Source organism: Agrococcus baldri (genome assembly GCA_900114805.1).
Classification (GTDB): Bacteria; Actinomycetota; Actinomycetes; order Actinomycetales; family Microbacteriaceae; genus Agrococcus; species Agrococcus baldri.
Genome location: FOZN01000004.1, coordinates 278,538 through 393,880, shown reverse-complemented (window position 1 = coordinate 393,880; position 115,343 = coordinate 278,538). Strand labels below are relative to the sequence as shown.

Sequence of the window (115,343 nt, the reverse complement as noted above, 5' to 3'; positions counted from 1 at the left end):
CGGTGGGCAACGTGCGCGGCTTCGCCTACACGCTCGGCATCACGACGTTCATCGACATCATCGTCGTGGCCCTGTTCACGCATCCGCTCCTCCGTGTGCTCGCGCGCACGAAGTTCTTCTCGAACGGGCACCCGCTGTCGGGGCTCGACCCGAAGGCGCTCGGCGCGGTCTACACCGGGCGCGCACGCTTCCGCGAGCCGGTGCTCGCCGGCAAGGGGGCCACGTCGGCAAAGCAGGCGCAGCTGCGCCAGACCATCGCGGAGCGCAAGGCAGCAGCCGCGACGACGGGCAAGGAGTCCTGATGGCATCGCTCACCACCATCGGCAACGAGCTCTACACCGGCGAGCGCTCGGTGCCCGTCGTGCCCAGGCGCAAGCTGTGGTTCATGGTCACGGCGATCATCCTGATCGTGCTCGCGCTCGGGACCCTCGCGCGCGGCGGCTTCGTCTTCGGCATCGAGTTCACCGGCGGCAGCGAGTTCCGCGTCTCCGGGCTCGAGTCGGCCGCGATCGAGCCGGCCACCGGCGCGGTCGAGTCGATCGTGCCCGACTCCGAGGCCCGCGTGGCGACGCTCGGCACGGACACGGTGCGCGTGCAGACGGACGCCGTCACCGAGGAGCAGGCCGCCGACATCCGTGCCGCGCTGGGCGAGGCCTATGGCGTCGACACCGGCGACGTCGCGTTCTCGTTCATCGGCCCGTCCTGGGGCCAGGACGTCTCGCGGCAGGCGCTGCTGGCGCTCGTCGTGTTCCTCGCGCTCGTCTCGGTGGTGCTGGCGGTCTACTTCCGCACCTGGAAGATGGCGCTCGCCGCGCTCTCGTCGCTCGCGTTCGACCTCCTGGTCACGGCAGGCGTCTACGGCATCATCGGCTTCGAGGTGACACCCGCTGCGGTGATCGGCTTCCTGACCATCCTCGGCTACTCGCTGTACGACACGGTGGTCGTCTTCGACAAGGTGCGCGAGAACACGGCGCCCGGCACCAGCGGCACCATGCTCGGCCAGATCAACCTGGCGGTCAACCAGACGATCGTCCGCTCGATCAACACGTCGATCGTGGCCACGCTGCCGATCGCGGCGATCCTGTTCATCGGCGCCTTCCTGCTGGGCGCCGGCACGCTGCGCGACATCGCCCTCGCGCTGTTCATCGGCACGATCGTCGGCACCTGGTCGTCGATCTTCGTCGCGGCGCCTGTCTATGCTCAACTCAGGCAGAACGACACCATCGGCGATGCGCAGGTCAAGGTCATGCGCGACCAGGGGGCAGTGGTCTGAGCCCACGAGAAGAGGGACGACATGAGCGATGTGCAGGCCACGGGCGGCTTCCGCACGCTCCTGCCGTTCCTCTTCTCGCGCTCGCACCGTGCCGGCGCGGTCGACGAGCTGATCCGGGCCGTCAAGTCGCAGCACCCCAAGGCTGACACGGGCCTCATCCAGCGCGCCTACATCGTGGCCGAGGAGGCGCATCGGGGGCAGTACCGGAAGTCGGGCGAGCCGTACATCACGCACCCGGTCGCGGTCGCGCAGATCCTCGCCGACCTCGGCATCGGGGCGATCACGGTGGCGGCGGCGCTGCTGCACGACACCGTCGAGGACACCACCTACACGCTCGAGCAGTGCCGTGCGGATTTCGGCGACGAGATCGCCATGCTCGTCGACGGCGTCACCAAGCTCGACAAGCTCAAGTACGGGCAGAGCGCGCAGGCCGAGACGGTGCGCAAGATGGTCGTCGCGATGTCCAAGGACATCCGCGTGCTCGTCATCAAGCTCGCCGACCGGCTGCACAACGCCCGCACGTGGGGCTTCGTCTCCGACGAGTCGGCGCAGCGGAAGGCGCGAGAGACGATCGAGATCTACGCGCCGCTCGCGCACCGGCTCGGCATCCAGACCATCAAGGTCGAGCTCGAGGACCTCTCGTTCGCGGTGCTGCAGCCGAAGGTGTACCTCGAGATCAAGAACCTGGTGGATGCTCGCGCCCCGGAGCGCGAGCGCTACCTCGACGAGGTGGTCGCGGCGCTCAGCGAGGACATGCGGGCGGCGAAGATCCGCGGCCGCATCGCCGGGCGCCCGAAGCAGTACTACTCGATCTACACGAAGATGCAGGTGCGCGGGCACGACTTCGGCGACATCTACGACCTCGTCGGCGTGCGCGTCATCGTGCCGTCGGTGCGCGACTGCTATGCGGTGCTGGGCTCCATCCACGCCCGCTGGCAGCCGATGCCGGGCCGCCTGAAGGACTACATCGCGACCCCGAAGTTCAACCTGTACCAATCGCTGCACACCACCGTGATCGGCCCGCGCGGCCACCACGTCGAGATCCAGATCCGCACCGAGGAGATGCATCGCCGTGCCGAGTACGGCGTCGCGGCGCACTGGAAGTACAAGCAGGGCGGCGCGGGGGAGATGTCGTCCACCGACATGGCGTGGCTGCAGCACATCAACGACTGGCAGGAGGAGACCACCGACCCCGGTGAGTTCCTCGACTCGCTGCGGTTCGAGATCGGCGCCAAGGAGCTCTACGTCTTCACGCCGAAGGGCAAGGTCATCGGGCTGCCGGCCGGCGCGACCCCGGTCGACTTCGCGTACGCGGTGCACACCGAGGTCGGCCACCGCACGATGGGCGGCAAGGTCAACGGCCGGCTCGTGCCGCTCGATACGAAGCTCACCACCGGCGACGTCGTCGAGGTGCTGACCTCGAAGAACCCCGACGCCGGACCGAGCCAGGACTGGCAGGGATTCGTCACCTCGCCCCGTGCGCGCAGCAAGATCCGGCAGTGGTTCCAGCGCGAGCGCCGCGACGAGGCGGTCGAGGTGGGCAAGGAGGCGATCGCGAAGGCGATGCGCCGTCACGACCTGCCGATGCAGAAGCTCATGGGGCGGGATGCCTTCGCGCAGGTCGCCGCGCAGCTGAAGCACGACGATGTCACCAGCCTCTACGCGGCGGTCGGGGAGGGCCACGTCTCGACGCAGTCGGTGCTCGAGAAGGTGGTCGCCTTCATCCGTGCCGAGGAGGGCACGGCCGACGACGACCCGGCGCCCGCCCTGCCGACGAGAGCGCACCGGCCGTCCTCGAACGGCTCCGGCGTGCTCGTGCGCGGCGCCGACGACATCCTGGTGAAGCTCTCCAAGTGCTGTGCGCCCGTGCCCGGCGATGACATCGTCGGGTTCGTCACGCGCGGCCAGGGCGTCAGCGTGCACCAGCGTAGCTGCCCGAACGTGCAGGGATTGCTGGCGGAGCCCGAGCGCATGATCGAGGTCGAATGGGCCGCGGTGTCGAAGGGGCTGTTCCTGGTCAACATCCAGGTCGAGGCGCTCGACCGCTCGGCCCTCCTCAGCGACATCACGCGGTCGCTCAGCGAGCACCACGTCAACATCCTCTCGGCGAGCGTGCACACCGGCACCGACCGCCTCGCGATCAGCCGCTTCGCGTTCGAGATGGGTGATGTGACGCACCTCGAGAACGTGCTCAACGCGGTGCGCCGCATCGACGGCGTCTACGACGTCTACCGCATCACGACCGGCTGATCGGGCCGGCTGAGCGCCAGCAGCTCGGCATCCAGCACATCCGGTGATAGCGCGTGCTCGATCGCGAGAACCACTGCCCCGCGCACGCCCGCGTCGCCCTTCGTCTCGCTGGCCGCGATCCGCAAGTGCTCGGTCGCCAGCGGCAGCGACCGGCGGTAGACGACCTCGCTGATGCCGGCGTGGAGCTCGTTCGCCGCTCCCGCGAGCCGTCCGCCGACGACGATGACGGATGGGTTGACCAGGTTGACGACCATCGCGAGCACCTCGCCGATGGCGCGGCCAGCGTCGCGCAGCACCTGCGCTGCCTCGAGCGAGCCCTGCGCGGCGAGCGCGACGACCTCGCCCGTGCTCGTGGCGTGCACGCCCAGCTCGCGCAGCCGCGCTGCGATCGCCGGTCCCGCGGCCACTGCCTCGAGGCAGCCCTCGTTGCCGCACCGGCAGGGGGCGGTGGAGCCCGGCACCCGCACGTGCCCGAGGTCGCCCGCGGTGCCGCGGGCGCCGCGCTGCAGCCGCCCGCCGGAGATGATGCCCGCGCCGATGCCGGTGGCGACCTTGACGAGCACGAGATCCTCGGTGTCCGGCCAAGCGGTGCGCTGCTCGCCGAGGGCCATGATGTTCACGTCGTTGTCGACCAGCACGGGGCAGCCGAGCCGCTCGCGCAGCCACTCGGCGACGTCGAAGCGGTGCCAGCCCGGCATGATCGGCGGGCTGATGGGGCGTCCTGTCGCGTGCTCCACGGGGCCGGGCAGGCCGATGCCGACGGCGACCACGTCGTCGAGCGACCGCTGCTGCTGCGCGACGAGCGAGCGGACTGCCTCGGCGATCCAGCCGAGCACCGCCTCCGGGCCCTCTGCGACGTCGAGCTCCGCGCGGGAGGCTGCGATCCCGGTGCCGCCGAGGTCGGCGAGCTCGACGATCACGTGCGTCGCCCCGACATCGACGCCGACCACGAGTCGCGCGCTCGGGTTGAGCGCGAACAGCGACGCGCGCCGGCCGCCGGTCGAGGCGGCGTCGCCGACCGGAGCCACATAGCCGACGCTCATGAGCGTGTCGATGTGCAGCGCGACCGAGGAACGCGCGAGCCCTGACTCCCGTGCGAGCTCGGATCGCGTGCGGGCGCGACCGTCGCGCAGTAGGTCGAAGATCTCGCTCGTGCGCATGCATGCAGTCAAGCACATGAGACGACTTCCGACACGAGGCACGCAACTTCTGTCAAAGGTCGACAAAAGTGCCGAATGTGTGTCACAGTAGCGCCGTGGACGAAGACGTCATGAATCCTCCCGCGGACTCCGGGGCGGTCGTTCTGCGCGCCACCGGCATCGTGCAGTCCTTCCTCGGGACCGCGGTGCTGCACGGCGTCGATCTCGAGCTCCGCAAGGGCGAGGTGCACGGGCTCGTGGGCGAGAACGGCGCCGGCAAGTCAACGCTCATGAAGGTGCTCGCGGGGGTGCATCAGCCCGACCACGGCAGCCTCGAGCTCGACGGCGAGCCGATCGCGTTCACCTCGCCGCTGCAGGCGCAGCGGGCCGGCATCGCCACCGTCTACCAGGAGTTCACGCTGCTCGTGGATCGCACGATCGCCGAGAACATCTGGCTCGGCCGCGAACCGCGGCGGGGCCCGCTCGTCGATCGCGCTCGCATGCTGCGCGACACGCGCGAGCTGCTCGAGACCATCGGCGTGCCCGATCTCGACCCCTCGCTCCCGGTGCGCCAGCTCTCCGTGGCCGAGCAGCAGGTGGTCGAGATAGCGAAGGCCGTCAGCCTCGACGCCACCGTCATCTCGATGGACGAGCCCACGGCCGCCCTCGCCGACCACGAGGTGGCGCTGCTCGCGCGCATCATCGCCGGCCTCACCGATCGCGGGATCGCGATCCTGTACGTCTCCCACCGACTGCGCGAGGTCTTCGACCTCTGCACGACGATCACGGTGCTGAAGGACGGCGCACTCGTGGGCACCTGGCCCGCGGAGGAGCTCGATGAGCGCACGCTCGTGCGGCAGATGGTCGGCAGGGAGCTCTCCGCGTTCTTCCCCGACGCGACGCCCGGCACCGAGCCCGGCGAGCCGATGCTCGAGCTCGAGGGCGCGGGCAACGACTTCGTCGACGACGTCTCGCTGACCGTGCGCGCCGGCGAGATCGTGGGCATCGCCGGGCTGCAGGGAGCGGGCCGCACGGAGCTGCTGCACGGCATCTTCGGCGCCGATCCCTTCTCACGGGGGACGATGCGCGTCGCAGGCCGCCGCTTCCGCCCGCGCTCGCCGCGGCACGCGGTGCGCGCGGGGCTCGCGCTCATCACCGAGGACCGCAAGACGCAGGGACTCTCGCTGAACCTCACCGTGCTCCAGAACGCGCTCGGCGTCGTGCGCGCGGTCTTCCCCTCCCGCACCCGGGCGGCGCGCGACGCGATGCCGAGCGCACTGGCGGAGCTCGAGCTGGTGGCGCGCGGCCTCGACCAGGAGGTGCAGTTCCTCTCCGGCGGCAACCAGCAGAAGGTCGTGCTCGCTCGCTGGCTGGCGGTCGCGCCGGGAGTGGTGCTGCTCGACGAGCCCACTCGCGGCATCGACGTGGGCGCGAAGTTCGGCGTGTACGAGGTGATGCGCAGGCTCGCGGCGTCAGGGGTGGCCATCCTGATGGTCTCGAGCGAGCTCCCGGAGGTGCTGGGGATGAGCGACCGGATCCTCGTCATGCGAGACGGGCGGCTCGCGGGCGAGCTGCCGAGCACGTCGAGCGAAGAAGACGTGCTGGCACTCGCGACCGGCGCCGACGAGGAGGCCGCGGCATGACCGCGATCACCGGCACGAGGCCCGTGCGGCGCACACGCATCTCGACGACCGCGATCGTCTACATCGTGCTCCTCGGCGCCATCGCGCTGAGCGCAGTGCTCGTCGCCGCCGCAGGCAAGTCGTTCTTCTCCGCCGGCACCCTCACCAGCGTGCTGACCCTCATGTCGATCCTCGGCTTCGTGGCGATCGGCCAGACGCTCGTCATCATCTCGGGCAGTCTCGACCTGTCGGTGCCCTACGTGGTGAGCACCGCATCCATCGTCGGCGCCGGCATCATGGCGCAGGGCGCAGCCGGCATCGTGCCCGGCGTGGCCGCGGCGCTGCTCGTCTCGGCCGCGATCGGCGCCGTGAACGGACTGATCGTGACGAAGCTGCGCGTGCACGGCTTCATCGCGACGCTGGGCGTCGGACTCATCATCTCCGGATGGCTCGGCACGAGCTTCCAGGGCTCCTTCGGATCCGCTCCGGCAGAGTTCCGGCTGCTCGGCGCGACGACGATCGCCGGTGTGCCGCTGTCGACCATCATCATGCTCGTCTGCGCCGGGCTCGCCGCACTGCTGCTGCACCGCACCAGCCTCGGCCTGCACATCTACGCGGTGGGCGGCAACGCGCACGTGGCGAGGCTGTCCGGAGTCCGCACGCACGTGCCCGTCGTCGTCTCCCACATCCTCTGCTCGATGCTCGCGGGCCTCGCCGGCCTGCTGCTGCTCGCTCGCACCTCGGTCGGCAGCCCGACCATCGGCTCGCAGGGCGGCTACGACCTCATGTCGATCGCAGCCGTGGTGCTGGGCGGCACGCTGCTGGCAGGCGGCTCGGGAGGGGTGCTCGGCACCATCGGCGGCGTCGCGATCTTCGCGGTGCTCGACCACACCATGGGGGTGCTCGAGGTGAACCCGTTCTTCAAGGACTTCCTGCGCGGCGCCGTGATCATCGTCGCGGTCGCGCTGTACGCCTGGCGCAGCGTGCAGCGTCGACCACCGAGGTTCCACGGGAAGGGGAAGGAAGCATGAGCGCACTCGCCCAGCAGTCGCCCTGGCAGCGCTTCGTCGCGGCCCTCGGCACGCCCAGCGGCGCCGTGTTCGTGCTGCTCGTGGTGCTGCTCATCGCTGCATCGATCGCGAATCCGCGCTTCGCGGAACCCGATCAGCTCGTGCGCTTCCTGGCCCGCACCGCACCGATCGCGATCGCTGCGATCGGCCAGTTCTTCGTGATCGTGTCGGGCGAGTTCGACCTCTCGATGGGCGCCGTCATCGCGGCCCAGGTGGTCATCGCCGGCAACATCATCGGCCAGGACGAGGCGATGATCCTGCCGGGCATCGCGCTCATGCTGCTCGTCGGCGTCATGGTCGGCCTGCTGAACGGCGTGCTGACGACGTTCGCGAAGGTGCCGAGCTTCATCGTCACGCTCGGCATGATGCTGGCGCTCTACGGCTTCGTGCGCTTCCTCACCGGCGGCGCGGCGACCGGCAACCCGGTCGACAGCTTCCGTGAGATCGGCCGCGGGCTGCTCGGCGACGTGCTGCCCTACTCGGTGATCATCCTCGTCGTGCTCGCGGTGGCCGCCTGGCTGCTCATGCGCTCGCCCTTCGGGCACACGCTGCTCGCCGTGGGCGACAACGCGGTCGCCGCGCGGCTCTCCGGCACGCGCACGGCCGGGGTGAAGATCTCCGCCTTCGTGCTGTCCTCCCTCGCGGCCACCGTCGCCGGCATCCTGCTCGTGGGCTACGCCGGCGTGCACCCCAGCATCGGCACCGGCTACGAGTTCCAGGCCATCACCGCTGTGGTGCTCGGCGGCGCGGTGCTCGGCGGCGGGCGCGGCTGGGTGCTCTCGGCGGCAGCCGGCGCGATCGCCCTCGAGCTGCTGTTCACCGTGCTCAACCAGGTCGGCACCGACTCGACCTGGCGCCCGAGCGTGCAGGGCATCATCATCATCCTCGCCGTCGCCCTCGGTGCCGTGGCGTGGCGCACGGCCCGGCGGCCGCCATCGGTCTCCCGTACCGATGCGGCGCGCGACCCAGACCCAATCCCGACCCCCACCCCAACACCAGGAGAGCAATGATGCGCAAGCACAGCAAGGGCCTCATCGTCGTGGCCCTCGGCGCCGCGATGACACTCGCGGCCTGCAGCACCGACGGGAGCGTCGATCCATCGGCGGCACCCGAGAACACCGAGTCCGCACCCGCGGAGACCGCCGCGTCGAACGGCGAGTGGTTCGACCAGGCGGTCTACGACGAGCAGTTCGAGCAGCGCTCGGCGAGCTTCGAGGGTGACCCGGCCACGCCGTGGCTGCAGTACATCGACGGACCGATGACCGACACCGCCGAGTGGCAGACCGACGAGGCCATGCACGCGTGCTTCGCCAACGCATCCATCTCCAACCCGTGGCGGCAGACCGGCTTCATCACGATGCAGGAGCAGCTCGCGGTGCTGCAGGATGAGGGCGTCATCGAGACGATGGAGGTGCGCGACGCCGGCGACGACGACAACACGCAGATCGCCGACATCGACTACTTCATCGGCCAGGGCAACTGCGACATCTACATCATCTCGCCAAACTCCACTGCGGCGCTTACGCCTGCAGTCGAGCGCGCCTGCGAGACCGGGAGCCCAGTGATCGTGTTCGACCGCGGCGTCGAGACCGACTGCGCGACGACCTTCATCCACCCCATCGGCGGCTACGCCTGGGGCATCGACACGGCTGAGTTCCTGATCGAGCACCTCGAACCCGGCGACACCGTCGTGGCGCTCCGCATCCTCCCGGGCGTCGACGTCCTCGAGCACCGCTGGGCGGCGGCCGAGCGGCTGCTGACCGAGGCCGGCATCACGGTGGACGACTACTTCACCGGAGCCGACCCCACCGAGATCAAGAGCATCATCACCGACGCGCTCGCGCGCGGCGATGTGCAGGGCATCTGGATGGACGCCGGCGACGGCGCGGTGGCGGCGATCGAGGCGTTCGAGGACGCCGGTGCCGAGCTGCCGGTGATGACGGGAGAGGATGAGATGAGCTTCCTCCGCGCATGGCAGGAGCGCGACATGACCGCCCTCGCACCGGCCTACTCGAACTTCCAGTGGCGCACGCCGCTGCTGGCGGCCGAGATGATCGCGAACGGCGAGCCCGTGCCCACCGAGTGGGTGCTGCCGCAGACGCCGCTCGACGCTGACGCGCGCGACGAGGCGATCGCCGCCAACGAGGGCATGCCGGACGGCCACTACGCGCTGTTCGGCGGCGCCGACCTGCCGACCTACCCCGGCCCCTGGCAGGACCGCTAGCGACAGATCGCTGACGGCCGGCCCCCGCACCGCGCGGCGGGCCGGCCGTCACCACCATGCATCGCAGAACGGAGGCGTCATGCGCCCGATCGGCATCAACACCTGGGTGTGGCAGTCGCCGCTGCGCGACGCGAGCGCGCCCGAGCTGGTGGCGCACATCGCCGGGCTCGGATTCGACCTGGTCGAGCTCCCGCTCGAGCAGGAGGGCGATCTGACCGCAGACGCGATGCGCCCGCTGCTCGAGGAGCACGGTCTCGCCGCGAGTGTCGTCGGCGCGATGGGCCCAGGGCGCGCGCTCGTCGCCACCGACGAGGACACCGTCGCCGCGACGCAGGACTACCTGCGCGCGTGCATCGATCTCGCCGCCGGAGTGGGTGCGCCCAGCGTCTGCGGCCCCTTCACGGCGGAGACCGGCCGCACGTTCCGGATGGCCGCCGACGAGCGCGCCGCGTTGATCGGCGAGCTGCGCGAACGGCTCGCCCCGGTGGTCGAGCACGCGGCGGAGCGCGGCGTCACGCTGGGCATCGAGCCGCTCAACCGCTACGAGACGTCGATCATCACCACGGTCGAGCAGGCGCTCGACGCCCTCGAGCCGCTGCTGGGCGCGCATCTGGGCCTCGCCCTCGACTCCTACCATCTCGGCATCGAGGAGCGCTCGAGCGCCGACGCCATCCGCACCGCCGGCAGCGCCATCGCGCACGTGCAGGTGTGCGGCAACGACCGCGGCGCGCCCGGCGGTGACCAGACCGACTGGCACGGGATCAGGGCCGCGCTCGACGAGGTCGGCTATCGGGGCCCGCTGGTGATCGAGAGCTTCACCGCCGAGAACGCGGCCATCGCGGTCGCCGCCTCGATCTGGCGGCCCCTGGCCGCCAGCCAGGACGATCTCGCCCGCGACGGCCTCGCCTTCCTGCGCGAGCTGGAGCGCTCGTGAGCGCCCGGCTGGGGGTCGCGGTGCTCGGCACCGCCTTCATGGGGCGCGCCCACTCCTCGGCATGGCGCAACGTCGGCGCGGTCTTCCCCGACACGACCCCGATCGACATGCGCGTCCTGGTCGGCTCCGACCCCGACAGGACGGCCAGCGCGGCGCGCACCCTCGGCTGGCAGGAGGCCTCGACCGACTGGCGCGAGGTCATCGCCCGCACCGACGTCCACATCGTCGACATCTGCACGCCGGGGCACCTGCACGCCGAGATGGCGACCGCCGCGCTCGAGGCCGGCAAGCACGTGCTGGTCGAGAAGCCGCTGGCCACTGGCCTTGCCGAGGCGGAGCGGATGGTCGCCGCGGCGGAGCATGCGCCCGGTGCTGCCATGCTCGGCTTCAACTACCGCCGGGTCCCGGCGCTCGCGCTCGCGCGCCGGCTCGTCGGCGAGGGCCGGATCGGTGACGTGCGCACCGTCCGGGCTGCGTATCTCCAGGACTGGCTCGTCGACGCAGCAGCCCCGATGACGTGGCGGTTGCGCGCCGAGACGGCGGGCAACGGCGCGCTGGGCGACCTCGGCTCACACGCGATCGACCAGATCTTCGCGATCACCGGGCTGCGCGCCACGGGAGTGCGCGGGACGCTGCGCACGTTCCAGCGCGAGCGTCAGGGGCCGGATGGGCTCGAGCAGGTCACCGTGGACGACGCCGCGTGGGCGCAGCTCGACCTCGACGGGGGAGCGGTGGCCTCGCTGGAGGTCTCGCGAGTCGCGACCGGGCGGAAGAACGGCCTCAGCATCGAGCTGCACGGCACCGACGGCGCGATCTCCTTCGACCTCGAGCGGCTCAACGAGCTCGTGGTGACCGACGGCCGCGACGCCTGGCCCTCGCGTGTGCTCGTGACCGAGCCGACGCATCCGTACCTCGACGCCTGGTGGCCTCCCGGGCACGTGCTCGGCTGGGACTCGACCTTCACCATGCAGGCCGCCGACCTGCTGCGCAGCATCGCCGCCGGGCGAGCCCCGGAGCCGTCGTTCGCCGACGGCCTCGCCGTGCAGCGCGTGCTCGATGCGGTCGAGCGCAGCGATGCCGCTGACGGTGCGAGGATGCCTCTGGACGACCACCGATGACCGAGACGAGGATGTCATGACCCGCCCCTTCACCCTGTTCACCGGACAGTGGATCGACCTGCCGTTCGAGGAGGTCGCGCGGCTCGCGGGCTCCTGGGGCTACGACGGGCTCGAGATCGCCTGCTCCGGCGACCACCTCGACGCCTCCCGCTGGGATGACGAGGCCTACGTCGCCTCACGACGGGAGATCCTCGAGCGGAACGGCCTGCAGGTGTGGGCGATCTCCAACCACCTGCACGGCCAGGCGGTCTGCGACGACCCGATCGACTTCCGTCACGAGGCGATCGTGCGTCCGCGCGTGTGGGGCGACGGCGAGCCGGAAGGCGTGCGGCAACGCGCTGCGGCCGAGCTGATGGACACGGCGCGGATGGCGCGCGCGCTCGGGGTCGACACCGTCGTCGGCTTCACGGGCTCGTCGATCTGGCAGTACGTCGCGCAGTTCCCGCCGGTGCCCGAGAGCGTCATCGAGGCGGGCTACCGCGACTTCGCCGACCGCTGGAACCCGATCATGGATGTGTTCGACGAGCTGGGTGTGCGCTTCGCGCATGAGGTGCACCCGAGCGAGATCGCGTACGACCACTGGTCGACTCAGCGCACGCTCGAGGCCATCGGCCATCGCGCGGCGTTCGGGCTCAACTGGGACCCGAGCCACATGGTATGGCAGGGCATCGACCCGGTCGGCTTCATCTCGGACTTCGCCGACCGCATCTATCACGTCGACTGCAAGGACACCCGGATGCGCATGGGCGACGGTCGCAACGGCATCCTGTCCTCTCACCTGCCGTGGGGCCACCCGAGGCGCGGCTGGGACTTCGTCTCGGCCGGTCGCGGCGACGTGGCCTGGGGCGACGCCTTCCGGACCCTCACGGCCATCGGCTACAGCGGACCCATCTCGATCGAGTGGGAGGATGCGGGCATGGATCGGCTGCAGGGTGCACCCGAAGCGCTCGCCGCGCTGCGCCGCTTCGAGTTCGAGCCCTCCAGCACGCGCTTCGACGCCGCCTTCTCGAGCGATCGCGACGGCTGAGCCAGCGGGGCTCGGCGGCTGCCGGCCGCCGAGCCCTCGGATCAGCCGGCGGCGGCGACCACCTGGAGCCAGGACCGCTTGGTCTCGAGCTCTGCCTCGATCTCGGCCTTGCGCTTCGCGTCCTTCGCTGCGGCGAGCTCACCCTCGAGCTTCTCGATGGCGTCCTCGAGCTGTCCGGCGAGGCCCTCCGAGCGCGCCTTCCGCTCGGGGTTGTGGCTCTTCCAGTGCTGCTCGTCGAGCTCGCGCACGTGCGTCTCGATCTTGCGCATGCGGTCCTCGACCTCGCGCAGCGCCTCGCGGGGCACGCGGCCGATCTCATCCCAGCGCTGCTGGATGCCGATGAGCGCGTCGCGGGCGGCCGCGCGGTCCTTCATCTCGAGGATCGGCGCGGCCTCGTCGAGCAGCTCGCGCTTGGCGACCAGATTGGCCGTGTACTCCTCGTTGTCGACGGCGACCTGCTCCGACTTCGCCTCGAAGAGGACGTCGCCGGCCTCCTTGAACTGCGCCCAGAGCGCGTCGTCGACCTTGCGGCCGGCGCGACCGGCGGCCTTCCACTGGTCGAGCAGCGCACGGTAGGCGGGGATGCCGTCGGCGCCCTTGGGCGCAAGCGCCTGCGCCTGCTCGACGAGTGCCTGCTTGCGCGCGCGGACGTCCTTGTGGGAGGCGTCGAGCTCGGCGAAGAACTTGCGGCGAGCGGTCTCGAGCGTGCTGCGGGCGTCGCGGAAGCGCTTCCAGAGCGCGTCTGCCTGGCCCTTCGGCACGCGCGGGCCGTCCTTCTGCAGGCGCTGCCAGTCGGCGAAGAGCAGATCGACCTTCTGCATCATCTGCTTCCACTGCACGTCAGCGAGGTCACCGGCCGCGAGCTGCTCGATCGACTCGACGACGCGCGTGCGCTCGGCGATCGCTGCGTCGAGCTCTGCCTTGCTGGCCGCCTGCTGCTCGGCCTCGAGCTGACCGAGCTCGCCGCGCAGCGCGTCGAGACGGGTGAGCAGCGAGGCGGTGTCGCCGACGGCGCTGGCGTTGCCGACGGCGTCGTGCAGGTGCGACGCAGCCTTCGCGACGTCCTTGGCGTTCGCACCACCGCGGATGCGCTGCTCGAGCAGGCGCACCTGGCCCTCGAGCTCGGCGAACTTGCGCTCGAAGTAGGCGAGGGCCTCCTCGGGCGTCGCGTCGGGGAACTGCCCGACCACGCGCCAGGTCTCGCCGTCCTTGACCGCGACCGTGCCTGCGGCGTCGACGCGGCCCAGGCCGCGCTCGATGACGGTCTCGCCCATGCTCGGCCCCTCTGCCGGCGCGGGTGCGGGAGCCTCGGCCGCGGCGGGCGCTTCCGCCTCCGCTGCGGGTGCCTCTGCCTCAGCGGGCGCTGCCGACTGCGCCGCAGGTGCTTCAGGATCGGCGGCAGGCGCGACGGGCTTCGCGGCAGGTGCCTCGAGGTCGGCGGCGGGTGCTGCGGGCTTCGCGGGCACCGCGGGGTCGGCGGCGGGCTCCTGCCCGGCGACCGGGGCATCGGTGGCGGTCTGCGCCGTGTCGGGCACTGCCTCCCCGCTCGGCTCGGCGACCGCCGGGGCAGCGTCATCGCTGGTCTCGGTGGTCTCGGGCGCGACCTCGTCAGCAGGCTGCTGCTGGGCGTCGGCGTCGGTGGGCTGGATGGGCTCGGGCATGACGGAGTCTCTCGTACGAGGGAACGGGCAGGACGAGCCTAGCGCGGTGTGGGCGCTCGGCTACTGCAGGACGAAGTCGTCGATGGTGACCGGCTCAGCGGGTGCGCCGTCGGGCTGGTCGTCCACCGTGCCATTGGCGATGACCTGCTCCTGCAGCTGATCGAGCCCGGAGGTGACCTGGCCGATGACGGTGTAGCCGCCGGCGGCGTCGGAGGGGATGGTGGTGTCGCCGTAGACGATGAAGAACTGGTGGCCGTTCGAGTCGGCGTTGCCGCCCTGACGAGCCATGGCGATCGTGCCCTCGACGTAGACGTCGTCGGCCGGCGCGTTCTCGATCGGGCCGTACATGAACGACGGGTCGCCCGAGCCCTGGCCGTCGACCGAGCCGCACTGCAGCACGCTGAAGCCCTCGCTGGTGGTCAGGCGGTGGCACGTCTTGCCGTCGTAGTAGTCGCGCTGGGTGTCGAACAGCACCGACGACACCGCCTGCGGCGCGAGCGAGGCGTCGAGCTCGACGCCGAGGTCGATGCCGTTGAGCGTGAGCGTGCCTGTCCAGGCGCGATCCTCGGCGAGCGAGGCGTCCGGCACCTCCGACTCGGGCGCCGCGGGCTCGCTGGCCGCCGGATCGGTGGCCGCCGGCGCCGCGGTCTCCTCTGGCGCGGCGGGCGGCTGCACGAGCGAGACGAGGCCGATGCCGCCGAAGAGCACGACGGCGGCGAGCACGCCGCCGATCACGGAGTCGCGCGTCTGGCGCCGCTTCCTGCGATCGTTCACGGTCTGCCGTGCGCGATAGTCGCGGACGCGCCGCTCCTGCTCCTGCTTCGTGACCACGGGCTCTCCTCGTCTGACTACCGCGATGTGCTCGCCCGATGAGGCTCGGGCGCGACCGGCGTTCAGGCTACCGGTTGTCCGGCGCTCATCGCGGCAGCGCGGCCCTCAGGATGTGCTCCAGCTCGCCGCGAGCACGCCGTGCCCGGCGGCGACGGCCGCCATGACCAGGCTCGCCCAGAACGCCCAGCCCAGCCGCAGCCTTCGCTCGCCGATCCAGCCGGCCACCGCGATCAGGAACGATGCGATCGCGGCCAGGCCCCACCCGACTGCGGCCGCCCATGCGGCCAATGGCTGCTGGTCGAGCAGGAGAGACCCGAAGACGACGAGCGAGGGGCCGACCACTGCGATCGCGACCACGACGATGGCGGTGGCCCAGATCGCCTCCTCGCGTTGCAGCGCGCGCCCTTCTGGTGTGGCCTTCGATTCCTCGATCGCTCTGCGGTGCCGCTCGGCAGCGCGATCGTTGTACGCCGTCCGCAGGGCGAGCACCTCGGCGAGGGGGCGGCTGCTCCGTGCCGACGAGCGGCTTCAGCAGCGCGATGGCAGCACCGGTGTTGCCGTTGCTGGCGTGCGCGCGAGCGCGTGCGACATGGTCCATCTGCTGAGTTTCGCCGAGCGCGGGAGGAACCCGCACACCGCCGCGCCCGTGGCGAGCGCTCGCCGTCGGGGCGCGTCAGCGGCCGCGCCTAGCATGGAGGCATGGCCAGGGGGACGACAGCGCCGCTCGCGGTGCGCATGCGCCCGACGAGCCTCGACGAGGTCGTCGGCCAGCGGCATCTGCTCGGTCCCGGCTCGCCGCTGCGCAGGCTCGCGGCGCCGAGCGACGGCGCCAGCGGCCAGAGCGTCATCCTCTGGGGGCCGCCCGGCACCGGCAAGACGACGCTCGCGCAGTCGATCGCGCACACCTCCGACCGCCGCTTCGTCGAGTTGAGCGCCGTCACCGCCGGCGTCAAGGACGTGCGGCAGGTGATGGAGGACTCGCTCAACCAGCGCGACCTCTTCGGCCAGTCGACTGTGCTCTTCCTCGATGAGATCCACCGCTTCACGAAGGCGCAGCAGGATGCGCTGCTGCCCGGCGTCGAGCAGGGCTGGGTCACGCTCATCGCAGCGACCACGGAGAACCCCTCCTTCAGCGTCATCTCTCCGCTGCTGTCGCGGTCGCTGCTGCTGACGCTCGAGCCGCTCGAGGATGCCGACATCGCCGAGCTCGTCGACCGCGCCGTCGCCGACCCGCGCGGCTTCGACTCCCGGATCGCGCTCGAGGACGATGCGAAGGCGCAGCTCATCCGCCTCTCCTCCGGCGATGCCCGCCGGGCGCTGACTGCCCTCGAGGCAGCCGGCGCGCACGCGCTCGAGGCGGCGGAGCCGGTCGAGCAGTCGGTGGACGACGACGAGGCGGATGCGCCCGCGACCGTGACCGCGGAGGCCCTGGCGAGCGCGGTCGACCGGGCACTGCTGCGCTACGACCGGCAGGGCGACGAGCACTACGACGTGATCTCCGCGTTCATCAAGTCGGTGCGCGGCTCCGACCCCGACGCATCGCTGCACTACCTCGCGCGCATGATCGAGGCGGGGGAGGACCCGCGCTTCATCGCCCGCCGCATCATCGTGCTCGCGAGCGAGGACATCGGCATGGCCGACCCCCAGGGCCTCGTGATCGCGACCGCTGCCGCGACGGCTGTGCAGATGATCGGCATGCCCGAGGGCCGCATCCCGCTCGCCGAGGCGACGGTCTATCTGGCGACCGCCCCGAAGTCGAACCGCTCCTACAAGGGGATGGATGCGGCGATCGCCGACGTGCGCGCCGGCGACTTCGGCCGTGTCCCCGCGCATCTGCGCGACGCCCACTACCCGGGCGCGAAGCGGCTCGGGCACGGCAAGGGCTACCGGTACGCGCACGACGCGCCGCACGGTGTCGCCACGCAGCAGTACCTGCCCGACCCGCTCGTGGGCCGCCGCTACTACGAGGCCGGCCAGCACGGCTTCGAGCGCGACGTCGCTGCCAGGCTCGAGCGCATCCGCGCCATCCTGAAGGGCGATCGCTGATCTGCTAGTCTGGACGACGGCCCACCGGGCGGCGGCATGCCACGGCAGCTTCCCCCACGGGCCCGCAACCCTCCTTAAGCCCCGGCACTCCGCCGCGGCAGCCGCTCGCGCGGCAGCGACTCAGCGAAGGAAGTCATGTCCACGAAGTCCCGTTCCCGTTCGAAGGTGCGCCTCTCGCGCGCACTCGGCGTCGCCCTCACCCCGAAGGCGGCCCGTTACCTCGAGAAGCGTCCCTACGGCCCCGGCCAGCACGGCCGCACCAAGCGCAAGGCCGACAGCGACTACGCCGTCCGTCTGCGCGAGAAGCAGCGTCTGCGCGCCCAGTACGGGCTGCGCGAGGCGCAGCTGCGCATCGTCTTCAACGAGGCACGTCGCCAGCGCGGCCTGACCGGTGAGAACCTGGTCGAGCTGCTCGAGATGCGTCTCGACGCGCTCGTGCTGCGCGCCGGCTTCGCCCGCACCACCTCGCAGGCCCGCCAGCTCGTCGTGCACCGCCACATCATGGTCGACGGCCAGCGCGTCGACCGCCCGTCCTTCCGCGTGAAGGAGGGCCAGACCATCCACGTGCATGAGCGCAGCGAGGGCATGGAGCCCTTCCAGGTCGCAGCCGCCGGCGGTCACGCCCAGGTGCTGCCCCCGGTGCCGCCGTACCTCGACGTGCAGCTCGACCGCCTGCAGGCGCGCCTCGTGCGCCGCCCCAAGCGCGCAGAGGTTCCCGTCGTCGCCGACGTCCAGCTCGTCGTCGAGTACTACGCAGCTCGCTGACCCGAGCGCAGCCGAAGAGGGGTCGCCGGGTGGCGGCCCCTCTTCGTCGTTAGACTGAACCGCCCCGTCATCGATCCGATGCGGGACAAGCGAGACACGAGAGGGACCCGCTGTGAAGAAGCTCCTGTTCCTGGCCATCGGCGTCGTCATCGGCGTCTTCGCCGCCCGCCGCATCGAGGAGACCGAGAAGGGCAAGGCTTTCCTCGACAGCGTCGACGACCGCTCGCGTGAGTTCTCGGATGCCGTCAAGGACGGCTACCAGGCTCGCGACCGCGAGCTGCGAGGCGAGTGAGACGACCCGATCCGAGCCCGGGCGCGATCGTGCGCCCGGGCTCGTCAGGCCCCGCACGGGGCTGGAAAGACCTGAGCTGATGCAGACCGCAGAGATCCACAGCCGCTTCCTGAAGCACTTCGAGCAGCGCGGCCACACCATCGTCCCCTCGGCGTCGCTGGTCAGCGACGACCCCGCGATCATGTTCACGATCGCCGGCATGGTGCCCTTCATCCCCTACCTGTCGGGCCGCGTTCCCGCCCCCTGGCCCCGCGTCGCGGACGTGCAGAAGTGCATCCGCACCAACGACATCGAGGAGGTCGGCCGCACGCCGCGGCACGGCACCTTCTTCCAGATGGCCGGCAACTGGTCGTTCGGCGACTACTTCAAGCGCGAGGCCATCCAGTACGCGTGGGAGCTGCTCACCGGCTCCGAGGCCGACGGCGGCTACGCGTTCGACCCGGCGCGGCTGTGGGCGACGGTCTACGAGACCGACGACGAGGCCGAGCGCCTGTGGCTCGAGCTCACCGACATCCCGCAGGAGCGCATCCAGCGCCTCGGGCTCGAGGACAACTACTGGATGACCGGGCAGCCCGGCCCCGCCGGCCCCGACTCCGAGATCTTCTACGACCTGGGTCCCGAGTACGGCCCCGAGGGCGGCCCCGCGACCGGCCACGACCGCTACGTGGAGATCTGGAACCTCGTCTTCATGCAGGACGAGATCGCCGACGTGCGCTCGAAGACCGAGTTCACGATCGTGCGCGAGCTGCCGAGCAAGAACATCGACACCGGCATGGGACTCGAGCGCATCGCCTTCCTCAAGCAGGGCGTGCAGAACATGTACGAGATCGACCAGGTGCGGCCCGTGCTCGACCTCGCCAGCGAGCTCTCCGGCCGCCGCTACGGCGCCGTGCACGAGGACGACGTGCGGATGCGCGTGGTCGCCGATCACGTGCGCTCGTCGCTCATGCTGATGGGCGACGGCGTCACCCCCGGCAACGAGGGCCGCGGCTACATCCTCCGCCGCCTGATGCGCCGCTCGATCCGCGGCATGCGGCTGCTGGGCGTGCACGAGGCGACCTTCCCGACCCTCTTCCGCGCCAGCTTCGACGCCATGTCGACCGCGTACCCCGATCTGCAGGAGTCGTACGGCCGCATCGAGCGCCTGGCGGTCGCCGAGGAGCAGACCTTCCTGAAGACGCTCGAGGCCGGCTCGACCGTGCTCGACCTCGCGATGGCGGATGTGCGAGAGGACTCCGGCCACACGGTGCCCGGCAAGACCGCCTTCCTGCTGCACGACACCTACGGCTTCCCGATCGATCTGACGATGGAGATCGCCGAGGAGGCGGGCCTCGCCGTCGACCGCTCGAGCTTCGAGACGCTCATGAGCGAGCAGCGCACGCGCGCGAAGGCGGATGCCAAGTCGCGCCGCCGCCAGCTCGCCGACCTCTCGGTCTACTCCGAGCTGCGCGGCAAGGGCGAGACGGCGTTCCTCGGCTACGACGAGCTCGAGGCCGACGGCGAGGTGATCGGCATCATCGCCGATGGCGCGCAGGTCGCCTCGGCGACCGTCGACCAGGAGGTGGAGGTGGTGCTCACCGCCACCTCGCTCTACGCGGAGTCCGGCGGCCAGGACAGCGACCAGGGCCGCCTCGTCGGCCCCGGCTTCGAGGCCGACGTGCTCGACGTGCAGCGGCCCGTGCAGGGCCTCATCAGCCACACCGTGCGCGTGACCAGCGGCGAGATCGCCGTCGGCGACGTCGCGCACGCGGTGGTCGACCCGCTCTACCGCCGCGGCGCGAACCGCGCCCACTCGGCCACCCACCTCGTGCACGCGGCGCTGCGCCAGCTGCTCGGCCCCGACGCCGTGCAGGCCGGCTCGTACAACAAGGCCGGCTACATGCGCCTCGACTTCTCGTGGTCGAGCCCGCTCTCGGGCGACATGCGGCAGGAGCTCGAGGGCATCGCCAACAGCGCCATCAGCGACGACCTGCCGGTCGAGACCCGCGTGATGCCGCTCGACGAGGCGAAAGCGCTCGGTGCGATGTCGCTGTTCGGCGAGAAGTACGGCAGCACGGTGCGCATGGTCGACATCGGCGGCCCGTGGTCGCGCGAGCTCTGCGGCGGCACCCACGTCGGCACCTCCAGCCAGGTCGGCCTCATCTCGATCACGAGCGAGGCGAGCGTCGGCTCGAGCGCGCGTCGCGTCGAGGCGGCCGTGGGGGCGGATGCGTTCGAGCAGCTGGTCGCGGAGCGCACCCTGGTGAGCGAGCTCACCTCGATGCTCAAGACGCCGAAGGAGCAGCTGCCCGGCAGGATCCAGGAGATCGTCGCGTCGCTCAAGAGCGCGGAGAAGCGCATCGCCGAGTTCGAGTCGAAGCAGCTCGCCGGCCGCGTGCAGCCGATCGCCGACGCCGCCGAACGGGTCGGCGATGTGCGCCTGGCTGCGATCGATCTCGGTGCGGTGGGCTCGGCCGACGACCTGCGCTCGCTCGCCGGCCAGGTGCGCGAGCGCCTGGGCGCCGAGCCCGCGGTGGTCGCCATCGGCGGCGCCGTCGACGGCAAGCCGGCGATCGTGGTCGCCACCAACCAGGCCGCTCGCGACGCCGGTCGGGCGGCCGGACCGCTCGCGAAGGCGGCGGCGGGCGTGCTCGGGGGCGGCGGTGGCGGCAAGCCCGACATGGCGCAGGGCGGTGGGCAGGACGCGAGCGCGATGCCCGCGGCGCTGCTCGCCGTGCGCGAGGGGCTGAACCGCTGAGCGGCTCGGGGTCGAACACCATGCGAGCAGGCGTGCGGATCGGCGTCGACGTGGGCAGGGCCCGCGTCGGCGTGGCCCGCTGCGACCGCGACGGCCTGCTGGCGACTCCGGTGGAGACGATCCAGCGTGCGAGCATCGACGTCGTCACCCGGCTGCGCGCGATCGCCGAGGAGCTGGGCGCGGTCGAGGCCGTCGTCGGCCTGCCGATCTCGCTCTCTGGTGGCGACACCCCGAGCACGCAGGACGCGCGCGACATGGCGGCGCAGCTCGCCGCCAGCATGCCCGTGCGGCTGGTGGACGAGCGGCTCTCGACCGTGACCGCCTCGGCAGGCATGCGCGCATCCGGCAAATCGACGCGCCAGCAGCGCGCCACGATCGATCAGGCGGCCGCGGTCGTCATCCTGCAGCACGCGCTCGACAGCGAGCGCGCATCCGGGCGGGCCCCGGGCGAGCTGCTCACCGACGGCGGCGCAGCCGCACAGCGAGAGGGCTGACCATGGCAGGACGACGCGCACGCGCCCAGGCTGAGCGCAAGCGACGGGGCCGCAGGCGGCTGATCGGCTGGAGCATCGCACTGGCGGTGCTCGTCGGCCTCGGCTTCGCCGCGGCCTGGGGCATCGGGCAGCTGCAGGAGCGCTTCGCCGAGGCGGAGGACTACCCGGGCCCCGGCACCGGCGAGGTGACGGTGCAGATCGAGCCCGGCCAGAACGGCTACGACGTGGCTGCGACGCTCGTCGAGCAGGACGTCATCGCGAGCGCCGAGGCGTTCACCGACATCCTGGTCGCCGACCCGTCGATCCAGCTGCACCCGGGCGGATACCAGCTGCGGCAGCAGATGTCTGCGCAGGGCGCTCTCGATGCGCTCCTCGACCCGGAGAGCAAGGTCGAGCTGCGCGTGACGGTGCCCGAGGGCTACACCTTCCAGCAGGTGTTCGAGCGGCTCGAGCGGGACCTCGGCATCCCCGCAGCGGAGTTCCTGCCGCTCAAGGACGATCCGGCCCGGTTCGGCCTGCCGGCAGACGCGCTGACGATCGAGGGCTGGATGTTCCCGGCCACCTACACGTTCGACGAGGGCGTCACCGCGGAGGGCGTGATCCAGGCGATGATCGACCGGCAGCGGCAGGCCCTCGCCTCGCACGGCGTCGCCGAGGCCGACGCGCAGCGTGTGCTCACCTTCGCCGCGCTCGTGCAGCGCGAGGCGCGCTTCGCCGACGACTTCGGCAAGGTGGCTCGCGTCTTCCAGAACCGGCTCGACATCAACATGCCGCTGCAGTCGGATGCCACCGTCGCGTACGGCACCGGCAACCTGCACGTCGTGACCACGACCGCCGAGGAGCGGGCGGACGCGACAAACCCGTACAACACCTACCAGCACCCCGGGCTGCCGGTCGGGCCGATCGGGGCACCGGGCGACCAGGCGATCCAGGCGGTGCTCGAGCCGACCGAGGGCCCGTGGCTGTACTTCGTCACGGTGAACCCGGAGACCGGCGAGACGATCTTCTCCGAGACGTACGACCAGCACCAGGTGGCGGTCGCGCAGTTCCAGCAGTTCCTGCGCGACAACCCGGGCTGGGGCGGCTGAGTGCAGCGGCTCGGCGGCGGCACCCGGCGGCTCGCGGTCGTCGGGGCTCCGATCGAGCATTCGCTCTCGCCGGTGCTGCAGGCCGCGGCCGCGCGCGAGCTCGGGCTCGACTGGCGCTATGAGCGCCGGCTCGTCGCCGCGGGCGAGCTGGCCGACTTCGTCGACGTGCTCGACGCAGCCTGGCTCGGACTGTCGGTCACCGCACCGCTCAAGCACGAGGCGCGGCGGCTGGCGGCGACGGTCGACGCGCGCGCCGAGCTGACCGGCGCGGTGAACACGCTGCTGCTGGGCCCCCAGCTGCGCGGCTGGAACACCGACGTGGGCGGCATCGTGCGGGCGCTGACGGATGCCGGGGCCGGCTCGATCGCGTCCGGCGCGATCGTGGGCGCGGGCGGCACCGCGCGGGCCGCGCTGCTGGCGCTGGCGGAGCTCGGCGCGAGCACCGTCGCCGTGGCGCTGCGCACGCCGGCGAAAGGCGCCGGGCTCGAGGCGCTGGGGGAGCGGCTCGGCGTGCGGGTCGCGCTGCAGCCGCTCGGGCAGCCGCTGCCAGCGGTCGACGCGGCGGTCTCCACGCTGCCGGCCGGGGCCGACCTCGTGCCGGACTTCACGCATCCGCCCGATGTCCTGCTCGACGCCGACTACGCGCGGCCGGAGGGCTCGCGCTACCTGCCTGCGCTCGGCGCGGAGCGCGTGATCGACGGGCGCGAGATGCTGCTGGGCCAGGCCGTGCTGCAGGCGCGGGTCTTCGCGAACGCCGACGTCGACGCGGCACTGGACGACGAGCAGCACGTGGCGGCGGCGATGCGGGCCGCCATGGTCGGGAGCGGCACTGCCGGTCTGGAAGAATCGTAGGCATGCTGCGCTGGCTCACCGCCGGGGAATCCCACGGCCCCGAACTGATCGCTGTGCTCGAAGGGCTTCCCGCGGGGGTGCCGATCACTGCCGAGCAGATCCAGGCCGACCTGCAGCGACGCAAGCTGGGCGCCGGCCGCGGCGCCCGCATGAAGTTCGAGCAGGACGCCCTCTCGATCTCCGGCGGCGTGCGACACGGGCTGACGCAGGGCGGCCCGATCGCGCTGCGCGTCGGCAACACCGAGTGGCCGAAGTGGACCGAGGTGATGTCGCCGGCGCCGCTGGAGGGCGAGCTGACGGGGGCGAGGGCGGCGAAGCTGACCCGACCGCGGCCCGGTCACGCCGATCTGGTGGGCATGCAGAAGCACGGCTTCGACGAGGCGCGGCCCGTGCTCGAGCGCGCGAGCGCCCGCGAGACCGCCGCGCGGGTGGCGCTCGGTGCTGTGGCGCGCGCGTTCCTGGGTGAGCTGGGCGTGCGCCTGGTCAGCCACACGCTCTCGATCGGCCCCGTGCGCGTGCCGGCGGATGCGGCGCTGCCGGTCCCTGAGGACGTCGACCGGCTGGACGCGGACGAGCTGCGCTGCAACCACGCCGGCACGAGCGCCGCGATGCTGGCCGAGGTCGAGGACGCGCGCCGAGCGGGCGACACGCTCGGCGGCATCGTCGAGGTGCTCGCCTACGGCCTGCCGCCGGGGCTCGGCTCCTACGTGCACTGGGACCGCAAGCTCGACGGCCGGCTCGCGCAGGCGCTGATGAGCATCCAGGCGATCAAGGGCGTCGAGGTCGGCGACGGCTTCGAGACCACCCGTCGTCGCGGCAGCGTCGCGCACGACGAGCTGATCGCGGGCGAGGACGGCACGCACCGGGAGACCGGGCGCGCTGGCGGCATCGAGGGCGGCATGTCCACCGGCGACCCCTTGCGCGTGCGCGCCGGCATGAAGCCGATCGCGACGGTGCCGCGCGCGCTGCGCACGATCGACGTGGCGACCGGCGAGGCAGCACAGGCGCACCACCAGCGCAGCGACGTCTGCGCCGTGCCCGCCGCGGGTGTGGTAGCCGAGGCGATGGTCGCCCTCGTGCTCGCCGAGGCGATGGTCGAGAAGTTCGGCGGCGACTCGGTCGCCGAGACGCGCAGGAACCTCGACGCGTACCTCGCCGCGATCCCCGAGCAGCTGCGCACGGTGCCGGAGGCATCCTGATGCCAGCAGCGCCGACGGCGGTCCTGTGACCGCTGACGCCCCGCGACCGGGCGACGAGGCGAGCGAGACGCCGCCGGTCGCCCTGATCGGCCCGATGGCCGCCGGCAAGACCTCGCTGGGCCGCAAGCTCGCCTCCCGCATCGGCCGCACCTTCGCCGACACCGACCGCCTCGTGGTGCTCGACCACGGGCCGATCCCGGAGATCTTCGCGACGCACGGCGAGCCGGCCTTCCGCCGCTGGGAGGCGCAGGCGGTGCAGCAGGCGCTCACCCCCGGCAGCGTCGTCGCGCTCGGCGGCGGGGCGGTGCTCGACGAGGGCACGCGCGCGCTGCTGCGCGAGCAGGCCACCGTCGTGCTGGTCACCGTCGACGAGCGCACCGCCGAGCGCCGGCTCGGCGGCGGCGGCCGGCCCCTGGTCGCCGGCGGCATCGCCGACTGGCGCCGCATCGCCGCCGAGCGCGAACCGATCTACCGCGAGCTCGCCGAACTGACCGTCGACACCTCGCGCACCCCCATGTCGCGGCTGGTCGACGAGCTCGAGGCCCGGCTGGCCGAGCGCGGACTCTGACCGCGACGCGGATCAGCACCATCACCGCCACCACCACCCACTGAAGGAGCGCAAGCGCATGACCACCATCCGCGTCGAGACCGAGGCGCCGTACGACGTCCACGTCGGCAGGGGCATCCTGGTCGAGCGCCTGCAGGCGGGCCTGGGCGATGCCCAGCGGCTGCTGGTCGTCCACCAGCCCGCCATGAGCCGCATCGCCGAGCACCTGAAGGCCGAGCTCGGCGTCGAGGTGCTGCTCGCCGAGGTGCCAGACGCCGAGGCGGCCAAGCGCATCGAGGTCGCGCAGTTCCTGTGGCAGATCATGGGGCAGGCGGAGTTCACCAGGACGGATGCGGTGGTGGGCCTCGGCGGCGGCGCCGTCACCGACCTGGCCGGCTTCGCGGCAGCCACCTGGCTGCGCGGCATCAAGGTGCTGCAGGTGCCCACGAGCGTGCTCGGCATCGTCGACGCCGCCGTCGGCGGCAAGACCGGCATCAACACCGAGCAGGGCAAGAACCTCGTCGGCGCCTTCCACCACCCCTCGAGCGTGATCGCCGACCTCGAGCTGGTCGACTCGCTGCCGCGCAATGAGCTGCTCACCGGCTTCGCCGAGATCGTCAAGGCGGGCTTCATCGCCGACCCGCGCATCCTGGAGCTGCTCGAGGGCTCGCTGGAGGCATCCACCGACCCCACGACGCCCGAGTTCGCCGAGGTGATCGCCCGCTCGATCGAGGTGAAGGCGAAGGTCGTCGCGACCGACTTCCGCGACCACGGCGACCGCGAGTTCCTCAACTACGGCCACACCCTCGGCCACGCGATCGAGCACAACGAGCGCTATCGCTGGCGCCATGGCGCCGCCGTCTCGATCGGCATGGTCTTCGCCGCCGAGCTCTCGCGCCTCGCGGGCAGGCTGCCGGAGCCCGTGGTCGACCGGCACCGGGCGATCCTCGAGTCGCTGGAGCTGCCGACGACGTACCCGGTGGGGCGCTGGCAGTCGCTGCTGGCCGCGATGCGGCGGGACAAGAAGTCGCGCGGCTCGATGCTGCGCTTCGTGGTGCTCGACGACGTCGCCAAGCCGCGTATCCTGGAGGGCCCGGACGAGGGGCTGCTGTTCATGGCCTACCAGTCGCTCGCCGACTGAGCACGCGCCCCGCCCGCTGAGTGGCGGCTGCGGCAGGTGAGTGGCGGCTGCGTCGAGTCCCATACACGAGCCGCCACTCGATCGCGGGAGCCGCCACTCGATCGCGGGAGCCGCTGGCGGGGCGTGGGCGGTCTGCGCCACCATCGTCGCAAGCGCCCACATCTGGCGGGCGGAAGCGAGAGGGGCGCACCGTGGCGCACGGAGACATCACCCACATCGAGATCCCGGTCAGCGACTTCGCGAAGTCCACCGCCTTCTACTCCGACCTCTTCGGCTGGCAGATCGCCGAAATGGAGGGGTTCGAGGGCTACCCGATGTTCCAGGCGCCCAACGGCGTCTCGGGCGGCGCGCTGACCGAGCGCGACGAGGGCTTCACGCAGCCCCGCAGCATGGTCGAGGTCGACTCGATCGACGAGGCGCTCGCGAAGGCGACCGCGCAGGGCGGCTCGGTGGCGGTCGAGAAGAGCGCGATCACGCCGACGAGCTGGTGGGCGCTGCTCACCGACCCCGACGGCAACCACATCGGCCTGTTCGAGGGCGAGATGTAGCGAGCGTCACGGTGCCCGCGCATCGCGGGCACCGCGATGCGGCAGACTGGCGCCATGCGCATCCTCGTCCTCAACGGGCCGAACCTCGGCAGGCTCGGCACCCGGGAGCCCGACGTCTACGGCACGGCGACCGTTGCCGACATCGCGCCGCTGGTGGAGGCCGTCGGCACCGCCGAGCGCCCGATCGAGGCCGATGTGCGGCAGACCGACGACGAGGCCGAGCTGGTCGGCTGGATCCACGAGGCGGTCGATGCCGCGACGCCGGTGATCCTCAACCCGGCGGCGTTCACGCACTACTCCTACGCGCTGCGCGACGCCTGCGCGCAGCTGCAGGGCGTGGCGCCGCTCGTGGAGGTCCACATCTCCAACCCGCACGCGCGCGAGGCCTTCCGTCACACATCCGTCGTCTCCGGCGTCGCGACCGGCGTGATCGCCGGCTTCGGGCTGCGCGGCTACGCCCTCGCAGCCGCCGCGATCGTCGCCCGCTAGACTCTCCTGTCGGCGCAGTGCTCGCCGCCAGCAGCGCTGGTGGCACCTGCGGCCCCACCTGCTCCCACGGAACGGAATCGCCTCATGGCAACCACGAACGACATCAAGAACGGCGCGGTGCTGAACCTCGACGGCCAGCTCTGGAGCGTCATCGAGTTCCAGCACGTCAAGCCCGGCAAGGGCGGCGCCTTCGTGCGCACCAAGCTGCGCAACGCGCGCAGCCAGAAGACGGTCGACAAGACCTTCAACGCCGGCACCAAGATCGACTTCGCCACCGTCGACCGCCGCGACTACCAGTTCCTGTACAACGACGGCACCGACTTCGTCTTCATGGACAACGACACGTACGATCAGCTGCCGATCCCCGCCGACATCGTGGGCGACGGCGCGAAGTACCTGCTCGAGAACGGCACCGCCACCATCTCCATGCACGAGGGCGAGGCGCTCCAGGTCGAGCTGCCCGCGTCCGTCGTGCTCGAGATCACCTACACCGAGCCGGGCCTGCAGGGCGACCGCTCGAGCGCCGGCACCAAGGCCGCGACCGTCGAGACCGGCGCAGAGGTGCAGGTGCCGCTGTTCGTCGAGCAGGGCACGCGCATCAAGGTCGACACGCGCGACGGCAGCTACCTCGGCCGCGTCACCGACTGACGTGGCGAAGACTGACGCACCGGGCGAGACCTACCCCTCGCGACGCAAGGCGCGCAAGCACGCCGTCGAGGTGATCTACTCGGCGAACGCGCGCGAGGAGTCGCCCGAGACGGTGCTGCGCGACACCGCCGACCGGCTCGGCTGGTCGAAGCACGGCTGGTTCGAGTTCGCGCGCGAGATCGTCGCGGGCGTGGCCGATGAGACCGAGGCGCTCGACGAGCTGATCGCCTCGTCGAGCGAGCACTGGCCCATCGAGCGCATGCCGCGCACCGACCTGGCGATCCTGCGGGTGGGCGCGTGGGAGCTCGAGCACGAGACGGCACCGGCGAGCGTGGTGGTCTCGGAGGCCGTGCACCTGGCCAACGAGCTCTCGACCGAGCGCTCCGGCGCCTTCATCAACGGCGTGCTCGGCAAGATCGCGGCGCAGCGCGGCTGATCCCGCCGCGCCGGTGGCCTTCCCCGGGCCGGGGGACGTTCCTGCTTGAATGCGGACGTCCACCGTCACGAGAGGACTACCGTGCTGGTCAGAGCGCTGATCTCGTCCCTGGCCGCCGTCGTGATGGCGGCGTCGCTCATCGTCGCCGCACCCCAGCCCGGGCAGACGGCCGGCCCGATCGGCGCTGCTGTCGAGGAGTGCCTGGTGCGCTCGGCGATCGTGCCGCTCGAGGTCGCAGCCGATGCCGACGCGCGGGCGCTGCGCGAGGCGGCGGCTCGCACGCTGCAGCACGCGCTCCTGCTGCGGCACGCGGATGCGGTGGCTGGTGCGGAGATCGAGCGCGACTCGGGCGGCGAGGCGGTCGCCCTGCGACTCGTGGGCGTCACCGGCTCACCCGGCGCGGACGGTCTGGCGCGGGCGGAGGTCGAGCGACTCGAGACGCATCTGCGGGCTGAGGCGCGATCGCTCCAGCTCGTGGTGGGTGAGGTGGCGGAGCAGCCGCTGACGGCGCTGTGCATGAGCCTCGACCGTGTCCTGCACCTCGACGGCGAGACTGGCGACGCCATCGTCTCGGCAGCCATCGACCAGCGCGCCGCGAGCCTCCGGATCGGCCTCGACGTCGCAGCGAGCGCGCATCCCGCGCTCGAGCGCAGGATCGAGGCGCTGCCGAGCGCGATGCAGGACGAGCCCGCGGCGACGGGCGCCGACCTGCTGACCGAGCTGGGCCTCACCGACCTGGGCGTCCCGGTCGAGCTCATCGCCGATGTCGCCGACGAGCCGGTGAGCCGCATGCACGACACCGACGGCTACGGCGGTGGCAACGCCATCCGGGTCGGCAATCTCGCCTGCACGACGGGATTCGCCGTGCGCACCTCCGACGGCGCATCCGCGGTGATGAGCGCCGGCCACTGCGCCTTCCCGCTGGGGGCCAACGGCGGTGCGGTCGTGAGCGGTCACGCCAGCAATCTGTGCGGGCGGGGCAGCGGCAGCGGGATCGGCCGGGTGTCGCAGAACCTGGTCGCGGGCAGCCGACACGTCGACTCGCTGGTGATCCGCACCGGGTCCGCGCGCCCGACCATGTGGCTCGGGAGCGGATGCTCGGGGTCGCACGAGGTGCCGGTGCACGGTGCCGGCCAGGTGAGCAGCGGCGCGTCCGTCGGGTTCTCGGGGGCACGGCAGGGGGAGCGCTACGCGACCCGCACGTCTGAGCCCGCCGGCTGCTACGACTTCGGCTACTGGGCGTGCTCGATCTACCGATCGATCTCGAGCGCGCCGGTGCCGCCGTGGTCGAACTACGCCTGCCTGCCGGGCGACAGCGGCGGCCCGACCTTCCGGCATCGCTCCGGCGGCGGCGTCATCGCGCTCGGGCTCATCTCCGCATCCGGCTACGACCTCGGGATCAATCGCTGCAGCTGGGTCGACATGGCCACCGCCCTGCACCTCAGCGGTGCGACGATGATGACGCACAGCTCGCTGACGATGGCAGCGCCCTCACGGATCGCTGGCCAGAACAGATTCGAGACCGCCGCCCTGCTCTCCGCCAGCGGCTACCCGCGCGGCGCACGCCAGGTGTATGTGGCCAGCGGTGAGCTGTTCCCCGATGCGCTGAGCGCCGGCGCGGCAGCGGCACACGTTCGTGCCCCGCTGCTGCTGACCGCCGCGGCCGCGCTGCCGGCCGCCACCCGCGCTGAGCTCGTCCGCCTCGCCCCGACGTCGATCGTCCTCGTCGGTGGACTGCCGTCGGTCTCAGCAGCCGTCGAGGCGTCGTTGGCCGAGCTCGCTCCGGTGACCCGGCTTGCCGGCGCCAACCGCTACGAGACGAGCGCGCTCATCGCGCAGCACGCCTTCACCGATGGCGCCGGCACCGCGTTCATCGCGACCGGGCGAGGCTTTCCCGATGCCCTGGCTGCCGGACCGGTCGCGGCCATGCAGGGCGCACCGATCCTGCTCGTCGACGGCAACGGCACCGCGTCTCCGGCCACGCTCGCGGCGCTCGATGCGCTCGGGGCGACGACCCTCACGGTCGTCGGCGGCATCCCCTCCGTTGCCACCGCCGTCGTCGACGCGATGCGTGAGGGCCGCACGGCAACGCGCGTCGCCGGCGCGAATCGCTACCAGACGGCGGTGCGCATCAACGCGGCATTCCCCGCGCGCCCACCGACGCTCTACATCGCTGCCGGCAACCGCTTCCCCGACGCGCTGGCCGCCTCGGCGGTGGCCGGGGCGCGCGGCGCACCGCTGTATCTGACGCCGAGCAGCTGCCTCGATGGGTCGCTGCCGATGGAGCACCGACGACTCGGTGCACCTCCGATCGTGCTGCTCGGCGGCACGCCGACGCTCACGCATGACGTGACGCGCTACGAGCTCTGCGGCTGACGGGCGACGTCGATGTCGACGGCTCTCGCGTCCTGCCGCGCGAAGGCGGAGGATGGGCGCCATGGACGAGCAGCCGACCACCGAGACCGTCACCACCGACTGCGTCATCGTCGGCGGGGGACCGGCCGGCCTGATGCTCGGGCTGCTGCTGGCGCGGCGCGGCGTGCGGGCGACCGTGCTCGAGCAGCACGGCGACTTCCTGCGCGATTTCCGCGGGGACACGATCCATCCATCGACCCAGCAGAACCTGCACGAGCTCGGCCTGCTCGAGCGCTTCCTCGAGCGGCCGCACGCCGACCTGCCGCAGGTGACCATGTCGTTCTCGGGCCGTCGGCTCGTGCTCGCCGACTTCACGCGGCTGCCGACCAGGCGCCGCGCGATCGCGTTCATGCCGCAATGGGACTTCCTCGACCTGCTGGCGGATGCCGGTCGCGAGCACCCGGGGTACGTCCTGCGGATGCGCACGGCCGCGACCGCACTGCTGCGCGACGGCGAGCGCATCGTCGGCGTGCGCGCCGAGGGGCCGGGCGGGCCGGTGGAGATCCGCGCGAAGCTGGCCGTGCTCGCCGACGGGCGCGACTCGGCGCTGCGCGGGCACGCGGGACTCGAACCGGTCGGCGGTGCGAGCGCGATCGACGTGCTCTGGTTCCGGCTGCCGCGGCACGAGGGCGAGCAGATCCCCTTCATGCAGGCCGGAGACGGCGCGCTGCTGTCGATCCCGCGCGGCGACTTCTACCAGTGCGCCCACATCGTGCGGAAGAGCGCCTGGAGCGGCGATGCCGCCTCGCTCGACGCGATGCGTGCGCGGGTGGCGGCCCTCGCGCCCGCCTTCCGGGAACGCATCGCGGCCATCGGCGCCGAGGACGTGCGTGTGCTCGACGTGCGCATCGAGCACCTGGAGCAGTGGCACCGCGACGGCCTGCTCGTCATCGGCGATGCCGCGCACGCGATGTCGCCCGCGGGAGGCGTCGGCATCAACCTCGCCATCCAGGACGCGGTCGCCGCCGCGAACGCGCTCGCACCTCGCCTCGCCGGCGCGCGGCCGACGACGGCGCTGCTGCACCGCATCCAGCGTCGTCGTCAGTGGCCGGCGCGCGTGACGCAGGCATTCCAGCGGCGGCTCGAGACGGTGCTGGTCAAGCTTGCCGAGCCCGGCGAGCAGGTGCCCGTGCCGCTGCCGTTGCGCGTCGTGCAGCACTTGCCCGCCGCCCGGCATGCCATGGGGCGGTTCATCGGGCTGGGCGCGCTGCCGGAGCATGTCGCGCGGTAGAGTGGACCCATCAGACAACCTTGAAGCCCGTCCTGTGAGGCGGAGAAGGGAGTCGTCCGTGACTCAATCGCGCATCGTGCTCGGCCCCGACGAGATCGCCAGGGCCCTCACGCGCATCGCCCACGAGATCCTCGAGGCGAACCATGGTCCAAAGGACCTCGTGCTGCTGGGCATCCCCACCCGCGGCGTCCACCTCGCCGAGCGACTGGCCGCCCGGCTGACCGACATCACCGGCGAGGACTTCGCCGCCCGCACCGGCGCGCTCGACATCACCATGCACCGCGACGACCTGCGTGCCCGCCCGACGCGTGCACCGCATCCGACCCGCATCCCGGCCGTCGGCATCGACGACCAGGTGATCGTGCTGGTCGACGACGTGCTCTACTCGGGCCGCACCATCCGCGCCGCCCTCGATGCGCTCTCGGACCTCGGCCGGCCGCGCGCCGTGCGGCTGGCCGTGCTGGTCGACCGCGGCCACCGCGAGCTGCCCATCCGGGCCGACTCGGTGGGCAAGAACCTGCCGAGCGCCCGCAGCGAGCACGTGTCGATCCTGCTCGACGAGGTCGACGGCGAGGACGCGGTCGTGATCGAGGACGGCGCCGCATGAAGCACCTGCTGACCGCGGCGCTGCCCCGCGATGAGGCAATCGCGCTGCTCGATCTGGCCGAGGACATGCACCAGATCCAGGACCGCGACGTGAAGAAGCTGCCCGCGCTGCGCGGCCGCACCGTCGTGAACCTGTTCTTCGAGGACTCCACCCGCACGCGCTCCTCGTTCGAGATCGCAGGCAAGTGGCTCTCTGCCGACGTCATCAACGTCTCGGGCAAGGGCTCGAGCGCATCCAAGGGCGAGTCGCTGCGCGACACGGGCCTGACCATCGCCGCGATGGGCGTCGACGGCGTCGTGGTGCGCTCGGGCTCCTCCGGCGCACCGGCGCTGCTGGCCGACTGGATCGGCCGGCCGGTCGTCAACGCCGGCGACGGCACCCACGAGCACCCCACGCAGGCGCTGCTCGACGCGTTCGCCCTGCGCCGCAGGATCCACGGGGCGGATGCGTCGCGCGGCAAGGGGCTGGACGGCGTGCGCGTCGCGATCGTCGGCGACATCGCGCACTCGCGCGTCGCCCGCTCGAACGCCCTGCTGCTGCCAGCGCTCGGCGCCGCGGTCACGCTCGTAGGCCCGCCCTCGCTGCTGCCTCCTCCAGCCGCCGACGGCACGCGCCTCGGCGTGCGGGCCGAGACCAGCCTGGACGCCGTCATCGCCGAGCAGCCCGACGCCCTCATGCTGCTGCGCGTGCAGCTCGAGCGGCAGGCGGGCAAGGTGGCACCGAGCCCCGCGGAGTACATCACCGGCTGGTCGCTCACCGACGAGCGCCTCGCGCGGCTGCCGAAGGCGCAGATCATGCACCCGGGGCCGATGAACCGCGGCCTCGAGCTCTCGAGCCGCGCCGCCGACGGCGAGGCCTCCACCGTGCTCGAGCAGGTCACCGCCGGTGTCTCGGTGCGCATGGCCGTGCTCTACTCGCTGCTCGCATCCGACCAGGGAGGCTCCCGATGACCACTCCGCAGACCGGCACTCCGCAGACCGGCACTGCGCGGGCCGGCACCACGCTGGTGACCGGTGCCGCCGTCCTGGGCGGCGAGCCGCGCGATCTCGCGATCGCCGACGGCGCCTTCGTCGATCCGACGACCATCGACCGCGACGCTGCCGAGGTCGTGGACGCATCCGGCCTCGTCGCCCTGCCGGGGCTGGTCGATCTGCACACGCACCTGCGCCAGCCCGGCGGCGAGCAGGCGGAGACCGTCGCCACCGGCGTGCGCGCGGCCGCGGCCGGTGGCTACACCTGCGTGTTCGCGATGGCCAACACCACGCCCGTCGCCGACACGCCCGCGGTGGTCGAGCAGGTGCACCGGCTCGGCCTCGAGGCGGGGCTCGCGACCGTGCGGCCGATCGGGGCGGTGAGCGTCGGGCTCGCGGGGGAGCGGCTGGCCGACATGGGCATGCTGGCCGGCTCGGCAGCGCGCGTGCGGGTCTTCAGCGACGACGGGCACTGCGTCGCCGACGCCGAGCTCATGCGCCGCGCCCTCGAGCACGCCGCCTCGCTCGGCGCGGTCATCGCGCAGCACGCGCAGGACCCCTCGCTCACGCGCGGCTCCGTCATGCACGAGAGCCCGCTCGCGGCCGAGCTCGGCCTCACCGGCTGGCCGTCCGCCGCCGAGGCCGCGATCGTGGCGCGCGACGCCATGCTCGCCGAGGCCGCCGGCGCGCGGCTGCACGTCTGCCACGTCTCGACGCTCGAGACCGTCGAGGTGGTGCGCGCCGCCAAGGCCAAGGGCATCGCCATCACCGCGGAGGTCACGCCCCACCACCTGCTGCTCACCGAGGAGCTCGTGCGCAGCTACGACGCCCGCTACAAGGTGAACCCGCCGCTGCGCGCCGACCGCGACGTGCGGGCGCTGCGCGAGGCGCTGGCCGACGGCACCATCGACATCGTCGCCACCGACCACGCGCCGCACGCGCCGGAGGCGAAGCAGGCGGCGTTCGCGGATGCGGCCTTCGGCATGGTCGGGCTGGAGACCGCGCTAGGCGTGGTGCAGGAGGCGATGGTCGAGACCGGGCTGCTCGACTGGGCGGGCGTCGCGCGCGTCATGTCGACCGCGCCGGCCGCGATCGGCCGCGAGAGCGGCTACGACGCCCCGCTCGAGATCGGCTCGCCCGCGCACCTGGTGCTGGTCGACCCCGCCGCGCGGCGCACCGTCGAGGCCGCGAGCCTCAAGGGGCGCTCGACCAACTCGCCCTTCCTGGGCGTCGAGCTGCCCGGCACCGTGCTGCATGTCTGGCACGGCGGCCGGCGCACCGTGATGGATGCCGAGATCGCAGAGACGCAGGTGCAGGCATGACCAAGGAGCTCTTCGCGCTGCTCTGCGCGGCATTCGTCGTGCTGGTGGCGCTGCTGGTGTGGCTCGGCATCCGCGGCCGCCGACGACGCCAGCGCGACATCACCGCGCCGCAGGGCTGGATCGACGCGACGCCGAGCCTCGTCGTCGACGCCCTCTACGTCGCCACCACCCGCGCCGGCGACCCCTACGACCGCATCTTCGCGCACGGGCTGGGCTTCCGCGGCCGCACGAGGATGGCGATCGACGCCGACGGCGTGCAGCTGCTCGCCGACCGGCGCGAGCTGCGCATCCCCGCCACGAGCATCCGCTCGGTCGAGCGGGCCACCTGGACCATCGACCGCGTGGTCGAGCCCGGCGGGATCATCGTGATCGCGCACGAGCTCGGCGCCGACGTCGACACCTACGTGCGCGTCATCGGCGATGACGCGCCCGCGTTCGAGGCGCTCAGCGCCCTCGCCCGCGGCACCACGACCACCACTGCAGGGGAAGGACTCACCCCATGACCGAATCAGCATCGAGCGCACCCGCAGCCCTGCGCCGGGCGCAGGACGCCGCCCTCGTCCTCGAGGACGGCACGATCTACCGCGGCAGCGCCTACGGCGCGACCGGTCAGGCGCTCGGCGAGGCCGTCTTCGCCACCGGCATGACCGGCTACCAGGAGACGCTCACCGACCCCAGCTACGCGGGCCAGATCGTCGTGCAGACCTCGCCCCACATCGGCATCACCGGCGTGACGAGCGAGGACGACGAGTCGGCGCGCATGTGGCCGAGCGGCTACGTCGTGCGCACCGCCAGCCGCATCACCTCGAACTGGCGCGCGGAGGAGCCGCTCGGCGCGCAGCTCGAGCGCGACGGCGTCGTCGGCATCGCCGGCGTCGACACTCGCGCGATCACGCGCCGCATCCGCGACGTGGGCGCCATGCGCGCCGGCGTCTTCTCGGGCGAGGCGCTGACGGATGACGCTGCGATGCTCGCCGTCGTGCGCGAGAGCCCGCAGATGGCCGGCCGCAGCCTCGCCGCGACCGTCAGCACGACGGAGCCGTACGCGCTGCCCGCCGAGGGCGAGTCGATCGGCACGCTCGCGGTGCTGGATCTCGGCATCAAGGGCTCGACGCTGAAGTACCTGCAGCAGCAGGGCTTCGACCTGGTGGTGCTGCCGCAGGACTCCACCCTCGAGCAGGTGCTCGCGCACGAGCCGGTGGCCGCCTTCTACTCGAACGGCCCCGGCGACCCGGCGGCCTCCGGCAGCCAGGTCGAGCTGCTGCAGGGCCTGCTGCGCGCCGAGCTTCCGTTCTTCGGCATCTGCTTCGGCAACCAGCTGCTGGGCCGCGCGCTCGGCTTCGGCACCTACAAGCTGCCCTTCGGCCACCGCGGCATCAACCAGCCGGTGCTCGACGTGGCGACCGGCCGGGTCGAGATCACCAGCCAGAACCACGGCTTCGCCGTCGACGCGGCGATCGGCGAGCAGCTCGAGAGCCCGGCGGGCTTCGGCCGCGTCGAGGTGAGCCACTACTCGCTCAACGACCGCGTCGTCGAGGGCCTCCGCGCCCTCGACATCCCCGCCTTCAGCGTGCAGTACCACCCCGAGTCGGCGGCAGGGCCCAACGACGCCCACCACATGTTCGGTCAGTTCCGCGATCTCGTCATCGCGAAGAAGGGGGCGCAGGCCTGATGCCCAAGCGCGACGACATCAACTCGGTCCTCGTGATCGGCTCCGGGCCGATCGTGATCGGCCAGGCCGCCGAGTTCGACTACTCCGGCACGCAGGCCTGCCGCGTGCTGCGCGAGGAGGGCGTGCGCGTCATCCTCGTCAACTCCAACCCGGCGACGATCATGACCGATCCCGACTTCGCCGACGCCACCTACATCGAGCCGATCACGCCAGAAGTGATCGAGACGATCATCATGAAGGAGCGTCCCGACGCGATCCTGCCGACGCTGGGCGGCCAGACCGCGCTCAACGCCGCCATGGCGCTGCACCACCAGGGCATCCTCGAGCGCCACGGCGTCGAGCTGATCGGCGCGCGCCCCGACGCGATCGAGCGCGGCGAGGATCGCCAGATCTTCAAGCAGCTGGTGCTCGACGCCGGCGCCGACGTCGCCTCGAGCGTGATCGTGAAGAACATCGACGAGGCGCTCGCCTTCACCGCCGAGTACGGGTACCCGGTGGTCGTGCGGCCCTCGTTCACGATGGGCGGCCTGGGCTCCGGCTTCGCCCACGACGAGGCCGAGCTGCGCCGCTTCGTCGGGGACGGCATCCACTCGTCCACGATCGGCGAGGTGCTGCTCGAGGAGTCGATCCTCGGGTGGAAGGAGTACGAGCTCGAGCTCATGCGCGACACCGCCGACAACACGATCGTGATCTGCTCGATCGAGAACGTCGACGCCGTGGGCGTGCACACGGGCGACTCCATCACGGTGGCGCCGGCGCTGACGCTGACCGACAAGGAGTACCAGCGGATGCGCGACATCGCCATCCGCGTGATCCGTGACGTGGGCGTCGACACCGGCGGCTGCAACATCCAGTTCGCGGTCGAGCCGGCCACCGGCCGCATCATCGTCATCGAGATGAACCCGCGCGTCTCGCGCTCCTCGGCGCTCGCCTCGAAGGCCACCGGCTTCCCGATCGCGAAGATCGCGGCGAAGCTCGCGCTCGGCTACCGGCTCGACGAGATCCCCAACGACATCACGAAGGTGACGCCGGCGGCGTTCGAGCCGGCGCTCGACTACGTGGTCGTGAAGGTGCCGCGGTTCAACTTCGAGAAGTTCCCGGCGGCGGATGCGACCCTCACGACGACCATGAAGTCGGTCGGTGAGGCGATGGCCATCGGCCGCACCTACACGCAGGCCCTGCAGAAGGCGCTGCGCTCGCTCGAGAAGCAGGGCTCCTCCTTCCACTGGCACGGCGAGCCGGGCGACGCGGCGGCGCTGCTGGAGACCGCGAAGACGCCCACCGACGGCCGAATCGTGACGCTGCAGCAGGCGCTGCGGGCGGGCGCGACCATCGCGCAGGCGCACGAGGCGACCGGCATCGACCCCTGGTTCCTCGACCAGATGGTGCTGATCAACGAGGTCGCCGACGCGATCGGCGGCGCGGACGCGCTCGACGAGGCGACGCTGCGGCTTGCGAAGGAGCACGGCTTCTCCGACGCGCAGATCGCGCAGCTGCGCGGCCTGCCCGAGGCCGAGGTGCGCCAGGCGCGCTGGGCGGCGGGCGTGCGCCCGGTCTACAAGACGGTCGACACCTGCGCGGGCGAGTTCCCCGCCGAGACGCCGTACCACTACTCGAGCTACGACCTCGAGACCGAGGTCGTGCCGTCCGACCGCCGCAAGGTGATCATCCTGGGCTCCGGCCCCAACCGCATCGGCCAGGGCATCGAGTTCGACTACTCGTGCGTGCACGCGTCCTTCGCGCTCGCCGACGCCGGCTTCGAGACCATCATGGTCAACTGCAACCCGGAGACGGTCTCCACCGACTACGACACCAGCGACCGGCTCTACTTCGAGCCGCTCACGCTCGAGGATGTGCTCGAGATCGTGCACGCCGAGCAGGGCGCGGGCGAGCTCGTCGGCGTGATCGTGCAGCTCGGCGGCCAGACGCCGCTGGGGCTGGCGCGCGGTCTGGAGGCGGCGGGCGTGCCGATCCTCGGCACCACGCCCGACGCGATCGACGCGGCCGAGGAGCGCGGCCTGTTCCAGCGCATCCTCGACGACGCCGGCCTGATCGCACCCCGCAACGGCACCGCCACCACGCAGGACCAGGCGGTGGAGATCGCCGAGCGCATCGGCTACCCGGTGCTCGTGCGGCCCTCGTTCGTGCTCGGCGGGCGCGGCATGGAGATCATCTACGACACGCCCAGCCTGCACGGCTACTTCGACCGCATCGCTGGCCACGGCATCGTGGGGCCGAAGGCGCCGCTGCTGGTCGACCACTTCCTCGACGACGCGATCGAGATCGACGTGGACGCCATCTACGACGGCCACGAGCTGTTCGTCGGCGGCATCCTCGAGCACATCGAGGAGGCCGGCATCCACTCCGGTGACTCCTCCTGCACGCTGCCTCCCGTCGGGCTCGGCCGCGCGCAGCTGCTCGAGATCCGCGACGCGACGCTGCGCATCGCCGAGGGCCTCGACGTGCGCGGGCCCATCAACGTGCAGTTCGCCTACGCGACGGGCGTGCTGCAGGTGATCGAGGCGAACCCGCGCGCGAGCCGCACGGTGCCCTTCGTCGCCAAGGCGATCGGCACGCCCATCGCGAAGGCCAACGCCCGCGTGCTCGCGGGCTCGACCATCGCCGAGCTGCGCGCCGAGGGGATGCTGCCCGAGCAGGACGGCACGATCATGCCGCTGGACGCGCCGGTGGCGGTGAAGGAGGCCGTGCTGCCCTTCCGCCGCTTCCGCACCGCCGACGGCCGCATGGTCGACAGCCTGCTGGGCCCGGAGATGCGCTCCACCGGCGAGGTGATGGGCATCGACCGCGACTTCCCGACCGCGTTCGCGAAGAGCCAGGCCGCCGCCTACGGCGGGCTGCCGACCACCGGCACGGTCTTCGTCTCGCTCTCCGACCGCGACAAGCGGCAGGCGGTGCTGCCCATCCACCGGCTGCAGCAGCTCGGCTTCCGCATCGTCGCCACGGTCGGCACCGCCGAGGTGCTCGCGCGCAACGGCATCCGGGTGGAGACGGTGCGCAAGCACTCCGAGGCCGGCGACGAGCCCTCGATCGTCGACCTGATCGACGCGGGCGAGATCGACGTGATCATCAACACCCCCTCGGGCGGCATGGCGCGCGCCGACGGCTACGAGATCCGCGCCGCCACGGTCGCGAGCGACAAGGCGCTGTTCACCACCGTCGCCCAGCTGGGCGCGGCGGTCGCGGCGGTCGAGGCCGCGCGCGAGGGCTTCGAGGTCACCAGCCTGCAGGAGTACCACGCGCGGCGGTCGGCGTGACCACCGCGGTGCAGCCGGTGACCTTCCTGCGGCGCCTCACCGCATCCGTCACCGAGCACGGACCGCTGTGCGTCGGCATCGACCCGCACCCGGCGCTGCTCGAGGCGTGGGGCGCCGGGCCCGGCACGGGGGCGGATGCGTCGGGTCTCGAGCGCTTCGGGCGCACGGTCGTCGAGGCGGCCGCCGGGCGGGTCGCGGTGATCAAGCCGCAGGTGGCGCTGTTCGAGGCGCACGGATCGGCCGGCTTCGCCGCGCTCGAGCGCGTGCTGGCCGACGCGCGAGCTGCAGGGCTGCTCGTGATCGCGGACGCGAAGCGCGGCGACATCGGCTCGACCAACGACGGCTATGCCGCCGCGTGGCTCACGCCCGGCTCGCCGCTCGAGGCCGACGCGCTGACGGTCAGCCCGTACCTCGGCGTCGGGGCGCTCGAGGGCGCCTTCGCCGCCGCCGAGCGCGCGGGCAAGGCGCTGTTCGTGCTCGCCGCGACCTCCAACCCCGAGGCCCGGACCCTGCAGCAGGCGCGGGTGGGCGACGGGCGCACAGTGGCGGCGACGGTCGCTGACGCGGTCGCCGCGCGCAACATCGCCTCCGGCGCCGGCCACGGCGTCGTCATCGGCGCCACCGTCGACCGCGCGGACTACGGACTCGTGACGGATGCGTCGACGCTGCGCGCAGCCACCCCGGTGCTCGCGCCCGGCTTCGGCGCGCAGGGCGCGAGCCTGACCTCGCTGCGCACGCTCTTCCCCGGCGACGCGCTCGTGCTCGCGAGCGCGAGCCGCAGCATCCTGCAGGCCGGCCCCGACGGGCTCGTCGCCGCGATCGACGCGGCGGGCGCAGCGCTGTCCCGATGAGCGACGCCGAGCGCGCATCCGAGGCGAGGCTCCGCGGCGTCATCGACCAGCATCCGGTCCCCGATCCTGGCGCCGCCGGCCGCGCGGCGGTCGAGGCGCGTCGCGCGAGGGCCGCGGTCAAGCGCGCCATCGCCGCCGGCCAGCGCGGCGCGCGGGATGTCGCCGAGCGGGCGTGGCAGGAGCCGGGCAGCCCGGAGGCGCGGCTGCGGGTCGAGGAGTACCTCGGCAGCCTGCGCAGCATGGGCCCCAAGCGCGTCGAGGCGCTGATGGCGAGCCTCGGCATCGCCCGCGCGAAGCGGCTCGGCGGGCTCGGCGGTTTGCAGCGCGAGCGCGTTCGCGGTTGGCTTGACGACGTGGATCCCTCGCGTCGCCCCCGTCTCATCGTCCTCGCCGGCCCGACCGCGGTCGGCAAGGGCACGGTGGCGCAGTACGTGCGCGACCACTTCCCGCAGATCCGCCAGTCGGTGAGCGCCACCACGCGCAGCCCTCGTCCGGGCGAGATCGACGGGGTGCACTACGCGTTCGTGAGCGATGCCGACTTCGACCGGATGGTCGGTGAGGGCGAGTTCCTCGAGTGGGCGAAGGTGCACAACCAGTCGCGCTACGGCACGCCGCGCTCGAGCGTGCAGGCCGCGCTCGACGAGGGCTCCTCGGTGCTGCTGGAGATCGACCTGCAGGGTGCTAGGCAGGTGCGCGAGTCGTTCCCGGATGCGGTGCTGCTGTTCCTCGCGCCGCCGTCGTGGGACGAGCTGGTGCGCAGGCTCGTTGGCCGCGGCACCGAGACCGAGGACGAGCGCACCCGCCGGCTCGAGACCGCGAAAGTCGAGCTCGCCAGTCAGCCGGAGTTCGACGCGACGGTCGTCAACACCGACATCGCCGAGGCGGCCCGCGAGGTCGTCGAGCACATCCTCGCGGCGGAAGCCGATCCGGCACGGTAGACTGAGTCCTTGCGCCCAGTGGCGCACGAGCTTTCGCGGGCCGCGCCCCGCATCCACCACGACTGCAGGAGGCACCCATGGCCAGCAAGGGCATCATCAACCCGCCGATCGACGAGCTGCTCGAGAAGGTCGACTCCAAGTACCAGCTCGTGATCTTCGCGTCGAAGCGCGCGCGCCAGATCAACGACTACTACACCGATATCCACGAGGGCTCGATGTTCGACAACGTCGGTCCGCTCGTCGACGCGACCGTCGAGGACAAGCCGCTGTCGGTTTCGCTGCACGAGATCCACCAGGACAAGCTGGTCCTGACCAAGGACGAGGCAGCCTCGGTCTGATGCGCGTCGTCGTCGGGATCTCCGGCGGGATCGCCGCGTACAAGGCCGCGCTCGCCATCCGCGAGCTCGTGCTGGCCGGGCACGACGTGCACGTCGTGCCCACCGCATCCGCCCTGCGCTTCATCGGGCGCCCGACGCTCGAGGCGCTGAGCCGCAATCCCGTCACCGACGAGGTCTTCGACGACGTCGCGAGCGTGCGCCACGTCGCGCTCGGGCAGCAGGCCGACCTCATCATCGTGCTGCCGGCGACGGCGAACACGATCGCCAAGCTCGCGCACGGCTTCGCCGACGACCTGCTCGGCACCACCATCCTCGCCTCCCGCGCTCCGCTGGTGCTCGCACCCGCGATGCACACCGAGATGTGGGAGCAGGCCTCGGTGCAGGCGAACGTCGCCACGCTCGCCGAGCGCGGCGTCACGATCGTCGGCCCGGTCTCCGGCCAGCTGACGGGCTCCGATGCGGGCCTGGGCCGCATGGCCGAGCCTGCCGAGGTGATCGCAGCCGCGCTCGCGCTTGTGACCGGCACGACCGGCTCGACCGACTCGGGCGCGACGAGCTCGCTCGCCGGCCGCAGCGTCGTGATCTCCGCCGGCGGCACCCGCGAGCCCATCGACCCGGTGCGCTTCCTCGGGAACCGCTCGAGCGGCGCCATGGGCGTGGCGCTGGCCGAGGCCGCGCGCGACGCGGGCGCCGCGGTGACGCTCGTCGGCGCCAACCTGCACGTGCCGGCGCCCGATGGCGTGGCGCTGATCGAGGTCGAGACGACGGCGCAGCTGGCCGAGGCGATGGAGGCGCACGCGAGCGCCGACGTGCTCGTGATGGCTGCCGCCGTCGCGGACTACCGGGTCGAGGGCGTCACCGACGGCAAGCGCAGCAAAGAGGAGTGGGGCGAGACCCCCACACTGACGCTGACGCAGAACCCCGACATTCTCGCCGGCCTCGCGCAGCGGCAGCGCCGCAACCTCGTCGTCGGCTTCGCCGCCGAGACCGAGGCCGACGACACGGCCCTGATCCACCGCGGCCGCGCGAAGCTCGCCCGCAAGGGCGCCGACCTGCTGGTCGTCAACCGGGTGGGGCACGACGAGGGATTCGGCAACGTGGCCACGCGCGTGAGCGTGCTGGACGCGTCCGGCGTGATCGCCGAGGCCAGCGGAGCGAAGGCGTCAGTGGCACGCGACATCATCGATACGGTCGCGCAGCAGCTCGCCGCACGGCCCGCCAGCACCCGCAGCACAGAGGAGCCTCGTTGAGCCTGCGCCTGTTCACCTCGGAATCGGTCACCGAGGGTCACCCCGACAAGATCTCCGACCAGATCTCCGACGCCGTGCTCGACGCGATGCTCGCGCAGGACGCGGAGGCACGGGTCGCCGTCGAGACGCTCGTCACCACGGGCCTCGTGCACGTCGCGGGCGAGGTGCGCACGTCGGGCTACGTCGACATCGCCTCGCTGGCGCGGCGCACGATCGTCGACATCGGCTACGACTCGAGCGAGGTCTCGTTCGACGGGCACTCCTGCGGCGTCACGGTCTCGATCGGCGAGCAGTCGAGCGAGATCGCGATCGGCGTCGACACCGCCGTCGAAGCGCGCAGCGGCTCGGTCGACCCGCTCGACCGCGACGGCGCCGGCGACCAGGGCATCATGTTCGGCTTCGCGACCGACGAGACCCCCACCTTCATGCCGGCGACCGCCTGGGCCGCCCATCGGCTCGCCGAGCGGCTCGCCGCTGTGCGCCGCTCTGGCGAGATCGAGTGGCTGCGGCCCGACGGCAAGACGCAGGTCACGATCGGCTACGACGGCTTCCGGCCCGTCAGCGTCGACGCGGTGCTGGTCTCCACGCAGCACGCGCCGGGCGTCACGCACGACGAGATCGAGGCTGCCGTGACGAAGCACGTGATCGAGCCGGTCGTGAGCGGCCTCGGTCTCGATACGAGCGGCATGCGCACGATCGTCAACCCCTCGGGCTCGTTCCTCACGGGTGGGCCGAAGGGCGATGCAGGTCTCACCGGCCGCAAGATCATCGTCGACACCTACGGCGGCGCTGCCCGCCACGGCGGCGGCGCCTTCAGCGGCAAGGACCCCTCGAAGGTCGACCGCTCGGCGGCCTACGCGCTGCGCTGGGTGGCGAAGAACGCCGTCGCGGCAGGGCTCGCTTCGCGGCTGGAGGTGCAGGCGGCCTACGCGATCGGGATGGCGCAACCGGTGGGCATCTATGTCGAGTCGTTCGGCACGGGCGCGGTCTCGGACGAGACGATCCAGGCCGCCATCCTCGAGGTCTTCGATCTGCGCCCCGGCGCGATCGTGCGCGACCTCGACCTGCGCAAGCCCATCTACCGGCAGACGGCCGCCTACGGCCACTTCGGCCGCGAGCTGCCCGGCTTCACCTGGGAGCGGCTCGACCGCGTCGACGCGCTGCGCGCCGCCGCCGGGCTCTGAGGCCCTTGCCCGCCGAGCCGGACGGGCTGCCGTCTGGGGCGATCGCGTCTGAGACGGCCCCGGGCGGAGAGCCTGGATACGCCCGGGTCGTCGTCGACTCGCGGCTGCCGCAGCTCGACCGGCTCTTCGAGTACCGCGTGCCACCGGGCATGACCGGGGTCGAGCCGGGCGTGCGCGTTCGCGTGCCGCTGCGCGGCGACCGCATGACGGCCGGCTGGGTCGTCGAGACGGCGGATGCGCGGGCCTGGGAGGGCGAGGTCGCCGACGTCGAGAAGGTGGTCTCGCCCGTGCCCGTGCTGCAGCCGGAGGTGTGGGCGCTCGCGCGCGCGGTCGCCGACCGGGCGGCCGGGGGAGCCGCCGATGTGCTGCGGGTCGCGATCCCCGGGCGGCAAGCGCGTGTCGAGAAGCAGTGGCTCGCGCGCGAGCGCAGCCCGCTGCCGGCGCTGCCCGCACTCGCCGAGAGCGAGGCCGTGCTGCCCCGGCTCGTCGAGGATCGGCGACGGGTGGCGATCGAATGCGCCGGCGGCGTCGCCGAGGTCGTCGACCTGAGCGACGCGATCGACAGCGGTGCGACGAACCGCACGGCATGGGTCGGCCGCTGGGCGATCGCGCTGGCCGCCATCGCGAGGCAGGCGGTCGAGCGCGGCGAGCAGGCGATCATGGTCGTGCCCGACCACCGCGACCAGCGACAGCTGCGCATCGCGCTCAGCGCCGCGATCGGCTCGGAGCGGGTGGTCGAGCTGGACGCGCGGCAGAAGAACCCGGAGCGCTACCGCGGCTTCCTGCGCTGCATCGACGGCGACCCGGTCGCAATCATCGGGCCGCGCTCGGCCGTCTACGCGCCGGCCGCGAACCTGGGCCTGCTGGCGATCTGGGAGGACGGCGACCCGCTGCTCTCCGAGCCGCTCGCGCCCTGGGTGCATGCACGCGACGCGGCGCTCGTGCGCCAGAGCCAGTCCGGCTGCGCGCTCGTGCTCGCCGGGCACGCGCGCTCGAGCGACGCCGAGCGGCTGGTGGAGCTCGGCTTCCTCGAGCACGAGCGCCTCGGCGCGCACCGCGTGCGGGTGCTGCCCTCGGCGCTCACCGACGACAGCAGGCGCGTGCCGGCCGTCGCGTTCCGCGCCGCGAAGGAGGCGCTGGCGACGCAGCCCGTGCTCGTGCAGGTCGCTCGCCCCGGCCACGCGCCCGGGCTGCGCTGCGGTGACTGCGGCGTGCGCGCCCGCTGCACGAGCTGCGCCGGTCCGCTCGGTCGCAGCGCGCGCGGCGCGGTGCCCTCGTGCCGACTCTGCGGCCGCCTCGCCGCCGCCTGGCGCTGCCAGAGTTGCCACGGCACGACGCTCACCGAGGTCGGTCGCGGCTCGACCCGCATCGCCGAGGAGCTCGGCCGCGCGTTCCCCGGCGTGCCGGTGATGGTCGCCGACGGGGAGCACGAGCGGCTCACCGTCGACGCGAAGCCGCGCCTGGTGGTCGCCACGCGCGGCGCCGAGCCCATCGCCGACGGCGGCTACGGCGCCGTGCTGCTGCTCGACGGCGACGCGCTGCTCTCGCGCGAGGGCCTGCGCGTGGCGGAGGAGGCCGTGCGGCAGTGGGCGACCGCCAGGGCGCTCGCCGCCGACGGCGCCACCGTCGTGCTGACCGGCGCAGGCGGCACCACCGTCACCGCCATCACCGGTGACACGACCGTGCCGTTCGCGAAGGCGGAGCTCGCCGAGCGCCGGAGCCTGCGCTTCCCGCCCGCCGTGCGCACCGCATCCGTCGTCGGGCACCCCGACGCCGTCGCCGAGGCGATCGAGGTGCTCGGCGTTCTCGAGCACCTCGACGTGCTCGGGCCGGTGCCGGCGCCGGCGGATGTCGTGAAGGGCAGCCGCGAGGGTGAGCTCGAGCGCGCCATCGCCCGCTTCGCCTACGCCGACGGCGCGCGCGTCGCAGGCATCGCCCGCGGCCGCGTGCTCGCCGCCGCCGCGCGGCCACGCAAGCCGGGCGCCCCACCGCGCCTCCGCATCCGCTTGGATGATCCAGAGCCGTTCGACGGCCTGTAGCCCCCAGATGGCCCGACCAGAAGGAACCATGCGCATCGTCTTCGCCGGCAGCCCCGCTGCCGCCGTGCCCAGTCTCGAGCTGCTCGCTCGCCGCCACGAGATCGCCGCGGTCATCACCCGCGCCGCCTCGCCGCAGGGCCGCAGGCGCGTGCTCACGCCCACGCCGGTCGCGGCGAGGGCGGCCGAGCTGGGGCTGCCCGTCGTCGAGGCGAACCGGCTCGACGCCGCCGCCACCGAGCAGATCATTGCGCTCGAGCCCGAGCTGGCGGTCGTGGTCGCCTACGGCGGGCTGGTGCGCGAACCGCTGCTGTCAGCGCCCCCGCACGGCTGGATCAACCTGCACTTCTCGCTGCTGCCCGACTACCGCGGCGCCGCGCCCGTGCAGCGCGCGCTCATCGACGGGCACGGCGTCACCGGCGTGAGCGTCTTCCGGCTGGTGCCGGAGCTCGACGCGGGACCGGTGGTGCGGATGCGCGAGGCCGAGATCCCGGAGGGCGCGACCGCGGGCGCGCTGCTCGCGCAGCTCGCGGAGCTCGGCGCGCGCGAGCTGGTCGAGGCGGTCGACGCGATCGCGGCCGGCACGGCGGTGTTCGAGGAGCAGACGGGCGCACCCAGCCTCGCGCCGAAGCTCGCGCTCGCCGACGGCGCGCTCGACTTCACGCAGACGGCGCCGGCGCTGCTGGCGCGCTTCCGCGGCGTCACGCCCGAGCCCGGCGCCCACGCGATGCTGCGCACCGAGCAGGGCGAGGGAGAGCGGGTGAAGCTGCTCTCGCTGGCACGCTCCGGCGCCGAGCCGCTGGCGCCGGGCGAGGCTGCGCTCGCCGGCCGCACCGCCGTGGTCGGCACCGGCAGCGCCCCGCTCGAGCTGCTCGAGGTGCAGCCGGCCGGCAAGCGCCCGATGGCCGGCGCCGACTGGCTGCGCGGCCGCGGCGGCTCCGCGACGTTCGAGGTGGGCGCATGATCGACGCCACCGCCCGTCGGGTCGCCCGCGACGTCGTCCTCGACGTCGACCGCGACGACGCCTACGCCAACCTGCTGCTGCCGCAGCGCATCCGCGAAGCCGGCCTCAGCCCCGCAGACGCCGGCTTCGCCACCGAGCTCGCCTACGGCACGCTGCGCTGGCAGGGCCAGCACGACGCGCTCATCGCCGACGCCGCAGGCCGCCCGATCGAGCAGATCGACCCGGAGACGCTCGCCACCCTGCGCATCGGCTCGCACCAGCTCAGCCGCATGCGCGTGCCCTCGCACGCCGCCGTGCACGAGACGGTCGCGCTGCTGAAGCACCACCGCGGCCGGGCGGGCTTCGCCAACGCCGTGCTGCGGCGGCTGTCCGAGGTGCCCTTCGAGCAGCGGCTCGCGACGCTCACGGCCGAGCTGAGCGACGACGAGCGGCTCGCGCTCGAGACGGGCCACCCCGCCTGGGTGCTGCGGGCGCTGCGCCGCACGCTCGAGCGCGAGGGCGCAGGCGACGAGTTGCCCGCGCTGCTCGCCGCCGACAACGACCCGCCGGCCGTGCAGCTCGTGGCGCTGCCGGGGCTCGCCGACCCCGACGCGCTCGGCCTGCCGGGCACCGCGAGCCCCATAGGCCGGATCGCGCCGGCCGGCGACCCCGCGCGCCTGCCGCAGATCACCGACGGCAGCTGGCGCGTGCAGGATGCCGGCAGCCAGCTCGCCGCGCTCGCGCTGACGCGCGCGCGGCCGGTCGCGGCGGGGGAGCGCTGGCTCGACCTGTGCGCCGGGCCCGGCGGCAAGGCGGCGCTCATGGCGGCCGAAGCCGCGAACGTGGGCGCGCAGCTCGAGGCGAACGAGCTGCTGCCACATCGCGCGAAGCTCGTCCGTCAGGCCGTGCGGGCGATCGAGACGGCGGCGCCCGGCAAGGGGCCGCGCGTCGTCACCGGCGACGGCCGCCGCTACGGCAGCGGCGAGACGGCGCACGCCTTCGACCGCATCCTGCTCGACGCGCCCTGCACGGGCCTGGGCGCGCTGCGCCGCCGCCCGGAGGCGCGCTGGCGCAAGCAGCCCAGCGACGTGCCAGCGCTGGCGACCCTGCAGACCGAGCTGCTCGAGGCATCCGCCAACGCCCTCAAGCCCGGCGGGATCATCGCCTACGTGACCTGCTCACCCCACCTGGCCGAGACGCGAGCGGTCGTCGAGCGCGCTGCCGCGCTCGGCCTCGAGCCGCTCGACACGCGCGCCGTCGTGCGCGAGCTCTCGCCCGGCATCGCGCTGGGCGAGACAGGCGACGCCGTGCAGCTGTGGCCGCACCGCAACGGCACCGACGCGATGTTCATCCAGCTGCTCACCACCGCTGGCCGATAGCGCACGCACAGGTCGATAGGCTGGAAGCCATGGTCAGGATTCACCCCAGCATCCTCTCGGCCGACTTCGTGAACCTCGAACGCGACCTCGGCAGGATCGCCAGCGCCGACGGCGTGCACGTGGACGTCATGGACGCGCACTTCGTGCCCAACCTCACCTTCGGCCTGCCGATGGTGCAGCGCATCGCCGAAGTCACCGATCTGCCGATCGACGTGCACCTGATGATCGACGACCCCGACACCTGGGCGCCGCAGTACGCGATCGACCGCGTCGACTCCGTCACCTTCCACGCCGAGGCGACCCGCGACGCCGTCGCGCTCGCCCGTGAGCTGCGCGCACGCGGCACCCGCGCATCCATCGCCATCAAACCCGGCACGCTCGTCGACGAGGTCATCGAGCACCTGGCGGAGTTCGACATGGTGCTCGTCATGACCGTCGAGCCCGGCTTCGGCGGGCAGTCGTTCATGGGCGAGATGATGCCCAAGGTCGAGGCGCTGCGCGGCAAGGCCGAGCAGCTCGGCATCGAGCTCGCGCTGCAGGTCGACGGCGGCATCACCGCCGACACGCTGCCGATCGCGGCCGCCTCGGGCGCCGACGTGTTCGTCGCCGGCAGCGCCGTCTACGGCCACTCCTCGCCCGCCGAGCGCATCACGGCGCTGCGCGACGCCGGCCGCGGCGCGTTCGACACCGGCCGCATCGACCTGCGCGCGATCCACCGCGGCCTCGCGGGCACCGGCACGACGGGCATCGACGCGGCAGGCACGGGCGCAGCAGGCACTGACGCAGCAGGCACTGACGCAGCAGGCACTGGCGCAGCAGGCACCGACCCGACCGGTAGCCTGGAGACGTGAAGACCTTCGACGAGCTGCACGCCGAGCTCGAGCGCACCCTCGCCGAGCGGCGTGACGGCTCGCGCACCGTCGAGCTCGTCGACGCCGGCGTGCACGCCATCGGCAAGAAGATCGTCGAGGAGGCCGCCGAGGTGTGGATGGCCGCCGAGCACGAGACCGATGAGGACGCCGCGCTCGAGATCTCGCAACTGCTCTACCACCTGCAGGTGCTGATGCTCGCGAAGGGCATCTCGCTGCAGGACGTCTACCGACATCTCTGACGCGCCCTCCCGCATCCGTCAGACGTCGTCAAGGGAAGTCATGCTGAAGATCGCCGTGCCCAACAAGGGCTCGCTGGCCGAGACGGCCGCCTGGATGCTCGACGAGGCCGGCTACCGCGGCCGCCGCGACGGCAAGGAGCTCATCGTCGTCGATGCGCGCAACGAGGTGGAGTTCTTCTTCCTCCGCCCGCGCGACATCGCCACCTACGTCGGCTCCGGCGCGCTCGACGTCGGCATCACCGGCCGCGACCTGCTGCTCGACTCGGGCTCCGACGCCGTCGAGGTCGAGGGGCTCGGCTTCGCCCGGTCCACCTTCCGCTTCGCCGGGCCCGCCGGGCGCTTCCAGAGCGCCGCCGACCTGCAGGGCGTGCGCATTGCCTCCAGCTACACGCTGCTGGTCGAGCAGCACCTCGCCCAGCACGGCATCACCGCAGAGCTCGTGCGCCTCGACGGCGCCGTCGAGTCGTCGGTGCGGCTCGGGGTGGCGGATGCGGTGGCCGACGTCGTCGAGACCGGTGCCACCCTGCGCGCCCAGGGCCTGGAGGTCTTCGGGGAGCCGATCCTCACGAGCGAGGCCGTGCTGATCTCGAACGGCCAGAACCCGGCAGGCCTGTCGCGGCTCAAGCGCCGGCTCGACGGCGTGATGGTCGCCCGCGACTACGTGCTCGTGGACTACGACATCGACCGCTCACGGCTCGACGCGGCGATCGGCATCGCGCGCGGCTTCGAGAGCGCCACCGTCAGCCCGCTGCAGCGCGAGGGCTGGGTGGCCGTGCGCGTGATGGTGCGCCGCGACGACACGAACCAGATCATGGACGCCCTCGACGACGTCGGCGCGACGGCGATCATCGTCTCGCGCATCCACGCCGCGCGCCTCTGACGCCAGGCCGACCGCTTCCGACAGGAGTCTCCCGATGCTCGCCACCCGCGTCATCCCCTGCCTCGACGTCGCGCACGGCCGCGTCGTCAAGGGCGTCAAGTTCCAGGGCCTCACCGACCAGGGCGACCCGGTCGAGCTCGCCGCCCGCTACGCCGAGCAGGGCGCCGACGAGCTCACCTTCCTCGACGTGAAGGCGACCGTCGACGACCGCGGCACGATGCTCGACGTGGTCGAGCGCTGCGCCGAGCAGATCTTCATCCCGCTCACCGTCGGCGGCGGCGTGCGCGAGCGCGACGACGTCGCCCGGCTGCTGGCGCACGGCGCCGACAAGGTGGGCGTGAACTCGGCGGCCATCGCCGACCCGACGCTCATCGACCGCATCGTGGCCGACTTCGGCTCGCAGGTGCTGGTGCTCTCGCTCGACGTGCGCCGGTCGGCCGAGATGCCGAGCGGCTTCGAGGTCACGACGCACGGCGGCTCCCGCGGTGCCGGGCTCGACGCCATCGCCTGGGCGGAGGAGGGTGTCGCGCGCGGTGTCGGCGAGCTGCTGGTGAACTCCATCGACGCCGACGGCACGAAGGAGGGCTTCGACCTCGAGCTGCTGCGCCTCGTGCGCGCGGCTGCCACGACGCCCGTGATCGCCTCCGGCGGTGCGGGCGAGCCGGCGCACTTCGCGCCCGCGGTGGAAGCAGGGGCAGATGCCGTGCTCGCCGCCAGCATCTTCCACAGCGGGCAGTGCACGATCAGCGAGGTCAAGCAGGCGATGGCGGATGCCGGGGTGACGGTGCGATGAACACGGGTGACGGTGCGATGAACACGGGTGAGGGTGCGATGAGCGAGCTCGAGCTGCCGACACTGAAGAAGGACGCCGACGGGCTGGTCGCCGCGGTCATCCAGGACGACGCGAACGGCGACGTGCTGATGGTCGGCCACATGGACGACGAGGCGCTGCGCCGCACCGCCACCGAGGGTCGCGTCACCTTCTGGTCGCGGTCGCGGCAGGAGTACTGGCGCAAGGGCGACACCAGCGGCAACATCCAGGTGCCGCGATCGATCGCGCTCGACTGCGACGGCGACGCCATCCTTATCCGGGTCGAGCAGACCGGGCCCGCCTGCCACACCGGCGCGCGCTCGTGCTTCTTCACGCCCATCCCGATGGCCCACCCGCCTCGGACCGACGGAGCAGGGGAGCGGGCGTGACCGACACCGACCGCCCCGCCTTCGACGCGCTGCTGCCCGGCCACCGCATCGTGCCGGTCGTGCGCGAGGTCTTCCTCGACGCCGAGACGCCCGTGGGCGTCTACCGGCGGCTCGCCCAGGGGCCAGACGGCGCGGGCCGCCCCGGCAGCTTCCTGCTCGAGTCGGCGCAGCAGGGCGTCTGGAACCGCTACTCCTTCGTCGGCGTCGCCTCCTTCGGGCAGCTGACCGCCGATCGCGGCCGCGTCGAGTGGCGCTCCAAGCTCGTCAGCGCCGAGCGCCTGCTGGGCGAGGACGCGCCGGCGGGCGGCCTCGCCACCGTCGAGCACGTGCTGCGCCGTTGGGCGACCCCGCGCATCCCCGGCCTGCCGCGCCTGACCAGCGGCATGATCGGCCACATCGGCTGGGAGGCCGTGCGCGAGCTCGAGCACCTGCCCGACGCGCCCGAGCGCGATGTCGACGTGCCGGCCATCGCCATGTCGCTCGCCGCCACCCTCGTGGTGCTCGACCACCGCACGGGCGCCGCGCACCTGGTCGCGAACGTGCTGAACGACGGCACCGACGACGCGGATGCGCTGTGGCGCGACGCGCAGACCCGGCTCGACGCGCTCGAGGAGGAGCTCACGCGGCCGCAGCCCGGCTCGATCGCCGCGCTCGACCGCGAGGCCGAGCCGCGGCCCAGCGCGCGCGTCAGCGCCGAGGACTACCGGGGCATGGTCGAGGCCTCGAAGCGGCACATCGTCGACGGCGACGTCTTCCAGGTGGTGCTCTCCTCGCGCTTCGACCTGCCCACCGACGCCGACCCGCTCGAGGTCTACCGGGTGCTGCGCATGCTGAACCCCTCGCCCTACCTCTACCTGCTGAGCCTCGAGACCGCCGACGGCGAGCCCTACGCGGTGGTCGGCTCGAGCCCCGAGGCGCTCGTGACGGTGCACGAGGGGCGGGCGACCATGCACCCGATCGCGGGGTCGCGCCCGCGCGGCGCCGACGCATCCGCCGACCGCGACCTGGGGGAGGAGCTGCTGGCCGACCCGAAGGAGCGCGCCGAGCACGTCATGCTCGTCGACCTCGCCCGCAACGACCTCGCGAAGGTGTGCGTGCCCGGCAGCGTCGCGGTGACGGAGCTGATGGCGATCGAGCGCTTCAGCCACATCATGCACATCGTCTCGACCGTCGAGGGCGCGATGCGGCCCGACGCCTCGGCAGTGGACGCCTTCCGCGCCACCTTCCCCGCCGGCACCCTCTCCGGTGCGCCGAAGCCGCGCGCGCTCGAGCTGATCGACGAGCTCGAGAGCGCCCAGCGCGGCGTCTACGGCGGGGTGGTCGGATGGTTCGACCTGGCGGGGGATGCGGATCTTGCGATCGCGATCCGCACGGTCACCATGCGGGCCGGCGTCGCGCACGTGCAGTCGGGCGCCGGCCTGGTCGCCGACAGCGACCCGGAGACCGAGCTGCAGGAGGTGCGCAGCAAGGCGGCCGCGCCGCTGCGGGCGGTCGCGGTGGCGTCGTCGATGCGGACGCGACCGTGACCAGGCTGCTGACCCGCGGCAGGCTGCTCGCCGCGCTCGCGCTGCTGCTGGCGGCGGCGCTCGGACTGATCGCCGCCACCCAGCCGTGGGTGAGCGCGACGCTCGTCGACGGCCGGGTGCTCACGGCCACCGGCCAGGAGCTCGCCGGGGCGCTGACGATCATGTCGCTCGCCTGCGCGGTGCTCGCGATCGTGCTGCCGATCGCCGGCCGCATCTGGCGGCACGTGCTGGGCGTGCTGGCGCTGCTGCTGGGCGCCGGGCTCATCCTGCACGTCACCGGCGCGCGGGTCGGGGTGGCGGCGGCGCTCGACGCGCTCGTGGCCGAGGCGACCGGCCTCTCGGGCACGGCGCAGGGCGCGGAGATCGCCGCCCGCACGCTCGAGGGCGCCGCCGGCTTCGGCACCGCCGCCGGCTGGGTCGCGATCGTGGCCGCGCTGTGGGTGCTCGCCACCGCGCACCGCTGGCCAGCGCGCGCCAAGCGCACCGCCCGCTACGAGCGCAGCGGATCCGGCCTCGCGTGGGATGTCATGGACGACGGCGAGGATCCGACTCGGTAGACTGCTGCGAGGCGCACCCGGCGCGCCCCGACTTCGACCGGATTCACCCGAGGAGCATCGTGAACGCACGCAGCAACGGCATCAGCGACGACCACGCGGCACAGCTGCACGTGGCCGACTACGACCCGGCGTTCGTCGACCCGGGCCACGGCAACTCGAAGGCCGCCTGGGCGAGTGTCGTGGTCATGCTCGTCGCGGTGCTGTTCGGCACCCTGTTCTTCTTCCTCGACCTGCCGATGCTGGTGTGGGCGAGCGCCGGCCTGCTGGTGATCGGCGCCGTGCTCTGGCCGATCCTCGCTCGGGCCGGTCTCGGCGTGCAGGACCACTGACCGTGCTCGACGCGCTCACTGCGGGCGCGCTCGAGGATGCGGCACGGCGGCGCGAGAGCCTGCCGACGGCCCGCCTGGAGTCGATCGCGCTCTCGACGCCGCAGCCGCTCGACGCGGCCGCCATCCTCGGCACGCCGAAGACCGACTCCGACGGCCCGCACATCATCGCCGAGGTGAAGCGCGCCAGCCCCTCGAAGGGCCCGCTTGCCGACATCCCCGAGCCCGCATCGCTCGCCGCCAGCTACGCCGCCGGCGGGGCGAGCGCGATCAGCGTGCTCACCGAGGAGCGCCGTTTCCTCGGCTCGCTCGACGACCTGCGGGCGGTGCGCGCCGCCGTGTCGGTGCCGGTGCTGCGCAAGGACTTCATCGCCGACGAGTACCAGCTGCTCGAGGCGCGCGCCTTCGGCGCCGACCTGGCGCTGCTCATCGTCGCCTCGCTCACGCCCGCACGGCTCGCCCAGCTGCACGCCTTCGCGCGCGAGCTCGGCCTGTCCGTGCTGGTCGAGGTGCACGACGAGCACGAGATCGATGCCGCGCTCGAGGTCGACGCGCGCATCCTGGGCGTCAACACCCGCGACCTCAAGACCTTCACGATGCACCCGGGCCGCTTCGGCGAGCTGCGGGCGCGCATCCCCGCCGGCACCGTCGCGGTCGCCGAATCGGGCGTGCGCGAGGCGGAGGACGTGGCGCGCTACCGGCGTGACGGGGCGGATGCGGTGCTGGTCGGCGAGGCGCTGGTCACCCACGGCGACCCCGAGGCTCGCGTCGCCGAATTCGGAAGGGCATCATGACCGACACGAGCACGACCGGCGCCGACAGAACCGGCACCGAGCGGCTGCGCGACCAGCATGGCCCCTGGTACGGCCCCTACGGCGGCGTCTACATGCCGGAGCCGCTGATGGCGGCGATCGATGAGCTCACCACCTGCTACGAGCAGTGCCGCACCGACCCGGCCTTCCAGGCGGAGTTCGTGCGGCTGTCGCGCGACTACACGGGGCGGCCCTCGCTGCTGACCGAGGCGACGCGACTCAGCGAGCAGGCGGGCGCGCGCATCCTGCTCAAGCGCGAGGATCTCAACCACACCGGCAGCCACAAGATCAACAACGTGCTCGGCCAGGCGCTCGTCGCGCAGCGGCTGGGCAAGACCCGGCTGATCGCCGAGACCGGCGCCGGCCAGCACGGCGTCGCGACCGCAACGGCGGCGGCGCTGTTCGGCATGGAGTGCGTCGTCTACATGGGCGAGGTCGACACCGAGCGCCAGGCGCTCAACGTCGCCCGCATGCGGCTGCTGGGCGCGGAGGTCGTGCCCGTGACGAGCGGCTCCCGCACGCTCAAGGACGCGATCAACGAGGGCCTGCGCGACTGGGTCGCGAACGTCGACACCACGCACTACCTGATGGGCACCGTGGCCGGCCCGCACCCGTTCCCCGAGATGGTGCGCGACTTCCACCGCGCCATCGGCGAGGAGGCGCGCGAGCAGACCATCGCGATGACCGGCGGCCTGCCCGACGCCGTGCTCGCCTGCGTCGGCGGCGGCTCGAACGCGATGGGCATCTTCGACGCCTTCCTGGACGACGAGGGCGTGCGCCTGATCGGCCTGGAGGCCGCCGGCGACGGCGCCGACACCGAGCGGCACGCGCTCTCCATCGAGCGCGGCGCCCCGGGCCTGCTGCACGGCATGCGCACCTACCTGCTGCAGGACGACGACGGCCAGACGCTCGAGTCGCACTCCATCTCCGCCGGCCTCGACTACCCGGGCGTCGGACCCCAGCATGCCTGGCTGCACGACATCGGCCGGGCGGAGTACCTGCCGGTGAGCGACGCGGAGGCGATGGATGCGTTCCTGGCGCTCACCCGCGCCGAGGGCATCATCCCCGCCATCGAGTCGGCGCACGCGGTCGCCGGTGCGCTGCGGCTCGCGAAGGAGCAGCCGGGCTCGACGCTGGTCGTCTCGCTCTCCGGCCGCGGCGATAAGGACGTCGCGACCGCCGGCCGCTGGTTCGACATGCTCGACGAAGGAGCGCAGCAGCAGTGAGCCACGAGCAGGCACCGAGCACCACCGAGGCCGCCATCCGTGCCACCGGCACGCGGGCCCTGATCGGCTACCTGCCGGTCGGCTACCCCGACCAGGCCACCTGCGTCGAGGCGGTCGTCGCGCTCGCTGAGGCCGGCTTCACCGCAGTCGAGCTGGGCGTGCCGTACAGCGACCCCGGCATGGACGGCCCGGTCATCCAGGCCGCCACGCAGGCGACGCTCGAGCGCGGCTTCCGGCTCGAGGAGCTCTTCCAGACGCTCGAGGCGATCAGCGCGCGCACCGACATCCCGCTGCTGGTGATGACCTACTGGAACCCGGTGCTGCGCTACGGCGTCGACCGCTTCGCGGAGCGCTTCGCGGCCGCCGGGGGAGCAGGCCTCATCACGCCCGACCTCACGCCCGAGAACGCCGCCGAGTGGCTGGCGGCGGCGAAGCGGCACCACCTCGACCGCGTCTTCCTCGCGGCCCCCTCCTCCTCCGACGCGCGCCTCGACGCCGTCATCGACGCATCCACCGGCTTCGTCTACACGGTCTCGACCATGGGCACGACCGGCACCAGGGCGGATGTCGACCAGGCCGCCAGGGCGCTCGCCGACCGCATCGCGGCGCGTGCCGAGGCGCTCGGCCGCGACACGCTGCGCTGCGTCGGCGTCGGCATCTCCACCGGCGAGCACGTGCGGCAGGTTCTCGACTACGCCGACGGCGCCATCGTGGGCTCGGCGCTCGTGCGGGCGCTCGGCGAGGGCGGCGTGCCCGCGCTCCGCGAACTGGCCGCCTCGCTCGCGCTCGGTACACTCGACGGCGGCCCGGCGACGCCGGCACCAGCAGAGAAGGGCATCCCCGCGTGACAAGCCAGTCCGGAGCAGCACTGCTGCAGAGCATCCCCAGTCCCAGCCCCGAGTGGCAGCAGCTGGCCATCGGCCAGTGGCTCGAGGCGCTCGGCATCATGCCGCTCGTGCAGGGCTCGGTGCTCGGCGCGGTGCTGGTGGGCATCGTGCTGGGCATCGTCATCGCGGTGGTGGTGCTCGGCATCTGGCTGTTCACCGGCAGCCTGACCCGCAAGGACGCCGGCTGGACGCTGCTGATGAGCCTGCTGTTCGGGGTCGTGCTCGCCTTCCTGCTGCGCTTCGTCGGCCCCAGCTGGGGCGTGCAGACCTACGCGCTGTGCATCCTCGCCGGCATCGTGATCGCCACGCTCCTCACCGGCTACCGGCTGCGGCAGCGCGGCGTCGACGCCGGCTACGTGATCGACATCGCCGTGTGGGCGGTGCTGCTGGGCATCGCCGCCGCACGCCTGTTCCACGTGCTCACCCACCCCGACGACTACTTCGGCGTCGGCCGCGACCCGATCACCGCGTTCTACATCTGGGAGGGCGGCATCGCGATCTTCGGCGCCCTCATCGGCGGCGCGGTCGGCATCTGGATCGGCTGCCGCACCACCGGCGTGCGCTTCACCACCTTCGTCGACGCGCTCGCCCCCGGCCTGCTGCTGGCGCAGGCCTTCGGCCGGCTCGGCAACTGGTTCAACCACGAGCTCTTCGGCCAGCCCACCGAGCTGCCCTGGGGCCTCGAGATCGAGGCCACCAACCCGGCGTTCCCGGTCGGCCTGCCGCCGGAGACGCTCTTCCACCCCACCTTCGCGTACGAGATCGTCTGGAACGTGCTGGGCGCCGTGCTGCTGCTGTGGCTCGACCGCAAGCGCGACGTGCAGTGGGGCCGCCTGATCGCGCTCTACCTGATCTGGTACGGCCTGGGCCGCTCGGTGTTCGAGACAATCCGCCTCGACCCGTCCGAGCTGCTGCTGGGCATCCGCACGAACGTCTGGATGGCCTTCCTCGCGATCGCCGTCGGCGTGGTCGTGTGGGTGGTGCAGACCCGCCGCCACCCGGGCCTCGAGCCCTCGCCGTGGCAGCCCGGGCGCGAGCCGGGGGCGGAAGAGGGTGTAGATTCTGACGTCTACACCGAGCTCCCCGAGACCCGCACCCAGGACGAGGCTGAGCCCGCCGCAGAACCCGCGGCCCCCATCAGATAGGACTGCGCGCCCCTGAGCGCGCTGCGGGCCGATGGCGTCCCGCTCCGACCCGCAGCACGCACAGCACAGGAGCACATATGCGCACGATCAGCGATCTCTCGAACGGGGCCTTCACCTCGCGGGGCCTCGGCCTGCCGGCCGCGACAGGCATGTACCACCCCAAGCACGAACGCGACTCATGCGGCTTGGCGATGGTCGCCACGACGCGGGGGACGGCAGGCCACGACATCGTGGCGCTGGCGCTCGAAGCGCTGCGCAACCTGGAGCACCGCGGCGCGGTCGGCTCCGACGCAGGCACCGGCGACGGCGCGGGCATCCTCACCCAGATGCCGGATGCGTTCCTGCGGGCCGTGGTGGACTTCGACCTCCCAGAGGCGGGCACCTACGCCGCAGGCCTCGCCTTCCTGCCACTGGAGCAGGCAGAGCGCGAGAGCGTGCAGGAGCGCATCTGGGAGCTCGCCGGCCAGGAGCGCCTGCGGGTGCTCGGCTGGCGCGAGGTGCCGACCGTCCCCGACGCGCTCGGCACGCTCGCCCGGGAGGCCATGCCGGCCATCCACCAGCTCTTCGTGACCGGAGCCAACGGCCCGACGACGGGCATCGAGCTCGACCGGCTCACCTGGCGGCTGCGCAAGCGCATCGAGCGCGAGCTGGGGGAGTACCTGCCCTCGCTCTCGAGCCGCACCATCACCTACAAGGGCATGGTCACCACGCTCCAGCTGGAGCCGTTCTACCCCGATCTCTCGGACGAGCGCTTCGAGACGAAGCTCGCGATCGTCCACTCCCGGTACTCCACCAACACCTTCCCCTCCTGGCCGCTCGCGCAGCCGTTGCGCATGATCGCCCACAACGGCGAGATCAACACGGTCGAGGGCAACCGCAACTGGATGCGCGCCCGCGAGTCGCAGCTGGCGAGCGAGCTGCTGGGCGACCTGCGGCCGCTCAAGCCCATCGTCACGCCCGGCATGAGCGACTCCGCCTCCTTCGACGAGGTGCTGGAGCTGCTCACGCTCGCCGGCCGCTCGCTGCCGCACGCGGTGATGATGATGGTGCCGCCCGCGTGGGAGAACCAGCCCGAGATGCCTCGCAGGCTGCGCGAGTTCGCCGAGTACCACTCGCTGCTCATGGAGCCGTGGGACGGCCCGGCCGCCATCAGCTTCACCGACGGCTCCGTCGTCGGCGCCACCCTCGACCGCAACGGCCTGCGGCCCGGCCGCTGGCTCGAGACCTCCGACGGACTGATCGTGCTGGCGTCGGAGACGGGCGTGCTGCCGATCGAGCCCAGCAGGGTCGTCCGGCGCGGGCGGCTGCAGCCCGGCGTGCTCTTCCTGGTCGACACCGAGGCCGGCCGCGTCGTGCCGGATGAGGAGATCAAGCGCGAGCTCGCGCAGATGGAGCCGTGGGGCGAGTGGCTCGAGTCGAGCCGCATCCACCTCGCCGAGCTGCCCGACCGCGAGCACGTGGCCCACACCGCCGCATCCGTCACCCGTCGTCAGCGCACCTTCGGCTACACCGAGGAGGAGGTGAAGATCCTCATCGGGCCGATGGCCAAGTCCGGCGCCGAGCCGCTGGGCGCGATGGGCTCCGACACGCCCGTCGCGGTGCTGGCCGACCGGCCGCGGCTGCTGTTCGACTACTTCACGCAGGCCTTCGCGCAGGTGACGAACCCGCCGCTGGACTCGCTGCGCGAGTCGATCGTGACGAGCATGTCGATGGGGCTCGGCCCGGTGCGCAACCTGCTCACCGCGACGCCCTCGCACGCGAGCCAGATCATCCTCGACTTCCCGGTCATCGACAACGACGCGCTGGCGAAGATCCGCTCCATCGACCGCACGCCCGGCTCCCGCCGCACCGTGGTGGTCAAGGGGCTCTACCGGGTCGACGACGGCCCGGCGGTCACGCAGGCAGAGGCGATGGAGCGGCGGCTTGCCGAGATCTGCCGCGAGGTCGACGAGGCCATCGTCGACGGGGCGCAGTACGTCATCCTCTCCGACCGCGACTCCACCGACCAGCTCGCGCCCATCCCGACCCTGCTGATGACGAGTGCCGTGCACCACCACCTGATCCGCGCATCCACCCGGATGCGCGTGGGCATCGTGGTGGAGGCCGGCGACGTGCGCGAGGTGCACCACGTGGCGCTGCTGATCGGCTACGGGGCGAGCGCCGTGAACCCGTACCTCGCGATGGAGACCGCCGAGCAGCTGGCTCTCACCGGGCAGCTGGGCGCCGACGTCGAGACGGCCGTGCGCAACCTCATCAACGCGCTCGGCAAGGGCGTCATGAAGATCATGTCGAAGATGGGCATCTCGACCGTCGGCTCGTACGGCGGCGCGCAGGCGTTCGAGGCCATCGGGCTCTCGCAGGCGCTCGTCGACCGCTACTTCACCGGCACCCACTCACCGCTGGGCGGCGTCGGTCTCGACGTGATCGCCGAGGAGAACCGGCTGCGCCACCGCGCCGCCTACCCCGACGAGCGGGCGCCCTTCGCGCACGAGCGGCTGGCGACCGGCGGCGAGTATCAGTGGCGCCGCGACGGCGCTCCGCACCTGTTCAGCCCCGAGACGGTCTTCAAGCTGCAGCACTCCACCCGCACGGGTCGCTACGAGGTCTTCCAGGAGTACACGAGGCTCGTCGACGACCAGGCCGAGCAGCTGCAGACGCTGCGCGGCCTCATGCGGTTCAGGACGGATGCGGTGACGCCCGTGCCGATCGACGAGGTCGAGTCGGTCGCGTCCATCGTCACGCGCTTCTCCACCGGGGCGATGAGCTACGGCTCGATCTCGCAGGAGGCGCACGAGACGCTCGCGATCGCCATGAACCGGCTGGGCGCGAAGTCGAACACCGGAGAGGGCGGCGAGGATGTCGAGCGGCTGCTCGACCCCGAGCGCCGCAGCGCCATCAAGCAGGTGGCCTCCGGCCGCTTCGGCGTCACCAGCATGTATCTCACGCACGCCGACGACCTGCAGATCAAGATGGCGCAGGGCGCCAAGCCCGGCGAGGGCGGGCAGCTGCCGCCCGGCAAGGTCTACCCCTGGGTGGCCCGCACACGGCACGCGACCGCCGGCGTCGGTCTCATCTCACCGCCGCCGCACCACGACATCTACTCGATCGAGGACCTCAAGCAGCTGATCTTCGATCTCAAGCGCGCCAACGCATCCGCCCGGGTGCACGTGAAGCTCGTCTCGCAGTCGGGCATCGGCGCGGTCGCGGCGGGCGTGGCGAAGGCGAAGGCCGACGTCGTGCTGGTCTCCGGCCACGACGGCGGCACCGGCGCCAGCCCGCTGAACTCGCTCAAGCACGCCGGCACCCCGTGGGAGATCGGGCTCGCCGAGACGCAGCACACGCTGATGGTCAACGGGCTGCGCGAACGCGTCAGCGTGCAGGTCGACGGGCAGCTGAAGACCGGCCGCGACGTCATCATCGGCGCGCTGCTGGGGGCGGAGGAGTTCGGCTTCGCCACCGCGCCGCTGGTGGTCTCGGGCTGCATCATGATGCGCGTCTGCCACCTCGACACCTGCCCGGTGGGGGTCGCCACGCAGAACCCGGTGCTGCGCGAGCGCTTCACCGGCAAGCCCGAGTTCGTGGTGCAGTTCTTCGAGTTCCTGGCGCAGCAGGTGCGCGAGCTGCTCGCCTCGCTGGGGCTGCGATCGCTCGACGAGGCGATCGGCCGCGCCGACCTGCTCGACGTCGACCCGGCCATCCGCCACTGGAAGGCCGCCGGCCTCGACCTCGCGCCGGTGCTCGCGCAGCCGGCCGGCGCGAAGGGTGCGCCGCGCCGCATGACCTCGCAGGACCACGAGCTCGAGCAGCAGCTCGACACCGCGCTGCTGCCGCAGCTCGAGCGCGCCCTGGAGGCGGGGGAGCCGCTGGTGCTCGACCTGGAGATCGCGAACACCGACCGCGCGGTCGGCGCCATGCTCGGCAACGCCGTCACCCGGCGCGCGGGGGAGGCCGGGCTCGAACCCGGCACCATCGACCTGACGCTGCGCGGCTCCGCCGGCCAGTCGCTGGGCGCCTTCATCCCGCGCGGCATCGCGCTGCGGCTGCACGGCGACGCCAACGACTACGTCGGCAAGGGGCTCTCCGGCGGCCTCGTCACCGTGCGCCCGCCCGAGGACGCCGCGCTGGTCGCCGAGCACAACGTCATCGCCGGCAACGTGATCGGCTACGGCGCCACCAGCGGCGAGCTCTACCTGCGCGGCGTCGTGGGCGAGCGCTTCCTGGTGCGCAACTCCGGCGCGACCGCCGTCTGCGAGGGCGCCGGCGACCACGCGCTCGAGTACATGACCGGCGGCATCGCCGTCATCCTCGGCACCACCGGACGCAACATCGGCGCCGGCATGTCCGGCGGCTGCGCCTACATCCTCGACCTCGACCGGCGGCTGCTGAACCAGGACGCCCTCCATCAGGGCGAGCTGCGCATCGACCCGCTGCAGGAGGAGGACCGCATCGAGCTGCGCGCCATCCTCTCCCGGCACCTGGAGCTGACCGGCTCGGCCGTCGCCGAGGCACTGCTGGCGACCGACCTGCAGCGCATCGCGAAGCTCGTCCCGCGCGACTGGGCCGCCGTCCGCGACATCCGCCTGGATGCCGAGCGGGCCGGCGTCGATCCCGATTCCGACAACATCTGGCGCAAGATCCTGGAGGTGACCGGTGGCTGATCCTCGTGGATTCCTGAAGGTGACGGAGCGAGAGCTCCCCAAGAAGCGCCCGGTGCCGGTGCGCATCCTCGACTGGCGCGAGATCGGCGAGCCGGGCGACCGGGCCGTGCTCAAGCGGCAGGCGGGCCGCTGCATGGACTGCGGCGTGCCCTTCTGCCACCAGGGCTGCCCGCTCGGCAACCTCATCCCCGAGTGGAACGACCTCACCTGGCGCGGCGAGGGGCGCGCCGCGAGCGACCGCCTGCACGCGACCAACAACTTCCCGGAGCTCACCGGGCGGCTGTGCCCGGCGCCGTGCGAGTCCTCGTGCGTGCTGGGCATCAACCAGCCGGCGGTGACGATCAAGTCGATCGAGCAGACGATCGCCGACGAGGCTTTCGCCAACGGCTGGACCGAGCCGCACCCGCCCGCGCGCCTCACCGGCAAGACGGTCGCGGTGGTCGGCTCCGGCCCCGCCGGGCTCGCCGCCGCCCAGCAGCTCACGCGCGCCGGCCACACCGTCGCCGTCTACGAGCGCGACGACCGCATCGGCGGCCTGCTGCGCTACGGCATCCCCGACTTCAAGCTCGAGAAGCACACCATCGATGCGCGGCTCGCCCAGATGCAGGCCGAGGGCACCCGCTTCCGCGCCGGCATCGAGATCGGCCGCGATATCGGCTGGGACGAGCTGCACGAGCGCTTCGACGCGATCGTGGTCGCCACCGGCGCACCGGCTGCGCGCGAGCTCGACATCCCCGGCCGCGGCCTCGACGGCGTCCACCCGGCGATGACCTACCTGGTGCAGCAGAACCGCGCGGTCGCCGGCACCGAGCCCGCCAACCAGATCACCGCGCAGGGCAAGCACGTGGTGGTGCTCGGCGGCGGCGACACCGGCTCCGACTGCATCGGCACCGCGCACCGGCAGGGGGCGCTGTCGGTCACCAACCTCGCGATCGGCGTGCAGCCGCCCACCGAGCGGCCCGAGCACCAGCCCTGGCCCGTGCACCCGAACCTGTTCGAGGTGCAGACCAGCCACGAGGAGGGCGGCGAGCGCACCTACCTCGCCTCCACCGTCGAGTTCCTCGCCAATGCGGCCGGCGAGGTGCGCGCGCTCAAGATCGCCGATACCGAGATCGTCGACGGCACCCGCCGGCCCAAGGCCGGCACCGAGCGCGAGATCCCCGCCGACCTGGTGCTGCTGGCGCTGGGGTTCACGGGGGCGGATGCGTCCATCGGCGAGGCGCTCGGCGTCCCGTTCGAGCGCGGCCTGCCGCAGCGGCGCCCCGACTACTCGACCGAGCGGCCCGGCGTCTTCGTCGCCGGCGACGCGGGCCGCGGCGCGTCTCTCATCGTGTGGGCGATCGCCGAGGGCCGCGCGGCGGCGGCGGCGGTCGACGCCTACCTGGAGGGCTCGAGCGAGCTGCCCGCGCCCGTGCGGGCGACCGACCGGCCGTTCGCGGCCTGACCACCCACCTGCCGGGCGGATGCGCGGGCGCGCCCCGCGCATCCGCCTGGCAGGATGGAACCGTTCGTGCCGATCCCACCCAGGCGGCGCGATGACGAAAGCGAGTATCGAGTGACGATGAGAAGAGCGAAGATCGTCGCGACGTGGGGGCCGGCCCTTGCCGGCTACGAGAACACGAAGGCCGCACTCGTGGCCGGCGTGAACGTCGCGCGCATGAACCTCAGCCATGGAGACCGCAGTGTGCACGAGGAGGTGTACGCGAACATCCGCCGCGCCTCCGACGAGCTGAAGCAGCCGGTCGGCATCCTGGTCGACCTGCAGGGGCCGAAGATCCGGCTCGGCAAGATCCCGGGCGGGCCGTTCGAGCTCGCCCAGGGCGACGCCTTCACGATCACCACCGACGAGATCGAGGGCGACGGCCAGCGCGCCGGCACCACCTTCAAGGGGCTGCCGGCCGACGTGAAGGTCGGCGACCCGCTGCTGATCGACGACGGCCGCATCGCGCTGCGCGCCACCTCGGTGACCGAGACGGATGTCGTGACCGAGGTGGTCGTCGGCGGTCCCGTCTCGTCGAACAAGGGCATCAACCTGCCCGGCGTCGCCGTCAACGTGCCGGCGCTGAGCGAGAAGGACGAGTCCGACCTGCGCTGGGCGCTGAACCTGGGCGCCGACATCATCGCGCTCTCGTTCGTGCGCGACGCATCCGACATCACCCGCGTGCACGAGATCATGGCCGAGGAGGGGCGCAAGCTGCCCGTCGTGGCCAAGATCGAGAAGCCGCAGGCGGTGCAGAACCTGGCCGACATCATCGACGCGTTCGACGCGATCATGGTCGCCCGCGGCGACCTGGGCGTCGAGCTGCCGCTCGAGCAGGTGCCGCTGGTGCAGAAGCGCGCGATCGAGATGGCGCGCCGCTGGGCGAAGCCGGTGATCGTCGCCACGCAGGTGCTCGAGTCGATGATCGAGAACCCCCGCCCCACGCGCGCCGAGGCGAGCGACTGCGCCAACGCCATCCTCGACGGCGCGGATGCGGTGATGCTCTCGGGCGAGACGAGCGTCGGCAAGCACGCCATCACCACCATCGAGACCATGGCGCGCATCGTCGTGGCGGCGGAGGAGCAGGGCCTCGGCCGCATCCCGCCACTGGGCACCAAGCCGCGCACCCAGGGCGGCGCCATGACGCTCGCCGCGCTCGAGGTGGCCGAGTTCGTAGAGGCGAAGGGGATCGTCGTGTTCACCGAGTCCGGCGACTCGGCGCGGCGCATGTCACGGCTGCGGCCGGCGATCCCGATGTTCGGCTTCACGCCCGACCCCGAGGTCGAGTGCCGCATGCAGATGATCTGGGGCATGAACACGCACCTGGTCGACCGCGTCATGCACACGGACGACATGATCGCCCAGGTCGACGACATCCTGATCGGCAAGAAGATGGCGACGATCGGCGACAAGGTCGTGGTGATCTCGGGCATGCCGCCCGGCATCTCGGGCTCGACGAACGACCTGCGCGTGCATCGCGTCGGCGACGTGCACGAGGAGGCCGCGCCGGCCTACCACGGCAAGCGCCGCATCGAGGTCGTCCACTCGGCGCCGCACCCCACCGAGGGGTAGCCCGCCTGCAGGACCGCGAACGGCCCGCACCTTTGACGAGGGGCGGGCCGTTCTGCTGTGCCGGTGGTGGGACTCGAACCCACAATCCTTGCGGAAGCGCAGTTTGAGTGCGCCGCGTATGCCAATTCCGCCACACCGGCTCGTCGGGGGCGCAGGGGCGTCCTCCCGACGAACACTAGGCTAGTGGTCATGACCGACGACCTCTTCGCCGAGCCGCAGCTCGACACGGCTGACGCCCCGCAGCCCACCACCGCACGCACCGTCCTCGTGGCCGAGGACGAGTCGCTGATCCGCCTCGACATCGTCGAGACGCTGCAGGCAGCCGGCTTCGAGGTCGTCGGCGAGGCCGGCGACGGCGAGCGCGCGGTCGAGCTGGCGACCGAGCTGAAGCCCGACCTGATCGTCATGGACGTGAAGATGCCGAAGATGGACGGCATCACGGCGGCCGAGAAGATCGGTGCCGCGAAGCTCGCACCGGTCGTGCTGCTGACCGCCTTCAGCCAGAAGGAGCTCGTCGAGCGCGCCAGTGAGGCGGGCGCGCTCGCCTACGTGGTGAAGCCGTTCACGCAGAACGACCTGCTGCCCGCGATCGAGATCGCGCTGGCCCGCTGGGATCAGATCCGCGCGCTCGAGTCGGAGGTCACCGACCTCGCCGACCGCTTCGAGACCCGCAAGCTCGTCGACCGTGCCAAGGGTCTGCTGAACCAGCGCATGGGCCTGGCCGAGCCGGAGGCGTTCCGCTGGATCCAGAAGGCCTCGATGGACCGCCGCCTCACGATGGCGGAGGTCGCGCAGGCCGTCATCGAGCAGCTCGGCACCTCCAAGAAGTAGCCCGGGCAAGACTGGCCACTTCCCCGCATGAGTGGCCACTTCCCCGCATGAGTGGCCGCTTCCGCGCTCGAGTGGCCAGTTCCTCGAATGAGTGGCCGCTTCCGCGCTCGAGTGGCCAGTTCCTCGAATGAGTGGCCGCTTCCGCGCTCGAGCGGTCAGTTCCTCGAACGACTGGCCGCTTCCGCCCTCGAGTGGCCAGTGTCCACGTGCGTGACCCGTTCTCCACAGCGAGAACCTCGAGCCGCGCCCGGTTGCGCACGACTCGCGCATGATGCGCGGCATGGATTCTCCGCACGGCTTCACCCTCCGCGCCGCGCTCGAGCGCGGGTACAGCGACGCCGAGCTCAGGTCGATGGCCTTCACCACCCCGGCACGTGGCGCCCGCATCACTGCGGCGATCGGCGACGAAGCACGAGCACTCTTCGAGGCGGTCCGCGTGCTCGCCGCCGACGACCAGTTCTTCTCCCATTCGACTGCGGCGCGCATCCACGGCATGCCTCTGCCGATTCGGCTCGAACGCGAAGGACGCGTGCATCTCGCGTCGCCGTCAGGGCGTGCACGCATGCGGCGCCCGGGCGTCGTCGGTCACCGCATCCGCGCCGAGGTCGCCATCGTCGATGGCATGCGTGTCGAGTCGCGGGCCGACACGTTCGTGCATCTCGCGGGCATGCTGACGATCGAGGAGCTCGTCGCCGTGGGCGATTGGCTGGTATCGCCGACAAGGGTGGAACCGCTGACGGTCGAGGAGCTGACGGAGGCGGTGCGTCGCTTCGGCAAGGCACGCGGGCTCAATCACGCGCGGCGGGCGCTGATGCTGATACGCGTCGGGGCCGAGTCGCCGCGGGAGACGCTGGTGCGACTGCTCGTCGTCGGCGCCCTTCCTGAGCCGGTCCTGCAGCACAGGGTCTTCGATGCGTCGGGCACCTTCATCGCTCGCCTCGACCTGAGCTGGCCGCGACTCAAGCTCGGTGTCGAGTACGACGGCGAGCACCATGCGGAGCCCGAGCAGCGTGCGCGGGACCAAGAGCGATTGCAACGGCTGCGTGCGCTCGGGTGGCACATCGTCACCGTCACGAAGCATGATCTGGAGGACGGCGGGCGGCGCAAGCTCGCCGAGATTGAGGCTGCACACCGGCGCTGCTCCAACTGGACGGCCGCTTGAGTCGAACGGTTGGAGCCGCTCGCCACCGACGTGGCCGGCGACCAGCGGAACTGACCGGTCATGCGGGGATTGGCCAGTCGCGCGGGGGATTGGCCACTCACGCGGAGGATTGGCCAGTCGCGCGGGGGGTTGGCCAGTCGCGCGGGGGGTTGGCCAGTCGCGCGGGGGATTGGCCAGTCGCGCGGGGGATTGGCCAGTCACGCGGGGGATTGGCCAGTCACGCGGGGAAGTGGCCAGCCATGCGGGGAAGTGGCCAGCCATGCGGGGAAGTGGCCAGTCACGCGGAGGATTGGCCAGTCGCGCGGGGGATTGGCCAGTCACGCAGGGAAGTGGCCAGTCACGCGGGGAAGTGGCCAGCCATGCGGAGTGGGGAGTCGAGTGCGGGATGGGCGTGCGGCTCAGCGGGACTTGATGAAGTTCGTGATGCGCAGGGTCGAGGCGCGCTTGCCCTCGTCGTCGGTGCAGACCACCTCGTGCACGGTCATGGAGCGGCCCAGGTGCACCGCACGGCATTCCGCGGTGACCCAGCCGGACGTGATCGAGCGCGTGTGGGTGGCGTTGATGTCGGTGCCGACCGCGTAGCGCTCCTCGCCGGCGTGGATGTTGGCGCTGATCGAGCCGAGCGTCTCGGCGATCACGCAATAGGCGCCGCCGTGCACGAAGCCGACCGGCTGCAGGTTGCCCTCCGCGGGCATCCGCGCGATCGAGTGCTCGGCCGAGAGCTTGAGGAACTCGATGCCCATCCGCTGGGCCAGCTGCCCGCCGGGCATGCCGTGACGGCGCTCCAGCAGCGCCTTGGTCGCGTCGTCGGGCTCGGCGCCGGCCGGGTCGGTGGGCAGGGTCATCGGGGCTCCGCTCGAAGTGGGTCGAGGCGGTCGCCCCGGCCGCCGCACTGCGGCTCGCGACAGCCGTGTCGGCCGCCCGGGATAGGGTGACTGCCGTGTCGGACACGAAGCCTACCCTCATGGTCATCGACGGGCATTCGCTCGCATTCCGGGCGTTCTTCGCGCTCCCGCTGGAGAATTTCGTCAACTCCGAGGGGCAGCACACCAATGCCATCCACGGGTTCCTGTCGATGCTCCTGAAGCTGCTGCAGGATCACAAGCCCACGCACCTGGCGGTCGCGTTCGACATCTCCCGCTTCTCCTTCCGCACCCGCGAGTACCCCGAGTACAAGGGCACGCGCGATGAGACGCCGAAGGAGTTCAAGGGCCAGATCCCGCTGCTCGAGGAGGCGCTGCACGCGATGGGCGTGCGCACCATCTCGAAGGAGGACTACGAGGCCGACGACATCCTCGCGACGCTCTCGGTCGAGGGGCCGAAGGCCGGCATGGACGTCTTCGTGGTCTCCGGCGACCGCGACACCATCCAGCTCGTCAACGAGCAGGTCACGCTGCTGTACCCGGCCGTGCGCGGCGTCTCCGAGCTGAAGCACTACACGCCGGAGGCTGTGCGAGAGCGCTACGGCATCGAGCCCGAGCAGTACCCCGAGATCGCGGCGCTGGTCGGCGAGACGAGCGACAACCTGGTCGGCATCGACAAGGTGGGCGAGAAGACCGCCGTCAAGTGGATCAAGGAGTACGGCACCGTCGCCAACCTGCTCGAGCACGCCGACGAGATCAAGGGCGTCGTGGGCAACAACCTGCGCGAGCAGCGTGAGCGCGCCGAGCGCAACCGCCGGCTGAACAAGCTGCTCACCGACGTCGAGCTGGGTGTGACGCCCACCGAGCTGGAGCGCGGCAAGGTCGACGAGGCTGCGCTGCGCGAGGTCTTCCAGCGCCTGCAGTTCCGCACCCTGCTCGAGCGGGTGCTCAAGCAGGAGGGCAGCGGCGAGGCGGCCGTCGCGCTCGAGCCCGAGGTGCACGCGCCGGCGGTGCAGAAGCTCGTCGACGAGGAGCTCGACCTCTGGCTCTCGCGCGCCAGCGGCACCGTCGCCGTCTCGATCGCGCCAGACGGCCTCGGCGGCATCGCCGGCTTCGGCGTCGCGACCGAGGGCGCGAGCGCGTACGTGCCGTACAAGGCCGGCACAGGCGACTACGACGGATTCGTCGACTGGCTCGCGTCGGACGCCCCGAAGGCGCTCCACGACGTCAAGCTCGCGATCAAGACCCTCGACAAGGCGGGTCTGACGCTCGGCGGCGCGGCTCACGACACGCGCGTCGCCGCGTGGCTCGCGACGCCCACGGCGCCGCCGAAGACGTTCGAGCTCGACTGGCAGACCGAGGCGCTGTTGGGCGCCCCGCTGCCGGCGCCCGACCCGAACCAGCTGGTGCCGGAGATCGCGCCGGAGGAGCTCGGCACCGTCTCCTGGCTGACGGGTGAGCTCGCCCGCCTGCAGCGGCCGCGACTCGACGAGGGCACGCTCGGCGTGCTCGACGAGATCGAGCTGCCGCTCATGCCCGTGCTGTGCCGCATGGAGCGCCAGGGTGTCGCCATGGACCGCGACGTGCTGCAGCGCATCCACGACACCATGCGCGAGCAGGCCGCGGGTCACGCGGAGGCCGCCTTCGCGGAGATCGGGCACGAGGTCAACCTCGGCAGCCCGAAGCAGCTGCAGACGGTGCTCTTCGACGAGCTCGACATGCCGAAGACGCGCGCCACCAAGACCGGCTACTCGACCGATGCGCAAGCGCTCGCCGACCTGCAGGAGACGAATCCGCATCCGTTCCTCGGCCTGCTGCTGCAGCACCGCGAGACGACGAAGCTCGCGCAGATCATCGAGACGCTGCTGAAGGCGATCCAGGACGACGGGCGCATCCGCACCCGCTACGACCAGACCGGCTCGGCATCCGGCCGCCTCTCCTCGAACGACCCGAACCTGCAGAACATCCCGGTGCGCACCGAGGTGAGCCGCGAGATCCGGTCCGCGTTCGTGCACGGGCCGGAGTTCGAGACCATGCTGACCGCCGACTACTCGCAGATCGAGATGCGCATCATGGCGCACCTCTCCGGCGACGAGGGCCTCATCGAGGCGTTCCTCTCGGGCGAGGACCTGCACCGCTTCGTCGGCAGCCGCATCTTCGGCGTCGAGCCGGCAGAGGTCACCGCGCTGCAGCGGGTGAAGGTCAAGGCCATGAGCTACGGCCTCGCCTACGGGCTGAGCGCCTTCGGCCTCTCGAAGCAGCTGCGCATCACGCAGGCCGAGGCGAAGCAGCTCATGCTCGACTACTTCCAGCGCTTCGGCGGCATCCGCGACTACCTGCGCGGCGTCGTCATGCAGGCGAAGGACGACGGCTACACGACCACGATCTTCGGCCGCCGGCGCCCGTTCCCCGACCTCACGTCCTCGAACCGCGTGCTGCGCGAGAACGCGGAGCGGCAGGCGCTCAACTCGCCCATCCAGGGCTCGGCCGCCGACATCATCAAGCGCGCCATGATCGCGATCGACCGCCGCATCGCCGACGAGGGGCTCGGCTCGCGCATGCTGCTGCAGGTGCACGACGAGCTCGTCTTCGAGGTGGCGACGGGGGAGCGCGAGGCGCTCGAGGCGATCGTGCGCGCCGAGATGGGCGGCGCCGCCGACCTGTCGGTGCCGCTCGAGGTGCAGGTGGGCGTCGGCCCGAACTGGGACGCCGCCGCGCACTGATCACCGACCGCCGGCGCGAGGCATGCGCCGGAGCGCGGTCCCGACCATCCCGCTCAGCAGCAGGCCAGCGATGAGCACCAGTGCCGACGACACGCCGACGACGGCCCCGGTCAGCATTGCGGCGGCGGGATGCGGGTGCCGCGCGCCACCCCCGCCGGCAGCTGCCGTGCGCGGAGGCGCGCTGGCCTCGTCGCGCATGTCGGCCTCCTCGTCCGGAGCCCTCGACACGGGTCGTCGCCCGCGGTCGCAGTGTCCTCCCGGTCGTGGCGCCGAGCAAGCACGCATCGCGCGATCCCATAGCCTGGAGGCGTGACGACAGATGCACTGAAGTTCGGCCTGTTCATCCCGCAGGGCTGGCGCCTCGACCTGGTCGGCGTCGACCCCGCGGACCAGTGGCAGCGGATGCTGTCGGTCGCCCAAGCTGCGGATGCCGGCGCGTGGGACTCGGTGTGGGTCTACGACCACTTCCACACCACCCCGCAGCCCACACAGGAGGCCACCCACGAGGCGTGGTCGCTGATGGCCGCGCTGGCCGCCTCCACCGATCGCGTGCGGCTCGGCCAGATGTGCACCTGCATGGGCTACCGCAACCCCGCCTACCTCGCGAAGGTGGCCGCGACGGTCGACGTGATCTCTAGCGGCCGGCTCGAGTTCGGCATCGGCGCCGGCTGGTACGAGCACGAGTGGCGCGCCTACGGCTACGGCTTCCCGGGCGTGGGCGATCGCATCTCGGCGCTGCGCGACGGGGTGCAGATCATCCAGCGCCTGTGGGCCGAGGGGGAGGCCTCGATCGAGTCGGAGACCTTCACGGTCGACGGCGCCATCTGCCGCCCGCAGCCGCTGCAGGCCGGCCGTGACGGCAAGCCGCGCATCCCCACCTGGATCGCCGGCGGCGGCGAGAAGCGCACGCTGCGCTACGCGGCGAAGTGGGCCGACGCCACGAACTTCGGCGGCAGCCCCGAGCAGTTCGCCCGCAAGCGCGACATCCTGCACGCCCACCTCGAGCGCGAGGGCCGCGACCCGGCGGAGGTGCGGCTGACGTCCAACCTGAACATCGTCGTGCGCGAGACCGAGGCCGACGCGCAGCGCGTCGTCGGCGAGGTCAATGCACGAGCGGATGCGGCGCTGCCGGCCGAGCACGCCGGCACCGGATTCTCCACCAAGGGAGCCGTCGTCGGCACGCCGCAGATGGTGCTCGACCACGTCGGTGCCCTCCGCGAGGCGGGACTCGGCACACTCATCGCCTACATGCCGGAGCTCGCCTACGACCGGACCGGGATGGAGCTGTACGAGCGCGAGGTCATGCCCGCGTTGGTCTGAGCAGTGGAGCGCATGGCCGTAGGCTTGGCGCCATGACAGCTGAGAACGTCGGCGCATCGTCGCGCCCGCAGACCGACATCGACCGCATCGCCGAGGACTACGTCCACCGGGCCGCCGCGATGAACCCCGAGATCAACGTGTGGACCGGCCTCGAGGGGGACAAGTCCGGCTACGGCGACTACTCGCCCGCCGGGCGCGAAGCCATGGCAGGGCTCGCCCGCGACGTGCTGGCGAAGCTCGACGCCGCGCAGCCGGCCGACGACATCGACTGGGTCACCAAGACCGATCTGGCCCGCGAGCTGCAGCTCGAGCTCGACATCGACGCCGCCGGCTGGGGCGACCGCGACCTGAACAACCTCGCCAGCCCGGCCTCCAGCATCCGCGACATCTTCGACCTCATGCCGACCGCCGGCGAGCAGGACTGGGACGACATCGCGCAGCGCATGCGCAACGTGCCCGCGGCGATCGACGGCTACATCGCGTCGCTGCGCGCTGGCATCGCCAGCGGCAACACGCCCGCGGCCCGGCAGATCGACAACGTGCTCGAGCAGCTGAGCGACTACGCGCCCGGTGCCGGCTTCTTCCACACCTTCGCCGCCGGCGCCAAGGCCGGCGAGACCGAGCTGCCCGAGTCGCTCAGGCGCGACCTGGCCGCCGCCGCCGTGGAGGCCACCGACGCCCACCAGCGCTTCGCGGGCTTCCTGCGTGACGAGCTGGCCGCATCCGCCAACCCCGTCGACGCCGTCGGCCGGGAGTTCTACTCGCTCATGTCGCGCCGATTCCTGGGCGCCGAGGTGGACCTCGACGAGACCTACGCCTGGGGCATCGAGGAGCTCGACCGCATGCGCACCGAGCAGGAGGCGATCGCGAACGAGATCAAGCCCGGCGCGAGCGTGCAGGAGGCGATCGCTTTCCTCGACGGCGACGAGAGCCGCAAGCTGCACGGCACCGACGCGCTCAAGGCCTGGATGCAGCGCACGAGCGACCAGGCGATCGAGGAGCTCGGCAGGACCCACTTCGACATCGCAGAGCCCATCAAGGCGCTCGAGTGCATGATCGCGCCCACCGAGACCGGCGGCATCTACTACACCGGCCCCTCGGACGACTTCTCGCGGCCGGGCCGCATGTGGTGGTCGGTGCCGAAGGGCATCACCGAGTTCGACACCTGGCGCGAGCTCACCACCGTCTACCACGAGGGCGTACCCGGCCACCACCTGCAGATCGCGCAGCAGACCTACAACCGCGGCGAGCTCAACCTGTGGCGCCGCGCGTTCGCCGGCACCTCCGGCCACGCCGAGGGCTGGGCGCTCTACGCCGAGCGCCTGATGCAGTCGCTGGGCTACCTCGACGACCCGGCCGACCGCCTCGGCATGCTGGACGGGCAGCGCATGCGCGCAGCGCGCGTGGTGCTCGACATCGGCGTGCACCTGGGCAAGCCCCGGCTGGACGGCACGGGGGAGTGGGACTTCGACTACGCGTTCGAGTTCATGAAGCAGAACGTGAACATGAACGAGCCGTTCGTGCGCTTCGAGGTGAACCGCTACTTCGGCTGGCCCGGCCAGGCGCCGTCGTACAAGATCGGCCAGCGCATCTTCGAGCAGATCCGCGACGAGGCCGCGGAGGCCGAGGGCGACGCGTTCGACCTGAAGCGCTTCCACACCCGCGTGCTGAACATCGGCGGCGTCGGACTCGACACGCTGCGCCAGGCGGTGCTCCGGGGCTGAGCGGTTGTTCGCGTCCCGCGCCCCGTGTAGGCTTGACCGGTCACGCGTGTGACGAACCAACCCATCCGAATCGCTGGATGCGCATCCGCATGCCTTCCGGCCTGACGTCCCCCATCAAAGGCAACTTGAACTCTATGACCACTGCAACGACCACGGCTCCGAAGCAGGTCGCTGTGAACGACATCGGCTCGGCCGATGACTTCATGGCCGCCGTTGAGAAGACCCTGAAGTTCTTCAATGACGGCGACCTCATCGAGGGCACCGTCGTCAAGATCGACCGCGATGAGGTCCTTCTCGACGTCGGCTACAAGACCGAGGGCGTCATCCCCTCGCGCGAGCTCTCCATCAAGCACGACGTCGACCCCACCGAGGTCGTCGAGGTCGGCGACACCGTCGAGGCGCTCGTCCTCCAGAAGGAGGACAAGGAGGGTCGTCTGATCCTCTCCAAGAAGCGTGCGCAGTACGAGCGCGCCTGGGGCGATGTCGAGCGCATCAAGGAGGACGACGGCGTCGTCACCGGCACGGTCATCGAGGTCGTCAAGGGCGGTCTCATCGTCGACATCGGCCTGCGCGGCTTCCTGCCTGCGTCGCTCATCGAGCTGCGCCGCGTCCGCGACCTCACGCCGTACCTCGGCCAGGAGATCGAGGCGAAGATCCTCGAGCTCGACAAGAACCGCAACAACGTCGTGCTCTCGCGCCGCGCCCTCCTCGAGGAGACGCAGTCGGCTTCGCGCGGCGCCTTCCTGCAGTCGCTGCAGAAGGGCCAGGTCCGCAAGGGCGTCGTCTCGTCGATCGTCAACTTCGGCGCGTTCGTCGACCTCGGCGGCGTCGACGGCCTCGTGCACGTCTCCGAGCTCTCGTGGAAGCACATCGAGCACGCCTCGGAGGTCGTCGAGGTCGGCCAGGAGGTCACCGTCGAGATCCTCACCGTCGAGCTCGACCGCGAGCGCGTCTCGCTGTCGCTCAAGGCGACGCAGGAGGACCCGTGGCAGATCTTCGCCCGCACCCACGCCATCGGCCAGGTCGCACCGGGCAAGGTCACGAAGCTCGTCACCTTCGGCGCCTTCGTGCGCGTCGCGGATGGCATCGAGGGCCTCGTGCACATCTCGGAGCTCTCCTCGCAGCACGTCGAGACCGCTGACCAGGTGGTCTCGGTCGGCGACGAGGTCTTCGTGAAGATCATCGACATCGACCTCGAGCGTCGCCGCATCTCGCTCTCGCTGAAGCAGGCGAACGAGGGCGTCGACCCCGAGGGTGCCGACTTCGACCCGGCGCTCTACGGCATGCTCGCCGAGTACGACGAGCAGGGCAACTACAAGTTCCCGGAGGGCTTCGACCCCGAGACGAACGAGTGGAAGGAAGGCTTCGACGCGCAGCGCGAGGCCTGGGAGGCCGAGTACACCGCAGCGCAGTCGCGATGGGAGGCGCACAAGGCGCAGGTCGCGGCTGCCCGCGACGCCGACGTGCTCTCGAAGGACGTGCCCGCTGGCGCATCGTCCTTCGGCGGCGCATCGGAGGAGTCGGGCTCCGGCGTCGGCACGCTCGCCGACGACGAGGCGCTCGCCGCACTCCGCGAGAAGCTCACAGGCTCGAGCGAGTAAGCAGCACCCCTACGACAGCGGGTCGCACCCTCCGGGGTGCGGCCCGCTTCGTCGTCGTCGCCCTCGAGCCGTGCGAGGATCGGAGCATGCCCGCTGACGATGCGATCACCCATGCCCTCGACTACGCCGACCGCTGGCTGGCCTACCGCCGCTGGCGGCTGCGCATCCCCGGCGTGCAGGTGGCGGTGCGCGTCGGCGGCGAGCTGGTGCTCGACACCGCATACGGGGTGGCGGATGCGTCCACGGGCGAGGCGCTGTCGGCTCGGCACCGCTTCCGCATCGCCTCGCACTCCAAGTCGCTCGCCGCGCTGGCGGCGATGCGGCTGGTGGACGAGGGCCGACTGCAGCTGGACGACGAGGCGCAGCTGCACGTCCCGGCGCTGGCGGGCACGGACGCCGGCGCGATGCTGGTCCGGGAGCTGCTCTCCCACGGCGCAGGCGCGGTGCGCGACGGCGACGACGTCGCCTTCTGGCACCTGCAGAACGACTTCCCGGACGCCGACGGGCTGCTCGCGATCGCGCGGTCCGGTACCTCGCGCATCCCCGCTTCGACCGAGTTCAAGTACTCGAACATCGGCTTCGGCCTGCTGGGCCTGATCATCGAGGCGGTGAGCGGCAGCGGCTATGCCCAGGCGCTGCAGCAGCTCGTCGCCCGGCCGCTGGGGCTCGAGGGGCTGACAGCGGATCTCGCAGCGGACGATGCGGAGCGGCTCGTCACCGGCCACTCCGGCCTGCACTCCAGCGATGAGCGCGAAGTGCTCGGGAGTCCGGTCGCAGGCGCCCTGGCAGCCGCGACCGGCGCTGTGGCGAGCGCTGCCACGCTCAGCGACGCGCTCCGCTCCGTGGCCGATGCGGATGATCGGCTGCTGAGCGCCGCCACCCGCCGCCGCATGCGGCAGCGGCAGTGGACGACCGCCGGCCGCGACGGCGGTGCCACCGGCTACGGCCTCGGCCTCATGCTGCGCGAGGTGGACGGCCGCGAGTGGGCCGGGCACGGCGGTGCCTGGACGGGGCAGGCCACCAGGACGCTCGTGGACGCCCGACGCGATGTGGTCGTCAGCGTGTTCACGAACGCGATCGACGGGCCGGCGGAGGAGCTGGCGGTGGGCGTTGCCCGCATCGTGAGCACGGCGCTCGAGGCGGCGACGGATGCGCCGAGCGCCGATGAGCTCGATCGGCTGCGGTCGTTCGAGGGTTCGTTCGCGAGCATCTGGGGCAGGGTCGATGTGGCGGAGCTGGGCGGACGCCTGCTCGCCATCTCGCCCACGGCTCCCGACCCGCTGCAGGCGGTGGACGTGCTCGAGCCGCAGGACGACGATCGGGTGCGCATCACTGCCGCCACCGGGATGGGGTCCGGGCACGAGTTCGCCGAGGCCCAGCGGGACGCGAGCGGCCGGGTCGTGCGGTGGCGCGGCGCGATGCACCTGGAGGCGGTCGCGGCCGTGCCCGCGGAGTCCGGCGCGTCGGAAGGCTGAGCGCGGCGCCGGTCAGCCCGGTCATCGGTTCGGTGTCAGCCGTTCGGTGTGTCGTCGTCCTGTGCGATGCGCGCGGTGGCGGGCCGGAGGTCGGCGTTCCTGCGCTTCCTTGCGTTCCGCCAGATCGACCAGCTCAGCAGGCCGAGCAGCAGCAGGCCCAGCAGCACCAGCACGGGGGCCACGATGGCCAGCAGCGACATGCCGATCGCGCCGACGTCCTCGATCGTCGAGATCACCGGCGCCGCGGCCCCGGCCGTGGCGATGTTCGCCGCCGGGCGCATGGCGGTCTTCCCGGCGTGCACCGTCAGCGCGATGACGGCGCCGACGACGATCGGCACCCACTGGTTGGAGGTGAAGAACTCCGCCGGGTCGGTGACCGCGACCGTCGACGCGGTGGAGGAGGAGCCGAAGACCAGGCCACCGGCGGTCGGGCGCACGATCGTCTGGATGACGTCGTTGACGCTGTCGACCGCAGGGATCTTGTCGGCCACGAGCTCGACGACCAGCAGCACGGCGAGGATGCCGAGCACCCACCAGTTCGAGATCCACGCCCAGCCGTCCGGCAGCGCCATCGCGCCGGGGAAGAACCGGTTCGCGAGGCCGACCGCGAGCATCGGGATGTACGCGTTCATGCCGGCCGCGGCCGCGAGACCTGACCCGGTCAGGAACTCGAGCATGGTCACTCCCTCTCGCGCGACGGTGGGCGCCGCATGCCGCGATGCTAGCCCGCGTCGCCCGGAAGCACCTCGAAGCGCTCGGCGCACAGTAGATTCGGAGCATGTTCGCGGCGGTCACGACGGCCCGCACCGGTGCGGTGCGGCCTGATCGCACGCGCGAGCGGGCCACGGCGGTCAATCAGCTCATGCTGGCGGCCGCTGCGCTCACCGCCGGGGGACTGGTGGTGGTGCTGGGCGACGTCCTCGACGGCGACGTGATCTTCGTCGGCGTTCTGCTGATCTTCGCGCTCACCGTGCTCGCCCTGGTCGTGCCGTGGAACCGCATCCACCCGAACTGGGTGACGCTGGTGCCGATCGGTGACCTGCTCGCCATCTTCCTCATGCAGATGGGCGAGCCGGATGCGCAGCTGTGGCTGCTGTGGATGGTGCCTGCGACGTGGCTCGCGACGGTCGGCGGCTGGCGGGGTCTGCTGATCGGGGCGGTCGGCTCGAGCGTGCTCTTCTGGGTGGTGAACCTGCTGCACGACGGCTTCAGCAGCGCCGTGCACGTGGTGCTGGGGCCGCTCGCACTCTCGGTCGCGGCGGTCGTCGCCTTCGTCGCCTCGCGGCGCTCGGCGGCGCAGCGGGAGCTGCTCGACGAGCAGGCCGAGTACCTCGATCACGCGGTAGAGCGCGCGCGCCGGCAGGAGGATGCGGTGAGCGAGCTGCTCGATGCCGTCGACTTCGGCGTCGTCCGCATCGGCGCCGACGGCACGATCTCGATCGAGAACGACGCCCACGCGCGCCTGAGCGCCAGGGGTGCCGACGGCCAGCTCTTCGACGCCGACGCCGAGACGCCCATCGAGCCGGGCATGGCGCCGCTCGCCCGCGCCCGTCGGGGCGAGACCTTCGAGAATGCGCTGCACTGGCAGGGCCCTCCCGGGGAGGGGCGGCGCGCCCTGCAGTCGACCGCCCGGCGCCTCATCGACGTGGACGGCACGGACGTCGGAGCGATCCTCGTCACCCGGGACGTCACGGCAGAGCGGATGGCGGTGCAGATGCGCGACGAGCTGGTCGCGTCGGTCTCGCACGAGCTGCGCACGCCGCTGACGAGCGTGCTCGGCCACCTCGACCTCGCGCTCGAGGACGCCGACGTGGGCAAGCAGGCGCGACGGAGCCTCGAGATCGCCGAGCGCAACGCCTCCCGGCTGCTCGTGATCATCGGCGACGTGCTGGCGGCGACCGCCGACGGTCCGGGCCGCTTCGACGTCCGGCCGGTCGACGAAGAGCTCTCGCGCATCGTGCTCGCCGCGGTCGAGGCGCTTGAGCCCAAGGCCGAAGCGCGCGGCATCCGCATCGACACCTCCGGCGTCGAGTCGGCCGTGGCAGAGGTCGACCCCGTGCGCATCAGGCAGGTGGTCGACAATCTGGTCGGCAACGCCGTCAGCTATCACACCGGCGACGGCCTGATCGAGGTGGGCGTGACGAGCGACGACAAGCACGCCTGGCTGGTCGTGCGCGACGACGGGCCGGGGATCGCCGAGGACGTGCTGCCGCAGCTGTTCCAGCGCCGCTTCCGCGGCGCGGCCGCGCAGACGAGCCGGCCGCACGGCAACGGCCTGGGACTCGCGATCAGCCGAGACCTCGTGCGCGCGCACGGCGGCGAGATCACGGTGCAGAGCGAACCGGGATCCGGCGCCACCTTCGTCGTGCGCATCCCGCTGCGCAGATCAGGAGCCATCGCATGACCCTCGATGCAGACACCGTCAAGCTCATCACTGCGCTGGTCGTGCACGTCGCGGGCGGTGTGTTCGTGCTGGAGACCATGCTGCGCAAGGACGATCGCGCCGGTCGCGTCTGGGCGCTCGGCTTCATCGGCGGGATGATCGCCACCGAGGCCTACCTGCTCGACGCGGTCACGGATGCCGGATGGTGGGCGATCGCCATCGGCAACGCGGCGTGGGTGGCGACGCTGGGGCTGCTGTGGATCGGCTGCCGGGTCTTCAACGGCAGGCCGAGCCGCACCGCATCGATCGTGGTGGCCGCCGGCGCGCTGGTCGCCTTCGGCGCCGTGCTGCTCGAAGGCGGCGACCGCTCCACCTGGTCGGGCGTATGGGCGATGTTCACCGCCAACGCCGTCTTCGCCGGCCTCGGTGCCGCCGAGACGCTCCGCGGCTCCATGCGGCGCACCCGCACGGCCCTCGGCCTCGGCGCGGTGCTCGCGGTCGCGTGCGTGTTCCAGCTGCTCCGGCTCGTCAGCGCCGTGACCCTCGGCACCTCGCACGAGCTGTTCCGCGAGTGGGTCAGCAGCGGCATCGCCGGCGTGGCCACGATCTGTCTCGTGATCGTGGTGGTGGTGACCGCGTCCGTGCTGCGCGCCGAGCAGGTGCGGCTGCGCGGCACGGAGGACTCCTCGCTGATGGCGATCGCGCCGGACGGCGTGCTGCTGGCGCCCTCCTTCGCCCGGGTGCTGGGCGGCCGGTTGATGCGCGCCAACAGGCGTGCGGAGCTCTTCGCGGTGCTGGTGATCAGCATCGACTCACTCAGCCGCATCGCGACCGCCTTCGGCGCCGATGAGGCGGAGCATGTGCGCCAGGCCGTGCGTGCCGCGACCCGGCGACTGTCACCGACCACCGCAGCGCTCGGCACCGACGACCACGGCATGCTGATGCTCGCCTTCCAGCCGTCCTCGCCCGCCGACGCGCGCCAGCTCGGCGCGCGGATGCATCGCGCGATGCTCGATCAGCTGGGCACGGCCGGCGTGCCGGTGGTGCCGCCGATCGGGATGGGTGTGAGCCTGACGAGCATCACCGGCTACGACCGCGACACCCTGCTCGACGCAGCCAAGATGGCCGCGAAGCGGGCGATCGACAGCGACGACGTCACTGTGGTGGTGGCCGGTGAGGACGAGGAGTCGGAAGGACCCGCGGTCGGCGATCAGGCGGTGCGGCGGTAGCCGACGCCTCGCACCGTCTCGATCCAGCGGGGCTCGGAGGGGGATTCGCCCAGCTTGCGCCGCAGGTTCGCGACGTGCACCTCGATCGCGCGTGCGTCGTGCTCGCTGAGGTAGTGGTCGGGCTCGCCGCGCTCGCCGCGCAGCATGCCGGCGAGCTGCATCTTGCTCACCACGCGACGCCCGGAGTTCAGCAGCATGCGCAGGATGTCGAACTCGCTGCGCGTGAGCTCCACCTCGGCGCCCTCGAGCTCGACCACGCGTGCGCCGGGCTCGAGCCGCAGGCCGCGGTGCTCGAGCGAGGCGTGCTCCGTGTCGCCCTCTGCCCAGGTGGCCGAGGGTGCATCCGGGATCTCCAACGAGGACGCGCTCTGCGTGGGGATCGACCCGGTATGCATCGGCTGCGGCGCCGAGGGCTGCGGTGCGGACGGGTGCGGTGGGGACGGATGCGTCGACGCGAGCACCCGAGGACGCCGCATCATCGCCTCGATGCGGGCGCGGAGCTCGCGGGGGCGGAAGGGCTTGACGATGTAGTCGTCGGCGCCCGTCTGCAGGCCGACGAGCGTGTCGATCTCGTCGCCGCGCGCGGTGATCATGACGATGTAGGCGGTGCTGATCGCGCGTACCTGCCGAGCGGTCTCGAAGCCGTCGATGCCCGGCATGTTCACGTCGATCGTGACCACGATCGGGTCGTGCTCGCGCACCAGCTCGACACCGGTGGCGCCGTCGGCGGCGCTGTGGACGGCGAACCCGCCCTGGGTCAGCACCTGCGCGAGCAGCTCGCGGATGTCCTCGCCATCCTCGATGACGACAGCGACGTCCTCGTCCATAGGTCTCCCCGCATCCGCACCACGTGACCAGGTGCTTTCCGCCCGATGCTACCCTGTCGATCCCACAGCGAGTGGCTCCGCCGGGTTCATGCTGTGGTGCGGACCGGCCCCGTCGGTGCCCGGCCGACCAGCACGACCGCTCCGAGCAGCAGCACGACGGCCAGCGCGGGGATGGCGTACGAGGGCTGGAGCATCGTCGAGACGACACCGCCGACCACCGGCACGCGCAGGCTCGGCGCCCAGACCTCGGTGCCGATGGTGTGCTCGGTCGTGGAGCCGCCGCTTCTCGCGGCGGTGATGATCGTCCAGGTCTCCGAGGAGGCCGGGGACGCCGAGACCACCCGCTCGAGGTGCCCCGCACCGGTGCCGGGGCTGCGCACGCTGACGACGTCACCGGCCGTGAGCTCCGCTGCCGGCCGCGCGGTGACGACCACGAGGTCGCCCGCTTCGAAGCTGGGCGCCATCGCCCCGGTGGAGACGACCTCGGCGCGAGCCAGCCCCGCGAGCGACCCGCTCCAGAGCACGGCGCCGGCCGCGGTGACGAGGCCGACGCAGACGAGCAAGATGATGGCGATGCCGCGGAGTGCGCGCACGGTGCTCCCTGCCTTCGACGGATGAGCGATCTCCTCGACGCTATGAGGCCAGCCTCAGGACGCCGGGCCGGTTCCCGCAGGTGTCGCTTGAGGCTTCCTCAAGAGATGCCGTGGCAGAATCTGGCCATGCTTCTCGCGCTCACCGGCGGCATCGCCTCAGGCAAGTCCACGATTGCCGCCAGGCTGGCCGAGCGCGGAGCCGTCGTGATCGATGCCGACGCGCTGGTGCGCGAGCTGCAGCAGCCCGGCCAGCCGGTCCTGGCCGCCATCGCGGCGGAGTTCGGCGACCACCTGCTGCTGCCGGACGGCGCGCTCGACCGCGCGGCCCTCGGCGCGGTGATCTTCGCCGACGACGACGCCCGCCATCGGCTGAACGCGATCGTGCATCCCGCCGTGGGCGAGGAGTCGGCCCGGCGCTTCCGGGCGGCGTTCGCCGCCGATGCCGACGCTGTGGTGGTCTACGACGTGCCGCTGCTGGTCGAGGCGCGGCCGGACGACCCGTGGGACCTCGTGGTGGTCGCGCACGCGCCGGCCGAGACGCGCATCCGCCGCCTTGTGGAGCTTCGCGGAATGGACGAGGCGGATGCGCGGGCGCGCGTCGCGTCGCAGGCCAGCGACGAGCGACGGCTCGCCATCGCCGACGTCGTGATCGAGACCGAGGGCGAGCTGGCCGCGACGCTCGAGCAGGTCGATCGGCTGTGGGAGCGGCTCGTCCAGCACCGTGTGGGCGGCCGCTCGTAGGCTTGCAGCATGGAACCGACCCGTGCCGTGCGGCCGTTCGAGGTCATCAGCGAGTATCAGCCCTCCGGTGATCAGCCGCAAGCGATCAGCGAACTGACGGCCGCCCTGAACCGCGGCGAGACCGACGTGGTGCTGCTGGGCGCCACCGGCACCGGCAAGAGCGCCACCACCGCGTGGCTGATCGAGCAGGTGCAGCGCCCGACGCTCGTGCTGGCCCACAACAAGACGCTCGCCGCGCAGCTGGCCAACGAGTTCCGCGACCTGCTGCCGAACAACGCGGTGGAGTACTTCGTCTCCTACTACGACTACTACCAGCCGGAGGCCTACGTGCCGCAGACGGACACCTTCATCGAGAAGGACTCGTCGCTGAACGCGGAGGTCGAGCGGCTGCGGCACTCGGCGACCAACTCGCTGCTCTCGCGGCGCGACGTCGTGGTCGTCTCCACCGTCTCCTGCATCTACGGCCTCGGCACGCCCGAGGAGTACCTCGAGGCGATGGTGGCGCTGCAGATCGGCATGCGCATCGACAGGCAGGCGCTGCTGCGCCGCTTCGTCTCCATGCAGTACCAGCGCAACGATGTGGCGTTCACGCGCGGCACCTTCCGCGTGCGCGGCGACACGATCGAGATCATCCCGATGTACGAGGAGCACGCGATCCGCATCGAGCTCTTCGGCGACGAGATCGAGGCGATCTCCACGCTGCACCCGCTCACCGGCGAGGTGCTCGAGACGCACCAGTCGATCTCGATCTTCCCCGGCAGCCACTACGTGGCCGGCAGCGACCGCATGCACAAGGCGATGGAGCGGATCCGCGACGAGCTCGACGAGCGGCTGAAGGAGCTCGAGCGCGAGGGCAAGCTGCTCGAGGCGCAGCGGCTGCGCATGCGCACCACCTTCGACCTCGAGATGATGGAGCAGATCGGCTTCTGCTCCGGGATCGAGAACTACTCGCGGCACATCGACGGCCGCGCGCCGGGCGAGGCGCCGCACTGCCTACTCGACTACTTCGCGGACGACTTCCTGATGGTGATCGACGAGTCGCACGTGACCGTGCCGCAGATCGGCGCCATGTACGAGGGCGACGCGAGCCGCAAGCGCACGCTCGTCGAGCACGGGTTCCGGCTGCCCAGCGCGCTCGACAACCGGCCGCTGAAGTTCGGCGAGTTCCTCGAGCGCACCCCGCAGAAGGTCTACCTCTCCGCGACGCCCGGCAAGTACGAGATGGGGCTGGCCGACACGGTGGTCGAGCAGATCATCCGCCCGACCGGCCTGGTCGACCCGAAGCTGGTCGTGAAGCCCACCAAGGGTCAGATCGACGACCTGCTCGAACAGATCCGGGTGCGCGCCGAGCGCCAGGAGCGTGTGCTCGTCACGACGCTGACGAAGAAGATGGCCGAGGAACTCACCGAGTACTTCACCGAGGCGGGCGTGCGGGTGCGCTACCTGCACTCCGACGTCGACACGCTCCGCCGGGTCGAGCTGCTGACGCAGCTGCGGCAGGGCGTGTACGACGTGCTGGTGGGCATCAACCTGCTGCGCGAGGGGCTCGACCTGCCGGAGGTCTCGCTGGTGTCGATCCTGGACGCCGACAAGGAGGGTTTCCTGCGGTCGTCGACCTCGCTCATCCAGACCATCGGCCGCGCCGCGCGCAACGTCGCCGGCGAGGTGCACCTGTACGCCGACCGCGTCACCGACTCGATGCGCCTGGCGATCGACGAGACCGACCGCCGGCGCGACATCCAGATCGCCTACAACACCGAGCACGGCATCGACCCGACGCCGCTGCGCAAGCGCATCGCCGACATCACCGAGGTACTCGCGCGCGAGCAGGCCGATACCGACGACCTGCTCGAGGGCACGCGGCGCGGCGCGCCGACGCCGCGGCTGGCCCGCGACCGGTCCGACCTCGACGGCCCCGCGCAGCTCGAGTCGATCATCGCCGACCTGACGGCGCAGATGACCGAGGCTGCCGAGCAGCTGAAGTTCGAGCTCGCCGCGCGCATCCGCGACGAGCTGCACGACCTCAAGCGCGACCTGCGGCAGATCCGCGAGGCGAGCTAGGCGCGCCCCATCCGCGAGAACGCGCCCAGCACGCGGCGCTCCGAGTCGACGAGGTAGCGCTCGAGCTCTGCTGCAGCGGCTGCCGGCCCATCGCCATCGAGCGCCTCGAGCACGGCGCGGTTCTTCGCCACGAACGGGCGGTGCAGCGACTGCGGGTCGTCGATCGCGAGGAAGGCGAGCCGTAGCTCGGCCTGCAGCTGCTCGTGCGCTCGGGAGATGCGCGGGCTGTCGGCGAGGGACACGAGCGCACTGTGGAAGCGCATGTTCTCGCTGCCGACCGTGGCCCAGTCGGATTCCGCCTCCGCCGCCTCGGCTCGCTCGAGCGCCTCGTGCATCTGCGCCACGGCCGGGTGGAGGGGAGAGGCCTCGCGCAGCACGCCGCACTCGAGCTGGCGACGGGCGCGGTAGATGTCGACCACGTCGGCGGTGGTCGGTGAAGCGACCGAGACGCCGCGGTGCGGGATGTGCTCCACGAGCCCCACTTGGGCGAGCACCCGGAAGGCCTCGCGCAGGGTGTTGCGCGAGACGTCGAGGCGCTCGGCGAGCGCGGTCTCGGAGAGCCGCTCGCCCGGCGCGAAGGCGCCGTCGATGATCTGCGCGCGGAGCGCATCCGCGAGCGTCGCGCCGTGCAGCGGGGAGCGGTCATCAGCCATGCGCACGATCGTACGGCGCGCGCAACGCGCCGGGAACACATCCGGGCACTTTGTTCAACAACAGTTGCATGCCTGTTCAACGAAAGGTACGCTCTGTCCAGCGCTCCCTGCGCAGCTGAGCCCCTCGACGGAGATGGGAACCCCCCGCATGACCGACGCATCGCAAGCCGCCACGGCGGAGCAGACACCGGGCGAGAAGGCGAAGTCGTTCGCCAAGCGCCGCAGAGGGCCGATCATCGGTGCCATCTTCCTGATGGCGACGAGCGCGATCGGGCCCGGCTTCATCACACAGACCGCCACCTTCACCGCCACGATGGGCGCCGCGTTCGCGTTCGCGATCCTCGTCTCGGTGCTCATCGACTTCGCCGTGCAGATGAACGTCTGGCGCATGGTCGTCGTCTCCGGCAAGCGCGCCGGCGACCTCGCCAACCAGGCGGTGCCCTACGCGGGGCACCTGCTCGCCGTGCTCATCGTCATCGGCGGCCTGGCCTTCAACGTCGGCAACATCGCAGGCGGCGGGCTCGGCCTCAACGCGCTGCTGGGCATCGACCCCAAGATCGGCGGCCTGATCACCGGCCTGCTGGCGATCGGCATCTTCCTGTTCAAGAAGGCCGGCCCGATCGTCGATGCCGTGGTGCTCATCCTCGGCATCGGCATGATCGCGCTCACGGTCATCGTGGCGATCATGGCCGCGCCGCCCATCGGCGAGGCGCTGCGGCAGACGATCCTGCCGGACGAGATCGACTTCGCGACGATCACGACGATCGTCGGCGGCACCGTGGGCGGCTACATCACCTACGCGGGCGCGCACCGCTACCTCGACTCCGGCAACGTCGGCCCCGAGAACGTCAAGAGCGTGCACCGCGCCTCGGTCAACGGCATCCTCGTCACCGGCATCATGCGGTACGTGCTGTTCCTGGCGATCCTGGGCGTCGTCGCCTCGGGCGTCACGCTCGACCTCTCCTCGCAGGCCGCCAACCCGGCCGGCCAGGCGTTCGGCGCGGTGCTCGGCGAGGCCGGCCTGCGCATCTTCGGCGCCATCTTCTGGGCCGCGGCGATCAGCTCGGTGATCGGTGCCGCGTACACCTCGGCGACGTTCCTCTCGACCTTCTCGAAGCGCATCTTCTCGGGCTGGGGCCTGCAGCTGGCGACCGTGGCGTTCATCGCGGTGTCGCTCGTCGTCTACCTGCTCATGGGCACCGCTCCCGCCGCGATCCTGGTGTTCGTGGGCGGCTTCAACGGCCTCATCCTGCCGATCGGGCTCGCGATCTTCATGTACATCGGCTGGTTCCGCGCGAAGGACGTGCTCGGCGGCTACCGCTACCCGAAGTGGCTGCTCGTCCTCGGCACGCTCGCGACGCTGCTGAGCCTCTACATGGGCGTCACCTCGATCGGCCCGATCTTCGCCTTCCTGGGGATCGGCGCATGACCCGCATCGACCTGAACTCCGACCTGGGCGAGAACGTGCCCGACCGGGTGGTGGGCGACGACGAGGCGATGCTGCGCATCGTCACGAGCGCGAACGTCTCCGCCGGCTTCCACGCCGGCAGCCCGGAGGGCATCGCGGCGACGCTGCGGGCGGCCGTCGAGCGGGGCGTCGCCATCGGGGCGCACCCCGGCTACCGCGACTACGAGAACTTCGGTCGCGTCGACGTCGAGATCGACCCCGTGACGCTGCAGGCGCACGTCGAGTACCAGCTGGGCGCGCTGCAGGCGCTCGCCGCCAGCGCCGGTGGCAGGGCGGCCTACGTGAAGCCGCACGGCGCGCTCTACAACACCATCGCGCGCGACGAGGCGAAGGCGAAGGTGGTCGTCGCGGCCATCCGTGCTGTGGACCCCTCGCTGGTACTCCTGGGGCTGGCCGGCGGCGTCGTGCTCGACGTCGCCGAGCGCGCGGGCCTCGCGACGGCCGCGGAGGCCTTCGCCGACCGCGCCTACACGCCGGAGGGGCTGCTCGTCTCGCGCACCCTCGAGGGCGCGGTGCTGCACGACCCCGAGCTCGTCTCCGCGCGCATGGTGCGGCTCGCGCAGGAGGGCGTGATCGAGGCGATCGACGGCAGCGACGTCGCGGTGCGCGCGGAGTCCATCTGCGTGCACGGCGACAGCGCCGGCGCGATCGCGATGGCCGAGGCGACGCGAGCGGCGCTCGAGGCTGCCGGCGTGACCATCGCGCCCTTCGTGCGGACCCGCCGGTGACGGCGGCCAGGGCATCCGCCGCTCACATCGAGCAGGCGCGCGCCGCCCGCGCGAGCTACCGCGCGGGTTCGGCGGCGCCGACGAGCGGCGTGGCTCACGGGCTGGTGCAGGCCAACTTGATCGCCGTGCCCGCCGACTGGGCGTTCGAGACGCTGCTGTTCGCGCAGCGCAATCCGAAGCCCTGCCCGGTGCTCGAGGTGCTGGAGGCCGGCGCGACCGAGTCGCGGCTCGCACCCGGCAGCGACATCCGCACCGACATCCCCGCCTACCGCATCTGGCGCGACGGACAGCTCGTCGAGGAGACGACGGACGCCTCCGCGGCGTGGGAGGAGCACCCGGATCTGGTCTCGTTCCTGATCGGCTGCTCGTTCACCTTCGAGGCCGGCCTCGTCGACGCCGGCATCCCGATCCGGCATCGGGAGCTCGGCCGCAACGTGCCGATGTACCGCACCAGCACAGCGTGCGCGCCTGCGGGCCGGCTGCACGGCGAGCTCGTCGTCTCCATGCGGCCGATCCCCGCCTCGCTGGTGGCGGATGCGGTGGCCATCTCCGGCAGGTTCCCGGCCGTGCACGGCGCCCCCGTGCATGTCGGCGACCCCGCCTCGCTCGGCATCGCCGACCTCGCGCATCCCGACTTCGGCGACGCCCCGGAGCTGCGCGACGGCGAGGTGCCCGTCTTCTGGGCCTGCGGCGTGACCCCGCAGGCGGCGATCATGGCCTCCCGGCCGCCCTTCGCCGTCACGCACGCACCCGGCCACATGTTCGTCACCGATGTGCCCGACGCGGTGTATGCCACATGACCGCCGTGCTGGTCGCGGCCGACACCGCCCTGCTGCTCGAGGCGTCAGATCTCGAAGAGTCGATGCGGCTGCTGCCGGCGCTCGTCGCCGCTGAGCTACCTGGCGTCACCGAGCTCGTGCCCGCCGCCCGCACCATCCTGGTGCGCTTCGACCCGACCACGATCACGGCGGCAGAGCTCAGCGAGCGGCTGCTCGCGCTCGAGCCCGCGACCGAGCGGACGGCAGGCACCGGCGAGGCCACCATCCCCGTTCGCTACGACGGCGAGGACCTCGCCGAGGTCGCCCGGCTGCTCGGCGTCGGCGAGGACGAGCTCATCACCCGCCACCAAGCGGCCACCTGGACGGTCGCGTTCGCCGGCTTCGCGCCTGGCTTCGGCTACCTCGCCGGTGACGACCCGCTCTTCGATGTGCCCCGGCGCTCCTCGCCGCGCACCCGCATCCCCGCGGGCTCGGTCGCGCTGGCCGGCCGCTTCTCGGGCGTCTATCCGAAGCAGAGCCCCGGCGGCTGGCAGCTCATCGGCCGCACCGACCTGGCGATGTGGGACCTCGACCGCGACCCGCCCGCGCTCCTGAAGCCCGGCACGATCGTGCGCTTCGAGCGCGTCGAGCGGGAGCTCGTGCGGGCGCAGGCACCCGAGCACCCGGCCGTCGATGCCGCGCATGCGATCGAGGTCGTGCGCCCCGGCGTGCAGCTGCTGGTGCAGGATCTCGGCCGCCCCGGCATGGCCGCCGAGGGCGTCTCGGCCTCCGGCACCGCTGACCGCGCTGCCCTCGCTGAGGCCAACCGCGCTGTCGGCAACGCTCCCGGCGAGGCGGGTCTCGAGCTGGCCGGTGGGGGAGCGCTGCTGCGCTTCCGCGGCGACGCGGTCGTCTCGCTCGCCGGCGCGATGACGGATGCGTCCATCGAGCCGGGCGGCGGGCCGGACGCGACGCCGCACCCCGTCGAGCACGGCCGCCCGATCGCCATCGAGCACGGCGACGCGCTCCGCATCGGCGCCGCCCGCGACGGCCTGCGCGTGCTCGTCGCGATCCGCGGCGGCATCGCGCTCGATGCCGTGCTCGGCAGCCTGGCGACCGACACGCTCGCGCACCTGGGCCCGGCGCCGCTGACCGCGGGCGCCGTGCTGCCGCTCCGTGGGCCCGCGCACGGCATCGCGGCCGTCGAGCGCACCCGCGCCCCGCGCATCCCCCTGCCCGCCGCCGGTGAGGCGGTCGAGCTCGAGATCGTGCTCGGTCCGCGCGAGGACTGGTTCACCGCCGCCGCGCTCGCCACCCTGGTCGAGCAGGAGTGGGAGGTGACGGCGCGCTCCGACCGGGTCGGCGTGCGCCTTCACGGCGCGACCCCGCTCGAGCGCAGCCGCGACGGCGAGCTCGAGAGCGAGGGCGCGGTCACCGGCGCCATCCAGGTGCCGCCCGACGGCCAGCCGGTGCTGTTCCTGCCCGACCACCCGCTCACCGGCGGCTACCCCATCATCGGCGCGGTCGTCGATCGCGACCTCGACCGCGCCGGCCAGCTGCCGCCGGGCTCGCGCATCCGCTTCCGCATCGCGCAGACTGCCTGACCAGGAGGAACCCCATGCAGAAGATCCTCATCGCCAACCGCGGCGAGATCGCCGTGCGCATCATCCGCGCATGCGCCGAGGCGGGCTACCGCTCAGTGGCCGTCTACGCCGATCAGGATGTCGACGCCATGCACGTGCGGCACGCCGATGAGGCGATCGCGCTGCCGGGGACGACGGCAGCCCAGACGTACCTGAGCATCGAGGCGCTGCTGGCGGCTGCCCGCTCGAGCGGTGCGGACGCCGTGCATCCCGGCTACGGATTCCTGTCCGAGAGCGCCGCGTTCGCGCGCGCCGTGGAGGGCGCAGGCCTCACCTGGATCGGCCCGACGCCGGAGAGCATCGAGGCGCTCGGCGACAAGGTCACCGCGCGCCGGATCGCGCAGCGCACCGGCGCCCCACTGGCCCCGGGCACCGACCGGCCGCTCGCCGACGCCGCTGAGGCGGTCGCCTTCGCGCGCGAGCACGGGCTCCCCGTGGTCGTGAAGGCCGCATTCGGCGGCGGCGGCCGCGGGCTGAAGGTGGCGCGCACCATCGACGAGGTGGCGGATGCGTTCGGCTCGGCCACGCGGGAGGCGGTGGCCGCGTTCGGGCGCGGGGAGTGCTTCATCGAGCGCTACCTCGAGCACCCGCGGCACGTCGAGGCGCAGGTGCTCGGCGATGGGAGGGGCACGGTGGTGGTGGTCGGCGACCGCGACTGCTCGCTGCAGCGACGCAGCCAGAAGCTCGTCGAGGAGGCGCCTGCGCCCGGCCTGAGCACCGAGCAGCGCGCGCGCATCCACGCGGCTGCGCGCGACATCTGCGCGGCGGTCGACTACCGCGGGGCAGGCACGGTCGAGTTCCTGCTGGGCGCTGACGGCACCATCTCGTTCCTGGAGGTCAACACCCGGCTGCAGGTCGAGCATCCGGTCACCGAGGCTGTGACGGGGGTCGACCTGGTGCGGGAGCAGTTCCGCATCGCCGAGGGAGCCGGCCCGTCGTTCGACGCGACGCCCCAGCCCGCCGGGCACGCGATCGAGCTGCGGCTGAACGCGGAGGATCCCGGTCGCGGCTTCCTGCCCAGCGCCGGCCGCATCGAGTCGCTGCGCATCCCGGGCGGGCCAGGCGTGCGGTGGGACGCGGGCGTGGAGGCCGGCGACCGAGTCGAGGCCGCCTTCGACTCGCTCGCAGCGAAGCTCATCGTGCACGCCGCCGATCGCGATGCTGCGATCGTGCGCATGCGGCGAGCGCTGGCCGAGCTCGAGGTGACGGGCGTCGCGACGGTCGCGCCCTTCGCGGCCGCGCTGCTCGACGAGCCGGACTTCTCGACCGCCGGCTTCGCCGTCTCGACCCAGTGGATCGAGGCCGAGCTGATGCCGCGGCTCGAGCCGCAGGGTCGAGCTGCGGCCGCGGGCGAGCGACCGCTGCGACGGGTACCGATCGAGGTCGACGGCCGCCGCGTTGTGCTCGGGCTGCCGGAGGCGCTGCTCGCCGCCGCTGCCGGCACCGTCCAACCGCAGGGGCGCGCAGACGGGAGCGGGTCCGAGCCGGATGCCGCCGCGATCCCCGCGCCCGTGCCGGGCACGCTCGTGCGCTGGCTGGTCGAGGACGGCGCGCGGGTCGAGGCAGGCGAGGAGATCGCCGTGCTCGACGCCATGAAGATGGAGACGAAGGTCGCCGCGCACCGTGCCGGCGTCCTCCAGCAGCTCGTGGCGGAGGGCAGCGGCGTGGTCGTCGAGCAGGCGATCGGCCGCGTCGACGAGTGAGCCCGTGCCGGTGCGCGGCGCGTGTGCCTGCGGCGAACGCGGCGGGCGCGTGTCAGCGGCCGGTCCTACGATGAGTGGGTGACATCCACGACCACCAGCACCTCCGAGCTGCACGTGCGCGGCGCGCGCGAGCACAACCTGAAAGACGTCGATCTGCGCATCCCGCGCGACGCGCTGGTGGTGTTCACAGGACTCTCCGGATCGGGCAAGTCGTCGCTCGCCTTCGACACCATCTTCGCCGAGGGGCAGCGCCGGTACGTCGAGTCGCTGTCGGCCTACGCGCGGCAGTTCCTCGGGCAGGTCGACCGCCCCGACGTCGACTTCATCGAGGGTCTGAGCCCGGCGGTCTCGATCGATCAGAAGTCGACCAACCGCAACCCGCGCTCGACGGTCGGCACCATCACCGAGGTGTTCGACTACATGCGCCTGCTGTGGGCGCGCATCGGCGTGCCGCACTGCCCCGTGTGCGGCGAGCGCATCCAGCGGCAGACCGTGCAGCAGATCGCCGACGAGCTGATGGAGCTGCCGGAGCGCACCCGCTTCCAGATCCTCGCGCCCGTCGTGCAGCAGAAGAAGGGCGAGTTCTCCGACCTGATCCGCAACCTGATCGCGACCGGCTACTCGCGTGCCGTGATCGACGGCCAGGTCGTGCAGCTGGCGGATGCGCCGGCGCTCAAGAAGCAGAACAAGCACGACATCTCGGTGGTCGTCGACCGACTGGTGGCTGAGCCGGGCATGCTCTCGCGGCTGACCGACTCGCTCGAGACCGCGCTGCGGCTCGCCGACGGCCTCGCCACCATCGACTACGTCGACGTGGACGAGAGCGACGCCGACCGCCGTCGCACCTTCAGCGAGAAGCTCTCCTGCCCGAACCGCCACCCAGTCGCGCTCACCGAGATCGAGCCGCGCACGTTCTCGTTCAACGCCCCCTTCGGCGCCTGCCCCGCCTGCACGGGCATCGGCACCCGCATGGCGGCCGACGCCGACCTGGTGATCGCCGACGAGGCGCTGTCGATCCGCGAGGGCGCGATCCTGCCGTGGACGCAGTCCGGCAAGGGGCTCTACACGTACTTCGAGCGGCTCCTCACCGGCCTCGCCAACGACATGGGCTTCTCGCTGGAGACGCCGTGGCACGAGCTCGACGACGACGTGCAGAAGGTGATCCTGCACGGCACCGACGGCAATGTGATGGTGCAGTGGCGCAACCGCTACGGGCGCACCCTGAAGTACGCCTCCGGCTACGAGGGCGTCATGCCGTACATCCAGCGCAAGCACGCCGAGGCCGACAGCGACTGGGTGCGCTCGAAGCACGGCGAGTTCCTGCGCGAGGTGCCCTGCCCCGAGTGCGGCGGCGCGCGCCTCAAGCCCGAGGTGCTCGCGGTGCTCGTGCACGGCTCATCGATCGCCACCGTCTCCGACATGAGCCTGACCGACGCGCACGCGTACATGCACGGGCTCGAGCTCGACGACCGCGAGGCGACCATCGCGGCGGCGGTGCTGCGCGAGATCCGCGCGCGACTCGACTTCCTCATCCGCGTCGGGCTCGGCTACCTCTCGCTCTCGCGCGCGGCGGCGACGCTGTCCGGCGGCGAGGCCCAGCGCATCCGCCTCGCCACGCAGATCGGCGCGGGTCTCACCGGCGTGCTGTACGTGCTGGACGAGCCGTCCATCGGCCTGCACCAGCGCGACAACCGCAAGCTCATCTCGACGCTCGAGGCGCTGCGCGACCTCGGCAACACGCTCATCGTGGTCGAGCACGACGAGGACACCATCCGCACCGCCGACTGGATCGTCGACATCGGCCCCGGCGCGGGGGAGCACGGCGGTGAGGTGGTGCACTCCGGCAGCTACGAGGAGCTCATCGAGAACCGGGCCTCGCTCACGGGCGCCTACCTCTCCGGTCGCGAGTCGATCCCGGTGCCGGTGGAGCGCCGCCCCATCGACCCCGCGCGCATGCTGCGCATCGAGGGCGCGCGGGCGAACAACCTGCAGCACATCGACGTCGACATCCCGCTGGGCGTGTTCGTCGCCGTCACCGGCGTCTCCGGCTCCGGCAAGTCCACGCTCGTCAACGACATCCTGCACAAGGTGCTCGCGAACGCCCTCAACGGGGCCCGCCAGGTGCCGGCGCGGCACACGAGGGTGACCGGCCTCGAGCACCTCGACAAGGTGGTGCACGTCGACCAGGGCCCGATCGGGCGCACTCCGCGCTCGAACCCCGCGACCTACACGGGCGTGTTCGACAAGATCCGCAACCTGTTCGCCGAGACGGCGGAGGCGAAGACGCGCGGCTATCTGGCCGGTCGCTTCTCGTTCAATGTCAAGGGCGGCCGCTGCGAGGCCTGCCAGGGCGATGGCACGCTCAAGATCGAGATGAACTTCCTGCCCGACGTCTACGTCGAGTGCGAGGTATGCCACGGCAAGCGCTACAACCGCGACACCCTCTCGGTGCACTACAAGGGCAAGTCGATCGCCGACGTGCTCGAGATGCCGATCGAGGAGGCCGCGGGCTTCTTCGAGCCCATCTCCTCGATCCACCGCTACCTCAAGACGCTCGTCGACGTGGGCCTCGGCTACGTGCGGCTGGGGCAGTCAGCGACGACGCTCTCCGGCGGCGAGGCGCAGCGCGTCAAGCTCGCCACCGAGCTGCAGCGCCGCACCTCCGGTCGCGCCATCTACGTGCTCGACGAGCCCACCACCGGCCTGCACTTCGATGACGTGCGCAAGCTGCTGGAGGTGCTCGACGGCCTGGTGCAGAAGGGGAACACGGTCCTGACCATCGAGCACGCGCTCGACGTGATCAAGAGCGCCGACTGGATCATCGACCTAGGCCCCGAGGGCGGCAGCGGCGGTGGCATGGTCGTGGCCACCGGCACGCCAGAGGAGGTCGCGGAGGTGCCCGAGAGCTACACCGGCAGCTTCCTGAAGGAGATGCTCGGCGCAGGAGTGCGATGACGCCCGCACCGTCGCGCACCGTCGCGTACAAGCCCGCCGCCGGCACCATCCCCACCGCCCCGGGCGTCTACCGGTTCCGCGACGAGCACGAGCGCGTGCTGTACGTGGGCAAGGCGAAGAACCTGCGGCAGCGGCTGGCGAACTACTTCCAGCCGCTCGAGACGCTCCACGAGCGCACTCGGCGGATGGTGCTGACGGCCGTGCGGGTCGAGTGGACCATCGTGGCGAGCGAGTTCGAGGCGCTGCAGCTGGAGTTCACCTGGATCAAAGAGTACGAGCCCCCGTTCAACGTGCAGTTCCGGGATGACAAGTCGTACCCGTACCTCGCCGTGACGATGGGCGACGACGTGCCCCGCGCCCTCATCACCCGCAATCGCAACCTGCGCGGCGCCCGCTACTTCGGCCCGTACACGAAGGTCTGGGCGATCCGCGAGACGCTCGACCTGCTGCTGAAGGCCTTCCCGATGCGCTCCTGCAGCCAGTCGGTCTACGACCGCGCCGAGCGCAGCGGCCGGCCGTGCCTGCTGGGTGACATCGGCAAGTGCTCCGCTCCCTGCGTGGGCCGCGTCGGCTTCGACGAGCACCGCGCCACCGCACGTGACCTGGTCACCTTCATGAACGGCGGCGACCAGGAGTTCGTCGACCGGGTCCGCGAGGAGATGCAGCGCGCCAGCGCCCGGCTCGAGTTCGAGCGCGCCGCGAGGCTCCGCGACCAGCTCTCCGCGCTCCAGACCGTGCTCGAGCGCACGAGCGTCGTGCTCTCCGACCGGGTGGACGCCGACGTGTTCGGGCTCGTGCATGACGAGCTCAGCGCGGCCGTGCACCTCTTCGCGGTGCGCGGCGGACGCATCCGCGGCACCAAGTCGTGGGTGGTCGACACTGAGATCGACCTGACCGACGGCGAGCTCGCCACCCAGATCCTGCGCATCGCCTACGAGACCGGTGACCCGCCCGCCCGCGAGGTGCTGCTGCCCAAGCAGCCGGATGCCGCCGACGAGGTCGAGATCTGGCTCACCGACCGCCGCAGCGAGCACGGCCTGCCGGGCCGGGTCGCCGTGCGGGTGCCGCAGCGGGGGGAGAAGCGCAAGCTCGCCGACTCGGCCACCGTGAACGCCGCGCACGCGCTGCAGGTTGCGCGCACCAAGCGCACCAGCGACTACGTGACGCGCTCGCAGGCGCTCGCCGACCTGCAGGAGGCGCTGGGCATGAGTGAGGCGCCGCTGCGCATCGAGTGCTTCGACGTCTCGCACTTGGGCGGCACCGGGGTGGTCGCCTCGATGGTCGTGTTCGAGGACGGCCTGCCTCGCAAGGATCAGTACCGCAAGTTCGCGATCGCCGAGACCACCGACGACACCGACTCGATCTACCAGATCATGACGCGCAGGGCCCGGTACATCGCCGAGGGCGACCCGGAGGACACCGGGACGCGCTTCGCGTACACCCCGCAGCTGCTGCTCGTCGACGGCGGCCGGCCGCAGGTGCAGGCCGCCAAGCGCGCGCTCGACGAGGCCGGCGTGCGAGGCGTCGCACTGGCCGGCATCGCGAAGCGGCTCGAGGAGCTCTGGCTGCCGGACGACGAGTATCCGGTGATCCTCCCGCGCACGAGTGAGGCCCTCTACCTGGTGCAGCGACTGCGCGACGAGGCGCACCGGGTGGCCATCAGCTACCAGCGCCAGAAGCGCTCGAGCGCGATCGAGTCGCAGCTGAGCACCATCCCGGGCCTCGGCCCCGGCAGGGTGCGTGCGCTGCTGAAGCACTTCGGCTCCGCCAAGCGCGTGCGCGCCGCGAGCGCCGAGCAGCTCGCCGAGGTGCCCGGCATCGGGCGGGCTCTGGCGGCGACCGTGGCGCACAGGCTCAGCGCCGATACGATGGGGGGAGCAGCCGAGCGACAGGGACAGCAAGCGTGAACGCCAGACAGATCGTCATCATCACTGGGATGTCCGGTGCCGGTAGGACGACCGTCGCGAACGCGCTCGAGGACCTCGGCTGGTTCGTGGTCGACAATCTGCCTCCCACGATGCTGCGGGCGCTCGTGCGCACGGCCGCCACCAACGCATCCACCGAGCCGAAGCTGGCGATCGTCGTCGACGTGCGAGGCGGTGCGCTCTTCGACGACGCCAAGCGCTTCGTCGAGATGCTGCGCGCCGAGCACTCGGTGCGGGTGATGTTCCTGGAGGCGAGCGACGCCGAGCTGGTGCGGCGCTACGAGCAGGTGCGCAGGCCGCACCCGCTGCAGGGCGACGGCACGATCCTCGACGGCATCCGCATGGAGCGCACCCGGCTCGAGCCGCTGCGCGGGATGGCTGACGATCTGCTCGACACCACCGGGCTCAACCCGCACCAGCTGACGACGCGCGTCGGCGAGCGGTTCGCCCCCGGCGGCGAGCTCGAGGTGACGCTGACGGTGATGAGCTTCGGCTTCAAGTACGGGCTGCCGGTCGACGCCGACCTGGTCGCCGACATGCGCTTCCTCCCGAACCCGTTCTGGATCCCCGATCTTCGCGGGCACGACGGCACCGAGGCCGTCGTCTCCGACTACGTGCTCCAGCAGGAGGGCGCGCAGGAGTTCCTCGACCGCTACGTCGAGGCGCTGCGGCCGGTGCTGGCCGGCTATGTCCGTGAGAACAAGCTGCACGCTGTGCTGGGCGTAGGGTGCACCGGTGGCAAGCACCGATCGGTGGCCACCGCGGAGCACCTGGCGAAGCGGCTCTCCGGCATGCCGGGGCTGCGCGTCGCCGTGAAGCATCGAGATCTGGGGCGCGAATGACGAGAGGAGCAGGCGTGGCACTGACCGACGACGTCAAGGAGGAGCTCGCGCGGGTCCGCGTGACGAGGCCTCAGACGAAGGCGGCAGAGGTCGCGACCCTGCTGCGGTTCGCCGGCGGACTCCACGTGATCTCGAACCGCGTCGCGGTCGAGAGCGAGCTCGACTCGGCCGCTGCCGCTCGCAGGCTCGCCAAGAGCATCCTCGAGCTGTACGGCGTGCGCGCCGAGATCGCGAAGATCTCCTCCTCGTCGAATCGCACCACCGGCGCGTACCTGGTGCGCGTGATCGCCGAGGGCGAGACGCTCGCCAGGCAGACCGGACTGATGGATGCGCGGCGCCGGCCGGTGCGCGGGCTCCCCAACAAGGTCACCACCGGCTCCCTCGAGGATCTGGCGGGCATCTGGCGCGGCGCGTTCCTCGCCCAGGGTTCGCTGTCGGATCCGGGCCGCTCCGCCGCGCTGGAAGTCGCGTGCCCCGGCAACGAGGCCGCCATGGCGCTCGTGGGCGCCGCCGGCCGCCTCGGCGTGCCCGCCAAGTCGCGCGAGGTGCGCGGCGCGCACCGCGTCGTCATCCGCGAGGGCGAGCCGATCTCGCGCATGCTGACGACCATGGGTGCCCACCAGACGGTGCAGGCCTGGGCCGAGCTGCGGCAGCGCCGCGAGGTCCGCGCCACGGCGAACCGGCTGGTGAACTTCGACGACGCCAACCTGCGCCGCAGCGCGCAGGCCGCCGTGGCCGCGTGCGCGCGCATCGAGCGCGCCCTCGAGATCCTGGGCCCGGAGGTGCCGGAGCACCTCGCCTACGCGGGCAGGCTGCGGCTCGAGAACCGCGACGCGAGTCTGGACGAGCTCGGGCACCTCGCGAAGCCGACCATGACGAAGGACGCGGTCGCCGGCCGCATCCGGCGTCTGCTGGCGATGGCCGACCGCTCCGCTCAGGACCAGGGCATCCCTGGCACCGAGTCCGCAGTGCCGGAGGACATCGACGTCTGACAAGACCCTCCGGCACCTGTTTCGTCCAGGGTGCCGGTGGCTAGGATCGAACTGACCAATCGGCGCGCAGCGCGCGCAAGAGAGGATGAATCCCATGGCCGTCTACACACTTCCCGACCTGCCGTACGACTACGCGGCGCTCGAGCCCCACATCTCGGCGAAGATCATGGAGCTCCACCACGACAAGCACCACAAGGCCTACGTCGACGGCGCGAACACCGCGCTCGAGAAGCTGCAGGCCGCGCGTGACGCCGATGACTTCGGCGCGATCAACAAGCTCGAGAAGGACCTTGCGTTCAACCTCGGCGGGCACACCAACCACACCGTCTTCTGGAACAACCTCGCCGGCGACGGCGGCGGTGAGCCCGAGGGTGAGCTGCAAGCCGCGATCGGCGAGTTCTTCGGCGACTTCGCCAAGTTCAAGGCGCACTTCACGGCCAACGCCACGGGCATTCAGGGCTCGGGCTGGTCGGTGCTGGCGTGGGACTCGATCGCCTCGCGGCTGAATGTCTTCCAGCTCTTCGACCAGCAGGGCAACGTGCCCGTCGGCGCCCAGCCGATCCTCATGCTCGACATGTGGGAGCACGCCTTCTACCTCGACTACCTGAACGTCAAGGCCGACTACGTCAAGGCGTTCTGGAACATCGTGAACTGGCAGGACGCGCAGGCTCGATTCGACGCCGCCAAGGCGCAGACCGCGGGACTCATCGTCCGCTGATCAAGAACGTCACCATGTGACCGGGGCCCCGGGCACGACGTCCGGGGCCCTTCCATCCCGACAGTCAGGAAAGACATCCCATGACTCTGAAGGTAGCCGTCAACGGCTTCGGTCGGATCGGCCGCAACTTCGTGCGTGCAGCGCTTGCCCAGGGCGCTGACATCGACGTCGTCGCGGTCAACGACCTCACCGACAACAAGACCCTCGCCCACCTGCTCAAGTACGACTCGGTCTCCGGACCGATGGAGGCACCGGTGAGCTTCGACGAGGGCACCATCACGGTGGGCGACGACCAGTTCCGCGCGCTCGAGGAGAAGGACCCGTCCAAGCTGCCGTGGGGCGAGCTCGACGTCGACGTCGTGATCGAGTCGACCGGCCGCTTCACGAAGGTCGACGCGGCATCCGCGCACATCGCCGCGGGCGCGAAGAAGGTCATCCTCTCCGCTCCCGCCAAGGGTCCGGCGCCCACGTTCGTGATGGGCGTCAACCACCACGACTACAACCCCGAGACCGATCACGTCATCTCGAACGCCTCCTGCACGACCAACTGCCTCGCTCCGCTGGCGAAGGTCTTCCACGAGTCGTTCGGCATCGAGCGCGGACTGATGACGACGGTGCACGCGTACACCGCAGACCAGAACCTGCAGGACGGCCCGCACAGCGACCTGCGTCGCGCCCGCGCCGCCGCGCTGTCGGTCATCCCCACCTCCACCGGGGCGGCGAAGGCGATCGGCCTGGTCATGCCGCAGCTCAACGGCCTGCTCGACGGCTACGCGCTGCGCGTGCCCGTGCCCACGGGCTCCATCACCGACCTGACGGTGACGACCCGGGACGGCCTCACGGTCGACGAGATCAACGCGGCGTACAAGGCTGCCGCCGAGTCGGGACCGCTCAAGGGCTTCCTGCAGTACACCGAGGATGAGATCGTCTCGTCCGACATCGTCGGCAACCCGTACTCGTCCATCTTCGACTCGGGCCTGACCCGCGTCATGGGCGACCAGGTGAAGATCTCGTCGTGGTACGACAACGAGTGGGGCTACTCCTGCCGTCTGGTCGACCTCGCCGAGCACGTCGGCTCGCAGCTCTGATCCGCATGGCGATCCGCACCCTCTCAACGCTCGGCGATCTCGCCGGGAAGACCGTCCTCATCCGCTGCGACTTCAACGTCCCGCTGCAGGACGGCGCCATCACCGACGAGGGCCGGATCGTCGCATCGCTGCCAACCCTTCGCGCCCTGCTCGAGCAGGGCGCGAAGGTGGTGGCGATGTCCCACCTCGGCCGTCCGAAGGGCGCGCCGGAGGCGCAGTACTCGCTCGAGCCGGTCGCCGCGCGGCTGGGCGAGCTGCTCGAGACCTCGGTCGCCTTCGCGACCGACACGGTCGGCGAGGACGCCGAGCGCGTCCGGACCGCCCTGCAGGACGGGCAGCTGGCGCTGCTCGAGAACCTGCGCTTCGATCCCCGCGAGACCAGCAAGGATGCCGACGAGCGCGCCGCGTTCGCCGGCGAGCTGGCGGCGGGCGCCGACGTCTTCGTCTCCGACGGCTTCGGGGTCGTCCATCGCGAGCAGGCGAGCGTGTACGAGATCGCCAAGGCGCTGCCCAGCGCCGCCGGCATGCTCGTCGAGCGCGAGCTCGAGGTGCTCTCACGATTGACCGACTCGCCGGAGCACCCCTACGCGGTCGTGCTCGGCGGTTCCAAGGTGAGCGACAAGCTCGGCGTGATCGAGCACCTGCTGCCGCGCGTCGACCGGCTGCTCATCGGCGGCGGCATGCTCTTCACCTTCCTCGCTGCGCAGGGCCACGGCGTCGCCTCGAGCCTGCTCGAGGACGACCAGCTCGACCGCGTGCGCGGCTACCTGCAGCAGGCGAAGGAGCTCGGCGTCGAGCTGCTGCTGCCCACCGACATCGTCGTCGCAGCCGCTTTCGACGCCGACGCCGAGCACGAGACGGTCGCCGCCGACGCGATCGGGCAGTCGAGCTTCGGCAAGGACGGCATCGGCCTCGACATCGGGCCGGATTCGGCTGCCGCGTTCGCCGAGGCCATCCGCAGCGCCGCGACCGTGTTCTGGAACGGCCCGATGGGCGTGTTCGAGATGCCGGCCTTCGCGCACGGCACCAAGGCCGTCGCGCAGGCGCTCACCGAGATCGACGGCCTCTCGGTCGTCGGCGGCGGCGACTCGGCCGCTGCGGTGCGGCAGCTGGGCTTCGCCGACGACGCGTTCGGCCACATCTCGACCGGCGGCGGTGCGAGCCTCGAATTCCTCGAGGGCGCCCGCCTCCCTGGACTGGAGGCATTGGGCCTGTGACCACACCGAAGGCAGACCGCGTTCCGCTCATCGCGGGCAACTGGAAGCTCAACCAGGACCACCTGCAGGCGATTGCGCTCGTGCAGAAGCTCGCATGGACCCTCCAGGACGGCAAGCACGACCATGCGGCAGTCGAAGTGGCGGTCTTCCCGCCCTTCACCGATCTGCGCAGCGTGCAGACGCTGGTCTCGGCCGAGAAGTTCGAGCTGCGCTTCGGCGCGCAGGACGTCTCGCAGCACGAGTCCGGCGCCCACACCGGCGAGGTCTCGGCGAGCATGCTGGCCAAGCTCGAGTGCGCCTACGCCATCGTCGGCCACTCCGAGCGTCGGCAGGACCACCACGAGACGGATGCGGTGGTCGGCAGGAAGGCCGCGGCCGCGCTGCAGCACGGGGTCACCCCGGTGATCTGCGTGGGGGAGACCGCCGAGGATCTGGAGCAGCACGGCGCCTCCGCAGTGCCCGTGCAGCAGCTGCGCGATGTGCTCGCCGAGCTGCCCGACTCCGGTGAGATCGTGGTCGCCTACGAGCCGGTCTGGGCGATCGGCTCGGGTCAGGCGGCCACGTCGGAGCAGGCGCAGCAGGTGTGCCAGGCGCTGCGGCAGACGATCGCTGAGGTGCGTGGCGACGAGGCAGCCGCGGCGACGCGCATCCTCTACGGCGGCAGCGTCAAGTCGGGCAACATCGCCGGCTTCATGCGCGAGCCCGACGTCGACGGCGCACTCGTGGGCGGCGCGAGCCTCGACGCGGCGGAGTTCGCGGCCATCGCGAGGTACCGGCAGCACGTCGGCACCTGAGCGGCGCGCAGGGCCGAGCCCGATGCTCGGGAATCCCTGCGGTAGGATGCTCGTTGGACTTCCCGTGCGCCGTCGTCGCGTCGCGCGCACGGTCGCGGCTTCGGCCGAGGAATTGAGAAAGAGGGCTAGTGGAGATTCTCCAGATCGTCATGCAGGTGATCCTCGGCGTCACCTCGGTGCTGCTGACGCTGTTCATCCTGCTGCACAAGGGCCGCGGCGGCGGCCTGTCCGACATGTTCGGCGGCGGCGTGGGCGGCTCGATCGGCTCATCCGGCGTGGCTGAGCGCAACCTCAACACGATCACCGTGGTCGTGGGCCTCGCATGGCTCGCCTCGATCGTGGTGCTCGGACTCATCACCAAGTTTGCGGGGATCTGATGGCTTCCGGTGGCAGTGCAATCCGCGGCTCGCGCGTCGGCGCGGGCCCCATGGGCGAGCAGGACCGGGGCTTCCACGCCGAGCGCGTGGCGATCTCCTACTGGGACGCCATGGGCAACGAGACGGTCCGCTACTTCGCGGCCGACCTGCCCGAGGACGAGATCCCCGAGGTGATCGACTCGCCGTCGACCGGTCTGCCGGCCGGCCGTGACAAGGAGAACCCGCCCTCGGTGGCGAAGAACGAGCCCTACAAGACGCACCTCGCCTACGTGAAGGAGCGCCGCACGCCCGAGGAGTCGACGCAGCTGCTCGACGAGGCGCTGCAGAAGCTCCGCTCGGCAGAGGGTCGCGGCTGACGCGACCTGCGTCCGTCGGTCAGCCCGAAGGGGCGCATCGAGACGACACCGACCTCAGCGGCCGTCCTCCTCCAGGAGGGCGGCCGCTTCGGCGTCCAGCAGCATGAGCGTCTCCTCGCGGCCCTGCGCGGTGCCGGCGGGCGCTGTCTCCGGGGCTGCGCCGCTGCGTGCGAGCGCGGCGGCCTCCGCCTTGTCCGCACCGGCGACGATGAGCCAGACACGGTCGGATGCGTTGATCGCGCCGACCGTGAAGCTCAGACGCGAGGGCGGCGGCTTGGGGGAGTCGGTGACGGCGATCACCGCGACGCCCGGCTGCAGCACGCCCGGCATGCCGGGGAAGAGCGACGCGATGTGCGCATCCGGGCCCATGCCCAGCAGCGTCAGGTCGATCGTGCCGAGCGACTCGAGCAGCGCGCTGCCCGCGGCAGCGGCCGCATCGAGCGGCGTGCCGTCGTCGGCGGGCAGCTCGCGCACGTTCTCTGCCGGGATCGGCACCAGGTCGAGCAGCGCCTCGCGTGCCTGCCGGGCGTTGCGGTCGGGGGAGTCGGCCGCGACGTAGCGCTCGTCGCTCCAGGTGATGACGACGTGCTGCCAGTCGATGTCGCGGTCGGCGAGCGCGGCGAGCAGCTCGATGCCGACCGAGCCGCCGGTGACGGCGACCGTCGCGCGTCCCTGCGTGGCGATCAGCTCGCCGAGCAGCGCGGTGAGCCGGTCGGCCGTCTGCGCGACGAGCGCCGCGCGATCGCGGTGGGTGATGACGTTCATCGGGGCTCCTCTGCGATCGACAGCAGGACCTGTCGATACATGTCGTCGGCGTCGAGCTTGCGCAGCTCCTCCGCCAGCTGGTCCTCGAGGCCGCGCGTGGAGAGCGCGACGTTGTGCGAGGGCTGTCCGGGCTGCTGGAGCACGCCGACCGAATCGCGCATGCGCGTGAGCGACGATGAGCCGCTCTCGCGCCGCAGCTCGACCGCGTGCAGTCCGCTCGACCCGGTCGGGGTGTCGCCGGCCTCGATCTGCTCGATCGGCACCCGCAGCCGCAGGCGCAGCCAGCCGGCCATGAGGTGCACGCTCGGGTTGGCCAGGTCACCGATGACGACGCCGGAGCGCACCGGCTCGTAGGGCGGCTGGTCGAGCAGTGCGGCCATGTGCGCGCGCCAGTTCGTCAGCCTCGTCCACGCCAGGTCGGTGTCGCCCGGCGTGTAGCAGCCAGCGAGCGTCAGGATCGCCTGGCGCGGATCGGCCTGCTTGCCGGAGTCGGTGATGCGGCGCTGCGAGATCTGCCCCAGCTGCGACGCCGAGGGCGTCTCGGGCATGAAGCTGGGCCACCAGGCGACCACCGGTGCATCCGGCAGCAGCAGGCCCTGCACGATGCCGAGCAGGTGCGAGCCGAGCTCGCCGTAGCACTGCAGCAGCACCACCTCGCTCGCGCCGGCGTCGGCACCCACCCGCAGCTCGGCATCGAGGCGCGCCTCTTCGCCCGCATTGATGCTGTCGGGGTTGCGGGAGACCACGATGACGCGCATCGGGTGCTCGCGGGAGGCCTGGTTGGCCGCCCTGATCGCCTCCTCCTCGGCGCCGATCTGGGTGTGCACGACCAGCGTGAGCACACGGCCGAGCGCGACGACGCCGCCCTCGTCGCGGATCTCCAGCATGCGCCGCTGCACCTCTGCGGTGTTGGTGCGGGAAAGTCGGATGATCACGGTCGCCTCCAGTGCCTGCCGTCGCGCGCGAGCAGCTCGTGCGCGCCCTGCGGGCCCCAGGAGCCGGGCTGGTACTGCTCGACGGGTCCGCCCTGCTGCTCCCAGTGCTGCTCGATGGGGTCGAGGATCTTCCAGGAGAGCTCGACCTCTTCGTGGCGGGGGAACAGCGGCGGGTCGCCCAGCAGCACGTCGAGGATGAGCCGCTCGTAGGCCTCGGGGCTCTCCTCGGTGAAGGCGTGGCCGTAGCCGAAGTCCATCGTCACGTCGCGCACGTGCATGCCCGGGCCCGGCACCTTCGAGCCGAACCGCATCGAGACGCCCTCGTCGGGCTGCACGCGGATCACCAGGGCGTTCTCGCCCATCGTGCGCAGCGCGGAATCCTCGAAGAGGTACTGCGACGCGCGCTTGAAGACGATCGCGATCTCGGTCACGCGGCGGCCGAGCCGTTTGCCGGCGCGGAGGTAGAACGGCACGCCCGCCCAGCGGCGTGTGTCGACCTCGAGCTTCACCGCGGCGTAGGTCTCGGTGGCCGAGTCCGGGCGCATGCCCTCCTCTTCCAGGAAGCCCCGCACCTGGCCGCCGCCGTGCCAGCCGCCGCCGTACTGGCCGCGAGCCGTCGAGTGCTCGAGGGGGAGCGGCACCCGCGCGGCGCGCAGCACTTTCTCCTTCTCGACCCGGAGGTCGGCGGCGTCGAACGACACCGGCTCCTCCATGGCGGTGAGCGCGAAGAGCTGCAGCAGGTGGTTCTGGATCACGTCTCGGGCGGCGCCGATGCCGTCGTAGTACCCGGCGCGGCCGCCCACGCCGATGTCCTCAGCCATCGTGATCTGCACGTGGTCGATGTGGTTGGCGTTCCAGATCGGCTCCCACAGCGCGTTGGCGAAGCGCAGCGCCAGGATGTTCTGCACCGTCTCCTTGCCGAGGTAGTGGTCGATGCGGAAGACGCTGTCGGCCGGGAAGACCGACTCGACGACCTCGTTGAGCTCACGCGCAGAGGCCAGATCGTGGCCGAAGGGCTTCTCGATCACCACGCGCCGCCAGCGATCGGCCGCGCCCTCGGCGAGGCCGGAGCGCTTGAGCTGCTGGGTGACAAGCGGGAAGGCGTTGGGCGGGATCGAGAGGTAGAAGGCGTGGTTGCCCATCGTGCCGCGGGCGGTGTCGAGCTCGGCCAGCACCTCTGCCAGCCGGTCGAAGGCCGCGTCGTCGTCGAAGTCGCCCTGCACGAAGCGGATGCCCTCGGCGAGCTGCCGCCAGACCGACTCGCGGAAGGAGGTGCGGGCGTGCTGCTGCACGGCCTCGCGGACCACCTCGGCGAACTGCTCGTGCGTCCAGTCGCGGCGGCCGAAGCCGACCAGGCCGAAGCCCGGGGGCAGCAGACCGCGGTTGGCGAGGTCGTAGACCGCCGGCAGCAGCTTCTTCCGCGCAAGGTCGCCGGTGACGCCGAAGAAGGTCAGCGCATTCGGTCCCGGGATGCGCGTGAGTCGCTGGTCGGTGGCGTCACGGAGGGGATTGTGGCCGGCCGAGATGGGCACGGCCGGGACGGTCTGCGCCGCCCCGGCCGTTGCGTCGTTCATCGAGCGGCTGCGGCGAGGAGCCGATCGAGGCCCTCGTCCAGGTCGTCCAGCGTCAGCGTCAGCACGGGCCGGCCGTGCTCGGCGAGCACGCTCGCGTCGCCGGATGCCTGCGACTGGATCAGCTGGCCGAACGTGAACGGCCGACCGGGGATCTCGAGATCCTCGTGCGGCGTGCCCAGCAGCTGCAGGAAGACCCCGTTGGGCGTGCCGCCCTTGTGGTACTGCCCGGTGGAGTGCAGGAATCGCGGGCCCCATCCGAACGTCACCGGGCGCCCGGTGCGCGCTGCGAAGGCGGCGCGCAGCCGCTCGAAGCGCGGCTGGCCGATCCGGTCGAGGTAGGCGTGGATCGCCAGGTAGCCGCCCTCGGCCAGCTGCGCGAGCAGGGCATCGACGGATGCGTCCACGGTCTCGAGTGCGACGCCGGCGGTGCCGCGCACCTCGATGCCGCCGTCGATTGCGGCCGGCGCTGCCGGCGGCTCGAGCGAGTCGAGCAGGCCGCGCGCCGCGATCTTCGCCGACTCGACGTCCGGCTGGTCGAAGGGGTTGATGCCCAGGATGCGACCGGCGACGGCCACGGCGAACTCCCACACCAGCAGCTGTGCGCCGAGCGTGCCCGCCACCTCGACCTCGCCCTCGGCCACCTCGCGCGTGTCACGGGCGGAGCCCACCAGGCGCACGACCTGCAGGTCGGCCAGGTCGGCCGACAGCTCGGGCGCGTCCTTCTCGAGCACGATCGGCAGCAGGCCGATGCCCTCCTTGCCGGTGGATTCGGCGATCAGCTGCTCGGCCCACTCGCCGAGACCGACGATGTGCGTGCCGTCGGTGACGATGCCGGTCTTGTCGCGCAGCGGCTTCGTGGCGGCGATCGCGGCGGCGAGCCTGAGCCCGGGGTTGTCGGCCGAGTCCTCGCTGATCTCGGGCAGCGCGGCGATCGCCTCATCGATGAGCTCGCGCACGTCGACGCCGGCCAGCCCGGAGGGGACGATGCCGAATGCGGTGAGCGCCGAGTAGCGCCCGCCCACGTTCGGGTCGGCGTTGAACACCCGGTAGCCGGCGCGGCGAGCCTCGCCGTCGAGCGGCGAGCCCGGGTCGGTGACCACGATGATGCGCTCTGCCGGGTCGATGCCCGCGTCGCGGTAGGCGGCCTCGAACGCGCGCTTCTGGCTGTCGGTCTCGAGCGTGGAGCCCGACTTCGAAGAGACCACGAGCGCCGTGCGGGCCAGGCCGTCCCGCAGTGCCCTGCGCACCTGTGACGGTTCGGTGGAGTCGAGCACGATCAGGTCGACGCCCTCGGTGCGGGTGATGACCTCCGGCGCGAGCGAGGAACCGCCCATGCCGGCCAGCGCGATGCGGTCGACGCCCTGCTCGCGCAGCTGCTTGCGCAGCGCCTCGATGTCGTCGACGAGCCCGCGCGTGCCTGCGGCCGCCTCGACCCAGCCGAGCCGGATCGACGCCTCGGCCTCTGCGGCCTCGCCCCAGAGCGTGGCGTCGCCGGAGACGAGCCTGCCGGCCACTCCGTCGGCGACGAGCTGCGGAACGACCCGCTCGATCGCCTCGGCCGCGGCGCCGGAGGCGTTGATGGAGAACGTCATGCCTGCGCTCCCTGTCCCATGTGCTCCTGCACGGTCTGCACCAGCTCGGCCCACGATGCGTCGAACTTCTCGAGACCCTCGGTCTCGAGCAGCTCGACGACCTCGTTGTAGGAGACGCCGATGGCGTCGAGCGCATCGAGCACGCCCTCGGCCTCGTCGGCCCGGCCGGTCACCGAGTCGCCGGTGATCTGCCCGTGGTCGGCGAGCGCCTCGAGGGTCTTCTCGGGCATCGTGTTCACCGTCTGCGGCGCGACGAGCTCAGTGACGTAGAGCGTATCCGGCAGCGCCGGGTCCTTGACGCCGGTGGAGGCCCACAGCGGACGCTGCGTGTTGGCGCCGGCCTCCAGCAGTGCCTGGGCACGCTCGCTCGCGAATGCCTCCTGCCAGACGCGGTAGGCCAGGTGGGCGTTCGCGAGGCCCGCCTTGCCCTTGAGCGCCGCGGCCCCCTCGGTGCCTTGTCGCTCGAGCCGCTTGTCGATCTCGGAGTCGACGCGGGAGACGAAGAACGAAGCGACCGAGTGGATCTTCGACAGGTCGTGGCCCGCCTGCTGCGCGCGCTCGAGGCCCGTGAGGTAGGCGTTGATGACGTCGCGGTAGCGGTCGAGCGAGAAGATCAGCGTCACGTTCACGCTGATGCCGGCAGCGGTGGTCGCGGCGATCGCCTCCAGGCCCTCCTGCGTGGCGGGGATCTTGATGAGGACGTTCTCGCGCGCGACGCGCTCGTGCAGCGAGGCCGCCTGGGCGATCGTGCCGTCGGTGTCGCGGGCGAGGCCGGGCTCGACCTCGATCGAGACGCGGCCGTCGACGCCGCCGGTGGATCGGTAGAGGTCGGCGAAGATGTCGCACGCCTCGGCGACGTCGCTCGTCGTGAGGGCAGTGATCACCTCATCGACGCTCGCGCCGCCGGCGGCCAGCTCCTGCACGGCCGCCTCGTAGTCCTCGCCGGCCGCGATCGCGTTCGCGAAGATCGTCGGGTTCGTCGTCACGCCGACGACGTTCCGCTCCGCCGTGAGCTGCTTGAGGCTGCCGCTCGTGATGCGCTGGCGCGAGAGGTCGTCCAGCCAGATGCTGACGCCGGCGTCGCTGAGGGCCTGGGTGTTCTGATTCATGTTCTCGTCTCCTGCCGGGCCCGCTCAGCGAGCCGCTTCGATGGATGCGCGAGCGGCCTCGACCACGGCCTCCGCCGTGAAGCCGAACTCGCGGAACAGGGTCTGCCAGTCGGCGCTCGCACCGAAGTGGTCGATCGCCACCGTGCGGCCCGCGTCGCCGACCACGCTGTGCCAGCTGAGCGCCGACCCCGCCTCGACCGAGACGCGCGCCTTGACGGCCGCCGGCAGCACCGACTCGCGGTACTCGTCCGACTGCTCGGCGAACCACTCGAGCGACGGTGCCGCGACGACGCGAGCGGCGACGCCGTCGGCCTGCAGCTGCTCGCGGGCGGCGAGTGCGAGCTGCACCTCGGAGCCGGTGGCGATCAGGATGATCTCCGGTGCCCCGTCGGTGGCCTCGGCGAGCACGTAGGCACCCTTCGCGACGTTCGACGCATGCGCGAGGGTGTCACCGGATGCCGCGCCGTCGCCGCGCTCGAAGACCGGCAGGTTCTGGCGGCTCAGCGCGATGCCGACCGGCCGGTCGCGGCGCTCGAGGATGGTCTTCCACGCCCAGGCGGTCTCATTCGCGTCCGACGGGCGGACGATCTCGAAGCCGGGGATGGCGCGCAGCGTCGCGAGCTGCTCGATCGGCTGGTGCGTCGGGCCGTCCTCGCCCAGCGCCACCGAGTCGTGCGTCCACACGTGGATGGGGTGCACGCCCATGAGCGCGGCGAGGCGCAGCGCAGGCCGCTGGTAGTCGCTGAAGATCAGGAACGTGCCGCCGTAGGGACGCGTCGGGCCGTGCAGCACGATGCCGTTGAGGATCGCCGCCATCGCGTGCTCGCGGATGCCGAAGTGCATCGTGCGGCCGCTCGCGGAGGCGTTCGGGAATTCGTCGGTCGCGTGCTGCGGGGGAGCGAAGGAGCCCATGTCGTCCAGCGTGGTGTTGTTCGAGCCCGCAAGGTCGGCCGAGCCGCCCCACAGCTCCGGCAGCACTGCTGCGAGCGCGTTCAGGGTCTTGCCGGATGCCGCGCGCGTCGCGACCTCGGTGCCGGCCTCGAACGTCGGCAGCGCATCCTCGACGCCCTCCGGCAGCTCGCCGGAGAGCAGGCGGTCGAGCAGCGCCTTCGACTCGGGGTTCGCGGTCGCCCACGCGTCGAAGCGCTCCTGCCATGCGCCGCGCGCGTCGGATGCCCGCTGCGCGGCGTTGCCGCGCGTGTACTCGATGACGGCGTCCTCGACCTGGAACGACTGCTCGGGGTCGAAGCCGAGCGCCTCCTTGACCGCCGCGACCTCCTCGCCGCCGAGCTTCGAGCCGTGCACGCCACCGGTGCCCTGCTTGGTGGGGGCCGGCCAGCCGATGATCGTCTTGAGGATGATGAGCGTCGGCTTGCCGGTCTCGCCCTGCGCCTGCACGATGGCGCCGTGCAGCGCTGCGACATCCTCGACGTACTCGGGTGCCTTCGGCCCGTCGCTCTTGCGCCAGGCGACTTCGAGCACCTGCCAGCCGTAGGCCTCGTAGCGGGCCTTGACGTCTTCGGTGAAGGCGATGTCGACGTCATCCTCGATCGAGATCTGGTTCGCGTCGTAGATCGCGATCAGGCGGCCGAGCTTCTGGTGGCCGGCGAGCGAGCCGGCCTCGCTCGTGACGCCCTCCTGCAGGTCGCCGTCGCCCGCGATCACATAGGTGTAGTGGTCGAACGGGCTCTCGCCCTCGGGCGCCTCGGGGTCGAGCAGCTCGCGCTCGAAGCGCTGCGCGTAGGCGAACCCGACCGCGGAGGCGAGACCCTGGCCGAGCGGGCCGGTGGTGATCTCGATGCCCTTCGTGTGGCCGTACTCGGGGTGGCCGGGCGTGAGCGAGCCCCAGGTGCGGAGCGACTCGATGTCGGTCTTCTCCAGGCCCGAGCCGGTCAGGTAGAGCTGGATGTACTGCGTCAGCGACGAGTGGCCGACCGAGAGGATGAAGCGGTCGCGCCCGATCCACTGGTCGTCGGCGGGGTCGCGATCCATGACCTTCTGGAAGAGCAGGTGCGCGACGGGCGCGAGGCTCATCGCCGTGCCGGGGTGGCCGTTGCCGACCTTCTCGACGGCGTCGGCCGCGAGCACGCGAGCGGTGTCGACTGCCTGCTGGTCGTTGGTGGTCCATTCGAATGCCAAGGCGGCTCCTTCTTCGGGCGGCCCGCGCGGCGAAGTGAATCCGCGGCGGGGAGGGCGTTGCGACTCGTCCAGCATAGTGAGCCGGCCCATACGATCCCGGTTCGATTCCGGCAGCATGAGCGTGCGGGTCGGATAGGATGGCTGTTGGCCTCTGGCCTCCCCGAACTCGTCTGAACGGAACCAGCTGCATGTCCAACGCGACCACCTCAGGCGTCTCGACGCCGTCGGACGCGGAGCGGCAGCCGGAGGCAGCGCAGCGGTCGACGCTCGCGCTCAAGGCAGGCGCCTACGTCGCACTGACGAAACCGCGCGTGATCGAGCTGCTGCTGGTGACGGCGCTGCCGACGATGTTCCTGGCCGCCGGCGGCGTGCCCCCGCTCGGCGCGCTCGTCGCGACGCTGATCGGCGGCTTCCTGAGCGCCGGCAGCGCGAACGCGTTCAACATGATCCTCGACCGCGACATCGACAAGGTGATGCACCGCACGCAGCAGCGGCCGCTCGTCACCGGCACGCTCTCGGTCGCCGAGGCGCGAGTGTTCGCGTGGACGCTCGCGGTGGTCTCGACCGTGGTGCTCGCGGTCTTCGCGACGCCGCTGGCCGCCGCGCTGTCGCTCGCGGCCATCGCCTTCTACGTGCTCATCTACACGATGCTGCTCAAGCGCCGCACCGAGCAGAACATCGTCTGGGGCGGCATCGCCGGATGCTTCCCGGTCGTCATCGGCTGGGCCGGCGTCACCGGCACGCTCGACTGGCCCGCCTGGATCCTGTTCACCCTCGTCTTCCTCTGGACCCCGGCGCACTACTGGCCGCTGTCGATGAAGTACCGCGACGACTACGAGGCGGCGGATGTGCCGATGCTCGGTGTCGTGCGCGGCAAGCCGATGGTGGGCATCCAGGTCATCCTCTACGCGTGGGCGTCGCTCGCGTGCACGCTGCTGCTCATCCCGGTCGCCGGCATGGGGCTGCTGTACTCGGGCGTGGCGATCATCGCCGGCGCCTGGTTCGTCGGTGAGGCGCACGGGCTGTACAGCCGCGCGATCAAGGGCAAGGTCGAGCTGCGCGCGATGCGCGTCTTCCACGCCTCGAACACCTACCTGACGCTGGTCTTCCTCGCGGTCGGCGTCGACCCGCTGCTGCCCTTCTGAGCGCCGCCGCTCACACGCGGTCGAGCATCTGCAGCAGGCGGCCCTCGCGCAGCGCCCAGGGGCTCACGTCGAGCTCCTTGATGCCGAACGCCATCATCGCCTCGGAGAGCACGATGCCGCCGGCGATCACCTGGAACGTGCGGTCGGGCGTGATGCCCGGCAGCGCGGAGCGCGAGGCGGCATCCATCTTCGCCAGCCGCGGCAGCCAGTCGTCGAGCTGCTTGCGGCTCAGCACGGCACGATCACCGTCGCCGACGCCGGGCATCAGGTTGCCGGCGAGGCGGGCCAGCGAGCGGATGGTCTTCGATGAGCCGATGACGTGGTCGGGGCGGCCGAAGGGCTTCACCTGCGCGACCGCGTCATCGAGCACGCCCTTCGCGTAGAGCCGCAGCGCTCGCTGGTTGGCGAGCGACGGGGGATCGGACTCGAAGAAGCCGACGGTGGCGCGGCCGGCACCCAGCGGCACCGACAGCGCGATGTCGGGCTCCTCGTCCTGCCCGATCGCGACCTCGAGCGAGCCGCCGCCGATGTCGAGCAGCAGGATGCGGCCGGCCGACCAGCCGAACCAGCGACGCACGGCGAGGAAGGTGAGCCGCGCCTCGTCTGCACCGGAGAGGATGTCGAGCTTCACCTCGGCCTCGCGCTCGATGCGCGCGATCACCGCTTCACCGTTCTTCGCCTCGCGCAGCGCGCTCGTCGCCATCACGACGAAGTCGTCGAGGTGCTCATCACGGGCGATCGCGGCGCACTCGCCGATGGCGGCGAGCAGTGCGGCGACGCCCTGCTCGCTGATCGTCCCGTGCTCATCGAGGTAGCGCATCAGGCGCAGCGTCAGCTTGTGGGAGCGCTGCGGCACCGGGCGGCCGCCGAGGCGCACGTCGACGATCAGCAGATGCACCGTGTTCGAGCCGATGTCGAGCACGCCCAGGCGCGTGCCGTGCCGCATGTCGCCGAGGCCGCCGTCCTCGGGTCGGTCGGTGGCGGTGGGCTGCCGGGCGCTGGTCATGCGCCCGATCCTGCCATCAGGCCGAGGCGGGCGCCTGCGCGGCGTCCAGCGCGTCGGCGACGTCTGTGGACGCATCCGCTCGCACCGACGGCCGCAGGGACAGCACGGTCGCGACGCCCAGCGCCGTGATGACGACGGAGACGACCATGTGGATGCCGACCAGCAGCACGGGCAGGCCAGTGTCGGACTGCACGATGCCGATGACGATCTGCACCAGGATCATGCCCAGCAGCGCCAGCGACCAGCGCAGGTGTGCGCGAGGACCGCGGACCGCAGCGGCGACCACGACGCCGAGCACGAGCGCCAGCAGCACGTAGCCGGGGATGGCGTGCACGTGCTGCATGATCGCCGGATCGAGGCCGTTGCGCGCGGCGCCGCCGTCGCCGGCGTGCGGCCCGGACCCGGTGGTGAGGACGCCCACGAAGATCACGATCGCGAGGACGAGCGTCATGGCGTGCACGAGCAGCGACTGCCAGCGCGGCGCCGTGCGCGGGCCCGCGGGGCCGACGACCACCTTCCACGCCAGCACCGCCGCCAGGCCGACCAGGATCACCGAGAGGTAGAAGTGGACGCCAACCGTGTCGGGTCGCAGCTCCATCCAGACGACGACGGCACCGATCAGCGCCTGCGCGACCGTGAGGCCCAGGATGAGCGCTGCGAGGGTCACGATCAGCCTGCCGGCCCGCTGCACCAGCGCCATCACGAGCATCACCGCCGCGACGCCCACGACGATGCCGCCGTTGACGCGGTTGGCGAACTCGATGATGCCGTGGATGCCCTGCTCGGGCACGGGCGTGAACGAGCCGGGGGTGCAGTTGGGCCACTGCGAGCAGCCGAGGCCGGATCCGGTCAGGCGCACGGCCCCACCCGTGCCGACGATGACGATCTGTGTGACCAGTGTCGTCCATGCGGCGATCATCAGGCTGCGCGAGCGCGTGAGCAAGGTGCACCTCTCCTGCCGTTCGCGATAGGATCGTGGGGAGCCCATCGGCTCCGAACCCCCGTGCCGCTCAAGCGGCGAGGCATGTGCGAAGGCCCTTTCATTATGGCCCGACCATGGAGGTTCGGGGGCCGCGCGGAATGCCGAGGAGCACCGCCGGGTTGC

Annotated in this window: 99 protein-coding genes, 1 tRNA gene and 1 pseudogene (1 of these 101 only partly in view); 82 read left to right on the top strand and 19 right to left on the bottom strand. The window is 71.8% G+C overall.

From position 1 onward, the window contains the following. The 3 genes in view from secD to BM288_RS13510 are tightly spaced (at most 21 nt apart) and all read left to right on the top strand, a layout consistent with a single transcriptional unit that may run on beyond the window. On the top strand, positions 1 to 302 hold the 3' end of the coding sequence (gene secD / locus BM288_RS13520) for a protein translocase subunit SecD (RefSeq protein WP_092919620.1). Its footprint begins 1,366 nt before the window's first position; 302 of the gene's 1,668 nt are visible here — the last part of the coding sequence; its start codon lies beyond the left edge, outside the window; it ends in the stop codon at positions 300 to 302. After that, complete coding sequence (gene secF, locus BM288_RS13515) at positions 302 to 1,273, top strand: protein translocase subunit SecF (RefSeq protein WP_092919618.1); 972 nt, start codon at positions 302 to 304, stop codon at positions 1,271 to 1,273. Before secD ends, secF begins: the two co-directional genes overlap by 1 nt. A 21-nt stretch (positions 1,274 to 1,294) precedes the next feature. Continuing rightward, complete coding sequence (locus BM288_RS13510) at positions 1,295 to 3,523, top strand: RelA/SpoT family protein (RefSeq protein ID WP_092919616.1); 2,229 nt, start codon at positions 1,295 to 1,297, stop codon at positions 3,521 to 3,523. On the opposite strand, the gene BM288_RS13505 is transcribed toward BM288_RS13510, so the two are convergent. Then, on the bottom strand, positions 3,502 to 4,683 hold the full coding sequence (locus BM288_RS13505; protein ID WP_318255589.1) for an ROK family transcriptional regulator: 1,182 nt from the start codon (positions 4,681 to 4,683) through the stop codon (positions 3,502 to 3,504). The genes BM288_RS13510 and BM288_RS13505 overlap by 22 nt on opposite strands. Positions 4,684 to 4,793: 110 nt before the next feature. On the opposite strand from BM288_RS13505, the gene BM288_RS13500 reads away from it, so the two are divergent. The 7 genes from BM288_RS13500 (at position 4,794) to BM288_RS13470 (ending at position 12,657) form a co-directional block, all read left to right on the top strand. Continuing rightward, entirely contained in the window at positions 4,794 to 6,305 is a 1,512-nt protein-coding gene (locus tag BM288_RS13500) for a sugar ABC transporter ATP-binding protein (protein ID WP_092919855.1), read from the top strand. Further along, a complete protein-coding gene (locus tag BM288_RS13495) occupies positions 6,302 to 7,315 on the top strand; it encodes an ABC transporter permease (RefSeq protein WP_092919612.1) in 1,014 nt (337 codons plus the stop codon). Before BM288_RS13500 ends, BM288_RS13495 begins: the two co-directional genes overlap by 4 nt. Beyond that, positions 7,312 to 8,364 (top strand): ABC transporter permease, encoded by a 1,053-nt coding sequence (locus BM288_RS13490; protein ID WP_092919610.1) that lies wholly within the window; start codon positions 7,312 to 7,314, stop codon positions 8,362 to 8,364. The genes BM288_RS13495 and BM288_RS13490 overlap by 4 nt, the downstream gene beginning before the upstream one ends. Further along, positions 8,361 to 9,578, top strand: a complete 1,218-nt coding sequence (locus tag BM288_RS13485) for a substrate-binding domain-containing protein (RefSeq protein ID WP_092919608.1) — start codon at positions 8,361 to 8,363, stop codon at positions 9,576 to 9,578. The genes BM288_RS13490 and BM288_RS13485 overlap by 4 nt, the downstream gene beginning before the upstream one ends. A 79-nt stretch (positions 9,579 to 9,657) precedes the next feature. Beyond that, positions 9,658 to 10,512: a sugar phosphate isomerase/epimerase family protein gene (locus BM288_RS13480; RefSeq protein WP_092919606.1), complete on the top strand. Its 855-nt coding sequence runs from the start codon at positions 9,658 to 9,660 to the stop codon at positions 10,510 to 10,512. Continuing rightward, complete coding sequence (locus BM288_RS13475) at positions 10,509 to 11,630, top strand: Gfo/Idh/MocA family protein (protein ID WP_318255588.1); 1,122 nt, start codon at positions 10,509 to 10,511, stop codon at positions 11,628 to 11,630. The genes BM288_RS13480 and BM288_RS13475 overlap by 4 nt, the downstream gene beginning before the upstream one ends. Positions 11,631 to 11,646: 16 nt before the next feature. Then, complete coding sequence (locus BM288_RS13470; RefSeq protein WP_092919604.1) at positions 11,647 to 12,657, top strand: sugar phosphate isomerase/epimerase family protein; 1,011 nt, start codon at positions 11,647 to 11,649, stop codon at positions 12,655 to 12,657. 41 nt (positions 12,658 to 12,698) lie between these two features. On the opposite strand, the gene BM288_RS13465 is transcribed toward BM288_RS13470, so the two are convergent. The 3 genes from BM288_RS13465 to BM288_RS13455 all read right to left on the bottom strand — a co-directional run bounded on the left by BM288_RS13465 (position 12,699) and on the right by BM288_RS13455 (position 15,638). Further along, complete coding sequence (locus BM288_RS13465) at positions 12,699 to 14,318, bottom strand: DUF349 domain-containing protein (RefSeq protein ID WP_318255587.1); 1,620 nt, start codon at positions 14,316 to 14,318, stop codon at positions 12,699 to 12,701. Between the two features lie 60 nt (positions 14,319 to 14,378). Next, positions 14,379 to 15,149 carry a peptidylprolyl isomerase gene (locus tag BM288_RS13460; RefSeq protein ID WP_092919602.1) on the bottom strand — a complete coding sequence of 257 codons (771 nt, stop codon included), beginning with the start codon at positions 15,147 to 15,149 and terminating at the stop codon, positions 14,379 to 14,381. A 105-nt stretch (positions 15,150 to 15,254) separates the two neighbouring features. After that, a complete protein-coding gene (locus BM288_RS13455; RefSeq protein WP_092919600.1) occupies positions 15,255 to 15,638 on the bottom strand; it encodes a hypothetical protein in 384 nt (127 codons plus the stop codon). Positions 15,639 to 15,848: 210 nt separating this feature from the next. Between BM288_RS13455 and BM288_RS13450 the strand changes: the two genes are divergently transcribed. The 45 genes and pseudogenes from BM288_RS13450 (at position 15,849) to pyk (ending at position 66,223) form a co-directional block, all read left to right on the top strand. Continuing rightward, a complete protein-coding gene (locus tag BM288_RS13450) occupies positions 15,849 to 17,195 on the top strand; it encodes a replication-associated recombination protein A (RefSeq protein ID WP_092919598.1) in 1,347 nt (448 codons plus the stop codon). Between the two features lie 135 nt (positions 17,196 to 17,330). Next, on the top strand, positions 17,331 to 17,960 hold the full coding sequence (rpsD, locus tag BM288_RS13445; protein ID WP_092919596.1) for a 30S ribosomal protein S4: 630 nt from the start codon (positions 17,331 to 17,333) through the stop codon (positions 17,958 to 17,960). Positions 17,961 to 18,072: 112 nt separating this feature from the next. Then, on the top strand, positions 18,073 to 18,252 hold the full coding sequence (locus BM288_RS13440) for a hypothetical protein (protein ID WP_092919594.1): 180 nt from the start codon (positions 18,073 to 18,075) through the stop codon (positions 18,250 to 18,252). A gap of 79 nt (positions 18,253 to 18,331) precedes the next feature. Beyond that, positions 18,332 to 20,989, top strand: a complete 2,658-nt coding sequence (gene alaS / locus BM288_RS13435; RefSeq protein ID WP_092919592.1) for an alanine--tRNA ligase — start codon at positions 18,332 to 18,334, stop codon at positions 20,987 to 20,989. A gap of 20 nt (positions 20,990 to 21,009) precedes the next feature. Further along, positions 21,010 to 21,483 carry a Holliday junction resolvase RuvX gene (gene ruvX / locus BM288_RS13430; RefSeq protein WP_092919590.1) on the top strand — a complete coding sequence of 158 codons (474 nt, stop codon included), beginning with the start codon at positions 21,010 to 21,012 and terminating at the stop codon, positions 21,481 to 21,483. Positions 21,484 to 21,485: 2 nt separating this feature from the next. Beyond that, complete coding sequence (mltG, locus tag BM288_RS13425) at positions 21,486 to 22,571, top strand: endolytic transglycosylase MltG (protein WP_092919588.1); 1,086 nt, start codon at positions 21,486 to 21,488, stop codon at positions 22,569 to 22,571. Beyond that, entirely contained in the window at positions 22,572 to 23,423 is an 852-nt protein-coding gene (locus BM288_RS13420; protein ID WP_092919587.1) for a hypothetical protein, read from the top strand. Positions 23,424 to 23,425: 2 nt separating this feature from the next. Next, positions 23,426 to 24,622 (top strand): chorismate synthase, encoded by a 1,197-nt coding sequence (gene aroC, locus BM288_RS13415; protein ID WP_092919585.1) that lies wholly within the window; start codon positions 23,426 to 23,428, stop codon positions 24,620 to 24,622. A gap of 25 nt (positions 24,623 to 24,647) precedes the next feature. Beyond that, the gene (locus BM288_RS13410) at positions 24,648 to 25,190 is read left to right on the top strand and encodes a shikimate kinase (protein ID WP_318255586.1); all 543 of its coding nucleotides are present in this window, start codon (positions 24,648 to 24,650) and stop codon (positions 25,188 to 25,190) included. Positions 25,191 to 25,248: 58 nt separating this feature from the next. After that, positions 25,249 to 26,310, top strand: coding sequence for a 3-dehydroquinate synthase (gene aroB / locus BM288_RS13405; RefSeq protein ID WP_092919583.1), 1,062 nt, complete (start codon positions 25,249 to 25,251; stop codon positions 26,308 to 26,310). A 191-nt stretch (positions 26,311 to 26,501) separates the two neighbouring features. After that, positions 26,502 to 26,858 (top strand): VOC family protein, encoded by a 357-nt coding sequence (locus BM288_RS13400; RefSeq protein WP_092919581.1) that lies wholly within the window; start codon positions 26,502 to 26,504, stop codon positions 26,856 to 26,858. A gap of 54 nt (positions 26,859 to 26,912) precedes the next feature. Continuing rightward, entirely contained in the window at positions 26,913 to 27,347 is a 435-nt protein-coding gene (gene aroQ, locus BM288_RS13395) for a type II 3-dehydroquinate dehydratase (RefSeq protein ID WP_092919579.1), read from the top strand. Positions 27,348 to 27,431: 84 nt separating this feature from the next. After that, entirely contained in the window at positions 27,432 to 27,995 is a 564-nt protein-coding gene (gene efp, locus BM288_RS13390; RefSeq protein WP_092919577.1) for an elongation factor P, read from the top strand. Position 27,996: 1 nt separating this feature from the next. Further along, positions 27,997 to 28,431, top strand: coding sequence for a transcription antitermination factor NusB (nusB, locus tag BM288_RS13385; protein ID WP_092919575.1), 435 nt, complete (start codon positions 27,997 to 27,999; stop codon positions 28,429 to 28,431). Positions 28,432 to 28,512: 81 nt separating this feature from the next. Continuing rightward, entirely contained in the window at positions 28,513 to 30,807 is a 2,295-nt protein-coding gene (locus BM288_RS13380) for a cell wall-binding repeat-containing protein (RefSeq protein ID WP_092919574.1), read from the top strand. 61 nt (positions 30,808 to 30,868) lie between these two features. Further along, on the top strand, positions 30,869 to 32,077 hold the full coding sequence (locus BM288_RS13375) for an FAD-dependent oxidoreductase (protein WP_092919573.1): 1,209 nt from the start codon (positions 30,869 to 30,871) through the stop codon (positions 32,075 to 32,077). Between the two features lie 58 nt (positions 32,078 to 32,135). Then, positions 32,136 to 32,684: a bifunctional pyr operon transcriptional regulator/uracil phosphoribosyltransferase PyrR gene (gene pyrR, locus BM288_RS13370; RefSeq protein WP_318255585.1), complete on the top strand. Its 549-nt coding sequence runs from the start codon at positions 32,136 to 32,138 to the stop codon at positions 32,682 to 32,684. Then, a complete protein-coding gene (locus tag BM288_RS13365; protein WP_092919569.1) occupies positions 32,681 to 33,634 on the top strand; it encodes an aspartate carbamoyltransferase catalytic subunit in 954 nt (317 codons plus the stop codon). The genes pyrR and BM288_RS13365 overlap by 4 nt, the downstream gene beginning before the upstream one ends. Next, complete coding sequence (locus BM288_RS13360) at positions 33,631 to 34,977, top strand: dihydroorotase (RefSeq protein ID WP_092919567.1); 1,347 nt, start codon at positions 33,631 to 33,633, stop codon at positions 34,975 to 34,977. The genes BM288_RS13365 and BM288_RS13360 overlap by 4 nt, the downstream gene beginning before the upstream one ends. Continuing rightward, positions 34,974 to 35,480: a PH-like domain-containing protein gene (locus tag BM288_RS13355; protein ID WP_092919565.1), complete on the top strand. Its 507-nt coding sequence runs from the start codon at positions 34,974 to 34,976 to the stop codon at positions 35,478 to 35,480. The genes BM288_RS13360 and BM288_RS13355 overlap by 4 nt, the downstream gene beginning before the upstream one ends. Beyond that, positions 35,477 to 36,649: a glutamine-hydrolyzing carbamoyl-phosphate synthase small subunit gene (gene carA, locus BM288_RS13350; protein WP_092919563.1), complete on the top strand. Its 1,173-nt coding sequence runs from the start codon at positions 35,477 to 35,479 to the stop codon at positions 36,647 to 36,649. Before BM288_RS13355 ends, carA begins: the two co-directional genes overlap by 4 nt. Beyond that, positions 36,649 to 39,924, top strand: a complete 3,276-nt coding sequence (gene carB, locus BM288_RS13345; RefSeq protein WP_092919561.1) for a carbamoyl-phosphate synthase large subunit — start codon at positions 36,649 to 36,651, stop codon at positions 39,922 to 39,924. The genes carA and carB overlap by 1 nt, the downstream gene beginning before the upstream one ends. Beyond that, positions 39,921 to 40,775, top strand: coding sequence for an orotidine-5'-phosphate decarboxylase (gene pyrF, locus BM288_RS13340; protein ID WP_318255583.1), 855 nt, complete (start codon positions 39,921 to 39,923; stop codon positions 40,773 to 40,775). The genes carB and pyrF overlap by 4 nt, the downstream gene beginning before the upstream one ends. Further along, on the top strand, positions 40,772 to 41,713 hold the full coding sequence (gmk, locus tag BM288_RS13335; protein ID WP_092919559.1) for a guanylate kinase: 942 nt from the start codon (positions 40,772 to 40,774) through the stop codon (positions 41,711 to 41,713). Before pyrF ends, gmk begins: the two co-directional genes overlap by 4 nt. A 77-nt stretch (positions 41,714 to 41,790) precedes the next feature. Then, entirely contained in the window at positions 41,791 to 42,051 is a 261-nt protein-coding gene (gene rpoZ, locus BM288_RS13330) for a DNA-directed RNA polymerase subunit omega (protein WP_092919557.1), read from the top strand. Beyond that, entirely contained in the window at positions 42,051 to 43,301 is a 1,251-nt protein-coding gene (gene coaBC / locus BM288_RS13325) for a bifunctional phosphopantothenoylcysteine decarboxylase/phosphopantothenate--cysteine ligase CoaBC (RefSeq protein WP_092919555.1), read from the top strand. Before rpoZ ends, coaBC begins: the two co-directional genes overlap by 1 nt. After that, on the top strand, positions 43,298 to 44,485 hold the full coding sequence (gene metK / locus BM288_RS13320) for a methionine adenosyltransferase (protein WP_092919553.1): 1,188 nt from the start codon (positions 43,298 to 43,300) through the stop codon (positions 44,483 to 44,485). The genes coaBC and metK overlap by 4 nt, the downstream gene beginning before the upstream one ends. A gap of 5 nt (positions 44,486 to 44,490) precedes the next feature. Next, positions 44,491 to 46,524, top strand: coding sequence for a primosomal protein N' family DNA-binding protein (locus tag BM288_RS13315; RefSeq protein WP_318255582.1), 2,034 nt, complete (start codon positions 44,491 to 44,493; stop codon positions 46,522 to 46,524). A gap of 28 nt (positions 46,525 to 46,552) precedes the next feature. Beyond that, positions 46,553 to 47,485, top strand: coding sequence for a methionyl-tRNA formyltransferase (locus BM288_RS13310; RefSeq protein WP_092919551.1), 933 nt, complete (start codon positions 46,553 to 46,555; stop codon positions 47,483 to 47,485). Further along, positions 47,482 to 48,843, top strand: coding sequence for an RsmB/NOP family class I SAM-dependent RNA methyltransferase (locus tag BM288_RS13305; RefSeq protein WP_092919549.1), 1,362 nt, complete (start codon positions 47,482 to 47,484; stop codon positions 48,841 to 48,843). The genes BM288_RS13310 and BM288_RS13305 overlap by 4 nt, the downstream gene beginning before the upstream one ends. Positions 48,844 to 48,872: 29 nt before the next feature. After that, positions 48,873 to 49,511, top strand: a pseudogene (gene rpe, locus BM288_RS13300) (ribulose-phosphate 3-epimerase); the annotation flags it as partial. 179 nt (positions 49,512 to 49,690) lie between these two features. Next, positions 49,691 to 49,954, top strand: coding sequence for a phosphoribosyl-ATP diphosphatase (locus tag BM288_RS13295; protein ID WP_092919547.1), 264 nt, complete (start codon positions 49,691 to 49,693; stop codon positions 49,952 to 49,954). Positions 49,955 to 49,994: 40 nt separating this feature from the next. Beyond that, complete coding sequence (gene hisG / locus BM288_RS13290; RefSeq protein WP_092919545.1) at positions 49,995 to 50,834, top strand: ATP phosphoribosyltransferase; 840 nt, start codon at positions 49,995 to 49,997, stop codon at positions 50,832 to 50,834. Positions 50,835 to 50,868: 34 nt separating this feature from the next. Next, entirely contained in the window at positions 50,869 to 51,627 is a 759-nt protein-coding gene (hisF, locus tag BM288_RS13285) for an imidazole glycerol phosphate synthase subunit HisF (RefSeq protein ID WP_092919543.1), read from the top strand. Between the two features lie 38 nt (positions 51,628 to 51,665). After that, entirely contained in the window at positions 51,666 to 52,034 is a 369-nt protein-coding gene (gene hisI, locus BM288_RS13280) for a phosphoribosyl-AMP cyclohydrolase (RefSeq protein WP_318255581.1), read from the top strand. After that, a complete protein-coding gene (locus tag BM288_RS13275; protein WP_092919541.1) occupies positions 52,031 to 53,560 on the top strand; it encodes a chorismate-binding protein in 1,530 nt (509 codons plus the stop codon). The genes hisI and BM288_RS13275 overlap by 4 nt, the downstream gene beginning before the upstream one ends. After that, a complete protein-coding gene (locus BM288_RS13270; RefSeq protein WP_092919539.1) occupies positions 53,557 to 54,117 on the top strand; it encodes a Trp biosynthesis-associated membrane protein in 561 nt (186 codons plus the stop codon). The genes BM288_RS13275 and BM288_RS13270 overlap by 4 nt, the downstream gene beginning before the upstream one ends. Before the next feature lie 110 nt (positions 54,118 to 54,227). Continuing rightward, positions 54,228 to 54,446 (top strand): DUF6704 family protein, encoded by a 219-nt coding sequence (locus BM288_RS13265; RefSeq protein WP_092919841.1) that lies wholly within the window; start codon positions 54,228 to 54,230, stop codon positions 54,444 to 54,446. Between the two features lie 2 nt (positions 54,447 to 54,448). Then, entirely contained in the window at positions 54,449 to 55,237 is a 789-nt protein-coding gene (trpC, locus tag BM288_RS13260) for an indole-3-glycerol phosphate synthase TrpC (protein WP_092919537.1), read from the top strand. After that, positions 55,234 to 56,481, top strand: coding sequence for a tryptophan synthase subunit beta (gene trpB, locus BM288_RS13255; protein WP_092919535.1), 1,248 nt, complete (start codon positions 55,234 to 55,236; stop codon positions 56,479 to 56,481). Before trpC ends, trpB begins: the two co-directional genes overlap by 4 nt. After that, a complete protein-coding gene (gene trpA, locus BM288_RS13250; RefSeq protein WP_092919533.1) occupies positions 56,478 to 57,329 on the top strand; it encodes a tryptophan synthase subunit alpha in 852 nt (283 codons plus the stop codon). The genes trpB and trpA overlap by 4 nt, the downstream gene beginning before the upstream one ends. Next, a complete protein-coding gene (lgt, locus tag BM288_RS13245) occupies positions 57,326 to 58,513 on the top strand; it encodes a prolipoprotein diacylglyceryl transferase (protein WP_318255580.1) in 1,188 nt (395 codons plus the stop codon). Before trpA ends, lgt begins: the two co-directional genes overlap by 4 nt. Positions 58,514 to 58,590: 77 nt before the next feature. After that, a complete protein-coding gene (gltB, locus tag BM288_RS13240) occupies positions 58,591 to 63,171 on the top strand; it encodes a glutamate synthase large subunit (protein WP_404799725.1) in 4,581 nt (1,526 codons plus the stop codon). Beyond that, positions 63,164 to 64,615, top strand: a complete 1,452-nt coding sequence (locus BM288_RS13235; RefSeq protein ID WP_092919531.1) for a glutamate synthase subunit beta — start codon at positions 63,164 to 63,166, stop codon at positions 64,613 to 64,615. The genes gltB and BM288_RS13235 overlap by 8 nt, the downstream gene beginning before the upstream one ends. Positions 64,616 to 64,732: 117 nt before the next feature. Further along, positions 64,733 to 66,223: a pyruvate kinase gene (pyk, locus tag BM288_RS13230; RefSeq protein WP_092919529.1), complete on the top strand. Its 1,491-nt coding sequence runs from the start codon at positions 64,733 to 64,735 to the stop codon at positions 66,221 to 66,223. A 58-nt stretch (positions 66,224 to 66,281) separates the two neighbouring features. On the opposite strand, the gene BM288_RS13225 is transcribed toward pyk, so the two are convergent. Further along, positions 66,282 to 66,363, bottom strand: a tRNA-Leu gene (locus BM288_RS13225). 49 nt (positions 66,364 to 66,412) lie between these two features. Here BM288_RS13225 and BM288_RS13220 point away from each other — a divergent pair. Both BM288_RS13220 and BM288_RS13215 read left to right on the top strand, forming a co-directional pair. Next, positions 66,413 to 67,054, top strand: coding sequence for an ANTAR domain-containing response regulator (locus BM288_RS13220; protein WP_092919527.1), 642 nt, complete (start codon positions 66,413 to 66,415; stop codon positions 67,052 to 67,054). A 268-nt stretch (positions 67,055 to 67,322) separates the two neighbouring features. After that, positions 67,323 to 68,216, top strand: a complete 894-nt coding sequence (locus tag BM288_RS13215; RefSeq protein WP_143103111.1) for an endonuclease domain-containing protein — start codon at positions 67,323 to 67,325, stop codon at positions 68,214 to 68,216. A gap of 398 nt (positions 68,217 to 68,614) precedes the next feature. On the opposite strand, the gene BM288_RS13210 is transcribed toward BM288_RS13215, so the two are convergent. Continuing rightward, positions 68,615 to 69,061 (bottom strand): PaaI family thioesterase, encoded by a 447-nt coding sequence (locus tag BM288_RS13210; protein WP_092919523.1) that lies wholly within the window; start codon positions 69,059 to 69,061, stop codon positions 68,615 to 68,617. A gap of 119 nt (positions 69,062 to 69,180) precedes the next feature. On the opposite strand from BM288_RS13210, the gene polA reads away from it, so the two are divergent. Then, positions 69,181 to 71,802: a DNA polymerase I gene (gene polA, locus BM288_RS13205; protein ID WP_177220402.1), complete on the top strand. Its 2,622-nt coding sequence runs from the start codon at positions 69,181 to 69,183 to the stop codon at positions 71,800 to 71,802. Here the strand turns inward: polA and BM288_RS13200 are convergent, their stop codons facing one another. Further along, positions 71,803 to 72,000, bottom strand: a complete 198-nt coding sequence (locus BM288_RS13200; protein ID WP_092919519.1) for a hypothetical protein — start codon at positions 71,998 to 72,000, stop codon at positions 71,803 to 71,805. A gap of 111 nt (positions 72,001 to 72,111) precedes the next feature. Here BM288_RS13200 and BM288_RS13195 point away from each other — a divergent pair, with 111 nt between their 5' ends. The 4 genes from BM288_RS13195 (at position 72,112) to BM288_RS13180 (ending at position 77,922) form a co-directional block, all read left to right on the top strand. Next, a complete protein-coding gene (locus BM288_RS13195) occupies positions 72,112 to 73,122 on the top strand; it encodes an LLM class F420-dependent oxidoreductase (RefSeq protein ID WP_318255579.1) in 1,011 nt (336 codons plus the stop codon). A 32-nt stretch (positions 73,123 to 73,154) separates the two neighbouring features. Beyond that, complete coding sequence (locus tag BM288_RS13190; RefSeq protein ID WP_092919517.1) at positions 73,155 to 74,846, top strand: DUF885 domain-containing protein; 1,692 nt, start codon at positions 73,155 to 73,157, stop codon at positions 74,844 to 74,846. Between the two features lie 134 nt (positions 74,847 to 74,980). Continuing rightward, entirely contained in the window at positions 74,981 to 76,447 is a 1,467-nt protein-coding gene (gene rpsA, locus BM288_RS13185) for a 30S ribosomal protein S1 (RefSeq protein WP_092919515.1), read from the top strand. 86 nt (positions 76,448 to 76,533) lie between these two features. Next, positions 76,534 to 77,922 (top strand): serine hydrolase domain-containing protein, encoded by a 1,389-nt coding sequence (locus BM288_RS13180; protein WP_092919513.1) that lies wholly within the window; start codon positions 76,534 to 76,536, stop codon positions 77,920 to 77,922. Positions 77,923 to 77,957: 35 nt separating this feature from the next. Here BM288_RS13180 and BM288_RS13175 read toward each other — a convergent pair whose 3' ends face one another. Then, complete coding sequence (locus tag BM288_RS13175; RefSeq protein WP_092919511.1) at positions 77,958 to 78,599, bottom strand: DUF4126 domain-containing protein; 642 nt, start codon at positions 78,597 to 78,599, stop codon at positions 77,958 to 77,960. A 101-nt stretch (positions 78,600 to 78,700) separates the two neighbouring features. Between BM288_RS13175 and BM288_RS13170 the strand changes: the two genes are divergently transcribed. Together BM288_RS13170 and BM288_RS13165 are read left to right on the top strand one after the other, a co-directional pair. Beyond that, positions 78,701 to 80,326: a sensor histidine kinase gene (locus tag BM288_RS13170; RefSeq protein ID WP_092919509.1), complete on the top strand. Its 1,626-nt coding sequence runs from the start codon at positions 78,701 to 78,703 to the stop codon at positions 80,324 to 80,326. Next, positions 80,323 to 81,534, top strand: coding sequence for a diguanylate cyclase domain-containing protein (locus tag BM288_RS13165; protein ID WP_092919507.1), 1,212 nt, complete (start codon positions 80,323 to 80,325; stop codon positions 81,532 to 81,534). The genes BM288_RS13170 and BM288_RS13165 overlap by 4 nt, the downstream gene beginning before the upstream one ends. Here the strand turns inward: BM288_RS13165 and BM288_RS13160 are convergent. Both BM288_RS13160 and BM288_RS13155 read right to left on the bottom strand, forming a co-directional pair. Further along, positions 81,516 to 82,361 (bottom strand): response regulator transcription factor, encoded by an 846-nt coding sequence (locus BM288_RS13160; RefSeq protein WP_092919505.1) that lies wholly within the window; start codon positions 82,359 to 82,361, stop codon positions 81,516 to 81,518. The two genes, BM288_RS13165 and BM288_RS13160, sit on opposite strands and share 19 nt — an antisense overlap. An 86-nt stretch (positions 82,362 to 82,447) precedes the next feature. Further along, entirely contained in the window at positions 82,448 to 82,954 is a 507-nt protein-coding gene (locus tag BM288_RS13155) for a S26 family signal peptidase (protein WP_092919503.1), read from the bottom strand. A 126-nt stretch (positions 82,955 to 83,080) separates the two neighbouring features. Here BM288_RS13155 and coaE point away from each other — a divergent pair, with 126 nt between their 5' ends. Both coaE and uvrB read left to right on the top strand, forming a co-directional pair. Further along, positions 83,081 to 83,695 (top strand): dephospho-CoA kinase, encoded by a 615-nt coding sequence (gene coaE / locus BM288_RS13150; protein WP_092919501.1) that lies wholly within the window; start codon positions 83,081 to 83,083, stop codon positions 83,693 to 83,695. A 9-nt stretch (positions 83,696 to 83,704) separates the two neighbouring features. Beyond that, the gene (gene uvrB, locus BM288_RS13145; RefSeq protein WP_092919499.1) at positions 83,705 to 85,756 is read left to right on the top strand and encodes an excinuclease ABC subunit UvrB; all 2,052 of its coding nucleotides are present in this window, start codon (positions 83,705 to 83,707) and stop codon (positions 85,754 to 85,756) included. Here the strand turns inward: uvrB and BM288_RS13140 are convergent. Further along, on the bottom strand, positions 85,753 to 86,409 hold the full coding sequence (locus tag BM288_RS13140) for a GntR family transcriptional regulator (protein WP_092919497.1): 657 nt from the start codon (positions 86,407 to 86,409) through the stop codon (positions 85,753 to 85,755). The genes uvrB and BM288_RS13140 overlap by 4 nt on opposite strands. A 148-nt stretch (positions 86,410 to 86,557) precedes the next feature. Here BM288_RS13140 and BM288_RS13135 point away from each other — a divergent pair, with 148 nt between their 5' ends. The 15 genes from BM288_RS13135 to BM288_RS13065 all read left to right on the top strand — a co-directional run bounded on the left by BM288_RS13135 (position 86,558) and on the right by BM288_RS13065 (position 103,973). Then, a complete protein-coding gene (locus tag BM288_RS13135; RefSeq protein ID WP_092919495.1) occupies positions 86,558 to 87,838 on the top strand; it encodes an NRAMP family divalent metal transporter in 1,281 nt (426 codons plus the stop codon). Then, on the top strand, positions 87,835 to 88,605 hold the full coding sequence (locus BM288_RS13130) for a LamB/YcsF family protein (protein ID WP_092919493.1): 771 nt from the start codon (positions 87,835 to 87,837) through the stop codon (positions 88,603 to 88,605). The genes BM288_RS13135 and BM288_RS13130 overlap by 4 nt, the downstream gene beginning before the upstream one ends. After that, entirely contained in the window at positions 88,602 to 89,405 is an 804-nt protein-coding gene (locus BM288_RS13125) for a putative hydro-lyase (RefSeq protein ID WP_092919491.1), read from the top strand. Before BM288_RS13130 ends, BM288_RS13125 begins: the two co-directional genes overlap by 4 nt. After that, complete coding sequence (locus tag BM288_RS13120; RefSeq protein ID WP_092919489.1) at positions 89,402 to 90,967, top strand: 5-oxoprolinase subunit B/C family protein; 1,566 nt, start codon at positions 89,402 to 89,404, stop codon at positions 90,965 to 90,967. The genes BM288_RS13125 and BM288_RS13120 overlap by 4 nt, the downstream gene beginning before the upstream one ends. A 14-nt stretch (positions 90,968 to 90,981) precedes the next feature. Then, positions 90,982 to 92,709 (top strand): acetyl/propionyl/methylcrotonyl-CoA carboxylase subunit alpha, encoded by a 1,728-nt coding sequence (locus BM288_RS13115; RefSeq protein WP_092919487.1) that lies wholly within the window; start codon positions 90,982 to 90,984, stop codon positions 92,707 to 92,709. Between the two features lie 78 nt (positions 92,710 to 92,787). Then, positions 92,788 to 95,664, top strand: coding sequence for an excinuclease ABC subunit UvrA (uvrA, locus tag BM288_RS13110; protein ID WP_092919486.1), 2,877 nt, complete (start codon positions 92,788 to 92,790; stop codon positions 95,662 to 95,664). Continuing rightward, entirely contained in the window at positions 95,661 to 97,571 is a 1,911-nt protein-coding gene (uvrC, locus tag BM288_RS13105; RefSeq protein ID WP_092919484.1) for an excinuclease ABC subunit UvrC, read from the top strand. Before uvrA ends, uvrC begins: the two co-directional genes overlap by 4 nt. Continuing rightward, complete coding sequence (gene rapZ / locus BM288_RS13100; protein WP_092919482.1) at positions 97,568 to 98,431, top strand: RNase adapter RapZ; 864 nt, start codon at positions 97,568 to 97,570, stop codon at positions 98,429 to 98,431. The genes uvrC and rapZ overlap by 4 nt, the downstream gene beginning before the upstream one ends. Before the next feature lie 14 nt (positions 98,432 to 98,445). Further along, positions 98,446 to 99,423, top strand: coding sequence for a DNA-binding protein WhiA (gene whiA / locus BM288_RS13095; protein WP_092919480.1), 978 nt, complete (start codon positions 98,446 to 98,448; stop codon positions 99,421 to 99,423). Between the two features lie 94 nt (positions 99,424 to 99,517). After that, positions 99,518 to 100,141 (top strand): superoxide dismutase, encoded by a 624-nt coding sequence (locus BM288_RS13090; protein ID WP_092919478.1) that lies wholly within the window; start codon positions 99,518 to 99,520, stop codon positions 100,139 to 100,141. Between the two features lie 80 nt (positions 100,142 to 100,221). After that, positions 100,222 to 101,229, top strand: coding sequence for a type I glyceraldehyde-3-phosphate dehydrogenase (gene gap, locus BM288_RS13085; protein WP_092919476.1), 1,008 nt, complete (start codon positions 100,222 to 100,224; stop codon positions 101,227 to 101,229). Positions 101,230 to 101,234: 5 nt separating this feature from the next. Further along, complete coding sequence (locus tag BM288_RS13080; RefSeq protein ID WP_092919474.1) at positions 101,235 to 102,446, top strand: phosphoglycerate kinase; 1,212 nt, start codon at positions 101,235 to 101,237, stop codon at positions 102,444 to 102,446. Beyond that, the gene (gene tpiA, locus BM288_RS13075) at positions 102,443 to 103,240 is read left to right on the top strand and encodes a triose-phosphate isomerase (RefSeq protein ID WP_092919472.1); all 798 of its coding nucleotides are present in this window, start codon (positions 102,443 to 102,445) and stop codon (positions 103,238 to 103,240) included. The genes BM288_RS13080 and tpiA overlap by 4 nt, the downstream gene beginning before the upstream one ends. Before the next feature lie 128 nt (positions 103,241 to 103,368). Beyond that, on the top strand, positions 103,369 to 103,617 hold the full coding sequence (secG, locus tag BM288_RS13070) for a preprotein translocase subunit SecG (protein ID WP_092919470.1): 249 nt from the start codon (positions 103,369 to 103,371) through the stop codon (positions 103,615 to 103,617). Beyond that, positions 103,617 to 103,973, top strand: coding sequence for an RNA polymerase-binding protein RbpA (locus BM288_RS13065; RefSeq protein ID WP_092919468.1), 357 nt, complete (start codon positions 103,617 to 103,619; stop codon positions 103,971 to 103,973). Before secG ends, BM288_RS13065 begins: the two co-directional genes overlap by 1 nt. 54 nt (positions 103,974 to 104,027) lie before the next feature. Here BM288_RS13065 and pgl read toward each other — a convergent pair whose 3' ends face one another. The 6 genes from pgl to tkt are packed head-to-tail and all read right to left on the bottom strand — an operon-like array spanning position 104,028 to position 112,087. Continuing rightward, entirely contained in the window at positions 104,028 to 104,738 is a 711-nt protein-coding gene (gene pgl / locus BM288_RS13060; protein WP_092919466.1) for a 6-phosphogluconolactonase, read from the bottom strand. After that, entirely contained in the window at positions 104,735 to 105,673 is a 939-nt protein-coding gene (locus tag BM288_RS13055) for a glucose-6-phosphate dehydrogenase assembly protein OpcA (protein WP_092919464.1), read from the bottom strand. The genes pgl and BM288_RS13055 overlap by 4 nt, the downstream gene beginning before the upstream one ends. Beyond that, positions 105,670 to 107,247, bottom strand: coding sequence for a glucose-6-phosphate dehydrogenase (gene zwf, locus BM288_RS13050; protein WP_092919462.1), 1,578 nt, complete (start codon positions 107,245 to 107,247; stop codon positions 105,670 to 105,672). The genes BM288_RS13055 and zwf overlap by 4 nt, the downstream gene beginning before the upstream one ends. Then, positions 107,244 to 108,839 (bottom strand): glucose-6-phosphate isomerase, encoded by a 1,596-nt coding sequence (locus BM288_RS13045; protein ID WP_092919460.1) that lies wholly within the window; start codon positions 108,837 to 108,839, stop codon positions 107,244 to 107,246. The genes zwf and BM288_RS13045 overlap by 4 nt, the downstream gene beginning before the upstream one ends. Then, positions 108,836 to 109,948 carry a transaldolase gene (gene tal, locus BM288_RS13040; protein ID WP_092919458.1) on the bottom strand — a complete coding sequence of 371 codons (1,113 nt, stop codon included), beginning with the start codon at positions 109,946 to 109,948 and terminating at the stop codon, positions 108,836 to 108,838. Before tal ends, BM288_RS13045 begins: the two co-directional genes overlap by 4 nt. 24 nt (positions 109,949 to 109,972) lie before the next feature. Continuing rightward, positions 109,973 to 112,087 carry a transketolase gene (gene tkt / locus BM288_RS13035; protein ID WP_318255577.1) on the bottom strand — a complete coding sequence of 705 codons (2,115 nt, stop codon included), beginning with the start codon at positions 112,085 to 112,087 and terminating at the stop codon, positions 109,973 to 109,975. A 188-nt stretch (positions 112,088 to 112,275) separates the two neighbouring features. On the opposite strand from tkt, the gene BM288_RS13030 reads away from it, so the two are divergent. Beyond that, positions 112,276 to 113,232, top strand: a complete 957-nt coding sequence (locus BM288_RS13030) for a heme o synthase (RefSeq protein WP_092919456.1) — start codon at positions 112,276 to 112,278, stop codon at positions 113,230 to 113,232. A 10-nt stretch (positions 113,233 to 113,242) separates the two neighbouring features. On the opposite strand, the gene BM288_RS13025 is transcribed toward BM288_RS13030, so the two are convergent. Then, positions 113,243 to 114,238, bottom strand: coding sequence for a Ppx/GppA phosphatase family protein (locus BM288_RS13025; protein ID WP_177220392.1), 996 nt, complete (start codon positions 114,236 to 114,238; stop codon positions 113,243 to 113,245). Positions 114,239 to 114,254: 16 nt separating this feature from the next. Beyond that, positions 114,255 to 115,181: a COX15/CtaA family protein gene (locus BM288_RS13020; RefSeq protein ID WP_318255576.1), complete on the bottom strand. Its 927-nt coding sequence runs from the start codon at positions 115,179 to 115,181 to the stop codon at positions 114,255 to 114,257. Between the last annotated feature and the right edge of the window lie 162 nt (positions 115,182 to 115,343).

Bases quoted from the DNA above. Each gene is read 5' to 3' on its own strand.
- secF (WP_092919618.1), top strand. From the start codon at position 302: ATGGCATCGCTCACCACCATCGGCAACGAGCTCTACACCGGCGAGCGC.
- BM288_RS13510 (WP_092919616.1), top strand. From the start codon at position 1,295: ATGAGCGATGTGCAGGCCACGGGCGGCTTCCGCACGCTCCTGCCGTTC.
- BM288_RS13505 (WP_318255589.1), bottom strand. From the start codon at position 4,683: ATGCGCACGAGCGAGATCTTCGACCTACTGCGCGACGGTCGCGCCCGC.
- BM288_RS13500 (WP_092919855.1), top strand. From the start codon at position 4,794: ATGAATCCTCCCGCGGACTCCGGGGCGGTCGTTCTGCGCGCCACCGGC.
- BM288_RS13495 (WP_092919612.1), top strand. From the start codon at position 6,302: ATGACCGCGATCACCGGCACGAGGCCCGTGCGGCGCACACGCATCTCG.
- BM288_RS13490 (WP_092919610.1), top strand. From the start codon at position 7,312: ATGAGCGCACTCGCCCAGCAGTCGCCCTGGCAGCGCTTCGTCGCGGCC.
- BM288_RS13485 (WP_092919608.1), top strand. From the start codon at position 8,361: ATGATGCGCAAGCACAGCAAGGGCCTCATCGTCGTGGCCCTCGGCGCC.
- BM288_RS13480 (WP_092919606.1), top strand. From the start codon at position 9,658: ATGCGCCCGATCGGCATCAACACCTGGGTGTGGCAGTCGCCGCTGCGC.
- BM288_RS13470 (WP_092919604.1), top strand. From the start codon at position 11,647: ATGACCCGCCCCTTCACCCTGTTCACCGGACAGTGGATCGACCTGCCG.
- BM288_RS13465 (WP_318255587.1), bottom strand. From the start codon at position 14,318: ATGCCCGAGCCCATCCAGCCCACCGACGCCGACGCCCAGCAGCAGCCT.
- BM288_RS13450 (WP_092919598.1), top strand. From the start codon at position 15,849: ATGGCCAGGGGGACGACAGCGCCGCTCGCGGTGCGCATGCGCCCGACG.
- rpsD (WP_092919596.1), top strand. From the start codon at position 17,331: ATGTCCACGAAGTCCCGTTCCCGTTCGAAGGTGCGCCTCTCGCGCGCA.
- alaS (WP_092919592.1), top strand. From the start codon at position 18,332: ATGCAGACCGCAGAGATCCACAGCCGCTTCCTGAAGCACTTCGAGCAG.
- ruvX (WP_092919590.1), top strand. From the start codon at position 21,010: ATGCGAGCAGGCGTGCGGATCGGCGTCGACGTGGGCAGGGCCCGCGTC.
- mltG (WP_092919588.1), top strand. From the start codon at position 21,486: ATGGCAGGACGACGCGCACGCGCCCAGGCTGAGCGCAAGCGACGGGGC.
- aroC (WP_092919585.1), top strand. From the start codon at position 23,426: ATGCTGCGCTGGCTCACCGCCGGGGAATCCCACGGCCCCGAACTGATC.
- aroB (WP_092919583.1), top strand. From the start codon at position 25,249: ATGACCACCATCCGCGTCGAGACCGAGGCGCCGTACGACGTCCACGTC.
- aroQ (WP_092919579.1), top strand. From the start codon at position 26,913: ATGCGCATCCTCGTCCTCAACGGGCCGAACCTCGGCAGGCTCGGCACC.
- efp (WP_092919577.1), top strand. From the start codon at position 27,432: ATGGCAACCACGAACGACATCAAGAACGGCGCGGTGCTGAACCTCGAC.
- BM288_RS13375 (WP_092919573.1), top strand. From the start codon at position 30,869: ATGGACGAGCAGCCGACCACCGAGACCGTCACCACCGACTGCGTCATC.
- BM288_RS13365 (WP_092919569.1), top strand. From the start codon at position 32,681: ATGAAGCACCTGCTGACCGCGGCGCTGCCCCGCGATGAGGCAATCGCG.
- BM288_RS13360 (WP_092919567.1), top strand. From the start codon at position 33,631: ATGACCACTCCGCAGACCGGCACTCCGCAGACCGGCACTGCGCGGGCC.
- BM288_RS13355 (WP_092919565.1), top strand. From the start codon at position 34,974: ATGACCAAGGAGCTCTTCGCGCTGCTCTGCGCGGCATTCGTCGTGCTG.
- carA (WP_092919563.1), top strand. From the start codon at position 35,477: ATGACCGAATCAGCATCGAGCGCACCCGCAGCCCTGCGCCGGGCGCAG.
- carB (WP_092919561.1), top strand. From the start codon at position 36,649: ATGCCCAAGCGCGACGACATCAACTCGGTCCTCGTGATCGGCTCCGGG.
- gmk (WP_092919559.1), top strand. From the start codon at position 40,772: ATGAGCGACGCCGAGCGCGCATCCGAGGCGAGGCTCCGCGGCGTCATC.
- rpoZ (WP_092919557.1), top strand. From the start codon at position 41,791: ATGGCCAGCAAGGGCATCATCAACCCGCCGATCGACGAGCTGCTCGAG.
- coaBC (WP_092919555.1), top strand. From the start codon at position 42,051: ATGCGCGTCGTCGTCGGGATCTCCGGCGGGATCGCCGCGTACAAGGCC.
- BM288_RS13310 (WP_092919551.1), top strand. From the start codon at position 46,553: ATGCGCATCGTCTTCGCCGGCAGCCCCGCTGCCGCCGTGCCCAGTCTC.
- BM288_RS13305 (WP_092919549.1), top strand. From the start codon at position 47,482: ATGATCGACGCCACCGCCCGTCGGGTCGCCCGCGACGTCGTCCTCGAC.
- hisG (WP_092919545.1), top strand. From the start codon at position 49,995: ATGCTGAAGATCGCCGTGCCCAACAAGGGCTCGCTGGCCGAGACGGCC.
- hisF (WP_092919543.1), top strand. From the start codon at position 50,869: ATGCTCGCCACCCGCGTCATCCCCTGCCTCGACGTCGCGCACGGCCGC.
- hisI (WP_318255581.1), top strand. From the start codon at position 51,666: ATGAGCGAGCTCGAGCTGCCGACACTGAAGAAGGACGCCGACGGGCTG.
- trpB (WP_092919535.1), top strand. From the start codon at position 55,234: ATGACCGACACGAGCACGACCGGCGCCGACAGAACCGGCACCGAGCGG.
- gltB (WP_404799725.1), top strand. From the start codon at position 58,591: ATGCGCACGATCAGCGATCTCTCGAACGGGGCCTTCACCTCGCGGGGC.
- pyk (WP_092919529.1), top strand. From the start codon at position 64,733: ATGAGAAGAGCGAAGATCGTCGCGACGTGGGGGCCGGCCCTTGCCGGC.
- BM288_RS13220 (WP_092919527.1), top strand. From the start codon at position 66,413: ATGACCGACGACCTCTTCGCCGAGCCGCAGCTCGACACGGCTGACGCC.
- BM288_RS13215 (WP_143103111.1), top strand. From the start codon at position 67,323: ATGATGCGCGGCATGGATTCTCCGCACGGCTTCACCCTCCGCGCCGCG.
- BM288_RS13210 (WP_092919523.1), bottom strand. From the start codon at position 69,061: ATGACCCTGCCCACCGACCCGGCCGGCGCCGAGCCCGACGACGCGACC.
- polA (WP_177220402.1), top strand. From the start codon at position 69,181: ATGGTCATCGACGGGCATTCGCTCGCATTCCGGGCGTTCTTCGCGCTC.
- BM288_RS13200 (WP_092919519.1), bottom strand. From the start codon at position 72,000: ATGCGCGACGAGGCCAGCGCGCCTCCGCGCACGGCAGCTGCCGGCGGG.
- BM288_RS13190 (WP_092919517.1), top strand. From the start codon at position 73,155: ATGACAGCTGAGAACGTCGGCGCATCGTCGCGCCCGCAGACCGACATC.
- rpsA (WP_092919515.1), top strand. From the start codon at position 74,981: ATGACCACTGCAACGACCACGGCTCCGAAGCAGGTCGCTGTGAACGAC.
- BM288_RS13180 (WP_092919513.1), top strand. From the start codon at position 76,534: ATGCCCGCTGACGATGCGATCACCCATGCCCTCGACTACGCCGACCGC.
- BM288_RS13175 (WP_092919511.1), bottom strand. From the start codon at position 78,599: ATGCTCGAGTTCCTGACCGGGTCAGGTCTCGCGGCCGCGGCCGGCATG.
- BM288_RS13170 (WP_092919509.1), top strand. From the start codon at position 78,701: ATGTTCGCGGCGGTCACGACGGCCCGCACCGGTGCGGTGCGGCCTGAT.
- BM288_RS13165 (WP_092919507.1), top strand. From the start codon at position 80,323: ATGACCCTCGATGCAGACACCGTCAAGCTCATCACTGCGCTGGTCGTG.
- BM288_RS13160 (WP_092919505.1), bottom strand. From the start codon at position 82,361: ATGGACGAGGACGTCGCTGTCGTCATCGAGGATGGCGAGGACATCCGC.
- coaE (WP_092919501.1), top strand. From the start codon at position 83,081: ATGCTTCTCGCGCTCACCGGCGGCATCGCCTCAGGCAAGTCCACGATT.
- uvrB (WP_092919499.1), top strand. From the start codon at position 83,705: ATGGAACCGACCCGTGCCGTGCGGCCGTTCGAGGTCATCAGCGAGTAT.
- BM288_RS13140 (WP_092919497.1), bottom strand. From the start codon at position 86,409: ATGGCTGATGACCGCTCCCCGCTGCACGGCGCGACGCTCGCGGATGCG.
- BM288_RS13135 (WP_092919495.1), top strand. From the start codon at position 86,558: ATGACCGACGCATCGCAAGCCGCCACGGCGGAGCAGACACCGGGCGAG.
- BM288_RS13130 (WP_092919493.1), top strand. From the start codon at position 87,835: ATGACCCGCATCGACCTGAACTCCGACCTGGGCGAGAACGTGCCCGAC.
- BM288_RS13120 (WP_092919489.1), top strand. From the start codon at position 89,402: ATGACCGCCGTGCTGGTCGCGGCCGACACCGCCCTGCTGCTCGAGGCG.
- BM288_RS13115 (WP_092919487.1), top strand. From the start codon at position 90,982: ATGCAGAAGATCCTCATCGCCAACCGCGGCGAGATCGCCGTGCGCATC.
- uvrC (WP_092919484.1), top strand. From the start codon at position 95,661: ATGACGCCCGCACCGTCGCGCACCGTCGCGTACAAGCCCGCCGCCGGC.
- BM288_RS13090 (WP_092919478.1), top strand. From the start codon at position 99,518: ATGGCCGTCTACACACTTCCCGACCTGCCGTACGACTACGCGGCGCTC.
- gap (WP_092919476.1), top strand. From the start codon at position 100,222: ATGACTCTGAAGGTAGCCGTCAACGGCTTCGGTCGGATCGGCCGCAAC.
- BM288_RS13080 (WP_092919474.1), top strand. From the start codon at position 101,235: ATGGCGATCCGCACCCTCTCAACGCTCGGCGATCTCGCCGGGAAGACC.
- BM288_RS13065 (WP_092919468.1), top strand. From the start codon at position 103,617: ATGGCTTCCGGTGGCAGTGCAATCCGCGGCTCGCGCGTCGGCGCGGGC.
- pgl (WP_092919466.1), bottom strand. From the start codon at position 104,738: ATGAACGTCATCACCCACCGCGATCGCGCGGCGCTCGTCGCGCAGACG.
- zwf (WP_092919462.1), bottom strand. From the start codon at position 107,247: ATGAACGACGCAACGGCCGGGGCGGCGCAGACCGTCCCGGCCGTGCCC.
- BM288_RS13045 (WP_092919460.1), bottom strand. From the start codon at position 108,839: ATGACGTTCTCCATCAACGCCTCCGGCGCCGCGGCCGAGGCGATCGAG.
- tal (WP_092919458.1), bottom strand. From the start codon at position 109,948: ATGAATCAGAACACCCAGGCCCTCAGCGACGCCGGCGTCAGCATCTGG.
- BM288_RS13030 (WP_092919456.1), top strand. From the start codon at position 112,276: ATGTCCAACGCGACCACCTCAGGCGTCTCGACGCCGTCGGACGCGGAG.
- BM288_RS13025 (WP_177220392.1), bottom strand. From the start codon at position 114,238: ATGACCAGCGCCCGGCAGCCCACCGCCACCGACCGACCCGAGGACGGC.